At 37.3% G+C, this 84,960-nt stretch carries 66 protein-coding genes, 2 pseudogenes and 2 CRISPR repeat arrays; of the genes and pseudogenes, 30 read left to right on the top strand and 38 right to left on the bottom strand.

The window, feature by feature from the left end; genetic code table 11:
* The first annotated feature begins 63 nt into the window (after positions 1-63).
* A complete protein-coding gene (locus DSM106972_RS12915; RefSeq protein WP_127081087.1) occupies positions 64-387 on the top strand; it encodes a hypothetical protein in 324 nt (107 codons plus the stop codon).
* Here the strand turns inward: DSM106972_RS12915 and DSM106972_RS12910 are convergent.
* The 5 genes from DSM106972_RS12910 to DSM106972_RS12895 form a co-directional block, all read right to left on the bottom strand.
* A complete protein-coding gene (locus DSM106972_RS12910) occupies positions 340-612 on the bottom strand; it encodes an NAD-dependent epimerase/dehydratase family protein (protein WP_127081086.1) in 273 nt (90 codons plus the stop codon). The genes DSM106972_RS12915 and DSM106972_RS12910 overlap by 48 nt on opposite strands.
* A gap of 128 nt (positions 613-740) precedes the next feature.
* The gene (locus tag DSM106972_RS12905; protein WP_127081085.1) at positions 741-1,343 is read right to left on the bottom strand and encodes a TetR/AcrR family transcriptional regulator; all 603 of its coding nucleotides are present in this window, start codon (positions 1,341-1,343) and stop codon (positions 741-743) included.
* Between the two features lie 61 nt (positions 1,344-1,404).
* The gene (locus DSM106972_RS52175; protein WP_170213572.1) at positions 1,405-1,554 is read right to left on the bottom strand and encodes a hypothetical protein; all 150 of its coding nucleotides are present in this window, start codon (positions 1,552-1,554) and stop codon (positions 1,405-1,407) included.
* Positions 1,555-1,727: 173 nt separating this feature from the next.
* A complete protein-coding gene (locus DSM106972_RS12900; protein WP_127081084.1) occupies positions 1,728-2,474 on the bottom strand; it encodes a DUF6745 domain-containing protein in 747 nt (248 codons plus the stop codon).
* A 316-nt stretch (positions 2,475-2,790) separates the two neighbouring features.
* Positions 2,791-4,092, bottom strand: coding sequence for a site-specific integrase (locus DSM106972_RS12895; RefSeq protein ID WP_127081083.1), 1,302 nt, complete (start codon positions 4,090-4,092; stop codon positions 2,791-2,793).
* A 172-nt stretch (positions 4,093-4,264) separates the two neighbouring features.
* On the opposite strand from DSM106972_RS12895, the gene DSM106972_RS12890 reads away from it, so the two are divergent.
* On the top strand, positions 4,265-4,405 hold the full coding sequence (locus tag DSM106972_RS12890; protein WP_233786989.1) for a nitrogenase molybdenum-iron protein subunit alpha: 141 nt from the start codon (positions 4,265-4,267) through the stop codon (positions 4,403-4,405).
* A 223-nt stretch (positions 4,406-4,628) separates the two neighbouring features.
* Positions 4,629-5,915, top strand: a pseudogene (gene nifK / locus DSM106972_RS12885) (nitrogenase molybdenum-iron protein subunit beta); the annotation flags it as partial.
* Between the two features lie 39 nt (positions 5,916-5,954).
* On the opposite strand, the gene DSM106972_RS12880 reads toward nifK, so the two are convergent.
* Entirely contained in the window at positions 5,955-6,608 is a 654-nt protein-coding gene (locus tag DSM106972_RS12880; RefSeq protein ID WP_127081080.1) for an HAD family hydrolase, read from the bottom strand.
* A gap of 78 nt (positions 6,609-6,686) precedes the next feature.
* Positions 6,687-8,420, bottom strand: coding sequence for an FAD-binding oxidoreductase (locus DSM106972_RS12875; RefSeq protein WP_127081079.1), 1,734 nt, complete (start codon positions 8,418-8,420; stop codon positions 6,687-6,689).
* Between the two features lie 277 nt (positions 8,421-8,697).
* Between DSM106972_RS12875 and DSM106972_RS12870 the strand changes: the two genes are divergently transcribed.
* From DSM106972_RS12870 to DSM106972_RS12850, 5 genes are all read left to right on the top strand, one after another.
* Positions 8,698-12,033, top strand: coding sequence for a thioester reductase domain-containing protein (locus DSM106972_RS12870; RefSeq protein ID WP_127081078.1), 3,336 nt, complete (start codon positions 8,698-8,700; stop codon positions 12,031-12,033).
* Positions 12,034-12,107: 74 nt separating this feature from the next.
* On the top strand, positions 12,108-14,816 hold the full coding sequence (locus tag DSM106972_RS12865) for an AMP-binding protein (RefSeq protein WP_127081077.1): 2,709 nt from the start codon (positions 12,108-12,110) through the stop codon (positions 14,814-14,816).
* 40 nt (positions 14,817-14,856) lie between these two features.
* A complete protein-coding gene (locus tag DSM106972_RS12860) occupies positions 14,857-16,077 on the top strand; it encodes a zinc-dependent alcohol dehydrogenase (RefSeq protein ID WP_127081076.1) in 1,221 nt (406 codons plus the stop codon).
* A gap of 20 nt (positions 16,078-16,097) precedes the next feature.
* The gene (locus tag DSM106972_RS12855) at positions 16,098-17,075 is read left to right on the top strand and encodes a fatty acid desaturase (RefSeq protein ID WP_127081075.1); all 978 of its coding nucleotides are present in this window, start codon (positions 16,098-16,100) and stop codon (positions 17,073-17,075) included.
* Positions 17,076-17,102: 27 nt separating this feature from the next.
* Positions 17,103-18,032 (top strand): carotenoid biosynthesis protein, encoded by a 930-nt coding sequence (locus tag DSM106972_RS12850; protein ID WP_127081074.1) that lies wholly within the window; start codon positions 17,103-17,105, stop codon positions 18,030-18,032.
* On the opposite strand, the gene DSM106972_RS12845 is transcribed toward DSM106972_RS12850, so the two are convergent.
* The 7 genes from DSM106972_RS12845 to DSM106972_RS12815 all read right to left on the bottom strand — a co-directional run bounded on the left by DSM106972_RS12845 (position 18,029) and on the right by DSM106972_RS12815 (position 27,436).
* The gene (locus DSM106972_RS12845) at positions 18,029-19,309 is read right to left on the bottom strand and encodes an MFS transporter (protein ID WP_127081073.1); all 1,281 of its coding nucleotides are present in this window, start codon (positions 19,307-19,309) and stop codon (positions 18,029-18,031) included. The two genes, DSM106972_RS12850 and DSM106972_RS12845, sit on opposite strands and share 4 nt — an antisense overlap.
* Positions 19,310-19,410: 101 nt before the next feature.
* Positions 19,411-20,778: a thioester reductase domain-containing protein gene (locus DSM106972_RS12840; protein ID WP_127081072.1), complete on the bottom strand. Its 1,368-nt coding sequence runs from the start codon at positions 20,776-20,778 to the stop codon at positions 19,411-19,413.
* Between the two features lie 21 nt (positions 20,779-20,799).
* A complete protein-coding gene (locus DSM106972_RS12835) occupies positions 20,800-21,096 on the bottom strand; it encodes an acyl carrier protein (protein ID WP_127081071.1) in 297 nt (98 codons plus the stop codon).
* A 125-nt stretch (positions 21,097-21,221) separates the two neighbouring features.
* Positions 21,222-23,051 (bottom strand): fatty acyl-AMP ligase, encoded by a 1,830-nt coding sequence (locus tag DSM106972_RS12830; RefSeq protein WP_127081070.1) that lies wholly within the window; start codon positions 23,049-23,051, stop codon positions 21,222-21,224.
* A gap of 44 nt (positions 23,052-23,095) precedes the next feature.
* Positions 23,096-24,895 carry a flavin-containing monooxygenase gene (locus DSM106972_RS12825; RefSeq protein WP_127081069.1) on the bottom strand — a complete coding sequence of 600 codons (1,800 nt, stop codon included), beginning with the start codon at positions 24,893-24,895 and terminating at the stop codon, positions 23,096-23,098.
* A gap of 59 nt (positions 24,896-24,954) precedes the next feature.
* Positions 24,955-25,611: a CDP-alcohol phosphatidyltransferase family protein gene (locus DSM106972_RS12820; protein WP_127081068.1), complete on the bottom strand. Its 657-nt coding sequence runs from the start codon at positions 25,609-25,611 to the stop codon at positions 24,955-24,957.
* A gap of 253 nt (positions 25,612-25,864) precedes the next feature.
* On the bottom strand, positions 25,865-27,436 hold the full coding sequence (locus tag DSM106972_RS12815; protein ID WP_127081067.1) for a B12-binding domain-containing radical SAM protein: 1,572 nt from the start codon (positions 27,434-27,436) through the stop codon (positions 25,865-25,867).
* 464 nt (positions 27,437-27,900) lie between these two features.
* Here DSM106972_RS12815 and aepX point away from each other — a divergent pair, with 464 nt between their 5' ends.
* Genes aepX through DSM106972_RS12795 form a run of 4 tightly spaced genes read left to right on the top strand, consistent with a single transcriptional unit; the run spans position 27,901 to position 30,804 of the window.
* Positions 27,901-29,517 carry a phosphoenolpyruvate mutase gene (aepX, locus tag DSM106972_RS12810; RefSeq protein WP_127081066.1) on the top strand — a complete coding sequence of 539 codons (1,617 nt, stop codon included), beginning with the start codon at positions 27,901-27,903 and terminating at the stop codon, positions 29,515-29,517.
* Positions 29,517-29,696: a hypothetical protein gene (locus DSM106972_RS12805; protein ID WP_186538327.1), complete on the top strand. Its 180-nt coding sequence runs from the start codon at positions 29,517-29,519 to the stop codon at positions 29,694-29,696. The genes aepX and DSM106972_RS12805 overlap by 1 nt, the downstream gene beginning before the upstream one ends.
* A gap of 5 nt (positions 29,697-29,701) precedes the next feature.
* Positions 29,702-30,052 carry a pyridoxal-phosphate-dependent aminotransferase family protein gene (locus DSM106972_RS12800; RefSeq protein ID WP_186538329.1) on the top strand — a complete coding sequence of 117 codons (351 nt, stop codon included), beginning with the start codon at positions 29,702-29,704 and terminating at the stop codon, positions 30,050-30,052.
* Positions 30,049-30,804: a phosphocholine cytidylyltransferase family protein gene (locus tag DSM106972_RS12795; RefSeq protein ID WP_127081065.1), complete on the top strand. Its 756-nt coding sequence runs from the start codon at positions 30,049-30,051 to the stop codon at positions 30,802-30,804. The genes DSM106972_RS12800 and DSM106972_RS12795 overlap by 4 nt, the downstream gene beginning before the upstream one ends.
* On the opposite strand, the gene DSM106972_RS12790 is transcribed toward DSM106972_RS12795, so the two are convergent.
* The 5 genes from DSM106972_RS12790 to DSM106972_RS12770 form a co-directional block, all read right to left on the bottom strand.
* Positions 30,801-32,546: a P-loop NTPase fold protein gene (locus DSM106972_RS12790; protein WP_127081064.1), complete on the bottom strand. Its 1,746-nt coding sequence runs from the start codon at positions 32,544-32,546 to the stop codon at positions 30,801-30,803. The two genes, DSM106972_RS12795 and DSM106972_RS12790, sit on opposite strands and share 4 nt — an antisense overlap.
* Before the next feature lie 126 nt (positions 32,547-32,672).
* Positions 32,673-34,763, bottom strand: coding sequence for an elongation factor G (fusA, locus tag DSM106972_RS12785; RefSeq protein WP_127081063.1), 2,091 nt, complete (start codon positions 34,761-34,763; stop codon positions 32,673-32,675).
* Between the two features lie 374 nt (positions 34,764-35,137).
* Positions 35,138-35,512: a hypothetical protein gene (locus DSM106972_RS12780; protein ID WP_127081062.1), complete on the bottom strand. Its 375-nt coding sequence runs from the start codon at positions 35,510-35,512 to the stop codon at positions 35,138-35,140.
* 25 nt (positions 35,513-35,537) lie between these two features.
* Entirely contained in the window at positions 35,538-40,904 is a 5,367-nt protein-coding gene (locus DSM106972_RS12775; protein WP_127081061.1) for an ATP-binding sensor histidine kinase, read from the bottom strand.
* A gap of 130 nt (positions 40,905-41,034) precedes the next feature.
* Entirely contained in the window at positions 41,035-42,984 is a 1,950-nt protein-coding gene (locus tag DSM106972_RS12770; protein WP_127081060.1) for a flavin monoamine oxidase family protein, read from the bottom strand.
* 179 nt (positions 42,985-43,163) lie between these two features.
* Between DSM106972_RS12770 and DSM106972_RS54865 the strand changes: the two genes are divergently transcribed.
* From DSM106972_RS54865 to DSM106972_RS12760, 3 genes are all read left to right on the top strand, one after another.
* A complete protein-coding gene (locus DSM106972_RS54865) occupies positions 43,164-43,292 on the top strand; it encodes a hypothetical protein (protein ID WP_267901101.1) in 129 nt (42 codons plus the stop codon).
* A gap of 131 nt (positions 43,293-43,423) precedes the next feature.
* Complete coding sequence (locus DSM106972_RS12765) at positions 43,424-46,546, top strand: CHAT domain-containing protein (protein WP_127081059.1); 3,123 nt, start codon at positions 43,424-43,426, stop codon at positions 46,544-46,546.
* Positions 46,547-46,932: 386 nt separating this feature from the next.
* Positions 46,933-47,436, top strand: coding sequence for a GNAT family N-acetyltransferase (locus DSM106972_RS12760; protein WP_127081058.1), 504 nt, complete (start codon positions 46,933-46,935; stop codon positions 47,434-47,436).
* Positions 47,437-47,462: 26 nt separating this feature from the next.
* On the opposite strand, the pseudogene cas6 (DSM106972_RS12755) reads toward DSM106972_RS12760, so the two are convergent.
* The 14 genes and pseudogenes from cas6 (DSM106972_RS12755) to mntA all read right to left on the bottom strand — a co-directional run bounded on the left by cas6 (DSM106972_RS12755) (position 47,463) and on the right by mntA (position 63,714).
* Positions 47,463-48,292: pseudogene (gene cas6 / locus DSM106972_RS12755) on the bottom strand (CRISPR-associated endoribonuclease Cas6).
* A 143-nt stretch (positions 48,293-48,435) separates the two neighbouring features.
* Positions 48,436-49,455: a PDDEXK nuclease domain-containing protein gene (locus DSM106972_RS12750; RefSeq protein ID WP_127081057.1), complete on the bottom strand. Its 1,020-nt coding sequence runs from the start codon at positions 49,453-49,455 to the stop codon at positions 48,436-48,438.
* Between the two features lie 71 nt (positions 49,456-49,526).
* Positions 49,527-51,306: direct repeats of the CRISPR family, unit length 37 nt; unit sequence GTTTCAATCCCTATTAGGGAGTAAGAGAAATTGTAAT.
* A gap of 502 nt (positions 51,307-51,808) precedes the next feature.
* The gene (gene cas2 / locus DSM106972_RS12745) at positions 51,809-52,093 is read right to left on the bottom strand and encodes a CRISPR-associated endonuclease Cas2 (protein ID WP_127081056.1); all 285 of its coding nucleotides are present in this window, start codon (positions 52,091-52,093) and stop codon (positions 51,809-51,811) included.
* A gap of 10 nt (positions 52,094-52,103) precedes the next feature.
* Positions 52,104-53,105, bottom strand: a complete 1,002-nt coding sequence (gene cas1d / locus DSM106972_RS12740) for a type I-D CRISPR-associated endonuclease Cas1d (RefSeq protein ID WP_127081055.1) — start codon at positions 53,103-53,105, stop codon at positions 52,104-52,106.
* 12 nt (positions 53,106-53,117) lie between these two features.
* A complete protein-coding gene (gene cas4, locus DSM106972_RS12735) occupies positions 53,118-53,705 on the bottom strand; it encodes a CRISPR-associated protein Cas4 (protein ID WP_127081054.1) in 588 nt (195 codons plus the stop codon).
* Between the two features lie 19 nt (positions 53,706-53,724).
* Positions 53,725-54,549, bottom strand: coding sequence for a CRISPR-associated endoribonuclease Cas6 (cas6, locus tag DSM106972_RS12730; protein ID WP_127081053.1), 825 nt, complete (start codon positions 54,547-54,549; stop codon positions 53,725-53,727).
* A gap of 99 nt (positions 54,550-54,648) precedes the next feature.
* The gene (gene cas5d, locus DSM106972_RS12725; RefSeq protein ID WP_127081052.1) at positions 54,649-55,395 is read right to left on the bottom strand and encodes a type I-D CRISPR-associated protein Cas5/Csc1; all 747 of its coding nucleotides are present in this window, start codon (positions 55,393-55,395) and stop codon (positions 54,649-54,651) included.
* Between the two features lie 5 nt (positions 55,396-55,400).
* The gene (cas7d, locus tag DSM106972_RS12720; RefSeq protein WP_127081051.1) at positions 55,401-56,426 is read right to left on the bottom strand and encodes a type I-D CRISPR-associated protein Cas7/Csc2; all 1,026 of its coding nucleotides are present in this window, start codon (positions 56,424-56,426) and stop codon (positions 55,401-55,403) included.
* Positions 56,427-56,472: 46 nt separating this feature from the next.
* Positions 56,473-59,817: a type I-D CRISPR-associated protein Cas10d/Csc3 gene (gene cas10d / locus DSM106972_RS12715; RefSeq protein ID WP_127081050.1), complete on the bottom strand. Its 3,345-nt coding sequence runs from the start codon at positions 59,815-59,817 to the stop codon at positions 56,473-56,475.
* 41 nt (positions 59,818-59,858) lie between these two features.
* Positions 59,859-60,077 (bottom strand): DUF433 domain-containing protein, encoded by a 219-nt coding sequence (locus DSM106972_RS12710; protein ID WP_127081049.1) that lies wholly within the window; start codon positions 60,075-60,077, stop codon positions 59,859-59,861.
* Between the two features lie 4 nt (positions 60,078-60,081).
* On the bottom strand, positions 60,082-60,288 hold the full coding sequence (locus DSM106972_RS12705; protein WP_127081209.1) for a DUF433 domain-containing protein: 207 nt from the start codon (positions 60,286-60,288) through the stop codon (positions 60,082-60,084).
* Between the two features lie 143 nt (positions 60,289-60,431).
* Complete coding sequence (gene cas3 / locus DSM106972_RS12700) at positions 60,432-62,540, bottom strand: type I-D CRISPR-associated helicase Cas3' (RefSeq protein WP_127081048.1); 2,109 nt, start codon at positions 62,538-62,540, stop codon at positions 60,432-60,434.
* Between the two features lie 296 nt (positions 62,541-62,836).
* Positions 62,837-63,271, bottom strand: a complete 435-nt coding sequence (gene hepT / locus DSM106972_RS12695) for a type VII toxin-antitoxin system HepT family RNase toxin (protein WP_127081047.1) — start codon at positions 63,269-63,271, stop codon at positions 62,837-62,839.
* Positions 63,268-63,714: a type VII toxin-antitoxin system MntA family adenylyltransferase antitoxin gene (gene mntA / locus DSM106972_RS12690; protein WP_127081046.1), complete on the bottom strand. Its 447-nt coding sequence runs from the start codon at positions 63,712-63,714 to the stop codon at positions 63,268-63,270. The genes hepT and mntA overlap by 4 nt, the downstream gene beginning before the upstream one ends.
* Positions 63,715-63,967: 253 nt before the next feature.
* Here mntA and DSM106972_RS12685 point away from each other — a divergent pair, with 253 nt between their 5' ends.
* Positions 63,968-64,846: a helix-turn-helix transcriptional regulator gene (locus DSM106972_RS12685; protein ID WP_127081045.1), complete on the top strand. Its 879-nt coding sequence runs from the start codon at positions 63,968-63,970 to the stop codon at positions 64,844-64,846.
* 167 nt (positions 64,847-65,013) lie between these two features.
* Complete coding sequence (locus DSM106972_RS12680; RefSeq protein ID WP_127081044.1) at positions 65,014-65,787, top strand: Uma2 family endonuclease; 774 nt, start codon at positions 65,014-65,016, stop codon at positions 65,785-65,787.
* Between the two features lie 233 nt (positions 65,788-66,020).
* A CRISPR array of direct repeats spans positions 66,021-68,360; the repeat unit is 37 nt; unit sequence GTTTCAATCCCTATTAGGGAGTAAGAGAAATTGTAAT.
* A 544-nt stretch (positions 68,361-68,904) separates the two neighbouring features.
* Here the strand turns inward: DSM106972_RS12680 and xisF are convergent.
* Positions 68,905-70,449 carry a fdxN element excision recombinase XisF gene (gene xisF / locus DSM106972_RS12675; protein WP_127081043.1) on the bottom strand — a complete coding sequence of 515 codons (1,545 nt, stop codon included), beginning with the start codon at positions 70,447-70,449 and terminating at the stop codon, positions 68,905-68,907.
* Here xisF and DSM106972_RS12670 point away from each other — a divergent pair.
* The 11 genes from DSM106972_RS12670 (at position 70,341) to DSM106972_RS12620 (ending at position 78,584) form a co-directional block, all read left to right on the top strand.
* Positions 70,341-70,760, top strand: a complete 420-nt coding sequence (locus tag DSM106972_RS12670; RefSeq protein ID WP_325052184.1) for a nitrogenase component 1 — start codon at positions 70,341-70,343, stop codon at positions 70,758-70,760. The genes xisF and DSM106972_RS12670 overlap by 109 nt on opposite strands.
* A 243-nt stretch (positions 70,761-71,003) precedes the next feature.
* A complete protein-coding gene (gene nifE / locus DSM106972_RS12665) occupies positions 71,004-72,434 on the top strand; it encodes a nitrogenase iron-molybdenum cofactor biosynthesis protein NifE (protein ID WP_127081042.1) in 1,431 nt (476 codons plus the stop codon).
* A gap of 181 nt (positions 72,435-72,615) precedes the next feature.
* Positions 72,616-73,935, top strand: a complete 1,320-nt coding sequence (nifN, locus tag DSM106972_RS12660) for a nitrogenase iron-molybdenum cofactor biosynthesis protein NifN (RefSeq protein ID WP_127081041.1) — start codon at positions 72,616-72,618, stop codon at positions 73,933-73,935.
* 5 nt (positions 73,936-73,940) lie between these two features.
* On the top strand, positions 73,941-74,369 hold the full coding sequence (gene nifX / locus DSM106972_RS12655) for a nitrogen fixation protein NifX (protein ID WP_186538332.1): 429 nt from the start codon (positions 73,941-73,943) through the stop codon (positions 74,367-74,369).
* The gene (locus tag DSM106972_RS12650; RefSeq protein ID WP_127081040.1) at positions 74,366-74,842 is read left to right on the top strand and encodes a NifX-associated nitrogen fixation protein; all 477 of its coding nucleotides are present in this window, start codon (positions 74,366-74,368) and stop codon (positions 74,840-74,842) included. Before nifX ends, DSM106972_RS12650 begins: the two co-directional genes overlap by 4 nt.
* Before the next feature lie 44 nt (positions 74,843-74,886).
* Complete coding sequence (locus tag DSM106972_RS12645; protein WP_127081039.1) at positions 74,887-75,099, top strand: CCE_0567 family metalloprotein; 213 nt, start codon at positions 74,887-74,889, stop codon at positions 75,097-75,099.
* A complete protein-coding gene (gene nifW / locus DSM106972_RS12640) occupies positions 75,099-75,416 on the top strand; it encodes a nitrogenase-stabilizing/protective protein NifW (RefSeq protein ID WP_127081038.1) in 318 nt (105 codons plus the stop codon). The genes DSM106972_RS12645 and nifW overlap by 1 nt, the downstream gene beginning before the upstream one ends.
* Before the next feature lie 10 nt (positions 75,417-75,426).
* Complete coding sequence (locus DSM106972_RS12635) at positions 75,427-76,224, top strand: HesA/MoeB/ThiF family protein (protein ID WP_127081037.1); 798 nt, start codon at positions 75,427-75,429, stop codon at positions 76,222-76,224.
* Positions 76,225-76,246: 22 nt separating this feature from the next.
* On the top strand, positions 76,247-76,621 hold the full coding sequence (locus tag DSM106972_RS12630; RefSeq protein ID WP_127081036.1) for a HesB/IscA family protein: 375 nt from the start codon (positions 76,247-76,249) through the stop codon (positions 76,619-76,621).
* A gap of 103 nt (positions 76,622-76,724) precedes the next feature.
* Complete coding sequence (locus tag DSM106972_RS12625; RefSeq protein WP_019490231.1) at positions 76,725-77,024, top strand: 2Fe-2S iron-sulfur cluster-binding protein; 300 nt, start codon at positions 76,725-76,727, stop codon at positions 77,022-77,024.
* Positions 77,025-77,645: 621 nt separating this feature from the next.
* Entirely contained in the window at positions 77,646-78,584 is a 939-nt protein-coding gene (locus DSM106972_RS12620; RefSeq protein WP_127081035.1) for a heme o synthase, read from the top strand.
* Positions 78,585-78,633: 49 nt separating this feature from the next.
* Here DSM106972_RS12620 and DSM106972_RS12615 read toward each other — a convergent pair whose 3' ends face one another.
* Positions 78,634-79,887, bottom strand: coding sequence for a sedoheptulose 7-phosphate cyclase (locus DSM106972_RS12615; protein ID WP_127081034.1), 1,254 nt, complete (start codon positions 79,885-79,887; stop codon positions 78,634-78,636).
* Between the two features lie 840 nt (positions 79,888-80,727).
* Here DSM106972_RS12615 and DSM106972_RS12610 point away from each other — a divergent pair.
* Both DSM106972_RS12610 and DSM106972_RS12605 read left to right on the top strand, forming a co-directional pair.
* On the top strand, positions 80,728-81,345 hold the full coding sequence (locus tag DSM106972_RS12610) for a CBS domain-containing protein (protein WP_186538334.1): 618 nt from the start codon (positions 80,728-80,730) through the stop codon (positions 81,343-81,345).
* 980 nt (positions 81,346-82,325) lie between these two features.
* Positions 82,326-82,703 carry a hypothetical protein gene (locus tag DSM106972_RS12605; RefSeq protein WP_073615925.1) on the top strand — a complete coding sequence of 126 codons (378 nt, stop codon included), beginning with the start codon at positions 82,326-82,328 and terminating at the stop codon, positions 82,701-82,703.
* Between the two features lie 19 nt (positions 82,704-82,722).
* Here the strand turns inward: DSM106972_RS12605 and DSM106972_RS12600 are convergent, their stop codons facing one another.
* The 3 genes from DSM106972_RS12600 to DSM106972_RS12590 all read right to left on the bottom strand — a co-directional run bounded on the left by DSM106972_RS12600 (position 82,723) and on the right by DSM106972_RS12590 (position 84,439).
* The gene (locus DSM106972_RS12600; RefSeq protein WP_127081033.1) at positions 82,723-83,178 is read right to left on the bottom strand and encodes a hydrogenase maturation protease; all 456 of its coding nucleotides are present in this window, start codon (positions 83,176-83,178) and stop codon (positions 82,723-82,725) included.
* 13 nt (positions 83,179-83,191) lie between these two features.
* Positions 83,192-83,851, bottom strand: coding sequence for a histidine phosphatase family protein (locus tag DSM106972_RS12595; RefSeq protein WP_127081032.1), 660 nt, complete (start codon positions 83,849-83,851; stop codon positions 83,192-83,194).
* A 165-nt stretch (positions 83,852-84,016) separates the two neighbouring features.
* Complete coding sequence (locus DSM106972_RS12590) at positions 84,017-84,439, bottom strand: hypothetical protein (protein ID WP_127081031.1); 423 nt, start codon at positions 84,437-84,439, stop codon at positions 84,017-84,019.
* Between the last annotated feature and the right edge of the window lie 521 nt (positions 84,440-84,960).

Here is an 84,960-nt window from a genome sequence, read left to right as displayed (position 1 = left end):
CAATGAGTGAATCGGGCGAAGAGTTAGCACATTATTTTCAATTCGAGGACGGAGTAAGTATAGATGAGTAAGTTACCAGACATAAATACAACAACAGCAAGAGTTAAAGGCAGTATTGAAAAAAGCTTGCACGTTTCTGATGTTATTAATGGTAAAAAAACATTAGGTGGTAGCTTAGGCAAGCGTTATGCTAAAGCGGCGCAAGAAGCAAATACTAGAGAGTTTGACCAATTCTGTCGTGGCAACCTGATTTTTAAACGTCCATTTTCTGAAAATACTGTTACTATGCCCTTTTTACCTTTGTTGCTGTCTTTGCTTTGCATAATGTTCAAATCATGTTCAAAAGTGGATATACCCATACAGGGTAATAAACATTATATAGGATAAATACTTACTAGCTACATGAAAAACAACATCGCACCGCAACATTCCTTGTATCATCGCTGTCTCGTTCAGCAAATCACCAAAAATAGGAGAGGCGCCTAGCGCAGTAACTTGTGTTGCAGCTTGTTTTGAGCGCACAAGTGCATTCACCTCATAACCACGTTCTTGCAGCATCCGAATCATCTGACCACCAACAAAACCTGAACCTCCCGTAACAAAGGCTTTCATGACTTGCTCCTCTAACAACTTACAGTTATTGAAATTTGTCACTAACTATATAAACGTTAATCTAGTCACAGCGATTGTGTCAAGTGACAAAAAATGAAATTTGTTACAATAGTTCTAATTGAAACTTTTTAAATAAAGCCTATAGATAACGCAGCAATCAGTAATTTAGCAACTGTAGTCACTTGCTCGTCTGTTGGAGAATCGTTTGCATCTGCCATCAGCAACGGATGACGGAATTTTAGGGTAGCATCCAAGACAGCATGAGTCGCGCGGTCGAGGTCTACAATTTTAAATTCTCCAGATTGGGCGCCACGGTTTAAAATTTCTTTTACAGAAGCGTAAATATGAACAAGATGCTGCTCAATAACATTTCGATGTGCTTGTAGAATTGCGCTGAGTGCCTCAAAAATTTCTGGGTCGGTTGAAGCTTGCGAACGTTTGCTGCGATAAAGTTCCAAAATATAAGCTTCAAGCAATTCGCTTGCAGGCTTAGACTGTTTCATAACTTTAGCTAACGCCTTTTCGGTGTCACCTAGCGAACGCGCGACCACCGCATCAATAATATCGGCTTTTGTTTTGAAGAAGCGGTAGACGTTAGCATGGGACATACCACAAGCGCGCGCAATTTCGCTAACCGTAGTTCGTGCATAGCCAAAACGCCGCAGATGCGCTTCTGCGGTAGCTAAAATCAGGTCACGAGTTTCTGGGTTTGTGTTTTCAACCTCTGGCATTATTACACCGACGTTATATATAACATATAACAATTAACATATTTCAATATCTGTAACATTATCATGTGCGTTCAAGGGCGCCAATACCCAAATCTTCACGTAATGTTCGCTCAACATCTTCCCATTCAGTTCCACAATAGTAATATTTTTTTTCTAATATATTGGCTAAGTAGAAACCGTGAGTTGCATTATTGATTTTTCGCTCGTTCATTTGCAACCTCTTTCATAGTTAACCCAAGCATGGAAAATATGTCTTCCTGCTGTAATTTCGGAAAATTCAGTGGATTATAAAAAGGCTTATCTTTAACAAAATGCCAGCCGTCAGATTTACGAATAACTACGCGCACGTAGCCAGGATAAATAATTGTGTCCATTAGTGGTTACTTAAGATACAAATGGAGATTTTCCGTGATTAGCATAAATATCATAACCATCGGCAAACTGAAGTGCTGGTTCTTCATCCCCATGAAGCAAGTTTTCTTCGTCGTAAGACAGTTTGGAAGGACGATTGATGGCAATACAAACATTCTCGTACATAAATAAGAAACCGCTATTTTGTATCAACTGCTGAATGACTTGCCATTTTCTCTTGTCATAATGACACTTAAGAACTGAAATACAGAAATCGAACATACATGCCCAAGCAGCCCATTCTGCTGGTCTAGTGAAGTTACTTGTAAAGTATAGAACATCACTATATTCTAATTCGGCATTAGTTTTTTCTAGGTCGGCGATTATTTGCTCTCTGAGACAATTTATTATAGAATGTGAAAAGTAGCATATTTGAGGTTTATCGTTGGTTGAGTAGTATGGATACTCAGTATATAGCGTTTGATTGCGTAATCTAATAAAGAGGTTAGCATCAAGCTGCTGCTTCAAGCCATATTCAAGATGTTCAAATACCCGCTTATAAAACTTAATATGAATATCACGACCTAAATAGATTTTGAAATCTTTTATACAAGTTACTTCTTGAATCGCTATCAAGGGGTTATTATAAAATAAAATTTCGGGTTCTGGGTATCCAGTGCTGAAGTAAGCTGCATTAATTACCTCTATAATGTTATCGCGACTAATTAGTTCTAGCGAATTCTCAATAAAACGCCATTTGTCTCGATATTTAGGAATCAAAGCTTCTTGTTCATCAAGTAGATTTGTAATACTTTTTTAACTTGGCATATTTCAATGTATAATTACTCATTCCATCTCTGATTGTTAGTATATTATTTCCATTCATCTTGCGTAAAGCGGAGCTTTTTTGTAAAGGCTAGAATTTTATAAATATCGATACGTTATGAGATGCTTCACTGCGTTCAGCATGACAATTTAGTGTTCAGTATGACAATTTAGTGTTGCTATGTTGTATTTTAACAAATATATTAGTGCCCCTCTCCGCTTGCCGAAGCGGCACACTACGTGAACGGAGAGGGGTTGGGGAGAGGTCTTATTAACTCCGCTTATAAACTAACTCCATCTTTAACTTCTCAATTTCCAGCTTTAACTTCTCATTCTCTACGCTCAAGCTCGCATTCTCATGCCTAATTACTTCAATCTCATTTCTCTTACTCAAGGCTTGATTAATTGCTAATTTTCGCATATCTAGCGAAAACCAGCGTTGATAGGTTTCGGTATGCACCTGGACGCTATGACCTAAATTATCTGCTGCTGCTTTAATTGGTATTCCTAGAACATGTGCGCGTATTGCCCATGCGTGACGTAAGTCATACGGTTTAAAGTCTAGTCCTACTTTTCTAAACCACCAGCTTACTCGTTGTGTTAATGCTGTTATATCAGCATGTTTAGTCTTGTCTTTTTTACTTATTGCCGTTGCTAGCATTTTTAAAGGTTTAGCATTTCTCAAGTCAAAATCTTCAATCCATTGTTTATGTAATGGTAATGCTTGTCTTTCTCCGGTTTTACAGTCTTTGTGGACTTTCCATGTTAAGTCTATATTTTCTTGGCTTAACCACCATGTAATATCAGGGTTAATAAAAAGCTCGCGTGGACGTAAACCAAAGACTGCTAGCATTCCGTATGTCCATCGCCATAACTGCCAGCTATCTTGTACATCTTGATTAACTTGATTGCCTCTATTATATAGATAATTTTCAAATTTAGTAAATCCTGTAGATATTTCCTCGTCAGAGGGTATATTTCTAGAATTGCGCTCTGGCATTTTAGAATATTTTGATAAATCTATGTCTATTTTAAATGTTTGACAAAATGCTGATATTGCTCTTGCTGCATTGTATCTTACCCATTCTTTATCAAGTTTTTCAATATAACCGATTAGATTTTCGGTAGTCGCTATATCTTCAGGGTTAGTGATGCGCTTTGTTCGAGAATAATAATAAAAAAATGTATGTTCGCTTTTGGTAGTGCGTTTATGTGTTTTAAAATACTCGTATTCAAATTGTTCTAATAATTCACAGATTTTTTTAAAGTCTTTTTTTATTGCTTCGTTACCTAAGTATTTATGATTCCATTCAAAGGTTTTACGCGCGATTAGTTTACCTAGTTCATGTGCTTCTTCCTCTGCTGTTTTTAATCCATCTAAGTTAGCAGGAATATTCAAGCTTATATTATACTGTTTTCTATCGGCGCCGTTTGTGTTTTTATCACCTGGTTTGAGTGGTAATGTTGCACGTAGCTGTAAACTTCCATTTGATTCGCGAATTGTTACTTTTGTTTTTGCTGATTTTAAACGTTGATTAATTATTTCTAATTCTTGCTGTATTTTTGCTTGCATATGCTCGTTGAAAAAATGAAATAGAAATGTGGCGCCGCATCATTTGAAGCGTAGATGCATTTACCCTAATAATCAATTTAGCCTACATTCAGTTTATAAATATATGTGTTATCTATAAACAAAGTATTAGAGAAACATTGTTAATATTTAACATTAAATCTTAATGCATTTTTTGAATTACTCCGGCCCTTATCACGGTTACGACGGATTTGCAATCTTCGCACGTGATATGGACTTAGCACTCAACAGCCCAACCTGGGGATTAATCAACACTCCTTGGAAAAAAGCTGAAGTTACTGCTAAAGCTGCTTAATTAAAAGTTAGGAATTAGTTAAGAGTTAAGAGTTAGGAGTGAGGAGTTAAGAGTTAACAGCTAGTTTGTTTATCTGTGGCTCCTAACTCCCCTAACTCTACAAAACTCATAACTCATAACTCCTGTACGGGCGGGTTAACGTAAATTTTCAATTATTTACCAGGATATAGATAAACCCGCGCTTCCAACCAAAACCCATTAATCAACAAAAGAGATAAAGAAAATGCCACAGAATCCAGAACGTATTGTTGACCACTTAGAGCTTTTCAAGCAAGAAGAATACACTCAACTCTTCAAGAACAAGCACGAACAATTTGAAGGCGCCCACCCAGCAGAAGAAGTACAACGTGTTTCTGAGTGGACAAAAGGTTGGGAATACCGCGAAAAGAATTTTGCTCGTGAAGCATTAACTGTTAACCCAGCTAAAGGTTGCCAACCAGTAGGCGCCATGTTCGCAGCATTGGGTATTGAAGGAACTCTTCCTTTTGTTCAAGGGTCTCAGGGTTGTGTGGCATATTTCCGTACACACCTTAGCCGTCACTACAAAGAGCCTTGCTCGGCAGTATCCTCTTCGATGACTGAAGATGCGGCAGTATTCGGTGGTTTGAACAACATGATTGAAGGTTTGGAAGTTTCTTACAAACTTTACAAGCCCAAAATGATTGCTGTTTGCACAACCTGTATGGCTGAAGTTATTGGAGATGACCTTGGCGCCTTCATTACCAACGCTAAAGGTGCTGGTGCTGTACCCCAAGATTTACCAATTCCTTTCGCTCACACTCCTAGCTTTGTTGGTTCACATACCACTGGCTACGACAACATGATGAAGGGTATTCTTCTTAACCTCACTGAAGGTAAGAAGGGCAAAGCCAACGGTAAAGTAAATATTATCTCTGGTTTTGATACCTATGTAGGTAACAACCGTGAAGTTAAGCATATGCTTGGCTTGATGGGAGTTGAGCATACCATCGTTTCTGACACCAGCGATTACTTTGATGCTCCTAACGATGGTGAGTATCAAATGTACCCAGGTGGAACCAAAATTGAAGATGTAGCTGATACCATCAACGCGAAAGCTACTGTTTGTTTACAACGCTACACCACACAGAAAACTCGCGAGTACATCGAGAAAACCTGGAAGCAAGACACTAAAGTTCTTCGTCCTTTCGGTGTTAAGGGTACTGACGAATTCTTGATGGCTATATCAGAAATTACTGGTAAGGCTATTCCTAAAGAGTTGGAAGTTGAACGCGGTCGTTTAGTTGACGCGATGACTGACTCTTATGCGTGGATTCACGGTAAGAAGTTCGCTATCTACGGCGACCCTGACCTTGTTTACAGTGTAACTTCGTTCTTGCTCGAAATGGGCGCCGAACCTGTTCACATTCTTTGCAACAACGGTGACCAAGAATTTAAGGCTGAAATGGAAGAAATGCTCAAAGCTAGCCCATTCGGTCAAGGCGCCACTGTTTGGATTCAAAAAGACTTGTGGCACTTCCGTTCCCTAATGTGTTGAGTATCAAGTTTAATTCTCCTGCGGCGACGAGTTTTATTTTATAAATAAGCTTTGACCTGGGTTAAAGATACGATAATACGGGTAATCGGCAATATCTAACATTTCTTTATCTCCTCTGCTGTCTCCATAGATATGAAGACAGTAATCATCAAGAGAACCTAATAATTCTTGCAGGCGCCTGACTTTTTCTTGACCGTAACAACACTTTCCATCAATACCTGTAAATATACCATTATTAAAATGTAATTGAGTTGCTAATACACTATCTATACCCATGATTTTTGCCCAAGGGATAAGATATATTTCTAAATTAGCACTAACGATTATAATTCGATGACCTTGGCTTTGATGCCATTTTAACTTTTCAATTGCAACTGGATTAAGTAATTTTGGTATTCCCTTAATAGCAAAATCATTGCTTAGTAACTCTATCTTGCGTTGTAGGCAGCGTTTAAAAAAACTAGGAAGCAATATTTCTTTGATCTTGTGGTTAGATATAGTTTTGAGTAAATAGCAAATTATACTTATAGTATGGGGTATTAAGTATAGCCAGTAAAAACGACCATGAGTTGATTCTAAAAATGGTAAAAAAGAATCTTTAAAAGTCAAAGTTCCATCAAAATCAAATACTGCAACAACTGGACGGGTTTGACTAGTAGATGATGAGAGTTGCTTTGCGGTATCCATTACGATGTAACAATCCTATGTAAAAAATTATATATATGTAGAGACGTGACATGTCACGTCTCTACAACACGCACGATATTAACTATCAAAAACGTTATTTCTGATACCAAAAATATTGCTGTGGTCAATACTATTCTTCATTTTCTTTAATAAATCAATGCTTGTAGAAGTCATCATATCTTTCATAAAACTACTGCGAAGCTTACCAACTCCATGATGATGTGAAATTGAACCACCATTTTTGATAATGATTTCTCGTAATGAATGTTCAATTTTACTTAAAACGTTCTCTGGATTATTAATACCTTTAGCGCACATAGCATGTGTAAAGTAAATACAAACGCTGGTATGATAGAGTTGAGTGATACGATAAGATAAATATGGTTTACCTGGAAGATTATGTTTATTGTGTTCTTCTTCAATCGCAGCTTCCACGCTTCTACATACTTCCTCAACTTGGCTCCAAGGAACAGTTGTCTCAAACGTTTCTCCGAGAATGTGAAAACTGAATAGTAAATCTCGAATATAAGCAATAGCAAAGGTTAGCATGTAACCTCTTTGTCCATTTTTACCACCTGCAATTAATCCTTTATTTTGTTTTGCTAAGGATTTAATGCTTGCTTTTTGATAAGCAACTTCTTGTTGATCACCTTCAAAAACAATAGTTGCAGCAGCCATTTTATTTGGGTCTAAACCACGAATTTTAAATACATAAAATTCGGTTAATTTATTTAGTAAAGCCTTGATACCTTTAATTTCCGGCTTTAAAGCTTGAGCAAATCGGAATTGCTTGTTGTCAACTAAACGTACACTTGCTGGAATGGCGCCAGTTTTCGCTAGTTGATTTAAAAACTTTAATCCATGCTCAAAACTGGGAAAAATGACAGAATTGTATTCTTGAACTTGGGGAAGTGGATGAATTTTTATAACTGCTTTGGTAATAATACCTAGGTTTCCTTCGCTGCCAAATAATAAGTTTTGAGGTTGCATTCCCATTGAAACTCGACTTGAAGGTTGAGTTTGTTCAAGAATACCTGACGGTGTTATCATTGTAATATTCTCTACAATTTGCTCAATATTGCCATAGCGATTTTTCTTCATTCCACTGGCATTAGTGGCAATCCAACCCCCTAATGTAGACAGTTCCATACTGTCGGGTTCATGACCACAAGTAAATCCTTGATTTCTTAATTCTTCTTCTAATTGAACACCAGTAATTCCAGCTTGAACACAAGCACGCAAATTCTCTTTATCTATCCACTCAATACGCTGCATCCTCCCCATATCTACTGCTACAATCATTCTTGGCTCATTAGATGGCAATTTAAGAGCGCAGCTAACGTTAGTTCCACCACCATATGGAATTAGACACACGTTATGCTTCGTCGCAATTTCAATTAATGTTTTAACATCGTTCTCTGACTCGCAGTAAAACACCATATCTACAGTACGGTCTAATTGATGATAAAGAACTTTATATACTTCCTCTGCTGAGGTTTGTCCATGACTATGTTGTAATCTCTCTTGATCCGCGAAACTATAGTGGTTGTTACTAAATAATTGACTGACCTCTTCACAAAAAGGTATATTTTTATTAGCAGACGCTACAGTTTTCTTTTCGACTTCAGTTTGAGGATGATTAAAATCAATTTTAACTTTTAATTGATCTTCAAAATAAGGCAATAGTTTTGTAATTTTATAACCTGCCAATTTGTAGCGATTTCCAGTCATTGTCACGGAATTATCGCTATTAACTTTAAAAGTCGTATCTTTAAATCCCCACTTGTGAAGCCAACGATTATTTTCTATCATAAATATAAATATTTGAGTCGGTTGGTGTACGCTATGCCCAGCTTACCTACATTTACACTACATTATTTAGGTTTAGTTATTTATTAACTTAATTGCCAACAGTATAAATGCTTAAATGCAAGTCATCAACAAAACTAGAGAAATTACTGATTGCTAAATGTATTGTATTGAATAGTATTGATTATATATAACATTTAAACTTCTGGTATTAAAAATTCAATCAGCAGCATTTTTAATCATAGCAGAAATAAACAAATTTTAAGCTAGGCAGCATCGAATGGAACTTTTTCTCAAATCTGTTGATAATTTAGTAGATTTATTAATTAATAAAGCGCAAGAACAGCCAGAGCAAACAATTTTTAAATTTTTGCAGGAAGGAGAAGCTGAGACTGATAGTCTGAATTATCAGGAATTAGACTTTAAAGCGCGCGTTATTGCTGCGAAACTCCAAAATATGGGGATGACAGGAGAACGCGCTTTACTGCTGTATCCACCAGGATTAGAATTTATCACTGCTTTTTTTGGATGTTTGTATGCAGGGGTGATAGGGGTTCCCGCATATCCACCACGCGCTAACCAAAATTTAGTAAGACTGCAAGCAATAGTTACCTCAGCAGGCGCCTCAATGGCATTAACTACAGCATCTTTGCTACCTAGCTTAGAACAACGCTGGGCTTCGAGCTTACCTCTACATTGGTTAGCTACTGATAGTATTAAAGATAACTCAGCATCATGGAAACAAATACTTATTAATCAAGACTCTTTAGCTTTTCTTCAATACACATCTGGTTCAACAGGTGTACCCAAAGGAGTGATGGTGAGTCATGGCAACCTGATGCACAATTCTGAGTATATTCGGCAAGCATTTGAATTATCACCCGAAAGCGTGTCAGTCACTTGGTTGCCCAGTTTCCATGACATGGGATTAATTGACGGTATAATTCAACCTTTGTATACAGGCTTTTTAGGTGTTGTAATGCCACCTGTAGCTTTTATCCAGCAGCCGATACGATGGCTACAAGCAATCTCACGCTATAAAGCAACCCACTGTGGAGGTCCCAATTTTGGCTATGATTTGTGTACGAAGATTAAATCTGAGCAACTCCAGGGTCTTGATTTAAGCAGTTGGAAAAGCGCTTATAGTGGCGCCGAACCAGTACGTCGCGAAACTTTAGAAAAATTTACTCATACTTTTGCTGATTGGGGTTTTCAAGCGCGCTTTTTCTATCCTTGTTATGGAATGGCTGAAGCAACCCTGATGATTACAGGAGGCGCCGTGAACAATGAACCTGTTTATTGTACAGTAGATTCAACTGCATTATCACAAAACCAGATTATTGAAGTAGAAGATAGAAATACTCAAAAACCAAAGCATTTAGTCGGATGTGGACACGTTTGGCTAGATACTAAACTTGTCATTGTTAACCCCGATACATTAACCCAGTGTTCCTCTGACCAAGTTGGGGAAATTTGGGTCAGTGGTGGAAGCGTTGCTCAAGGTTATTGGAAACAAGAGGAACATACGGAACAAACTTTTAAAGCTTATTTGGCAGACAGTGGTTCTAGACCATTTTTGAGAACAGGCGATTTAGGCTTTGTCAAAAACGGAGAGTTGTTTGTTACTGGGCGCCTCAAAGATGTAGTTATTATTCGCGGTCGTAACCACTACCCGCAAGATATCGAACTAACAGTAGAACGAAGTAACGTATCAATACGGACTTCTTGTAGCGCTGCATTTTCAGTGGAAGTTGCAGGAGAAGAAAGATTAGTAATAGCTGTAGAGGTAGACCGTCGTTTTATTCGTTCGCATCGTCAGTTAGAGCGTCGTCAACAACAGTCTATAGATGGTTGTGAGGCAGTAATTGCTTCTGAGCTTGATGCACCGGATACCATTAGCGTTATCCGTCAAGCAGTTTCTCAACATCATGATTTACAAGTTTACGCAGTTTTATTACTCAAAACTGGGAGCATTCCCAAAACATCTAGTGGCAAAATTCAACGTCATGCATGTCGTAATGGATTTTTAAACGGTACTTTAGATGTAGTGCAACAGTGGATTGAAACAGTTCCTGTACAAAGTGTGATAGAAGAGACTTTCCACAGTACAAATGTAAAACCAAATTGGGTTGTCTCGCTTGTTGCTCAAAAATTACAAGTTAATCCCCAAGCAATAAATACTCAACAACCTTTGTCTTATTATGGACTTGATTCGGTTCAAGCTGTGATGTTAGTCGCGGACTTCGAGCAATATCTTGAACGTAAGCTAACCCCAACCCTACTGTATGAGTATCCAACTATTGACGCTTTAGTTAAATATTTAGACCTAGTTCATACTGAGGCTTCTACCACCAGCATAGATAATAATCAGGCGCCTCCTCTTTCAGTTGAATTGAATCTTAACAACGAAGCTCTACTTGACCCGGCAATTTGTCGTATTACTGATTTTAGTGAAATTAGCAAAAATAAATCTATCTTGCTAACTGGTGCAACAGGATTTTTAGGAGCTTATTTACTTCAGCAACTTTGTAGTGAACAAAAAGATGTTTATTGCTTAGTACGTGCCTCAGATACTGAAATAGCAAAGTATCGAATTCAACAAAATCTTGAATTATACGGTATATGGGATGAAAGTTTTAGTTCGAGAATCATTCCAGTAATAGGAGATTTATCTAAGCTAAAATTTGGATTTGCCAATGATGAGTTTGAAAACTTAGCTTCTAAGATAGACACTATATATCATAGTGGAGCTTTACTAAATTTCGTTTATCCCTACTGTGCGTTGAAACCAGTAAATGTTGTGGGAACTCAAGAAATATTGAGATTAGCTAACCAAACCAAAACTAAGCCAGTTCATTATATTTCTAGTGTCTCTGTATTTGAAGGAAGTGCTTATGCAAACCAAGTAGTTACAGAATCTGACCCACTTTTACATTGCGAGGGAATTTACATGGGTTATTCCCAAAGTAAATGGGTAGCAGAAAAATTAGTTATGGCAGCGTGCGAACGTGGATTACCCGTTTGTATTTACAGACCACCATTAATTTCTGGAGACAGTCAAACAGGCGCCTGGTATACATCAGATTTTATTTGCCGCATGATTAAAGGTGGTATCCAAATGGGATATTTACCAGACTTAGACTTTGAGTTAGATATCTCACCTGTAGATTATGTTAGTAAAGCAATTATCTATTTGTCTAAGCAAAATCACTCTAATGGTCAAGCTTTTCATTTAATGAATCCATCAAGTATACATTGGAGTGAGTTAATAGATTGGATGCAGTCAATTGGTTATTCTGTCCAACGTATTTCTTATAATAAGTGGCTCGAAAAGTTAATTAATACTAGCGCCACAGAAAATCAAGCTTTGTATCCATTACTACCATTTTTTAGCCAAAAATGGTCAAGTAAACAGCTGACAATCCCACAGTTATATCAAAAATTACAGGCGCCTAATTTTAGTGTAGATAAAACATTAAACGCTCTAGCTGGTAGTAACATTACTTGCCCTCCAGTTAATAGCGAGCTACTCAATATATACTTTACCTATTTGATTAACATTGGTTTCCTAGACAAACCACGTCATTTTATCTCACCCATCTCAAGCGTCAGTTAATCACAGCAATAAAATCTCGCTAACCTCTAACCTCTGTGTTCTTTGTGTCTCTGTGGTAAAAAAGGAACAAGTAAATGACAGCATTATTAAGTAATTACTTCAAAACCCAACAAACCTTTTCCAACTTAGTGGAATTATTACGCTACCGAGCAGAGCAACAACCCAACGATACAGCATTTATCTATCTTAAAGACGGAGAAATAGAATCAACTAAATTAACTTATCAAGAGTTAGACATAAAAGCTAAAGCCATTGCAGTACAATTGCAACAAATTACTCAACCTGGAAAGCGCGCTTTACTATTGTACCCGTCCAGTTTAGACTTTATTGCTGCTTTCTTTGGGTGTTTATATGCTCAAGTCATCGCAGTTCCTGCATACCCACCAAGAGCAAATCAAAATCTTTTACGTATAAAAACCATAGTAGCTGACGCTCAAGCTACAGTTGCACTAACAACAACATCTTTACTATCAAATCTAACACAACGCTGGACTGAGAATTTAGAGTCAGCTAAATTACATTGGCTAGCTACTGACAGCGTTGATGATAACTTAGCTGAATTATGGCTACCAAAGCTACAGCAAAATTATTTAGCATTTCTCCAATATACTTCTGGTTCTACAGGCAACCCAAAAGGTGTAATGGTTACTCATGCCAATATTTTACACAACGAGCAAATGATTGCCACTGCTTTTGAGCATAGTGAAAAAACTATCTCGGTTGGCTGGTTGCCATTGTTTCATGATATGGGATTAATTGGAAACGTTCTACAGCCTTTATATTTAGGACTTCCCTGTATTCTCATGTCACCTGTAGATTTTCTCCAAAAACCTTTTCGTTGGTTAGATGCTATTTCTCGTTACAAGGCAAGTAGTAGTGGTGGTCCTAATTTTGCTTATGATTTGTGTCTACGCAAAATTACGGCAGAACAACGTTCTCAATTAGACTTAAGCACTTGGGATGTGGCTTTTACAGGCGCCGAACCAATTCGCGCTGAAACATTAACAGCATTTACTAATACTTTTGCTGAATGTGGTTTTAAACATCAAGCTTTTTACCCTTGTTATGGAATGGCTGAGGCAACTTTATTCATCACTGGAAGTATCAAAACTGATGTACCAGTTATTCAGACTATAGATAATCGAAGCATAGTAGGTTGTGGTCGCAGTGGGTCGGAACAAAAAGTGATTATTGTTCACCCAGAATCATTAACTCAGGTTGAGTCTGGGGAAGTTGGCGAGATATGGGTGAAAAGTCCAAGTGTTACTGCTGGTTACTGGAATAATCCTGAACAGACTACTAAAACCTTTAACGCATACCTTGCAGATACTAAAGAAGGTTCATTTCTACGTACAGGAGATTTAGGATTTATATTAGATGAAGAGTTATTCGTCACAGGAAGACTGAAAGATGTAATTATTATTAGAGGACGTAACCACTACCCCCAAGATATTGAAGCTACTATCGAACAAAGTCACCCTTCCATTAGAAAACCCAACTGTTGTGCAGCTTTTGGAATTAAAATTGAGGGAGAAGAACGTTTAGTTGTAGTTGTAGAACTTGAGCGACGTTACCGTCAAAGAAATAATTCGCAAGATACTGTACAAAACGAGATTGAGGAAATTGTTGGAACAATTCGTTCCTCAGTTGCAGAGCAACATGAACTCCAGGTATATGCTGTTAAACTACTAAAAGCAGGTACCATCCCTAAAACTTCTAGCGGAAAAATTCAGCGTTATGCTTGCCGAGATAGTTATGAAACTGGTACGTTAGATGTTATTCACGACTGGGTTGAGGAAAACTCTAGTATAGCTCCTCAACATCCTCACATTATCTCATTATACTATCAAGACTATTCAGCCAATACAATTCAAGCGTGGTTAACCGAGCGCGTTGCTGTTGAACTAAAAGTAAAGGCTGATAATATTGATGTTAAACGACCTTTAACTCAATATGGCTTAGATTCTTTACAGTCTGTAAGTCTTATAGCTGCCTTAGAAGATTGGTTAGGATGTCAGCTTTCCCCATCAATTTTAGAAGATTATTCGCAAATTGACACTTTAAGTAAGTTTTTGGCTAATATACTTTTAGAATCAAAATCGCCAGACAAGCAGAATGTTGCTCACAAAAAGACTTACTTACAAAAATTATTTTCTAATTTTACTTTAAGTTTAGAAAAAACTATATACAAGCATTACTTCCAAATTTCGTGTCAAGGTCTTGAAAATATTCCTCAAGATATACCGTTTTTGATAGCGGCAAATCATACAAGTCATTTAGATAGAGGAGCAGTTGCAGTTTCGCTATCGAAGTATGTTGACAGAATTTTTAGCTTAGGTGCAAGAGACTACTTTTTTGATAATCCGATAAAAACATGGTTCTTTAGCACATTTTTTAATCTAATTCCTTTTGAACGTCAAGGTAGCTTTAAGGAAGCAATACAACAGTGTCAGCAAGTATTAGTCAGGCGCCAATGTGTGTTAATTTTTCCAGAAGGAACCCGTTCTATGAATGGTAAATTACAAAAATTTCAGCCAGGAGTAGGATTGTTAGCATTAAAATTAAATGTACCAATTATACCAGTATACATTCAGGGTAGTTATCAAGCTTTGCCTAAAGGAAATTTATTTGCACTTCATAGTCCAATAAAGGTAATTTGTGGGGCGCCAATAGAGGTATCAGCATATAAAGCCAAACTAAGAGAATTTACAGAAAGCGAAGTTTCGCAACTGATTGCAAACGACTTACAAACTACAATTATACAGTTGCAAAACAACACGTAAGCTGGCTTAAGCCACCCTACAAATAAATTTGAGGGTTAAAATGTTAGCACTTAGTTATATCAAAAGCGTACCAAGATACTTACTAGTTCGTACTTTGGCGCCAAAACTACCGCAAATAAGTACAAGCTCTCTTTCTAGTCTTAAACTAGGCAACGTCACACCACCAACCCTACCAGGAAAAGAATGGATACGTATCAATACTCGTCTTAGCGGTATTTGTGGTTCTGATATATCAACCATTAAAGCAAAAGGAAGCTTTTATTTATCGCCATTTGTCTCGTTTCCTTTCGTCCTCGGTCACGAAGTTGTGGGAACTGTGAGCGAAGTTGGTTCATCAGTATCAAAAATTGCAGTTGGAGAACGGGTAGTTATTGAACCGAATTTAAGTTGTCAGGTACGAGGAATTTCTTCTTTATGTCCTCAATGTCAGAAAGGAAATTATGGAAACTGCGAGAACGTCACTTTAGGAGATATTGCTCCTGGTTTACAGACGGGTTACTGCCAAACTACTGGTGGTGGTTGGAGTTCAGAACTTGTAGCACATCAATTGCAGGTACACGTTGTTCCAGACAAGTTATCTGACGAGGAAGCTGTTTTGATTGAACCATTTAGCTGTGCTATTCATGGCGTTTTAAAAGCAAATTTACAAGGTGATGAAACAGTAATGGTAATGGGTTGTGGCGTAATTGGGTTATTAACCATTGCGGCAATGCGCGCGCTCGGATATAAGTGTCGCGTTTTAGCAATTGCTAAATATCCACATCAAGAAGAGCTTGCTCAAGTTTTAGGCGCCAATCAGGTATTTCGTTACAGTAAAAATATTCATCAAGAAATTAGTACATTTTTAAAGAGTAAAATCTTTCAACCGGACTTAGGAAAACCAGTTTTAGCTTCTGGGGTTGATTGTACATTTGATTGTGTAGCGACTTCCAACAGTATTGATGACTCATTAAGATTAACTCGTGCCAATGGCAAAGTTGTACTTGTGGGAATGCCCGCAGTTCCTAAAGGAATTGATTGGACTGCTATGTGGTACAAAGAACTGCAAATTATCGGCGCCTATACGTATGGTACAGAAATATACCAAGGAGAAAAAATCCGAACATTTACACTTGCGCTTCGATTAATGGAACAGCAAGATGGTTTATTAAAGAGTTTGATAACAGGTTATTACAAGTTACAAGACTACCGTCAAGCTATGAAAACAGCAATGAATTCAAAACAATCCAAATCTATCAAGACTGTATTTGATTTACGTTAGAAATAAAAAAAATACAAATTATGGTGACACTTCAACAGCCGACATATTCAAAGCCCAAAAGAAAGATATCTTTAAATCAGCAACCAAAATGGCTCAGAAACGCTATTTTACTGGGAAATCAGTTTCACTACCGTAAAAAAATACCCATAATTCACAACACTATCAATATTTTTGTATTAATGTTGATTTTATTAGAAGCTTTGGGAGTTTCTTATTCGAGTACATTCTTGCCAACACTAGTTTTTATTCCATTAGGTTCAATAGCTTTTGGTTTGATTCAGTTCATGCTGTTTATCTTAGTAGTACATGAAGCATCACATAATATGTTTATAGTTCGCAAAAATCAGCAACAAGCTATTTTTTGGAATCGTTGTTTTGGTTGGATAATTAGTACATTTTATGGAATGGAGTATACAAAGCATTGGGAGGTTGGACATCAAGTCCATCATATTGATGCAATAGAATCTCATGACCCACAGAATTGTCCAAATACAATTTATATGGGTAAAGAGCTATTCAAATATACATTAATAGTTTTGTTATTGCCTGGTTACTTCCAGTTTGTCCGCAAATATGACGACTGCCAAGCACCTAAAAAATATGGTGTGAATATTAAGCTAATTACCGGACAAGTAATAATGTGGGCAACTTTTATTTATTTGTCCACAGTTTATATAAGTTGGGAAGTTCCAGTAGCAGCTTTTCTCGGTGTACAAGTTCTGTCAGTTTTGAACCAATTTAAAATTGCAATGGAACATGGAGGAGAAGTAGGATTTCGAGAGAACCCTTTAATGCGCTCATGCAGTTCATTTTTTCCTTTGAGAAGAATCATCATGCCATTAAATATTACTTTACATTTTGAGCATCATCTTAATTATTGCGTTCCCTGGTACGACTTATTAAAATATCACAACGAATTAAGACAGATTATACCTGAGTTAGTACAGAAAGACGTTTTTAAATCTAACTCAGAGGTTTGGAAACAAATTAGTAAATAAAATAATTATCCAACTTATTTGAAAATTATGGACAAGAAACAACTCTTATTAATTGAAAAATTTTGCCTAGCTGGTTACGCGATTTTAGTTTTTTCGGCAACGATTGTATTTGTGACAATATTACCATATCCCCAAATAGCAATCGGATTACCGAATTTTGCTAAGTTTGTACTAAAATCAGCGATTAAACATCAATTTGTATTTCAGACATTATTAGCAACAATTGCAACTTGTATTCATGCTTACCGTACTATAGGTATCCGACAGATGCTAATTTTTATGGCGCCGAGCATGATTTTACCATTCAGCGCTGAAATGTTAACTATTAAAACGGGGTTCCCATTTGGTCATTTTGTCTACCCTGATGGTAATGGTATAAACTTTACTGCAATTGGTTTAGGTTATAAGGTTGCTGGTTTAGTACCTTGGACAATAGCCTTGTGGTGGTTCTCTGGTTCACTCGCTACTTACTTGTTAGCGCGCGCAGGTGTGGAAGCAATTGGATTATCACAAAGGCTATCTCAGATAGGAGCAGTAATATTTGGAGCAATGCTAATAACAGCATGGGATTTTGCTTTTGAACCTTCTATGCATCTAAGTGCTGTACGTTTCTGGAATTTCCAACAATCAGGTGCTTACTTTGGCATACCCGCTTTTAGTTTTGCTTCCTTCATGACTGTTCTTGTACTGTTTATGAGTGTAGCAGCACGATTTTGGCGCCAAGAACCTTTACAGTTAGAGTCATCGCAACTCAACTTACCTCTAGTTAATTACTTAACCAACTTAGGAGCAGCTTTTATTTTTGACATTTTTACCCATATGTGGATTCCTTTGGCTATAGGAATCATATTTGGATTGGCGCCAGCTCTAACTTTTTGGTGGATTCGCAACAAATACAGTAGAGACGTGATTAATCACGTCTCTACACGTCGGTTTAACGAAACAATGGGCGGTTAGGTTATATCTGGCGCCTTTGAATCAATAAGCCGTAACTGTTGATATTGGTAAGCAAAAATAGTTGTGAGGATGTTAAAAATACCCATCAGTATAAACAAGAGCCTTACGCCACGTCCTGAACCTGCACTAATTATTTGTCCCATAGTAGCCGCTAAAATTCCATTCTGAGCAAATAATGGTTCAAAAATATTATCTACAACAGGTCCAGCAATAATATAAGCAATTGCTGGAGGAATTTGCTCTATTAACCTTCGTACACCAAAAACTCGTCCTTGCAAGTCCGGCTTTACTTTGGTAAGCCAAATCGCTTGATTGCTACTCAAAATAATTGGGTAGGCAAAGAGATAGCAGAAAACTCCACTTGCAATCAGTAATATTGAAGCTTGGCAAGCACTTAGCAGCAGGAGTAATCCTTGCCAAATTACAAAGCCAAACATGGCGTATATACGACGCTTTGGTCCTCCCCAGATACTGATGACAAGACTACCAACTAGCCAACCACAGCCACCAATAGACATGATAAAACCTAACTGTTCCGTAGAAGCCACACTTAAGACTAATGGTGTAAACAAAGACTCAAGCATTCCCAAAGTAAAATATGGTACCATTGAGTAAATCAATAATGCTAAAATCCCAGGTCGCTTTAAAATATAAGACCAACCAGCAATAAACTCTTTTTTAAACGAACCTTTTCCAATTTGTCCTTCGCTGGTTTGTTGAGTTTTTGGAAAATTAACTAATAATAACGTAAAAAGAGCAAAAATAAAACTGCAAAAGTCAATTAATAATACTCCTTGAACTTTAATTGCTATTACTAAAAAACCTGCTACCATTGGGGCAATAATCTGGGAAGTTGCTTGAGCAATTTGTACCATGCCACTAACACGGCTAAAATGTTTTTTTGGAACAAGCTGGCTAATAGATGCATTATAAGCGGGTGTTTGAAACGCAGTAAAGCAAGCTCTTAACGTTAAAATCGGATATAATAACCAAATTTGAAATTGCCCTGTAACCAATAAAAATGCGATTATTAGCGTGCCTAATGCAGCTCCAGAGTCGCTTATAATCATTGCCCAACGTCTATCCCAACGGTCTACTAATGTACCTGCAAATGGTGACATTAAGCTTTCTGGTAGATAGGTGAACAAAGAAATCAAAGCAAACTCAGTAACAGAACCATGTTGCTGGTAAACCCATACACCCAATGCAAAACTAGTTAAACGGGAGCCTATTGCAGACACTAACTGCCCCAACCAAATCAGCAAAAAAATAATCATGCTTGTAACGTCTCTGCTAAAAAATAGCCCACATATAAATAGTTGCCTGAATGTTGATTAAGAATTACTTTGATAACGTTTTTGTTTGAATAATTGTTTGTTCAAGGTGTAGATAGAAAATTATTTTTAATAAAATATATAAAATATTTATTTAATAACTTATTATCGACTGGAGGGCAACTTATTTGCTGAGAAGAAAGCACATTAAATGTTTGTTGACAGCTATACTTTGGTACTCTTTGACAATTATATTGTTGTGGGATAAGCAAATCTCCATTGGATGAACGTTTTTGGAAGAAAGGTAACAAAGGAGATAAGGGATTTTGATGGCATGATTTAATTGTATTTAACTCTTGTGCCCAATTTTCATAAGCAAGCAAATTTATTTTATATCCAAAATTACGCATCCAATCTACAAAAGATTCCCAATGTAATGGTTGTAAGTTATTTAAATGAAAAATTTGACCAATCGATTCTTCTTGTTGAGAAAGACAAACTATAGCACGCGAAACATAGTCAACTGGCGAAAGATTCAAAAGATAATCAAGGGAAGGCATACTTCCCATTTGAAGACAGCCTTTAATCACCCGACAGACTACATCATCTGTATTCCAAGCCCCGGTTTGACTGTGCCCAGAAATCAATGGTGGTCTGTAGATAGTAACAGGTAATCCGCGTTCGTGCGCCTCTAATATTAATTTTTCTGCAACCCATTTACTTTGAGAATAGCCTAATTTTATTCCTTGCCAATGCGTTAATGGTTCTGCTTCTGATACTATCTTGCCTGCGTAAGCAGCAGATTCCCAAACAGCCAGTGTGGAAATGTAATGAACTGGCTTTACTTTTTGCTCACAGGCAAGTTTAATTATTTCATGTGTTCCCAACACATTAATAGGTTTTAGCGCTGCATAAGAACAAACCCAATTAAGTAAGGCACCACTATGGTAAATAATATCTATTTTTTGTGCTAAATCGTTAAAATCGTTTTCTGTTAATCCTAATTTTGGTTGAGATAAATCGCCAAGTATACAGATGATTCGAGAACTATATGTATTATCCCACAAACCATAACAGTCTAAGTTATGTTTAACTTTTTGATTAGCTTTTTTATGAGATTTAGCACGTACTAAACAATATATATTAGCTTGAGTTTTGTCAAGCAATTCTTGCAGTATAAAAGCTCCTAAAAATCCAGTCACACCTGTTATAAAAATAGATTCAACTTGCTGATGATTGTGATATACAACTTGTTTTTGAGGATAAAGCTGAGGTTCCAATAATACTTCTGCTTGCAAATTTATTTCTGAGTTTTGCTCAATGAGTGAATTTAAAATTTCTTTTTTATTGATTTGTAACAATTGTTTTATTTCAGGTGTTATTACTCCTTTTGGCGCCTGAATGGTTAGAGAATCACCTTTAGCTGATACCCGAATTCCTTTTTGTGATAATTCGTCAAGTAATTGGTTCATAAAATAATACCATATTTATAGTTATAGAGTAATTTCTTCTAACTCACCTAAGTATCGTGTTAATCGCTCAATTGTAGGATAATGATAAAGAGAGTCTGGGTCTATGTCGCACCCAATGTAAACGCTTAAATCAGAAAGTAGAGAAATTGCTGCCGAAGAATCTAAGCCATAGCGATCGAAGTTTACTTTTACATCTATTTTTTCCGGGCTGATTTCTAATAATTCTGCCAAGTAGGATACTAACCAAGCTTGGATATCTTCCGTAGTAATACTTGAAGCATTAGTATTGCTTTCGGTAGTTTGGTTTTGAATTTTCATTGTTGAACCTCTATTATTTACTCGTGATTAGTTACTGGACAAAATTAGTTAGATAACGGCGCCTGCTTTTTGGCATCTATCATTCCAGGTGTTGGAATTTATTTGATTATTTGCTTGATTTAACATTAACTACCCGTTGTTAAAATATTTAAGGTTCCATCTAAAAATCCAGCCCGACAGGCATAGTGCTGAATTTTTCCACTAGAAGTTTTTGGGATGCTACCAGTCTTTAGAAGTAAAATAGAATAAATTTGCAACCCATGCTCGCGCGTCACAGCTTCTTGAATATTACTGACAACTGTCTCTTGATCGAATTGTTTATCCGTTTCTAAATCAAAATTAGCCTCAATATCTACCTGACGACGCTCTACTCCAGAGAACTTTCCACCTAACTGGCGCCTTTTGTATCTACGCTCAACTTCAGCCACAACTACCAATCGCTCAACACCTTCAATCTCAACGGCAAATGCAGCACTACAATAAGGTCTAATAAATGGGTCACTTTCCTCTACAGTCTTTTCGATGTCTTGGGCGTAATGGTTGCGACCCCGAATAATAATTACATTCTTTAGGCGCCCAGTAACGAACAACTCACCGTTTTCCATAAATCCCAAATCACCAGTCCGTAAAAATGGCCCTTCTTTTGTATCTGTCAAGTAAGCTCGAAAACTTTGTTGAGTTTTCTCCGGTTGATTCCAGTAACCACTAGTTACAGATGCTCCTGCTACCCAAATTTCTCCAACTTTTCCTGCTGGTAATTCGGTTAAAAATTCAGGGTCTACGATAATGACTTTTTGGTCATAACAACTACGACCGCAACTTACAATTGTCCGGCTATATTTCTGACTTTCACTCGTTGTCACTATTCGATTTTGCTCAAGTTCCGATGCCATTACCGTCTTAATTATAGGAGCTTCTGCTTTTGCACCTCCTGTAACTAACAACGTTGCTTCTGCCATACCGTAGCAGGGGTAAAATGCGTTGGCACGAAAACCACAGGATGCAAACTTTTCGACAAACTGTTCCAACACTTCAAAGCGAATTGGTTCGGCGCCATTGAAAGCAACTTCCCAACAACTTAAATCAAGAGTTTCCTGTTGCTCAGGCGATATTCTACGCACACACATTTCATAAGCAAAATTAGGGGCGCCGCTAGTTGTTGCTTTATATTGAGAAATTGTTTGCAGCCAACGAAAAGGCTTTTGTAAAAAAGCGACTGGAGGCATTAGAATCATTGACGCACCAACATATAAAGGCTGTAAAATTCCGCCAATTAATCCCATATCGTGATAAGGAGGCAACCAAGAAACTATAATACTATTGGACGTATTCTCAAAACGCTGCTCAATTAGTTCCGAGTTGTGTAAAAGATTCTGATGGCTGACCATTACACCCTTCGGTTGACCTGTAGAACCAGAAGTATATTGCAGAAAAGCTAAAGTATCACTAGTAATTAACGGTTCAGAGCAACACGACTCCTGGCTTTGCTCAATACTGTCAGTTGCAAGCCAAGATATAGGGGGCATTTCCAAATTTTCTACCCAACGCTTTTTTATATTAGGTAGTAAAGATGCGGTTGTAAGGACAATTGCGGCTTGAGAGTCTTTAGCAATTGTCAACAGCCGTGTTAAATTTTGATTTTCTCTTGGTGGATAAGCTGGAACTGCGATGACTCCTGCATATAAACAACCAAAAAAAGCAGAAATAAATTCCAAACCAGGAGCATATAGTAACAGAGCGCATTTACCACTTACTCCCATTCTTTGTAGTTGTGCTGCGATTGCTTGCGCCTGTATATCTAGCTGTTGATAGGTTAAGCTACAGGTTTCAGATTCTCCATTTAAAAGAAATCGATAAACTATTTTTTCAGGTTTTTGTTGCGCTCTGTACTTAAGTAATTTTATTAAAGAATCAATTTTATCTAACGAATTTATAAAATTTGAACTGTCTAGCATATCTTGCATTTCTAGGAGATGTCTATTGTATTTTGGAGATAGTTTCAGTTTTCATCATGTGTAGGGCGATGGTTGTATTGAACTAAGACTTTCGCAAGCATGAGGTTCACGCGTAAGAGATTAGGTATCCAGAATATTAACCGGAATAAGTCTACATTCATGTATAGCAGCCAAAACAAGGCTGCGATGGTGAGACTGAAACTCAGGGAAAGTTTTACTCCCCAAAGGAGGATTGCTGCAAGTAACAGGGTGAGGACGTGAGGATAGAAGAAGAAGAATAGAACTACGCTTCTTACTTGAGAACTATAGTTGGTATTATAGGTTTTAGTAACACGTGCTGCATAGCGTTCATAGCCATCTTTGACATTTCCAGGTCCGCGCAGTCGGAAGCGGAGAGGCTCAGGTGCGCCAAATAAGTAGGCTTGTAGTTGATTCCAAGAGCTAAGATGACACCAAATTTTGGGGCGACAACCAATTAATTCTGCCATTTCTTCCATCCAATGGTCGAAGAAATATACGTTGGGGAAGCGGTTTTGCATTGCTGGACAATTGCGAGCGTGTTTATTAGCCTCTTTTTCAATGATTTTTTTGAGCTTTTGTGGCTGAGGAAGTTGTATTTTGTCAGATAGAACTTGAGCTATGAAACGTGCTTGCATTTCTGCCATTGCAGGTATCGATCCTACTGTTGGTCTAACTAGACCAACAAAGGCTAGATTGGGCATTTCTGGGTGAAAACATCCTTTGTATAGCTCCTGGTGTCGGTATTGCCAATTGTTTGGTAGCTCGATGGAAAGTAGTCCTGGTTTGTAGCCAGTGTTGATTACTACTGCATCAATTTCTTCAAAGCTACTATCTTTAAAGTACGCTCTGTTTTGTTCAAATTTTACTACCTTACCTTTTGGGATGATTTTATTGCTGTGGACTAAGTATAAAATATCATCTGTGGAGTTTTCTGGTCGAGTCAGATTTCCACTGGTGTCTTGGTAAGCTTTAGGCCAGAATTTAGCGTGCCAATGGTATGGAATAACTGCTTTTGGTAACCATTCTTGAGGAAAGAGCCGTAAGTATAAGTGAAATTTTGCATAAGCTGGTTGGATAAATTTTGGTATTTTATAATACCAGCTTATGCCGAGATTAAGAATTTCTTGGTAGTCTTTGATATACTGACCGATTGGCCAAAATTGTAGTTGGTCAAAGGGAATATCGGTATGTGGGAATACTCGTGGTGCGATGGGAAAGGAACTGGCGGAGATGATAGTTCGCGCTGCTACGGTGCTGATTTCAGAGCTAATTCCAATACCACTCTCGCCAAGTCCCATACAGAGTACTCGTTTGTCCTGGAATAATTGTGGTTTTTTGTAGTTGCTTCCATGAATGACGGTACCCGAAAAATCTTTTAATCCTGGTATGTCTGGGATGTCTGGCTTACCGTGTACTCCAGAACAGATGATTACAAAATCACAGTTGTAGGTGCCTTTGTTAGTTATGATGTTGTATTGTTTATTGTGATTTTTTTGGATGGATTGTACAATAACTCCGCAATGAATGCGGTCTTTGAGGTGAAATAATTTTGCAAATGAATGTAAGTACTCTATCATTTGCTCTGGTTTGAGAAAGTCTGGGTATTCGTCTGGCATTGGGCAAGACCCAAATTCAGTAACCCATTTAGAAGAGGTTAAGGTGGCGCTATCCCAGCAGTATTTTTGCCAGACTCCTCCAATTACTTGACTTTTTTCCAGAATAATTAGGTTGTCGATGCCAACTTCTATTAGCTCTTTTGCTGTTACGAGTCCGGATATGCCGGCTCCTATGACTATGCATGTTTTACTTTGAGTGGTTGTCATTTTCGTTCCTTTAATACGGATGTTTTAATTTGGTTAAAGATGGAGTGCGAAATTGGGTTTTAGCTATTTTTTAACTCATTAAAAAGTTTAAAAGATGAAATGCAAAAATCTATAAATGAAAGCGGCAAAACTACAATTAAAATTAGGTCGAACCAGCCTAAAGAATAATTACCTAGTTTGAATAAGTAGTGATGCCAAAAATATGTTAAAACTGTTAACACAAGAAAAATCAAATGATATTCAAATACGCCAATGAAAGAAAAAAAACACTTATTTTTCATTAAACTCCATAATAGAAGCAACAAATAATGGAGTAATGTTATTATGGCGCTAAAAATAACTATTTCAAAATGAGCATAGGATGAGACACCAATTCCTACAGGCAGTGCAAAGTAAAATAATGCATCTAGAATTTTGTCTAAAAAATCACCACACTTAGAAGTTAATTTACGTTCCCTTGCCACAGAACCATCTAAACTATCTGCCAATAGGTGCAAAAAAATAAATATTGCTGCTAAAATGAGCCAAAACTCATGAAAATTAGCTAAGTAATATGATATGGCTGCAGCAATACCGCAAATAAAACCGAGAACAGTTATTTTATTCGGTGTCATCCACATCGGTATTAGTGGTATCAATTTCGTTGCTAATTTATCAAATTTTTGTTCAAAAGGGCTAGCAAGAATTATGACGGTTTCGTTTTCTTTAGTAATCATTTGTCTTTATTTTTACTATCATTGCATAATTTTAATGTTTTTAGTTAGCTAGTTAGCATTGCTACCTTTTCATGTATATATAGATTATTAATCAATGTCAACATTTTCTTTATATTATGTTAAAACTTGGTTATAATTTCGTATATATATTTTTTGTTAAACGTCTTTTGTAAGTAATAATGCTGAAGCTGGATTAAATAAATGACTATTATGATTTAGGAACATAATATTATGAAACCATTCATCTTTATAGTTATTTGTTTATTCCTGTCAACTTTTTGCTGTTTTGCTCTTCTGAAACAGTCATTTTAGCAAGCTTTTCTTGAATTTCTTTACGTACAATACTGCGATACTCAGCAAAATGTTCGTAGCTGCCGCAAACTGTAATATATGATGTCCAAAGCTTTGGGTCGCGCCTAATTATCGAAAACAGGTAGTGCCAGAAACGATAGCGAGTTTTACGTTTAACCCCTTGGCGCCACAAAATAATAAATAATCCTCGCAACATACTCATACTAATCTTTTTATTACCAAATTCGATAGGAGAAATACCTAGTTTGCTGAAACATTTATAAGTTCTGTCCAAATAGCTTTGAGCATCGTATAATTCCCAAAAAGCGTCAATATATTCTTGTGCAATTTCCTCTATTGGTCTCGTAGGTATAAAGTTTGTTAAAGTCGTTTGATTTATATTGCCATCTTCGCTTAACAAACGATTTTCTTTTTCTAAACGGTGCCATAATGCTGTATTTGGTAAAGCTTGCAGTAAAGTAAAAAAGGCACGAGAAATTCCAGTTGTTTCAATAAATTTGGCAATCCGTGAACCTGCTCCTGGTTTTTCGCCATCGAAGCCAAGAATAAATCCAGCTACTGGAATTAATCCAGCACGTGTTATTTTATCAATTCCTTCTTCTAAAGAAGAACGTGTATTTTGAAACTTTTTCGTTAGCTGTAAACTTTCTGCATCAGGTGTTTCGATTCCCAAAAACACAGTGTTAAAGCCACATTCCACCATTGACTCCATCAACTGACTGTCTTGTGCTAAGTCAACAGAAGCCTCTGTATAAAAATTAAAAGGATAATCATGATTGGCTTGCCAGATTTTTAATTCTTCCAGCAACAGCTTAACATTTCGCTTATTGCCAATAAAATTATCATCTACCATAAAAATACCGCCTCTCCAACCCAAGCTATAAAGGTATTCTAACTCTGCTAAAACTTGTGCTGGGTTTTTAGTGCGAGGCTTGCGGCCGTAAAGCACTATAATATCACAAAATTCACATTGAAATGGGCAACCACGCGAGAACTGAATTGACATGTATTGATAAGCATTTAGTTCTAGCAAATCGTAACGAGGAATCGGTGTTTTTGTAACATCAGGTTTTTCTCCATTAGATCGAAAAACACCTGATTTTTCTCCACTTTCTAAGGCTTTAATAAACATCTCAATAGTAATTTCTCCTTCGTCAAGAACGAGATAATCTGCTCCTGCTACACTCGAATCCTCTGGAATTGAAGTTGGATAAGGGCCTCCTACTGCTACTGGTTTACCCCGTAGTTTAGCGTTTTTTATTTGTGCTAAAAAATCTTCTTTTTGAACAATCATTGCTGAGATAATCACAATATCTGCCCAAGCCCATTCTGGTTCTGTAATTTCTCTTATATTGCAGTCTACCAATTTAAACTCCCACTCTTGAGGTAAAATTGCTGCAACAGTCACCAAGCCCAAAGGTGGGAATAAAACCTTTCGAGAAACTAATTCTAAAAATTTTTCAAAAGACCAAAAACTTTTCGGAAACGCCGGATAAATTAGTAATGCTCGCATTGATAGAACCCTATTTATATAAACTTAAAAAATTATTTATTTAAGCAATTAAAATATATATGAATTGTTTATAAAACAAATATTTTATAATTTTCATAATTCATTGATGCTTGAAGCAACAATTCTTATTCCAAGTACAATAACTTCTTGCTCGATTTAAAAACTTCAGTAATAACACTTAATTTTTTATTGCTCCCCAATTTACATTAATCTTACAACTATTAGGTTGCGGTGCAAATCTTTGCCAAATAAAATTTTTTTAAGTTTTTCCTAAGTAATAATACTGAAGCTAAATCGACTAAATGATGATTATGATGTAAAAAAATAACATTTCAATATTACTTGTGTTTACGTTTACTTAAATGGAGAAGCGATTTCTTATATTTTTGAGTAATTATACGGTTATGTAAATATCTTTTTTACAAAATTATTTATCTGAATGTGGAAACCACATAAGCTTAACGATGCGAAAAACTACAGCATTAAAAAATTTACTTAAAAGTGAATCACTAGAATTTTTAATGGAATCTCACAATGCTATTAGTGCAAAAATAGTAGAGGAAGCTGGTTTCAAGGGAATTTGGGCAAGTGGGCTGTCAATTTCTGCCCAACTAGGTGTACGAGATAACAATGAAGCAAGTTGGACTCAAGTATTGGAGGTAATTGAGTTCATGTCTGATTGTACTTCGATACCAATTCTATTGGATGGGGATACAGGTTACGGAAACTTTAACAATGTGCAGCGACTGGTCAAAAAGTTAGAGCAACGTAATATTGCTGGGGTATGTATTGAAGATAAATTATTTCCAAAAACTAACAGCTTCATTAACGGCGCCGCGCAACCTTTAGCTGATATTCAAGAATTTTGTGGCAAAATAAAAGCTGCAAAAGATGCTCAAACAGATGATGATTTTGTAGTAATTGCGCGCGTGGAAGCATTAATCGCTGGTTGGGGTTTACCTGAAGCTCTAATGCGTGCAGAGGAATATCACCAAGCAGGAGCAGATGGTATTCTCATTCACAGTTCAAAGCAAACAGCAGAGGAAATATTAGAGTTTAAACGAGAGTGGGGCGCCCGTTGTCCAGTGGTAATTGTGCCAACTAAGTATTACACTACTCCTGTCCACGTCTTCCGAGACTACAAATTTTCGATTGCTATCTGGGCAAACCAAATGTTACGTACTGCCATCACAGCAATGAAACAGATGGCTCTTAATCTTGCAGCATCAGAAAACATTCTTGTTGTTGAAGAATCAATCGTTAGTGTCGCAGAAGTCTTTCGTTTGCAAGGCGCCACAGAACTTCTGGAAGCAGAAAAGCGCTATCTACCATGTGTTACAGACTCAGTTAGCGTCACTCTTTTAGCAGCTTCACGGGGAATTGAGCTAGGGGAATTAACCCTAAACTTGCCTAAATGCATGTTGAATTTATCGGGTAAGCCAATCCTTGGACGGATAGTTGAGACTTATCAAACCGTAGGTATTAAAGATATTACCGTGGTTCGTGGTTATAAAAAAGACATGGTAAATTTACCTGGTTTACGTTATGTCGATAATGATGAATATGACAATACAGGTGAACTTTTCTCTTTATACAAAGGTTTAGCGGATGTAACTGCTGGTGAAAAAGATTGGATTATCGGCTACGGAGATGTTTTATACAAAAAATATGTTTTGCAAATGCTGTTAGAAGTTAAGCATGATTTAGTTGTGGTAGTTGATTCTAAGTGGAGCGATCGTCCCCATCAAGTTAGACCAGATTACGTGATGAACTCGCTACCAAATTCTCAGCAAACATTCTATACCGATGTATATTTCAAACAGATTGCTCCAGAAATGCCAGTAGAAAATAGATGTGGGATATGGACAGGTTTGCTTAAAGTTTCTCGCACAATGCAACCTGTACTATGGGATACACTAAAGATGTTATTGCAACAGGATGAAATGACAACAATAGGACGAATGCCAGCGTTGCTCAATGAATTAACAGCACTAGGATATCCTATCCACGTTATTTATATTACTAGTGATTGGCTAGATGTGGACGAGGTACAAGATATGATTACAGCAGGAAGCTTTTAATGATTGACGCACAAGATTTTATTCAGGCAGCTTCTTCACGGGGTTTTGGTTTGTATACAGGAGTACCCTGCTCTTTCCTCAAACCGTTTATTAACTACGTAATTAACTCGCGTGAACTGCAATATATAGGGGCAGCAAATGAAGGGGATGCTATTGCAATGTTTATTATGCTTTATTAGAAGCATTGAAGGAATTAGAAGATAACGGCGGTTATTTAGCTCGACATTGTGATTATAAAATTCGTTCACAAAAAATCTATCGTGGGTTAAAAGAATTAGGCGTACAACTTTTTCTTGATGAACAAGTTACAAGTTGTGTTTTAAGGTCTTTTAAATTACCATCCGGACATAGTTACGAACAAATACATGATGGTTTAAAGCAAGCTGGTTTTATCATTTATGCTGGGCAGGGTGGGCTAAAAAATGACATTTTTCGCATAGCGAATATGGGGAATATACAAATGGAAGATGTAAACCGTTTGCTAGAGTATTTTAAAATTATACTTGACCGCACTAAAGCTACAATAAATTTATGAAAATTCAAACAGCCGTTATTCTTGCTGCGGGTATGGGTACAAGGCTAAAAGAATTGGGAAAATCCATACCCAAAGGATTTTTAAAGTTGGGAAAACGACCAATAATTGAGGAAACCATCATGCGATTACGAAGCTATGGAATCCAGAGGATTATTATTGTGACTGGTCACTGCTATGAGTTTTACGAGCAATTAAAAAAGCAGTATCCAGAAATTTTGACCGTTCATAACTCTGAATATGCCACTTCCGGAAGTATGTATTCTCTCTGGTGTGCTAGGGAACTATTAAATAATGATTTTTTACTATTAGAATCAGATTTAATTTTTGAACAGCGAGCAATAGAAAGTGTACTAAGCTTTAATAAAGAAAATGTAATTTTGCTCTCCGGTAAAACTAATGCAGGTGATGAAGTTTACGTACAAGGTAATAGTGGCACCATAATTGCTATGTCCAAAAACAAGGATGAGTTGGGAGAGCCAGTTGTAGGAGAACTGGTAGGTATTTCTAAAATTTCTCTGGCTCTATATAAACAGATGTTACAATCTGCTTCTGAAAAGTTTGCAGCTACTTTAAAAGTTGATTATGAAACAGACACATTGGTTAGTGTAGCTCAATATCATCCTGTATACTATACAGTGTTAACTGATTTATTATGGGCAGAAATTGATAATAGCCAACATCTTCAACGTGCATCTCAACAAATTTATCCTGCTATATTCCATGAAATTGATGACTATATTTTCTATTCTTAAAGCATCATTTGTTCAAGTTCTTCAAGGTGTTGCGCGCTTAGAAGGCTTTCCTCATCTAAGTCCTCATCAGAAGCATCTTGGTCAAGCTGTTCTTTTACTGTTGCTATTTGTTGATTAATTATTGGTAATGCTTTACCTTGACTAATTGCTGTTTTTAACAATTCAAATCGTTGTGCTTCTTCAATTCGACGCAACAGTTGTGAGATATAACGACTAATTATAACTTCGTTGCTCAAATCGAAAATGTCATTATTATATTCATCTTCTTGACCCAACAAGAATTCTTCGCTGGCATCAAATAAAGCTTCCACAACCGAGGGAATGGCATTTATAGGAATTTCTTGAGCGGTGCTTTCAAGCTGTTCTAGAAAAATGCTAGTTTGTGCCATACCTTCAGTACGTTTTTGCTTAACAAGTTCTATTAGATGTTCTTTAAACCTTTCTGTATCGTAAGCTAAAGCAAGCATAGTTTTTATTTGAGTGTTAGATAATTCATATGCTGACAGGGCCAGACGGAAGTAGATTGGAAATATTTCTAAACTACACACACGTAGTTGCTTATGCCATTCAGACTCTTTCTCCGAGGGAGAGCTATTACTCCAAACATGTTTTAAATTTGGAAAAAGCTGCATCAGGAGATTTTGTACAGGTTGCTTGTCTTCGGGGGGTAGTTGAGCAATCCAGGTATTTAGTAAATTTTTTAATTCGTCTGTGGAAGTATTAACCTCACCTGCGAAAGCATAAGGATTTTGGGGGATTGTATTATATATAGCTGGGCAAAAGATTCGCAAACACTCAATAGCAATAAAATCAATTGGATTGACTTCGCCTTTTACTGCTGGATATGTAACTGTTAAAGTGTTAGTTAAACGACTAATGGCAGGTATGTTATTAATAAAATGGTCTATTCCTTGGAAGTAAATATTACTCCAGCGTGCTTGATTAAATTCTTCTTTTGGTATGTCAATAAATATTCTATTAAGTTTTTTAAAAAACAGCTTGCGGAGTAAGGTTTTAGTTGGAGTAGGTAACTCAAACTCAGCTTGAATAATTTGTTGTAAATATGATTCTTTGGATACTGTATCGGTTTCTGTAATTGTTTCCATTACAGCTTCTTTATTAAAGGCTAAAACATAAACAACGTTAGAGAAATTCGGAATAGCTTTAAAAATGCGAAATAGCTGCTTAATATCCTCACCAGGCAACCTATCTATATCATCAACTGTTACAACTATGCGTTTATCCTGCTTTGCAAGCGTCTTTTCTACTTCTTCTTTAAATTGCGAAGCTTCCTTGTCTTTATCATCCAATAATGTTACTAATGCCTTGCCAGTTTGAGCATAAGGTAAAGGAATTTCTGAAATAATTCCGGCAAAATCAGCAAGTGTTTTTCTTATACCTCTTGGCACGGCTTTTTCTTGGCTTAAAACGTTTTGTAGTTGCTCAAAAAAGCGTCTTGCAATATTTTGATGTCCAGAAAATAGCCAGGGATTAAAAGGAACAATAATTGGTTGCTCGTCCTCTGGCTTTTGCTGAAGATAATGACCTATAAAGTTTAATAGTGTTGATTTGCCTGAGTTCCAAGAACCGTAAATACCAATTATGAAACCTTCAGGAAAGGTCATTTCGCAAATGCTATCTGCTAGATACTTAGCAAAGCTCGCATGACCTAGCAAGTCATTTTCTGGATCGATTAGGGAGCTATCTGTTGATATTTCGTTAATATCGGTTGTATCGGTCATAACACTTTTAGAATTTACAAACAGAAACCGGGTTCTAAACAAGAAACCCGGCTTCTATCATTCTATGTGTAAGTACTAAATCGGTTCAATTGGAACGGAAAATTTTCCGTCCAATCAAAATTAATACTATTTCGCAGCAGCAGCTTCGCGTTCTTTGGTTTCTTTAATTACGGTCTCTGCTACGTTTGCAGGACATGGCGCGTAATGAGAAAATTCCATAGAAAACTGACCGCGACCAGAAGTCATGGTACGTAAGTCACCAATGTAACCAAACATTTCGCTCAATGGTACATCCGCTTTAATACGGGCGCCAGTAGGGCCTGTTTCTTGCGATTTAATGAGTCCACGACGACGGTTTAAGTCACCAATTGCATCACCCATGTAATCTTCAGGTGTAAACACATCGACTTTCATGATGGGTTCAAGCAACTGAGGAGAAGCTTTAGGTAAGGTTTGACGATAAGCAGCTCTAGCTGCAATTTCAAAAGCAATAGCTGATGAGTCAACAGGGTGGAAACCACCATCAACCAAGGTAAATTTCAAATCTACGCAAGGGAATCCTGCTAACACACCTTTGTCGATACTGCTTGCAAAACCTTTTTGAACTGCGGGCCAGTATTCTCTAGGTACGCTACCACCAGTTACCTTGGTCTCGAATTGGAAACCACTACCAGGTTCACCGGGTTCAACAATGTAATCGATTTTAGCGTATTGACCAGAACCACCAGATTGTTTCTTGTGGACGTAGCCATCTTCAACGCGCTTGGTAACAGACTCACGGTAAGCAACTTGAGGTTTACCAACTTCGACCTCAACACCGTGGGTGCGTCTAAGAATGTCAACTTTAATATCTAAATGTAACTCACCCATCCCTTTAATGATGGTTTCGCCACTTTCGGAATCAGTTTCAACGCGGAATGATGGGTCTTCCTGTACCATTTTACCGAGTGCAATCCCCATTTTCTCGGAGGTACCTTTCTTGGTAGGTGTCACCGAGATGGAAATAACTGGCTCTGGGAAGACCATTGGTTCTAAGGTTGCGGGAGCTTTGGGGTCACAAAGGGTGTGTCCGGTTTGGACGTTTTTCATCCCTACAATAGCTACAATGTCCCCAGCTTGAGCGGAATCAATTTCTTGACGGTCGTTAGCGTGCATCTCAACCAAACGGCTAATACGTTCGGTTTTACCTGTTGCGGTATTGAGAATTGTATCACCTTTGTTTAATACACCAGAGTAAAGACGGGTAAAGGTGAGGGCGCCGAAACGGTCGTCCATAATTTTAAACGCCAGTGCCCGTAATGGTTTCGTTGGGTCTACAATAGCAAATTGGCCAGTTTCGTTACCTTCTAAATCTACTTCTGGTTGTGGTTTTACTTCTGTTGGGTTGGGCAAGTAGTCAACAACAGCATTGAGTACTAACTGCACACCCTTGTTTTTGAAAGAAGAACCGCAGTAGGTGGGGAAGAATGAAAGATTAATAGTGCCCTTACGAATACAATGCTTAATTTCGTCGATGGAAAGTTCTTCACCTTCTAAATACTTTTCCATTAATGTGTCGTCTTGCTCGACAGCTGTTTCAATCAGCATCTCGCGGTATTTTTCGACATCATCTTTCATTTCGGCGGGAACTTCTTTGATTTCATAGTTCATTGGGTCGCCAGACTCATCCCATACCCATGCTTTACGGGTTAATAAATCTACCATCCCTACAAAATCGTTCTCTGTACCAATTGGTAGTACCATCACCAACGGTTTCGCTGCGAGAATATCATTAATTTGCTTAACAACTCGGTAAAAGTCGGCGCCAATACGGTCAAGTTTGTTAATGTAAACAACGCGAGCGACCTTAGAGTCATTGGCATAACGCCAGTTGGTTTCAGATTGAGGTTCTACACCACCACTAGCGCAAAATACACCGACACCACCATCAAGTACTTTCAGCGAACGGTAAACTTCAATGGTAAAGTCAACGTGTCCAGGGGTATCAATAATATTGAATTGGTGATCGTTCCAAAAACAGGTGGTAGCAGCAGATTGAATTGTAATGCCTCGCTCTTGTTCTTGTTCCATGAAGTCGGTCGTCGCCGCACCTTCATGCACCTCACCAATTTTGTGGATTTTTCCTGTCAGTTTCAGGATTCTTTCTGTTGTGGTGGTTTTACCAGCGTCTACGTGGGCGAAGATACCGATATTCCGATAACGAGTGAGGTCTTTCATGTTTTAACTAAACTACTAGAAACCGTTGGCGAATAGCTCTAAAATGGCACTATAGAATTAACTTGAGTTGCCTGTGAGCGCCAGCAAGGGCTGGATTTCCTTAACATAGAACACCGGAAGTAGTCCTGATGTTTTGAGAAAACTTAATAATTACACAATAATTATAAGCTAACCTGTGTTCCACAGGTTGGTTCGGGCATAAAAAAGCTAAGAGCCTTAATTTATGTCTCGGATTAAGCTAGCATAAATTTTCTGCAATGTGGGGCATTTTGTGGTAACCATGAGGAGATCCCCCCTAGCCTCCCTTGATAAGGGGGGAACAAGAGGCAGATTTAAAGCCCCCCTTAGTAAGGGGGGTTGTGGGAATTGAATTACTATTTAATAACTTGATCTAGTAGTTGTCTTGCAGGTTGTGCTTTAGTAAGTGCCGCTTGGTGGTCACTATAAGTACGAACAAGACGAGAAAGACCATTTACACCTGACTTTAGTTGCTCAAGTTCTTCCCCTTCTAGCAGTTCTCCATCAAGCATTCGTCCAATTAAAGGTTTAATATCGCCTACTTCTAGTCGAGCTTTTTGGAGTTTTTCTAACGCACTCAGTAAAGCTTTTAGCGAGTTTAAGATTTCGTCAATATCCTGGGCGCCCTCTACTAGTTCTGACGAATCTTTAACTGGCGCCAGGTCTTCTGCGTCTGAAATTTCAGACTCCACAGTAGATGTTTCGCTTTTTGCCCCATTTGACTTTGCCATTAATGCTTCCCTCTAGCAATTTCCCTTAGTTTACCGTTTTTAGCCCTACGGTTGAGGTTTTAATAGGGATTTCTAGTACAAATTTCGTTTTTTCCCCTAAAGTAGAGTTACACCACAATCGACCACCATGTTTATTGACAACGATTTGATAGCTAGTAGACAATCCTAAACCAGTACCTTTACCAACGGGTTTAGTAGTAAAGAAAGGGTCAAATAATTTACTATAAATTTCTTGGGGAATACCAATACCATTATCTTCAATGGAAATTTGGATTTTATCTTCTAAAACGTTAGTATTAATACAGATAATGGGATTTATTTTATTGTCAGTTTGAATTGATTCTTCCACTGCATCAATGGCATTAGTAAGAAGATTCAAAAATACTTGATTAAGTTGAGATGGATAGCATTCAATTTTAGGTAAAGTATTATATTCTTTAATAATTTGTATTTCTTGACCTTGTACTGCTTGCAAGCGATGTTTGAGTAGCATTAAAGTATTTTCAATTCCCTCATTAATATCAGCATATTTAAAATCAGCTTCATCATGACGAGAGAAATTTCGTAAGGATAAAATAATTTCTCGGATACGCTGCGTTCCAGTTTTCATCGATTGAAGAATTTTAGAAATATCCTCTGTAATAAAATTAATATCAAATTCCTCTAATAACTCCTGAATATTTTCTGATGGATGGGGATAATGTTCTTGATAGGCTTGAATTACTTGTAATAAATCTTGAGCGTAATTATTTAAATGAGTAATGTTACCATTGATAAAATTAGCAGGGTTATTAATTTCGTGTGCAACCCCTGCAACTATTTGCCCCATTGCTGACATTTTTTCACTTTGAATTAATTGGGTTTGAGTTTGCTGAAGTTGTACGAGTGCTTGTGATAGCTCATTAGTACGTTCTTTAACTTTTAGTTCTAACGTGTTGTAAAGTGTAGCATTTTCAATTGAGATGGCAGCTTGAGTAGAGAGAATGGGTAAAATCTCTAAGTGTGCGGAAGTGAATGCACCGTTTGTTAAATTATTTTCTAGGTAAATAATACCAACGAGCTTACCTTGATTTAATAGCGGAAAACACAAAACAGATTTAGGTTTGACTACATGAATGTAAGCATCTTGATTAAAATTACTTTCAGAGACTGCATCATTAAGAACAAGACTTTTAGAAGTGCGAATTACATAATTTAAAATAGTATCAGGTAAGATAGGCGTATTTCTGGTATTATCTCTTAAATAAATCGGATTCTCTAAGGTTACATTTATTTGCTCTAACTCACCAGATGTGACAATTTGCCATTTATTATTTTGCCGTAAAATTAGGTACCCGCGCTCGGCGCCTGCATTCTCCAGCAAAAACTGCATTAATTTTTTTAATAGCTCTTCAAGAACTATTTCGCTAGAAAGTGCCTGAGATGCTTTAATTACTGTATGTAAATCTAGTTCAATTTTACTGCTAGTAGTTGTTCCAATAGATATGTAATTCTGATTATATGTATTTTTAAAAAATTGAGAATATTTAGCTTCTATAATTTGTGCTTTTTTATTAGCTCCACATTGTAAGTACAAATAATGCGCTTCTTCAAATATACCTTTAGCAAATCGATGTTGCTGTTGCCAATACAATTCTCCTAGTAATTCCGTAGCAAATGCTTGTAACAGTACATATCCATTTTCTCTGGCATGTTCAATAGTCTTTAAATAGTAATTGTTTGCTTTCTCCCAGTCTTGTAAAGCTATTGCTTGTTCTGCTTCTATCAGTGTATAATACGAATAAAAATTTGATGGTGCTATTTCTGCCCAGTGCTTTAGTTTTTCTAAATTATCTTGCAATTGAGTGAGATATCTTTGTTTTAGGTCTAAATTTGTCTCTAAAGAATAGAGTCTAGCGCAACAAATAGCATAAAAGTGGCGAAATGTCATATTTATTAACAAACTGCCTGCGGCGCCTGCTGCTAACATTGGTTCAGCTCGTTGAGCATTTTCATAAGCTTGGGAATAATTGCCTAGAATAGTTTCTATTCTAATAATTTCTACTAAAGATTCGCTGACATCTGTGTAATTTTGTTCGGTGGTATATTTTTCTAGAATACCCTCAACATCGATACGCTGTTCTATAACATCCATAAGTTGAGCAAGATAATATAGTCGAATTTTTGCTTGTCCTAATTCTAGAGGGACGTACTTTTCACAATAATCATGCCATTGCTTACAACTTTCATACACTTCCAAGCAATGAGTGCTGCGAACCATCTTGCTAATATATGTACAAATCAAGCAGTAACTAGCAAACTGTAAATTACCAGTGCTATGACACAAAGTGTATGCTTCTTGCAAGGCTTTTTCATTGTCAGTAAAACTATTTTTCCAGGCTAAAGACTGAGCATGAGCGAGCATTTTTGTTTCGCCTCTATAATAAACCTCTGGAAACTGATGAACAATATTTAATGCTAGTTCGGCATAGCGAAAAGATAATTCTTTACACTCCATTATTGACAACAGTGTAGCTAACCAAGAAATGGCAATTCCTGATTGTGGAGTAATACCAAAATTCAGAATATGTTCTACACTCTTGCTAACTATATAATTAAATTTATTTGGCTGAGAAAAATAACAACTAATAATTGCTTTGTCGTAAAGGCTACCTATTAATATATTTATTCCTTCAGCTAACTTTAAATTATAAAAATATTCAATTGTTTCTGCTTGTTTCCATTTTTGTAAAAAAGATTTTTCTTCGTTTAATATCTCTTCTAAGCCAACTAGTATTTCTATACCTAAAACAACCAAACCTTTAATAGCTTCATCAAACGCAGGCGCCGATTTTCCAGAACTCTGTAAAATTCCACTATATTTTTCGTAACACAATGCTAGCTCTTTATCGTGTATTATATTCTTTGTAATTTTCTGAAATACCGTATCTGCTTTTTCTAGATATCCTAAAACAGATAATGCTTCAGCATAGTTAATATATAATTCCCAAGAGAGTTGATAAACTGTTTGCCAGCTATTTTCAGGTAGTAGCTCAATACCTACCGCAAAATATTTCAAAGCTGGTTCATATGCAGTACATGTCTTTGCTCTTTTACCAGCCTCAAGATTTAGCTGTGCTAATTCTCGTCTCTCTTCTGGTTTAACAATCAATTCGATTGCAAAGTTAAGCTGATTTACAACATCAAATATTTCATCAGAAAATACTTGTGAAGAAAGTTTTTTCTTCATTGTTTTTCCTATAGACCAATGAAGTATATTGCGCTCTTGTTCAGAGATTAAAGAATAAGCTGCTTGTTGTACTCTGTCGTGTGAAAATTCATAAGTAAAGATGACTTTATTGCTTAATTTATGATTTAAAGTGTTATTTAAGGCGCCGTTTTTTTTATCATCCCACTCTTGTATAACCTGAGAACTATTATCAACTAATAAAATAATATTTTGCTTTACAGCTTCCCAGAGTTCCTTAGCAATAGCACTAGGAGGTTGTTTTTCAACTAAAAATAATGTATGTGCATTAAAGCGTTTGCCACAACAAGCAGCTATTTTCAGAATGTTTTGGGTAGATGGAGGTAGTTTTTGAATTTTATCTGCGAGTAATTCGACTACATTATCAGTAAAATCTCTCTGTTGTATATTATTAAAGTCAAAGTTCCAATTACGTTGATTTAAGTCAAAGGTTAATAAATCATTTCCATACAGAGCTTGCAAAAATTGCCGAATAAAAAATGGATTACCTAAAGTTTTCTCCATTACTAAAAGAGCTAAAGGAGCAACAAGTTGAGAATCGCAATGGAAAGTTTCTGCAATTAAAGTGGTGGTATGCTCTAAATTCAGTGGTTTTAAAGTAATCGAGTTGATAATTCCTATTTGTTTTTGTACTGTATCTAACAGCACCATTAAAGGATGGATAGAGCTAACTTCATTATCTCGATAGGCGCCAATAATAAAGAGATATTTAGTTGTTTCATCTGTCATCATTAATTCTAGCAACTTGAGAGAAGCAGAATCTGCCCATTGCAAATCATCTATAAAAATAACTAAAGGATGTTCTTGCTGACAAAAAACATTGATAAAACTTTGAAAAACTATATTGAAACGGTTTTGTGATTCTGTTGGAGTAACTTCAACAACTTCTGGTTGCTTTCCAATAATGAGTTCTATTTCTGGAATTACATCAACAATTAATTGACCATTATTACCAAGTGCTGCTAAAATTTTTTCTCGCCACTGATTAATGCGTTCCAAACTTTCAGTCAAAATCTGCCCAATTAAATCAAGAAAAGCATTAACCAAAGCAGAATAAGGTATATTACGTTTAAATTGATCAAATTTTCCGGAGATAAAGTAACCTCTTTGTTGTGTAATGGGTTTATAAATTTCTTCAACTAGAGATGATTTACCAATACCAGAATAGCCAGAAATCATAATAATTTCTTGCTGACCCTGAGTCATACGCTCAAATGCATTCAAAAGCGTAGAAACATCTTGTTCCCTGCCATAAAGTTTTTGAGGAATATGAAATTTATCAGAAATATCTCGATGAGCAAGTGGAAAATCTAAAATTTCACCTGATTCCAATAACTGCAAACATTTTTCTAAATCACTTTTCAGACCAAAAGCGCTTTGATATCTATCTTCAACAGTTTTAGCCAACAACTTCATCACAATGTTAGAAATTAAGTTTGGTACATTTGAATTAAGTTGATTAGGAGGTATTGGTTGCCTAGCAATATGACAATGCACCAATTCCATTGGGTCTTTTGATTGAAAAGGTAATTGACCAGTCAAAAGTTCATAGAAAGTAATACCTAATGAATAAAAATCACTTCTATAATCTATTGAACGGTTCATTCTACCAGTTTGTTCAGGTGATATATAAGCTAAAGTTCCTTCTAATATATTAGGATTTTTAACAATATTTTTTTCTGATGATAAAATAGTTGAAATGCCAAAATCAGTTATTTTAATTTGATTGTTTGAGGAATTAAAAATAATATTTGATGGATTAATATTTTTATGAATAATTTTATTATTATGAATTTTAAGTAGAATATTAGTTATGGAAATTGCTATTTTCAGAAATTCTAAATTAGTAAGTTGTTTATCAGCAATCCATGCTTTTAAAGAAACACCACCAAAATCTTCTAAAATTAATGCCAATTTATTTTGTTGCTTTTCTAAAGCATACACTTTCACAACACCGTCAAAATTTAAAAGTTTAGAGATTTTATATTCATGATGATATTTATTAATTTGAGATAAAGTTGGATATTCATGCTGAAAAGTTTTGATAATAACAGGTTGATTATCCTGATTTCGATATGCACGATAAATAGTTGAGTAATGACCTTGATATATTATTTGTTGTAATTGGTAATCAAAAATTGACATAATTATTATATCCTTTATTTTTTATAACGCAAAGAAACCAGGTTTCTGCCCATTCATTTTCGCAGAAAAATCGCTATTTTTATTACAACATTTCGACAAAGAAACCCGGTTTATAATTCATCCATTTCACCTACGCAAAGGTTTTAAAAGAGGGAGACCATTGCGGATATTGAGGATAGTTTTCATTGTAATCAAAGCCATTTAGGAATGTACCATCCGTGTTGTTAACAATATGAATTACTGCATCTAACCCCAATCTCAATGCTGGTTCTGTCCACCCTCCTTCAACTGAGTAAGCTTCACCAGCAAAGTAAAGACTCGAAGTAGCGCTACGTTGCTGGTTGTATGTTAGTAGAGCATAATCCAAGTTCCAACTTCTTTGTCGATAGAGCTTGGCACAACCTCGATAAGTGGGTTTTCTCTCCCAGTGAATTACAACTGGTTTGCTTGTATCCACGTAGGGAGAAATTGGTGTTTGGATATTTTCGGCATTCATCAAAATATTATCTAGCTCACCAAGACACTTTTTGGCTAAAGTTGCATCATCCTGGTTAGCTTCTAATTTAATAGCATCATCTTCCCATGTATAACTAACTAGTAATACTCCAGGGTCACTATGAGATTTTGTGGTGACAGCTATACCATAAACATCTTGTAAAAAAGTGTCTGTATTAATGACTTGCGGAATGGGGTCTTTATTTGGATTAGGATTTGGTTGTTCCCAGTACCTTTGCTTTAAAGGATAAAATACTTTGCAGCTAGTAATCCAATGCGACTCTTTCAAACTCAGCGACACTTCTGGTGGCAAAGCACTAGAATCGAATTTTTGAAAAACACAGCTCATTTCTAATGCCCACGTTGGTGGAGTTACAATAACCGCGTTATACTGTGATACCATTGTATCTGTAACAATCTGAATATTATTTTTACTTAAATACTGAATTGCCTTTACTTGACTCTGTGTAAAGAGATTAATTCCTTCGTAAAGTTGAGTTGCTTGGTAAAGAGAAATATTTTTAACGAAGGGGCTAATTACTGGCTCATAAAAGAGACTTTCTGTTAATGCTTCTACGCCTAGATAATTTGGTGATTTTAATTGTAAACCGAAATTATCTCTAGTTATTTCTTTGTATTCTGCTCCAGGTGCAAAGTTGCCATTAATATCAAACTTACCTTGTATAAGTTGGTGATTGGTCGCGAAACCAAATAATAGTGTTCTAATTGGGTATAAACAAGAAATATCATAAAAGGCGCCCCAACCTCCATCACCTGCACCAATTACATAAAAATTCCATGCTTCTTGCTCGTTCATACCTAGACCACCGAAGTAGCCAGGGTGAGAGCATTTATACTCCTTAATAGCTTCTAGATATACCAAGTCACGGAAATTCATTGCCCCGTAATGATTAACCAAGCTGTGCCAAAATTCTTCCCATTGGTTTGTACCATATAGTTTTTGAACCTCTTTTGTAACCATATTGGCAAAATGAGTCCATTTATCGAGGATGGTCTTTAAAAGAGGATTTGGTGGTGGTTCTTGTTTTAACCAAATATCCAAGCGTGGTACTGTATAGGGATTTTTGGGGTCGGGTCCTAAACCATTATTTACATAGATTCCGGTGCTAGCAATCGCATCGGAAGCAGGGTCAGGAAAAGGTTGCGTCGTAATTCCAAACAAAGTGCAATAATAATCCAACACACAGTTACGACTACCCGGTTCGGTAAAAAATGGCATTCTCATGGCGCCCATTTCAAAAGTCGTGTATTGGTTATGTGCTGGAATAGAGTAAGTTCTTCCACCAATACGCTCACTGGCTTCATAAATATCAATATTGGTGTAGCCACAACGAAAAAGCTCCCTAGCAGCAATTAGTCCTGCAACACCGGCGCCAATAATAGCAATACGTATGTTTGGGTCATTGTTTTGAGCAATTGCGGTCTGTGATGCTCGTTCTAGTAAGTGGTAGTAGTTAAAATTAAAGTCGGCAGTATTGGGAAATGGAAACTGCCACTCGTGAGCGTTGGGTATTGCTCTTGATGCGGTTGGGCTAGTTTTGCTTAGACTTTTATGAATAGACATATATAGAGTGTGAGTTTTCCCTGTAGACAATTTTTCGAGTCACTGTATATAACATTCCCACTAGCTAAGTGTTTCTAACAGGGTCGAGCAGATTTTTGGCACAAAGAAGCGTAAAAGCTTGCTGCTAACAGAATTTTTCGACATCGCAGTTATTCTACTAGAAGCGATAACAATCAAGTATGAAACGTGAAACCCTAGCTGAATTAGTAGCTCGGACTGTAATTGAGTTTGAAAAACGCGAGGCACAGCTACAACAAGCCTCATCGATACAACACAAACCTAAGCATCGTAAGTCTAAAGCAGCTTAACCGAAAAATAGCAACGGATACAACGGATGTAACGGATGAATGATTTGTTAAAACAATACGTATCCTGATAATCATACTTACTTTTGTAAGATAAACTATCCGTTACATCCGTTAATCATCCGTTGCCTATTATGCTCCCTATTCGTGTGCAATCGTTCTTGATATTGCTGGCTGTTTCGGCGCCTTTAAGCATATTTTCGGTTGAGTCTTTTAGTGTGTCACAAGCTGTGGCACAAACGAGTAGTGATAGCAACAATCAAGCTGATAAGCTGATAAAACAAGGTGAAAAGTTACGTGATAGTTTGCAGTTGCAAGCTGCGTTGAAAAAGTTTGAAGAAGCTTTAAGTATTGCTCGTAAAAATAAGAACAAAGCATTTGAAGGTAAGGCACTCAATAATATTGGTAATGTATATGCCGATTTAAATCAAGCGCAGCAAGCCATTAGTTATTATCAACAGGGTTTAGAAGTTGCAAAAGCTACAGATAATACTGATTTAGAAGCGCGAATATTGTCTAATATTGGACTTACTTATCGAGATAGTGGTGATTCTAAGCGCGCGCTTGAATATTGTAACAAAGCTCTAACGGTAGCACGTCGAAGCGGCAACCATGAAACAGAAGCATTAGCATTCAAAGGATTAGGCGCCGTTGCGATTACGTCAGATATAGGTAAGGGTATAGAATATATAGAACAAGCTTTGGTTGCTGTGCGTAAAGCGAATGGGACGGGTGATGATAGATTACGTCAGCGTAATTTAGAAGTTACTATTTTGATGAGTATGGGCGGTTTGTACTATGGAATTGGTGTAGGGGGAGGATTAACTCAAACAGATGTAACACCGAGTCAGGCGCCTGGTAAATTAATAGATAGGTCATTAGAATATTATCAACAAGCTGCTGTAATTGCCAAAGAAACGGGTGATAGTTTACAGCAAGGCAAAGCACTTTCGGGGATGGGAAGCGTTTATAATATTAGAAGCGAATTTGCTGAAGCAATAAAGTCGTATGAGCAAGCATTAGAAATTTTCAAAAAATCAGACGGTTTACAGCTTCAAGTTCGAGATACCTTATCAAGTTTAGCTGAAGTGTACGTGAACTGGAATAATAAAGATAAAGCAATATCATATTATCAACAAGCCCTGGCGATAAATCAAGCAATACCTACTAATACTCCTGTTAATACCTTTGTTATTAATACCCAGCAAGGATTAATTCAAGTAAATATAGCAAATGCTTATGCGGATACAAGTAAGTACGAACAAGCGATTAAATTTTATGAGCAGGCAATAACAACCTTAAAAACATCTTTGAATAAAACTGGAAGTATTACAACATCTAACCTAACCGAGCAATTTTTACTACAGAATAATAAGTTACTAGCAAATCAAGGAATTAAAGTAAGTTATATAAAATTATGTGTTTCTTACAGGGTACTTGGTCAGAACGAAGCAAGCAACAAAGCTTGTAAAGACGCATCAAGTCAAACTGCATCAACTCCAGAAACACCACCGAAGAAAACATCAAAAGAATTAGAAGAAGCTCAACAAAGTTTAGCATCAGCGCAGTCAGTAGGAAATCGTAGTTTAGAAGCAAATGCACTAGCTAAGATTGGAAACGCTTATGCTGACCTTGGAGAAAAAGACAGAGCATGGGAATATTTACAGAAAGCAATTAAATTAGCTCGTGAATATCCCTTATTTGAGTATTTTGTCTTGTTTCAAGCTGGTTCATTTCAAGAAAAACAGCAGCAGTCTGATTTAGCCATCAACTATTATAAGCAAGCTGCGGCATCTGCGAGTAAAAGGAACCAAAAGCTAGAAGAGGCAAACATTTACAGTCATCTGGGTACACTTTACCATACTAGAAAAAATTTACCCGAAGCTACGACAGCTTTATATAATGCCATCAAAGTTTTTGAGTCAATACGAGTAGACCTTACAGACAAGAATCAAATTTCCATCTTTGAAACCCAAGCACAAGTTTACAGTTTACTCCAACAAGTCTTAGTATCTCAAAACAAATATCAAGAAGCGTTGGAAGTATCAGAGCGTGGTCGAGCTAGAGCTTTTATTAACCTACTCGCTGCACGACAATCTCAAAATAAAAGTAATCTACCAGAAATATTACCACCTACACTCAAAGACATTCAAAAAATTGCCAAACAGCAAAATGCCACCTTTGTCGAGTATTCCATCAGTAAAAACAAATCTGACATATATATATGGGTCGTTAAACCTACAGGGCAAATTGAATTTAAACAAGTTGATATAAATTCAAATACCCCTTTAAAAGATATAGTAGTAACGGCTCTCGACTCAATAGGCGCCACCAGAGGGTTGACAGTAGTGGCGCCAGAAAAGAAACAGCCACAAGCAAACGCAACACAAAAACTTCAAGCGCTCCACCAATTACTAATTGCCCCAATAGCTCAACATTTACCCAAGAACCCCAACGAAAAGGTAATATTTGTACCTCAAAACGAATTATTTTTAATACCCTTTCCTGCACTGCAAGACAACCAAGGTAAATACTTAGTAGAAAAACATACTATCCTTACATCACCATCAATTCAACTATTACAACTAACGTATGAAAGGCGCCTATCATCATCACAAGGAGCCTTAGTAGTAGGCAACCCAATAATGCCAAGCATAAAAGTTCGAGCAGGACAACCACCGCAACAGCTAGTTAGCCTACCATTTGCCGAAAAAGAAGCGCGCGAAATAGCCACGATACTCAACACAAAACCCCTAATAGGCAAAGAAGCCACAAAACCCCAAGTCAAACAACTAATGGGTCAAGCCAGAATTATCCACCTAGCAACACATGGACTACTAGACGACTTTGGTTTAGGTATACCAGGAGCAATAGCATTGGCGCCGTCTTCTACCAACCTCACCAAAGCACAACAAAATAACGACGGTCTACTAACAGCAAGTGAAATTTTAAACATGAAACTAAACGCAGACCTAGTGGTACTAAGTGCTTGCCAAACCGGACAAGGAACACTAACAGGAGATGGAGTCATTGGACTATCTCGTTCATTAATAGCAGCAGGCACAAAAAGCGTAGTCGTCTCTTTATGGAGCGTAGACGACGCATCCACCAAAATACTAATGACCGAATTTTATCGCCAAATGCAGAAAAACCCCGATAAAGGCGCCGCACTTCGCCAAGCCATGCTAACCACCATGAAACAATACCCCAACCCCGAACACTGGGCAGCATTCACCCTAATAGGCGAATCTATATAAAAACTGCGGCAAAACGTTTTCCCTCAACCTTGCGATATGCTACTGTCCGGATATAGTACTGTCATGCTGAGGAACGTTAACGCAGTTTTCCCGCAGGGTAGCATCTCCATAACTGTCATGATAAGGAACGAAACATCTCCATAACTGTCATGTTGAGGAACGTTAACGCAGTTTTCCCGCAGGGTAGCATCTCCATAACTGTCATGCTGAGGAACGTTAACGCAGTTTTCCCGCAGGGTAGCATCTCCATAACTGTCATGCTAAGGAACGAAGCATCTCCATAACTGTCATGCTAAGGAACGTTAACGAAGTTTTCCCGTTATCCGAAGGATATCCCGAAGGGTAGGGTAGCATCTTATAAATTTTGAACACACATTATTAATTCCATGATAATAAAAACACTAACAAAACATGACGCAGAAGACTACCGTCAAATTAGACTAGAATCCTTACACAACAACCCAAACTCATTCGGCACAATGTATCAAGAAGAAGCAGTAAAGACAATAGACGACTTCAGGGATAAAATACCAGTAGATAACAACAACTTTATATTAGGCTGCTACGACAATAAAAAACTAATTGCAATAGTAGCATTTCATCAAGAATCAAGAATAAAAACAAAGCATAAAGCCTACATACGTAGCATGTACGTCAAACCAGAATATCGGCGCCAAGGTATAGGTGAATTATTACTTAATGAACTAATTGAAAAAGCAAAAGCTATTAACGAGATAGAAATACTGTTACTAGATGTCGTCAAAAATAACGTACCAGCACAACAATTGTATCTATCATTTGGCTTTAAAATATACGGAATCGAAAAAATGGCGTATAAATTTAATAATCAATACTTTGATATAGAGTACATGCTTCTGCAAATTAAATGATAGAATTTTCTAAAAAACTTTGCTGTCTAGTTAGTTTGCCTGCGTACCATTCCCATTCCCATTGGTGTTTTCCTTCCGACTCCTGCGTATAAGGCAAAATCAGCTATGGCGTTAATTTGTTTGATGACTTCTGGTTCGACTTCTCCCATAATTTTATAGCTCACTTGCCCAACACAACCTATAAATTTACTGCGGGAGTCACTCGCTATTTCTGTGCGGATGTTGAAAAAGCTGGGAAAAATGCAATCTATTATTTCAGGCGATATTTCTATGCCACTATATTTGTTCCAGCGTTGTAGTAAACTTTTGAATACTGATTCTTTACTAGGTAATGCTGTATCGAAGTTTCCTTGCCGAAAAGCTGTAGGTGTGGCAAATGTAAAGTTGATACTTCGTTCGGCGCCGCTTGCTTGTTCGTATAATTGTGCATAAGTACAAGCGTTTGCCCAAGGTTGGTTTGACTGAGGTGTAACTTGGATGCTAGTAATAAACAAGTCAGCAGAACCTAAATGCCAAGCTTTTTCAGGATTTATATTTAACCAAAGCTGTGTGAGCTTACCAAATAAAGTGTCATCAAGTAAAGACAGGCGCCACCAGCAAGGTGTCTCAGGTAGTATAGGTTCTTGGTGTGCTGCCATTGTAGAATATTGTTTTTAAGTGCTGGTTGTCTACGGTGTACTTGTATGGGGGAAAGCGTAAAAGCTTTATCTGTGGTTGTATCATGAAGGATATCGCCTAAACTCTTATCTACTGAACTAACAAGGTTGAGAAATAAAGCATGATAATGTCTACCAGTTAAAAATTGTGAATAGATGCTTGACTGAGGTAGTAGGTTGAGAACTAAACTGTGAGGCATTTGGCTTAAAATTCTTAGATTTTAAATCTATTAAACACCCTCCAGAGCATTAGAAACCGGGTTTCTTGGTCGATAACCTGTAATACAAACAATGATTCCGTGTAGAAACCCGGTTTCTTTGCGTAGGGTTTACCACATTAATTTTACTCGATTCCCTCCAATAGCTTAGAAACTTGTTCTGGAGCGGGAAGTTTATTTTTGAGTTCTTGCGGGACAGTAGAAACTATTTGATAAGTTGCTACACCAATTGGTTTGTTGGACTCCCTAAGCGCATACTCTACAATTGTTTTATTTTTAGACTTACAAAGAATAATTCCAATCGATGGATTTTCATCTGGTTGTTTTACTGTGTCATCTAAAGCAGCTAAATAAAATTGCATTTTACCTACATACTCAGGTAAAAACTTACCAATCTTCAGTTCTACAGCCACCAAGCATTTCAAGAGCCTATGGTATAATAAAATGTCTATAAAATATTCTTCATCATCAATCTGAAGCCGATATTGACTACCCATGAAAGCAAACATTCCCCCCATTTCCTGTAAAAATGGTTCAACTCTTGCTAAAATAGCTTTTTCTAGTTGAGATTCGCTATGCTCGTCTCCTAACTCTAAAAAGTCAAAAATATACTCATCCTTAACAGCTAACTTTGCTTGATTGCGGATTTCTTCTGAAACAGCCTGCTGAAAATTTGTTTGGTTAAGTAAAGTTTTTTCATAAGTTTGGTTCTCTATTTGGTGAATTAAAACATTTTTTGTCCATCCAAATTTTTTAGTCATTCTAATATAAAATTCTCGTTCTAAATCATCTTTACACTTTTCTAAAATGACTATATTATGAGTCCAACTAATTTCTGCAACCATTGGTTGCAGTTTTTCATTCTGATAGTATGTTACATAAAAAATACGCATATTCCAAATATTACGAGCAGAAAATCCACTAATACCAGGAAACTCAGTTTGTAACTCCTTCGCTAACTGTTCAACAACTGATTTACCCCAGCTATTACCCTGCTGGCGCCCAACAATCATCTTACCAATATCCCAGTAAAGGGCGATAAGTTCTTTATTTACAGCCTTCAATGCTTCATACTGAGCAGAGCGAATACGCTGTTTAATTTCTAACAGAAGATTTCCGTACTCTTCAGGGATTGATTTATTCATAATAATTAGTCAATTCAATGTTGCTATATTGTAACATTTGTATTAATCAAATTAACTTGATAAATTTTTCAGTTTCAATCCCTATTAGGGAGTAAGAGAAATTGTAATCGATGCCAAAATGTTGTTTTAGCCCATTTAAATAGTTTCAATCCCTATTAGGGAGTAAGAGAAATTGTAATGAACTTACTTTGACGTGCTTGAGCATGTAGGAATAGTTTCAATCCCTATTAGGGAGTAAGAGAAATTGTAATAATAAAACGCTCAGTAATCCAGTTTTCAAACAGTGTTTCAATCCCTATTAGGGAGTAAGAGAAATTGTAATTCCTAGTTTTTCAAAACCAGGTAAACTTCACAATCGAGGTTGTTTCAATCCCTATTAGGGAGTAAGAGAAATTGTAATTCAAGACGCGATAAATTTTTTCCTTTTGTCCTCCATAAGTTTCAATCCCTATTAGGGAGTAAGAGAAATTGTAATTGGTAAAGGGTCGCCTATTTCTATCTGCAAAGTTACGTCGTTTCAATCCCTATTAGGGAGTAAGAGAAATTGTAATTCTATTTGGGAATGTGGCTGGGTTTCTCCGCATGGTTTCAATCCCTATTAGGGAGTAAGAGAAATTGTAATTTCTTATATGTATCCTGTTGCTTTTGATTCTTCGCGTTTCAATCCCTATTAGGGAGTAAGAGAAATTGTAATTTCCCCAATCACTAGCTTTGTTTATCATTGGAAGGTTTCAATCCCTATTAGGGAGTAAGAGAAATTGTAATACCCCCGCATCTACGGTCAAACACGCCATATACAGGTTTCAATCCCTATTAGGGAGTAAGAGAAATTGTAATCTTGCGTTAGTTGTTTGTAGTATTCCTAGAGGAAGTTTCAATCCCTATTAGGGAGTAAGAGAAATTGTAATTAGTTGTAAAATCGTCCAAAGTGTTAAGCTATTGGTTTCAATCCCTATTAGGGAGTAAGAGAAATTGTAATGTGTTAATTTCAAGATTTATATCAGAGAAGGAAATGTTTCAATCCCTATTAGGGAGTAAGAGAAATTGTAATTCTTCTGAGTAAGAGCCGCTATCACTCAGTATGTTTCAATCCCTATTAGGGAGTAAGAGAAATTGTAATTGGGCGCCAGATAAAATTGGAAATTGCGTCTTATGGCTAGTTTCAATCCCTATTAGGGAGTAAGAGAAATTGTAATATTATGAACGCTGAAGTCGCTATTGTCAAAATAGGTTTCAATCCCTATTAGGGAGTAAGAGAAATTGTAATTAATACATCTTGTTCAGACAATTTTTGTATACTGTTTCAATCCCTATTAGGGAGTAAGAGAAATTGTAATTAGATCAGAGTTAGTGAGAAAAATAGCAAATGTTAAAGTTTCAATCCCTATTAGGGAGTAAGAGAAATTGTAATTGCTTTTACGTCTTTGTGAACTTTCACATCTTGAGTTTCAATCCCTATTAGGGAGTAAGAGAAATTGTAATTTGATACTTCAGACATCTCCCCCGTGTCAAGAAGTTTCAATCCCTATTAGGGAGTAAGAGAAATTGTAATTATTCATTGGTGCATCTATATCGTAAACGTCAACAGTTTCAATCCCTATTAGGGAGTAAGAGAAATTGTAATGATATTTGCACTCTTGAATCTTCTGCCGTAAAGCTACCGTTTCAATCCCTATTAGGGAGTAAGAGAAATTGTAATTTCCCATTGGTTGCGTTGGGCTTTACGAACCATCTCTTTAGTTTCAATCCCTATTAGGGAGTAAGAGAAATTGTAATTTTGGTGGGTATAACGGTAATGTGATAGGTAGCTTTTTGTTTCAATCCCTATTAGGGAGTAAGAGAAATTGTAATGGCGGGCGCCTGAAAGCCTTGATATATGTAGTTTTCATGGTTCGGTTGCGCGGATGGGTCAATTGTAGCATGAAAAATTGTGTTTGTATAGAGTCAAAATCGCTGAAAGCCGCTCTGTGTAAGGTGCGCGGATGGTTTTTGTCTGTCGATTCTCCAAATGCTTGTGGGAACTGGGATACAGCCATTTTTTTTTTAATCTCTTTTTGCACACCTACCCATCCGCGCATGATACCAAGTTGAAGAGTCAGAATACGTAGATAGGGATATGGTAGAACCACATCCCTATCAATAATTATATATGTACTGAAAACGAGTTAAAACTTTACTTTTAAACAGGCGCCAATCTTTAAGATGCTTCGTTCCTCAGCATGACATTCGTTCCTCAGCATGACATCCGTTCCTCAGCATGACATTCGTTCCTCAGCATGATATTCGTTCCTCAGCATGATATTCGTTCCTCAGCATGACAAAAGGTCTATATTTTACCTGTTTGCACGCCCTATTAAGCGAAGAAAATTGAGTCGTCGCGAACTGGTTCACCACCGATACGCTCTACTTTGGCGAAACAGCAGGCACATAAGAAGTAGAAGCGAATGCTGTCGGTGTCTGGTTTTATTAGTTTGCTTAACCGCGCGCGCAGTTTGGCATACTGAGTATCGGTAAGTTGACACTCGAAGACGCTGTATTGTACCCACTGTCCGTATGATTTGAGGATTTTATGGATTTTGGTGCGACGGTTATCTTCGGAAATGTCGTATGAAATAACTACGTTTTTGGTGAGTTTCATTTTTAAGTGCTTATTTTAAAATTAGTGGTGGATATTTATCTATTTCTCCCATGAGGTATTTTGCTAGTAACCGTGCTTGTATTTCAAATGCTTCTTGGTAGGTGCATTTACGTCCCATGACTGGATGTTTAAATTCTGATTGTTTTTTTTGTGTGTATAGTTTTAAATATGCTTTTCTTCCTTCGGGAGTCATATACACGGCGCCACTTAATGGTTCTGTAAAAAAGTCGCTGGGTGTTAATAAAGATTTATTGATGGTGCTTAATACTAGTGCATCGACTATTAAAGGACGAAATTCTTCCATTAAATCAAATGCTAATGATGCTCTACCGTAACGCTCGAAGTGTAAATATCCTAAGTACGGGTCAAAACCTGCAATGTTAACGGCGCCTTGAATATCATGACGTAGTAAAGAATATCCAAAACTAAGCAAAGAATTAACGGGGTCTTTTGGTGGTCGTCTGTTACGGTAGTCAAATTGAAATTCTACGTTGCGAATCATTTGATTAAGACAGCCGAAGTATACTGCACTACCTGCACCTTCTAATCCTCGTAATGAATTAATATTGTGCGTTTTATCTATTGATGTTATTACTTGCTCTATACGTTCGATACTTTTAGATAAATCTAAGTTTGACTCACGCTGGCGCCGAAACATAACGTTACGGTAGTTTTTGAGCTTGCCACGCACAAACCCTTTTACTATATGAATAGCTTGTGGTGACTCTCCTGCTGCTGCCCATTGGGCTTTACGAACGAAGATGTTTTTGGTAACTTCTGGTTCTAAACGTCCTAAATAACGACCGTATTCTGTTAAAAATGTTAAGGGGATATTTCGTTCGAGAAGTTCTGATACAGTGGCAGGTGAAATAGTTGCACGTCCTAAAATGACGATACCATCGATTTTAATTAAGGGTATGTCTTGCAGTATTTTCTTGTCAAATTTGACTGTGACACGTTCGTCAATTTTGCCGATAAATGAGTCTTCTTGAGTGATATATAGTGTTCCCATAATTACCTTTATTTAAAATTCTTCGCGATATCTTTCTACTTTCTCACCTGCTTGTGGTAAACACTGAGAAAATAAACTGCATCCATCACATTTTTTTGTTTTAACTGCTTTTGGCATGGCGCCTGTAAACATTAGCGTTTGCACTGCATCAATAGTATCAACAACAGTTTGACGTAATTCTGGAGTTATTTCTACTAGCTGACGCTGATGAGAATGAGCGTAGTAAACATAACCAGTATTAATCGTTTTCCCTGTCATTTCCTCTAAACATAATGCTTGCGCGCACACTTGTAGTTCATCGTTATCCCATTCACCCCGGCGCCCACGTTTATATTCAACAGGATACCATTCTCCATTTTGAAGTTCAATTAAATCTGATTTGCCAATTAATTTGTATTTCTCTGATTTCAACCATATCGCTCGAATTTGCCGAATTTCATCACGAAATTCTTCGCTAATTGTATGCGCGCGTTCATGTAAAGATGTACCTTCAATTGTATAATGATTATCGGCAAACTCACCCGCACAAAACATCCGCCAGCTACGATGCGGACAATATGTATATTGATTCAATGCTGCTATTGGAATATATTCATCCATAACTCCTAACTCCTAACTCTTAACTCCTAACTCTCCTAGTCATACCCATACCCATTGTTGTTTTTCTTCCGACTCCGGCGTATAATGCAAAGTCAGCTAGGGCATTGATTTGTTTGATTTTGATTGGTTCGATATCGCCAAGAAGCCGATAGCTAATTTCACCGATACAACCAATAAATTTGCTGTCATAGTTATTGACGACTTCGGTATTAATTTTAAGAGAACTGGGATAAATTGACTCGATTGGAATATCAGCAATTTCTATTCCACTATATTTATTCCAACGTGTGAGTAAGCTATTAAAAACAGATTCTTTAACAGGGAGAACGTTATCGTATTTTCCCTGACGAAAAGCTACAGGTGTTGCAAAACAAAAATTAATCGTGCGGTTTATTTCGCTAGCTTGTTCGTACAGTTGTTCATAAGTACAAACATTTGCCCACGGTTGCATTGGTTGCGATGTACCAAGAACACTAGTAATAAATAAATTCGCTGAACCTAAATGCCAAGGATGTTCTGGGTTAAGGTTTAACCACAAAGGGGTAAGCTTACCAAATAGCGTATCATCGAGTAGAGACAGGCGCCACCAACATGCAGTATTTGGGGGAATGGGTTTTTGCTGCGATGATTGGAGTATATAATTATTGTACTGTTTGTGCTGACGAACTTGTAAAGGAGATATAGTAAAAGCTTTTTCTGCGTTTGACTCGTGTAAATAATCTCCTAAGCTTTTATCGACAGAACTAATTAGGTTGAGGAATAATGCATGGTAGTGTCTGCCAGTTAGGAAATTGGGATAGATAGGTGATTGAGGGAGTAGGTTGAGAACTAAGCTGTAAGGCATTTTGTATTTGTTCGTACTAACATTACAGTCGTTAATTATATAAATGTTGGGTTCGCAAAGCCAACCCAACCTACAATTGATTGCAATTACGCACAATTATCATTGGAAGCGGTATTCCATATGTACAGGGATATTTAGGTGTTTTAGCCAGTTTGGAATTTTTTCATTCTTGGTTCCATCAAATTTATAGTAACTGCCGCGCATTTGCACGTTTTGAATTAAACTAACAGGTGGCATATTCACAACGTCGTAACTCATGACTTGATTTGTGAACATAACATCTAAAGGATTTAGCGGATGAGTACAAGTAAAAACACCTTCCGCAGTTTTGGGTGATGGCAACTCTTCAACCGTTAGCTCTGCTTTACTCATCCATTTACCCAAACGAATCCATTTTGGTAATTTTTTTGGTTTTTCTGTCAGAGATTGTTTAGAAATAATAAAAAATTCAAATTTACTTTCTGCGGCAATCTCTTTTGTTCTACCAAAACTAGGAATATTCTTTTGAGTCTTCTCCATTTCTACATGATAGTTATTATTTGCATACTTCCAAGTATTTAAAATAGAAGTATAATTAATCACGCGCGCGGGAGTTACATAAATACCCTGCTGGTTCAGTGGTGTTAAATGTGTGTCGTACAATGGAACTTGTTCAGAACAAAAGTAACGATAACCATATTCTTCTGCAACGGTAGTTGAATAAACCTCGCTGTCAACAAAGTTCAAAGCATAACACAAAGCGTAATTGTGAATCACAGGTTCGGTTTCGTAAAGGCGCCCGATTTCACGAGTGGCAAAATATAAGCTATCATGTAACTCAAGCTGGCAGTGATAAATAAACACCATTGCTTTTACTCCGTTGCTGCTGAAGCTTTTTTAGGCTTTTTATCTTTCTTGTCTTTGTCTGCTGATTTTTTTGATACGTATTTCTCAGCATAAGCACTAGATTCAGTATTGGCAAGCGTGAGCATTTCTTTTAATTTGGTTTCATCGCTGGTAATAGATTTGACTTCTGTTAATAGCGGTTGAAATGCATCTGCAATAAAATCGGTATGAGAAATAAACTCTTGCGTCATTAGTTCTGCAATAGCTTTGGTTGCAGCATCTTTTACATCGTCTTCGTTCAATGGGTCAGGTGGATTAATTTTGCCGTCAAAGTTTAGTAAGTCGTATATTTTTTGTGTCCAACGCAGGTTACTAACAGTTTCACCGTCTGCAAAAATAACCCCAATTAATTCATTTCTAACACGTCCAGTTCTTGTAGTTTGGGCGCCGTAGTGACGAGTTCTTAGGATATTATTAAAAACATACAGAAAACTTGCTTCTGTAGGGTCTTTTAATGTGACGATGCTAGGAAAGAATGTTTGAGGTAGAATATGGTCTTGGCTGTTGATTCTACTTGTAACTTCTCCATTACGGCTCATCGTCCCATTTTCAAAGGGCGCATTCAAGGTAAAATTAAGATGTGAGTCTTCAAAGGGAGTTATTGAATAAGCAGTATCAACAACAACTTTAGATTTCTCTGAACCAGCATCACCAATTGCAAAACCATAAAGAATACAATCGGGTGTTGTTTTGCTAAATTCTACGTTATAGTCGCATTTATCCCATTCACCTATTTGATAGTTACGTAATAGCTCACGTCCTGTTAAGCGTTCAGGTGTAGATTGTTTGCGTTTAAACATTGCTAGACGACTAATTGGTTCTTGATGCTGTATACCTGCACGTACTTTAGCTTTATTTAGTTCACCGTCGGTTTGAAATAATGGGTAAGATTCAGTTATACGGATTGTAATAAAGTGAGCGTATTTACCCATTGGTTTTGCAGGGATTTCGCTGTGGAAGAATTTAGCGTCTACTGTTTTGAGAAATTGCATTGTGGTATGACTCCTGTATATGTGAAAATTGGTTGATATTGGGTTCCTAAGCAGCATCGACAACTTCGATTTCTGCTATTTCATCTGGTTCTTCTTGACTACGGTTTTTGCGTTCTTCATCTTCTGCGAGACGGTAAAGATATTCGCAAGTGTCACGAATGAGGTTAAGTTGTGTACCAGCTAAACGCGCGCGGTCGCATTTAAACGTAGCTTCAAATATTTCTTTGACAAAGTATTTAGCAAATTCATATACTGCTTGTCGTTCTTCTTCTGAACTTAGCGCTGGTTTCCACTTGCCATCTACTATAGTTAAAGTTGGTTTTCCTTCTGCTGCTCTACGACGAACGTTATTCATCAACTTTGCTAAACGCGCGGCAACTACATCTGTTAAACTTTCAGCATCGTTAGCTATAGCTTTATCGACTTTTAAAATTACATCCGCAGCTTCGTCTATTGGTTTGAGAATTGCGTTAGCTTTTGCATAATAACTTTTCGCGCGGTAAAAGCGTCGATATAATTCTGTTAATTTTCGTAATTGATTCATGCGTTCTCCTGTTGGTTCAAAGTAGTAATATAAACTTTCGTAAAGACGAATTTTTACAGTTGGGACAGATTCGATTTTGTCTTGTTTTCTTAGCCATTTATTTAGGTAGTGGAAAACGTATAAAGGACTCGTTTCTATATCTCTAGCAAAATCTGCTAATTTCCCCCAGTCTGGGTCTCCATCTTTTTTGCGGTTAGCTTCTAAATGTATAGCATATGCTGCGGTGAGTGCATTTAAGGGTGAAAATTCGTGTTTGTGCGACGAATAGGGTAATATACTATCCAAGCGATAATTATCTTTTTTAATCAAACTCCGAATTGCTTGATGTGTCCCATCTAATAATACTGTTTCTTCAAAATCGGCGCCGCTTAAAAAAGGTGGTACAGGTGATTCAGAAGCAACGACTTTGACATCCATTATTAATGGTAAACTAAAAGCTAACCATGCAGGCGCCACCCAAGATTCAGTATCTGTTGGTTCGCGACCTGGAGGTAAACCCAAAAAGAAAAATGTCAACGTTTCTTTCTCAGGAAAGCTAATTTTAAAAGTTCGGTCATCATCTGGTTGTAAATCTTCCTTAATTAATAAGCTATCGACTCGTTGATAATTCTGAATGCTCAAATCGGCAACTTGATTTTCGGTAATAAAATGCTTACGTAGTTCTGCATCAAATCGCGTTTTAGCAAACTGATTATAAACAAGCTGTAAAAACTTATTTGTTTCTGGAGTAAAGAAATAAGCAGGGTAGAGATACAAATAACGATATTTACGACTTTCAAAATCCCCACCCACTGCATTAGTTTGGTTCATTAAAATTTGTCGTAACATAATTTCAATCGACCAAATAGCACAGATTTGACGTTTTGCAGCTTGAGCATTAAATAAAATCTGTCTGTTACTGTAGACTTGCGGTGCAAATAGTGTGGCTGATTCCATCTGTTCTGTTACGGTGTAACTAGAACTCGACATCGCGCATACATTTTCTCGACCTCTACCAGTTACTTTAGCTGAATTGTAACGCTGTAACTCCAGTATAAATGGTTCGGTTTCCGGCGCCACTACTGCACCAGTTGGTAAAGTAATCACACGGTTAACGTAAGTGCGTAAATCATTCCACCCATCAGGTATATCTTGAAACTCTAATAAAATTGGTTGAATCAAACTAGCAGCATGATTAACCATTTGTTTCATAACTTCGAGAACTTGCGTAAAATCTTTACCAGGATGATTACGGAAATATACTGCTGCTAGATAATACCAATCTAAGGGAACACCACCAGTTTTCTTTAACGATTGAATTTGTTTAATAGCGGGAATTTCTGCTGCTAACCCTAAAAACTCTGCCAGCTTTTCGGTTAAATCCAAATTTGGAGCATTCTTTCGCTGTGCTTTTGGTAACTGTTTTTGTGAGGAAGCAACTTTTTCACACCAATCACTCCATATACCTCGACAAATAATGTCTCCGAATTCAGCTAAACGGTCAGCACGAATTTCATTCTTCAATTCTAAATTGAGACTAGCAGGTAATTCACCTTGCTCTTGATAATTTTTCAAGCTCTCACTACGTTTACCACTCGAAGCAGTTTTAGAGTCAGGAAGCAACCTACAAGCAGCATCAACACTAACTTCCATCAATCCAACTGCATCAAAAAATAACCAATAGTAATCAGCAAACTTGAATCCTTTACCATCACGGTTAAAACCTGTTTGTCGTTGTCGAAGCTTGTCTGCACAAAGACTTTTGATTTTACTTACAACTTTTTCTGATATATCTTTAGTCTCAACCGCAGGTGCATTCTTATTTGCCAAGTAAACAACACCATCGGGTAAATAAAGCAGTGGTGTATAAAACTCCTCTGGATGCGCTTCAATTAAGGCATTATTAAGAATATTAGTCAAAACACCACGATTTTCTGACAGCGAATGATATGTAAATTTTAACTGATGATTGCTTAATCGACCAAGTAAAAGCGGCAGGCGCCCATTTTCTACATCTCTAGGATGCTTGATAGCAGATGCGAAAACGTCAGCAAGTGAAACAAGGTCAATTAAGTTTTGTCGAATCCTGTCATCAAGTCGTTCATCTTCTAGAAGCTTTAAACCACGAGTGACAAGACCTAAATCAGAGTCATTCTTAACACCAGAATTGCTGCTAATGAAAATAATATCATCTATTAAGAGGCGCCAATCGTCATCAAGTAGGTGGTGTAAACCAAAATCTAAAATCTTCTTGGCTACATAGTCACGTCCCAAATTAGGAGCATCTTCTTTTTTCGGTGGTTCCAACTCCCAGTCTCTATCTTTTATATCATTGGCAATTAACCATTCTAGATAATCAGGGAACTTTTCATAGTCATGGAGTAAATAACAAACTATAAATATACAGATTTGGAAATCTTCACAACTACGACGTACTGGGTTAGTTTCCAAATCATCTTGTAATAGTCGCTTTAAAATTCGGTAGGTAGGAAGAAACCCGTTTAGCAAGTGTGCAAGTAAAGACTGGTCTCCAGCGTTATCTCGACGAACAGGTTTTTTACCCTCTAGCGCGCGTTTAGCATTGATTTTTTCAATTGTAACTTCAAAAAACTTACCACCTTTTGCAGTGGCGCCTGCAAGTTGCTGAACTAAATTAAGCAGAACATAGTCAGCAAACTTATGAATGATTTTATCGTGTTGATTACCTTGAGCTTTTTTAATAGCCTCCTGAAACAAGCGTATTGTTAATAATACCCGTTTAGTAGGCGCCTCGTCTTCCTCATTGTCATCATCACCATCAAAATCAGCGACTTCTGGTAAATCATCATCAAAAGTATCTTCTAATTCACTTGCGAGTTTCGTATTCACTTCTTCACTTCCTTATGCATCTCAAGCGGAATTTATACAAATCAATTTCTTGACATTTCGGCGCCATAAGTTATGCAGGCAAGAATATCCTCTTTCTCTACACCTGGGTATTCTTCTAAAATCGTTTCAATACTTTCACCACCAGCTAAATAGCCTAAAATTAAAGATACCCAAATACGGTGTCCCTTTATGCAAGGTTTACCCGAACATATATTAGGGTCAACAGAAATGCGAGAAAGTAAATCATTATTATTAGGCATTTGTTTATTCAGCACCATACGCAATACAAGCAAGTATATCCTCACGTTCAATACTTGGGTATGCTTCCAGAACTTCCTCTATTGATGTACCACCAGCCAAATAGCCTAAAATTAAAGATACCCAAATGCGATGTCCCTTTATGCAAGGTTTACCCGAACATATATTAGGGTCAACAGAAATGCGAGAAAGCAAATTTTGATTACCATCCATTAATTTCTCTCCTGTTTGAATGTACTTCTTATATAACTCTTGTAGTATGGGCAATTGTGGAATGGGCAATTGTGGAATGGGCAATTGTGGAATGGGCAATTGTGGAATGGGCATCCCTGCCCGTCCTTTGCCTCATATCATTGTTAACATATCCATCCCTCATCGTCTTTAGGTTTCAAGTGCCAAGTAACCGTTTCGAGTAAAAGCGCATCTTGCCCAAACGCTATTGAGTACGAAGGTTTACGGTCTTCAGGTTCATTGGTGAGAGGATAAACTTGTAAGTGCATAGGCAGTCCAAGAGTTGCGCGCAGAAAATTTCTGTCTCGGTCGCAAACGTAGCAAACAAGATTTCTTCGACTAACTGCATCGCTTATTTTCTGGATACCAGAACCATGTGGTTGACAAATTTCTAAATTTTTGAGTAGCTGAACTTTGGCAGTTGCCGCAAACTCGCGAATATTGCCTGGGTAGTAAAAATACCAGTCTTCCCGAACTTCACGAAAGTCTCTTAATTTTAAATAGCACAAAGCTTTATCAAACCGCTTGGTACTTATCCCTACATTTTTCGCTTTTTGTATAAAGCTGTTCTCGTCCCACAATTCAAAAACAAAGTTACTAAGAATTCCAGGAAGGTTATACATTTTAAACCTCTCAGCTTCGGGTTCGTGATTGTTTGTTAAATCGTAAATTGCACAATCTAACTGACTGCTACCGCGAAAACTCCTTGCTTCATTAATGATTTTTTCCTTTGTTTCGCTTTTACAACGATAGTATTGAGCTTTCATGTGTTCCAGTTTGATTCCTAAACCTCTTTGGATGCTAGTACCAAACTTTTTATCAATATCTAAGTACTTCTCTTTGATATGGGAATTACTCTTCAGTGTATTATATATGTAATATGATTGTAAACCACCCCACCGTTGTGGATAGCGTGTAAACTGATTCTTAAATATCCAAGCAGAGCGAATTGCATGGGTGAAAGTTATTCTGTCATATGTTTCACCCCCTTGTAAAAGATGTGATTTATCTTCAAATAGCCTTGCAACTAAGAAATTTGGTATTAAAGCATAAGCTTGATATATTGTAAAACCTGGGTGTCTACCAAGTCTACCAAAGCGCTGAATAAAATTACCAGCATCCGAAGCTTCAAAAACCAAGAAGTTAATCTGAAAGTCAACACCAACATCTATAGTCGAAGTGCCAAGTAATAAATCAGCTTCTGCAACAGAGTTAGATTTTTCTGTTTCTCCTGTTAAACCTGTATTTTCTCGTACTTGCCATCGTGGTTCAAACAGTGCCTTAAATTTGGGCAATAGTTTTTTGACTGAGGCAATAGAATTAAGGATAATGGCGCCTTTACTATTTGGGTTATCTTGAAAAAACTTTAAAATAACCGTTTCAGCATTTTCTTCTATCCAAGTAGAGCTAGAACGCAGGTTAGGTTCTAGCCCTTGAGGGAAACTTAGATTTATTGGTTGACTAATCTGGCGCCAACCTTCATTATTACCATTAGACTCAAACTTATAGGCGCCTGCTTCAACTGGATTAATAATTTTATAATTGATTCCAGCATTCTCCAAAAAACCCTTTAATAACTCATTTGGAGTTGCAGACAAAAAGAGAAATTTACGCTTGTTGTTTGCGGTATGCTTCATCAATACTATTGTATTAATAACACTTGCAACTTGTGGCGATGAAAATATATGGAATTCATCGTAAACGAACAACTTATATTTTTCATCGATGCGACGAAATAATCTATCAGGGTTGTCAATCTTTCCTCGCAAATAATAAAAATTGTGAATGTAGTGGAAAAGGTCGGGGTTTGTTAGTAAAATCTCAAACTGGCTAGAAACATTTTCTAGTGCCTCAAGTTTAGACGGTAATTTGCCCGTATTTACATACTCTTCCAAAATTGCTGCTGTCAACCGTTGAATTTGCGGGTCATACTTTGGCTTAAACTTGTCCTTATAACCCTGCACTTGTTTTAACTGGTCGCGTGCGAGTTCATTTGTCGGATACATGGACAAAGTGTAAGTACGATTTGTCATTGCAGCTAAAAAAGCCGCCAAACTCTTACCATCACCAGTGAGCGCCGTATTGATGATAACCTCTATATCTGGGTCGCACAGCGCTTTATAAGTCTCGACTTGATGCCAATGAAGCGAGAAAATACTTGGAACTTTCAACCCTTCAGGCGTTGGCGCCGTTCGAGAGTAAACCGACTTAAGCGAAATTTCGTAATTGGACATATCTTTAAATAGTGTCCGTAATTGCTTGTTGTTTTACATTCTACTACTCAATATAGTTATTGGCAAGAGGTGTCCTTATATTTTGTCCGTGTATTTAAAAGTCAAGTTTTCATGGTAATTTAGAGCATGGCGCCTTTGCTGTAGCATAGGCTTAAGCGCCTGTGCAGTCATATGGATTTTCTTACCACAAAGACACGTACAGACGCGATTAATCGCGTCTGTACACGGAGAGAGGAGAGTAAGAGAATATCAACACTCCAAATTTTATGACACAGACTACTTGTGTAACAAGCAATCTATTCTTCCAAAGACATTAAATAAGCTCTCATTTGTTCTGCATAAAGTGGATATTGCTGGAGAGCAAAAGTAATTGCTGTAAAAACTTGATTTGGGTCAATATCACCATATTCGTGAACGAGGCGATTTCTAAGGCTTGCTGATGGCGCCAGTTGTTTGGCTAGTTGAGGATTAATAATACCATATTTACCTAGTTCTATAAACGCCTCAAAGTTAGTAGTAGTATTTCCAGGCTTGAGTTTCGATAAAATATGGTCGTTAATATCTATAGCAGCTTGAATCATTAACTGTAGAAGTCTTTCAACAATTAATTGCTGTTTAAAATCAGTTAAAAATTCATCGAGACTTAAAGCACTAAACTCATTTAAAGTTTCAAGGTATTTTGAGATTAATCTTAATCTCGCAATAACAACTTCAGTATCTATTTGACTCATGTTTTCAACCTTTTCAAGTTCATGTCAATAAGTTTATATTGGTCTTGGCGATATTTTTTGAGTTCTGACTCCGGTTTGAGTGATGTGAGACGAAAATATTCAAAGCCGTTGTGGTCTTTTTCAAAAATCAAGATGCCATCACGAGCCACAAAGTGTGCAATTAACCATGAACAATGATTAAGCTCTACAATATCTATGTTATCAGGGTTTATGCCAAAAACTTTACCTATTAGCATAGGTAGCTCAAAGAAGTTCCAAGCATTATTTTTTGCATGTGCATTACGCTCTTCTTCATCACAAAGCACAGCAAAATCCCAGTCACTGTTTTTATGAGTATTACCGGTAGCTCTAGAGCCAAATAGAACCAACATTTTTAAATAGCTGATTTTATCAGGTAGTTGCCCTGATAATTCTCTGAGCTTTTCGATTGTGAGTGTTTCCATATGCATAACTTTTGATTTCAGCAGCAATGCTTTATGCTTATGCTAACGCATACAATATTCTCAAAATTAATAATGTCTGTTTTTATTCATAGCTTTTGCGTATCCATGTAACTACGTCGTCAGTTCCAACTTAAGCAAAATTTTATAATTGGATATATCCTTAAATAGTGTCCGTAACTCCTTGTTGTTTTATATCTTGGCATTCAAAATAGTTATTGGCAAGATATATCCGTATAAAAGTGTCCGTATAAATATGAGTCGAAAAGGTCAATCAATAACTTTATCAATATCAGAGCGTGATAAAGCCGAGTTAGAGAATTTAGCGCTTGAATTTGGGATGACATGGGGTGAGCGTCCCAATGTATCTAGGTTAGTTGAAGCAATAGCACGGCGCCAGCTTTTACTCGGCAATAATAATGATTGGTCAGAGTCGCGCATTCGAGCATTAGATAGAGCTATGCGCGCACTGACAGATATTGGGCAAAACGAGCAAGCGCAGGAAGTCGCAAAGTTACTTTTAGAGCGGAGTGAGCTATCAACACCGTTACGAAATGATATAAAAGCCATTTTAGGAAATCCCTTACCAGAATGGCGTTTAGCAGTTGACCGCTATATAAAACAAAAGCAGCCATTTCAAATTTCTTATCAAGATGCAGCACAACGTGTATGGAATTTTACAGTGCGTCACGCCAGAGTTACACCACACGAAAAGCGTCAATACCTTGATTGTTGGTGCGAAGAGACAGAAGGAAATCAAGATATTGAGGAATTAAGGCACAATTGGTGTTTGCGTTTAGACCGCATTCAAGACGCAGCAGTAATGTCAGTTTCTGGTGAATGGCACCCAAGTTTAGCAGAAATTGAAGTAGAAATGCATTTATTTGGAGGTTTAGCATTTGCCTACCAAGCAAAACCCGAAGACAAAATAAATCAATGGCTACAGGATAAACCGCGCGTGCGACAAGTAGTTAGGCAGGTATCTTTCACCTTTTGGTTTATTCGCGAAGTTATGCAATACACCCCAGACTGCGTAATTATGGCGCCGGAAAACGTGCGCGCGCTTGTACGTGAAAAAATAACATCTCTTTACCAACACTACAATTTAGACAACACAGAGACCAACGAAATCTGAACGTACTATGACATTTAAAGTATGTACAGTTGAAAATGTGTCACAGGCGATTTACTAGTACTTAAGCTGCTTATAGTACTCTATAACTTATTAAAGCGGTGGAAATCTACCACATCTACGAATTAAACTGAGGGTAATTACCTCACTTAGCTTAGAGGTGCTGCAACATGGTACGACAAGTTACAGAATTTGATGCCGCCGATGACTTGGTTATTTACCCAGAAACCGACGGTGAACCGATGGCGCAAAATACATTACAGTTTATTTGGATTGTAATCATTAAAGAAGGTTTAGAGATGCTTTTTGCCTCAAACCCAGATGTATTTGTAGCTGGAGACCTATTTTGGTATCCAATTGCAGGTGATACTGATACAAAATACGCCCCAGATACAATAGTGGTATTCGGTAGACCTAAAGGTCATAGGGGTTCGTATGTGCAAGCGCATGAAGGTAATATAGCACCACAGGTAATATTTGAAATCTTGTCACCCGGCAACAGAAAGAAAGAAATGGACGACAAGTTCGACTTTTACCAAAAATACGGCGCCGAAGAATACTATATATATGACCCAGATAAAAATATTTTAAAAGGTTGGTTACGTTCAAATAAAATTCTCAAACCCATTAAGAATATAAACAATTGGGTCAGTCCACGTTTGCAAATCAAATTTGTATTGGCGCCAACAACACTAGAAATTTACCGTCCAGACGGTCGCAAGTTCGTAACTCCCGTAGAACTCGACGAATTATACCAACGTGAACAACAACGCGCAGATGCCGAACAACAACGCGCAGATGCTGAACAGCAACGTGCAGATGCTGAACGAGAGGCAAGATTAAACGCAGCATCTCAGCTCCTACAAACAGGAATGAGCATCGAACAAGTTGCACAAATTCTTTCATTAACAGTCCAAGAAGTTCAAAGCTTAAATTCTCTATAAAAGTGAAATGGGCATCCTTGCCCGTTCCAAATCCAAAAATTTAATTTTTTCTGATACCTCCTATATTTATATCTTGTACCAAGGATTCTCTCTAAGTTAATAATACTCAGTAATTGTAAATGATTCGCTGCGTTCTTAGCCGCTATGCGTGTTGCAAACCCCTATGCTAATAGCAAAAGTCCTCTTCAAGAAGACTAAAAAAATCTCATTTTTGTTACCGTATATTTTCTGAAGTCTCAATCCCTATTAGGGAGTAAGAGAAATTGTAATAGCTGGAGGTGTCCATGTTGGCGATTGCCTGAAGTTTCAATCCCTATTAGGGAGTAAGAGAAATTGTAATTAATAAGACTTATAAAGATTTTAAAGAATCTCTCTCTGTTTCAATCCCTATTAGGGAGTAAGAGAAATTGTAATGATATTGGCTGTGGAGATGGGCGGCTAACTAAAGGTTTCAATCCCTATTAGGGAGTAAGAGAAATTGTAATTCTAAAACTAAAATGTAGTAATATATAGAAATACGTTTCAATCCCTATTAGGGAGTAAGAGAAATTGTAATGAAAAGTTTTTACAGCTTGGAGATGCATGTACTAAAGTTTCAATCCCTATTAGGGAGTAAGAGAAATTGTAATACCGAGAGGAATGCAGCAGTGTTCCTGGTTCACGGTTTCAATCCCTATTAGGGAGTAAGAGAAATTGTAATGCGACCTCAACATTAGAGCTATTTTCAACTTTCGGGTTTCAATCCCTATTAGGGAGTAAGAGAAATTGTAATGTTATTTTTTTTCTGGTTACGCCATCAAATGGCTCGTTTCAATCCCTATTAGGGAGTAAGAGAAATTGTAATCTATAATGAAGGCACGGTTAAGGTAGAAACATTTGTTTCAATCCCTATTAGGGAGTAAGAGAAATTGTAATTATTCTCACTCGTACCGGATTAGAGGAAATATGGGGTTTCAATCCCTATTAGGGAGTAAGAGAAATTGTAATCCGCACTAGATATTAAAGCTAGCCCTACTATAATCGTTTCAATCCCTATTAGGGAGTAAGAGAAATTGTAATACGTTTAATCAACTCTGCAAACGTCAAGGAAAAGGTTTCAATCCCTATTAGGGAGTAAGAGAAATTGTAATTTTTGTCAATACAAAGCTTAAATATGGAGTCATTAGTTTCAATCCCTATTAGGGAGTAAGAGAAATTGTAATGTTTCAGATTGGGTCGAAAATTGGCGGGAGCATGTTTCAATCCCTATTAGGGAGTAAGAGAAATTGTAATCGCTTAGGGCTTATGTCTATGGATAAGTTAATTAGTTTCAATCCCTATTAGGGAGTAAGAGAAATTGTAATGAAGATACTAAAGATAAAAAAGATATCTCAGAAAGTTTCAATCCCTATTAGGGAGTAAGAGAAATTGTAATATTTTAAGCGTTGCGTCGCCGCTATCGACTTCAAAGTTTCAATCCCTATTAGGGAGTAAGAGAAATTGTAATCATGGTTAATTAATTTAGGCATCGAAGGACGATGTTTCAATCCCTATTAGGGAGTAAGAGAAATTGTAATTCGTTTATTAAGTATTTGGTATTGACATTTGTAATGTTTCAATCCCTATTAGGGAGTAAGAGAAATTGTAATTTTAGAGAGATGCTTACAAAGTGTTCCTATCGAATCACCGAGGTTTCAATCCCTATTAGGGAGTAAGAGAAATTGTAATACCGACATCTATACATACCTCTGTACCATAGATGTTTCAATCCCTATTAGGGAGTAAGAGAAATTGTAATTTAATCGAATGGTGCTTTAGGCATTTGCAAATACGTTTCAATCCCTATTAGGGAGTAAGAGAAATTGTAATTCTAATAAGTTTATCCGTAAGCGTCCTGTTAAAGTTTCAATCCCTATTAGGGAGTAAGAGAAATTGTAATGCCTCAAGCGAATGGCGGCACGGGTTTTGCAGATGTTTCAATCCCTATTAGGGAGTAAGAGAAATTGTAATTGCTGTCGTTACTTGCGCTTGATCTAGTTGAGCGTTTCAATCCCTATTAGGGAGTAAGAGAAATTGTAATTCGGTATTTTTAAGGATGCTTTTGCCTAGCTCAGGTTTCAATCCCTATTAGGGAGTAAGAGAAATTGTAATTGAATGAATCAAAGAAATTGGAGCCATCAGCATAAGTTTCAATCCCTATTAGGGAGTAAGAGAAATTGTAATTTTGTCAGCTTCGGTTTTTAATTCCTCTTGAAAAGTAGTTTCAATCCCTATTAGGGAGTAAGAGAAATTGTAATTTTGATTGAGAATGTGTTTCTCTCATCAATGTAGAGAGGTTTCAATCCCTATTAGGGAGTAAGAGAAATTGTAATGCTGAGTATTACAAGCAAGTTAAAGAGATAGCAGGTTTCAATCCCTATTAGGGAGTAAGAGAAATTGTAATATTGAGGGTGTCAATGATTCTCAAAGCTTTATTGCGTTGTTGTTTCAATCCCTATTAGGGAGTAAGAGAAATTGTAATCGTACCTGTGAGTGTTCCGTCAATATCTGTAAATAAGTTTCAATCCCTATTAGGGAGTAAGAGAAATTGTAATAGCGGGCGCCTGAAAGCCTTGATATATTTAGTTTTCATGGTTCGGTTGCGCGGATGGGTCAATTGTAGCATGAGAAATGGTGGTTGTGCAAGGTCAAAATCGCTGAAAGCCTCTCTGGGTAAGGTGCGCGGATGGTTTTTATCTAACGAGTCCGCAAATGCTTGTGGGGACTTGGATACAGCCATTTTCGTCAAAGTCTCTTTTTCCACACCTACCCATCCGCGCATGATACCAAGTTTAAGACCAAAAATACGTAGGGTTTTATAATATTTATGTACTAATGGCTTCTACTGCGAACAGGTAAAATATAGATTTCTGTCATATTGAGCTACATTTCGTTAAGCTGATTATCTTGGAGATTCTTCACTACGTTCAGAATGACAGTTTTTACGTTCAGAATGACAGTTTTGAATTGTTTTGACTATATATATATGCTAGATGATTTTTGTTGATAAGCTAAAATTTTCTTGTGGGGTGGGCATCCTTGCCCGCCCTCTTAATATATGTGACAGGCAGGGATGCCTGTTGCACAAGAGAAGATGATTTAATGTAGGTGGAGTAGTTCAACTGTTGTGACTAGGCTACCATCTACGATTATTTTTTTTACACAGCCTTGTAGTAGGGTTCTTTTGTCTTCTGTTTCTAGTCCTTCCCAGTATCTTGGGTTGGCAAAGGCACGTGTTACTCGTTCTTTGGCTATTAGATATTGTTTAGAATTGTTGTTTGTGGTTGCAATTGCTTCTGCTATCTGCATTCTTATGTCTTGTTTGGCTGTTTCTATTGCTGGGTTGGATGGTAGTGCTTCGAGGGTGGTTAATGATGCTCTAAGTGTTTTTACTTGTGGAGATTCTCCTGTTGCTGTTACTTCTTGTTCGACTATGGTGGCGAGTCGTTCGGCTTCACCAATTATGTAGTTTATAACTTGTTTTTCTAGTTCGTCTGAGGATATCATGCGTCCGTTGGTACAGGCGCCTGTTCTATAAAAGCTGCATTGGTAGTGGTGTCTGACAAAGTTCTTTTTCTTGACTAATTTTTTACACTGACGACTATATGCGGCGCCACAATGGGCGCATTTTACTAAGTTGGCGAATGGGTTTGTGTATTTTTGCTCGTTTGCCCAACGGTTGTTACGGTTGCCGCGTATTATGGCTTTGATTTGTTCGTGTTCTTCACGGGTAATAATTGCTTCATCGGTGTGAGTTTCCCATGTTATTTCCCATTCATCAAAGGGTTTACGATGTCCTTTGGGATGAACTATTGTGTTGTATGGTGTTCCTCCTGCATAAATGGGGTTTACTAGTATGGAACGTAAACCAGAAACTGACCATTTTAATCCTGTGTGGGGATAGCGTAAGCTAGTACTACGAGTTTTGTTGATATTTTCAAATACTATTTCGTCTTCTTCGTTTAATAAATTAATTTGACTGTTGCTGCCTTTTGGTGTGGCGTTGGCTTGAATGCCAAATGTATCGTGCAATTTTCTAACGGTTTGTGATACTGTGCCTACTTCTAAAAATGTGTCGAATACTAATCGCATTAGTTGCGCTCTTGTTAATTCTTGCTTTGTCTCGATTAAACAAACACAAAGTTGATTATCTATTATATATTTGTCGTTTTCTATTGCATATCCTAGTGGAGTGTTCCAATGAGGCTTTTTATTTGCTTTGCGGGTATCTCGTTCTTTTTTTACTCGCATACCTAACATTTTTACCTCATATTTACTTGCTGCTAGTCGTACATCTATTGTTAATTCTCCGCCTATGCTTGATATATCAAATGGTTCATCTATCGCTGTTGGCTGTATACCTTTCTTTTTTAGGGCATCCATTAAACGATAAAAGGTCATTGATGAGGATGTTAATCGGTCTATTCTAATAAATAATAGTTTTGAGACTTTTCCTGGTACTAATGCATTAATGTCTTCGATTAACTGGGTAAGTCCTTTGCGTTTATCGCTGGTACGACTTTCAACATCGTAATATATTTTGGTGGCGCCAGCAGTACGCAATCGACGCATCTGCTTTATTAAGGCGCCTTCATCTTCGGCTTGTTCGTCTGTCGATACCCGCGCATAAGCCCAAACATCCATATATTAGACCTGAAGAGAATATTCCAATATTACCTGATAACAAGCGCATTAGTTCACTGTTGTTCACCGAGCCTGTTGACTTCTTCGTTGGTAACTCCTACGGTAAGTACTTGTGGCGTGACACCAAAATTCCTATGGTTCGCATTGGTTATCCTTTGTTTGACCGTCACCACTTACACCGTTATGCAACCCTTGGCTACCAAGGTGGCTTAAACCTCCTCAACTGGGTTGTTAATACTCTCCTCGATGAAATGGATCGTAATAGCAATATTACTGGTGTAACAGATATCTCCTTCGACTTAATTCGTTAAGAATTAGTTCAAATGCAGCGTGCCGAATAAGGCAAAGGAAAAGGTTTGAGGTAGGAACGTAATGGGTAATCGGTAATAGGTAAATCACAGAATATTCACTCTCTTACCTATTACCACTTACCAATTACTGTTAACCAATTACTTTCCTTTACCTTTTTTCTTTTAAGTATTTTTTATTTATGTTGGGTTACGCAAAGCCTCCACCCAACCTACATATACAAATTATCCTATCTCATCAAGATTATGAAAATTACTCAAGCAAAAATTAACGAACTTTTGAGTGAACCAGGTTGCGAGCATAACCAAAAAATTGGAGAGAAGAAAAAGGCTTGTAGTCAACAAGCTCAACCCGGCGCCGCGCAAGGTGGTTGTGCTTTTGATGGCGCCATGATTGCTCTTGTACCTATTACCGATGCTGCTCATTTAGTTCATGGACCCATTGCTTGTGCTGGTAATTCTTGGGGCAGTCGTGGCAGTTTATCATCTGGCCCAACACTTTATAAAATGGGCTTTACAACCGATTTAAGTGAAAATGATGTCATATTCGGCGCCGAAAAAAAGCTCTATAAAGCTATCTTGGATATTCATAGTCGCTACAACCCCGCAGCAATATTCGTATATTCGACCTGTGTCACAGCGCTCATCGGCGAAGATATGGATGCGGTGTGTCAAGCGGCAGCAAAGAAAATTAACATACCCATTATTCCAGTTAATGCTGCGGGCTTCGTAGGCAGTAAAAACCTTGGTAATCGTATTGGTGGTGAAGCTTTACTCGAATACGTTGTTGGTACTGCGGAACCTGAATATACGACTCCATATGATATTAACATCATTGGTGAATATAATATCGCTGGTGAGATGTGGAACATTTTACCACTGCTTAAAAAATTAGGTGTTCGCGTTTTATCAAAAATTACAGGTGACGCACGCTATCAAGAAATTTGTTACGCTCACCGTGCCAAGTTAAATGTAATGATTTGCTCGAAAGCATTAATCAACATGGCACGTAAGATGGAAGAACGTTACGGTGTGAGTTACATCGAAGAGTCATTCTACGGTGTTGAGGATATGAACCGTTGTTTACGGAATATCGCAGCTAAATTGGGAGACCCCAAATTACAAGAACGTGCAGAACAATTAATTGCCGAAGAAACTGCAAGACTTAATGTTGAACTGGCGCCTTATCGCGCTCGCCTCAAAGGTAGACGTGTGGTTATATATACTGGGGGCGTAAAAAGTTGGTCTATTATCTCAGCCGCTCAAGATTTGGGAATGGACGTTGTAGCAACTAGTACTAAAAAGAGTACAGAAGAAGACAAAGCTCGTATTAAACAGTTATTAGGAACAGATGGTATTACTCTAGAAAAAGGTAATCCCCAAGAAATTCTGCGAGTTATTAGAGATACAAATGCCGAAATGTTGATTGCGGGAGGTCGCAACCAATATACCGCGCTCAAAGCTCGAATACCCTTCTTAGATATCAACCAAGAACGCCATCATACTTATGCTGGCTACAGTGGAATGGTAGAAATGGCGCGCGAATTAGATGAAGCGTTGCACAGTCCTGTATGGGAACAAATACGTAAACCGGCGCCTTGGGATATGGAAAATGAAATTCTTTCTGATTCGATTGATTTCGATGTATTTGATTTGTCAGAAGAAGTCCTTGTATAAAAGTGCTGAGTAGAAAGTGCTGAGTGCTGAGTATTAATAAAAGTATATTTAACGCTTTCCTTCTTAAAAAATTGTACTCAGCACTCAGCACTCAGCACTCCTAACTCTTCACTCATCACTCCTAACTCCTAACTCCTAACTCCTAACTCCTAACCAGCACTCATCACTCCTAATTTAATTTATGGCGATAGTATCAAATCCAAATAAACCCGTTGTTGTTAATCCTCTTAAACAAAGTCAGACGTTAGGTGCAGCGATGGCTTTTTTAGGACTTAAGGGGATGATACCACTTTTACATGGTTCCCAAGGGTGTACTGCGTTTGCGAAAGTTATTATGGTGCGACACTTTCGTGAGGCAATACCGCTTGCGACTACTGCGATGACTGAAGTAACTACTATTCTTGGTGGTGAAGAAAATATTACCCAGGCAATTTTGACGTTGATGCAAAAGTCTCAACCCGAAATTATTGGGTTGTGTACTACTGCACTTACAGAAACGCGTGGGGATGATATGCAAGGTATCCTCAAAGATTTTCGTAAGCGTCATCCTGAATTGAATGATTTACCTATTGTATTAGTGTCTTCGCCAGATTTTAAAGGCGCCTTACAAGATGGTTTTGCAGCAGCAGTAGAAGCGATTGTTCGTGAATTACCACAACCAGGAAGAACAATACCACAACAAGTTAATATTTTAGCGAGTTCGGCGTTTACACCCGGTGATATTCAACAAGTTAAAGATATTGTTACTGAGTTTGGATTAATACCTATTGTTGTACCCGACTTATCAGCTTCGATGGATGGACATTTAGCTGATTCTTGGAGTCCAATTACCGTTGGTGGTACAACTGTAGAAGAACTGCGAAAAATTGGAAGTTCTGCTTTTACTTTGGCATTAGGTGAAAGTGTTCGCACCGCAGCATCTATATTAGAAGAACGTTTTCAAATCCCATATGAAGTTTTTACCGAATTAACTGGTTTGCAACCTGTCGATGAATTTATGCAGGCACTATCTGACTTAAGTGGACTTAGTGTACCAGATAAATTTAGATGGCAACGGCGCCAATTACAAGATGCGATGTTAGACACGCACTTTTATTTTGGACGCAAACGTATATCTTTAGCATTAGAGCCAGATTTGTTGTGGTCAACAGTTTTGTTCTTACAATCAATGGGGGCAGAAATTCAAGCAGCAGTAACTACAACACGTTCTCCACTTTTAGAGAACTTACCAATTGAAAAAGTAGTTATTGGAGATTATGAAGACTTTGAACAACTAGCAGCAGGTTCCGATTTATTAATTGGTAACTCTCATGCAGGAAATGTTGCTAGACGTTTAGGAATTCCATTATATCGTCAAGGTATTCCAATTTATGACCGTCTAGGCAACGGTCAAGTTACAAAAATTGGTTACAAAGGCACAATGGACATTTTATTCGACATTGGTAACATCTTGCTAGAAACAGAAGAAAGAAAAGCCAGAGAATTAAGCTACGAAATGTAATTGTTATGATGAGGTTGCCAGTGAAGATTGCTTTTACAACAAGTGACAACGTACATATTAATGCTCACTTTGGATGGGCAAAACAAATAGATGTCTACGAAATTTCAGATAATGGATATGAATTTATCGAAACACTGAAATTTGAAGGAGACCTCAAACAAGACGGCAACGAAGATAAAGTTACACCAAAACTCGAAGCACTATACGATTGCACCATTGTATATGTTTCTGCTATTGGTGGAACTGCCGCAGCAAAATTGATTAAAAACGGTGTCACACCAGTTAAAGCCAAATCAGATGACGATAAAATCCGTGACGTATTAGATAAATTAGTAGTAACTCTCAAAGGCAGTCCACCACCTTGGTTACGCAAAGCATTACAGCAAAAACCAACTAGCTTTGAGGATGACTTAGAAGAGGAAACAGTAGTATGAGCGATACAAATAGCGTTAAACCAGATAGTACCTTTGAAGTTAAAAGCTCACCATTTCTACAAGCTATTGCCCAACAAATTCGCGGTCAAGATACCTATGGTGTTTACCGTAGTTGGTCAGATGAATTACTGCTAAAACCTTATATAGTTAGTAAACCGAAAAAGCGCGAGATACCTGTTGATGGTGATGTTGACCCGATGACGATTAGTCGGATTAATGCATTCTACCGTGCGGCTGCTGCCTGTATTGAAAAAGAAACAGGATTTTTATCGCAAGTCGTCGTAGATATAAATCATGAAGGTTTTGGCTGGATATTAGTTTTTGCAGGTCATCTCATTCTAATTCGTAAAACAATGCGCGACGCTCATCGCTTTGGTTTTGATTCTCTAGACAAAACCGCCGAAGAAGGTGAGAAGCTAGTTACAAAAGCCGTAGATATAGCCAAGCAATTCGCAGAAGTCGCAAAGCTTTAAGAGTAGAAAGTGCTGAGTGCTGAGTGCTGAGTAGGGAGGTGTGAATGACTCAAGCTAGTGTAGATGTAGAAGAATTAAAGACACAAATTAGGCGCCTAAATAGTAAAGCTGGTCAAATGAAAATGGATTTACATGACTTAGCTGAGGGTTTGCCGACAAATTACCAGCAACTTATGGATGTTGCAGCAGAAACATATAAGATTTTTCGCAAATTAGATGAAATGAAGCAACAACTAAAACAGATGGAGAAGGGATAATGAGTAAAGATTTTGAAACCTTTAAAAAAATTTCTGACGCGGAAGAATATTTTAAGTTTTTTGAGCTTCCCTACGACGCAAAACTTGTAAATGTTAACCGTTTACATATTCTGAAAAAGTTTTCTTTATACATTAAAGAAATAGACGAACAAAATCCGAGTTTGAGCTTTGCAGAAAAACTCGATTTATATAGCGCTGCATTAAATAAAGCTTATGAGGTTTTCCTTGACTCGACACCTCAAGAACAAAAGCTGTTCAAAGTGTTTAATCAGAAGCCTAAAAATGTAGTCACGCTGACAGAAATCACGTCTGATTAGGAGGTACAAAGTGATTGACCTAACGCCTACCGAATTGGAACGTTATCGGCGCCAAATGATGCTTCCTAACTTTGGCGAAATGGCACAGAAGCGCCTCAAGTCAGCCACAGTACTAGTTACGGGTGTGGGAGGACTAGGCGGTACAGCAGCATTATATCTGGCTGTTGCAGGCGTTGGAAAGCTGATTTTAGTTCGAGGTGGTGACTTGCGGCTTGATGATATGAACCGTCAAGTTTTAATGACGGATGATTGGGTCAACAAGCCAAGAGTACTCAAAGCGAAGGAAACGCTCCAAGCTATCAACCCTGATGTGCAAATAGAAGCGGTCTTCGATTACATCACAAAAGACAACGTGGACTCTTTGGTGCAATCTGCTGATATGGCACTCGACTGCGCGCACAACTTTGCAGAACGCGATTTGCTCAACGAAGCGTGCGTGCGCTGGCGTAAGCCAATGGTTGAAGCGGCAATGGATGGAATGGAGGCTTATTTAACTACCATTATTCCTGGTGTGACCCCTTGTTTATCGTGTTTGTTCCCTGAAAAACCTGTTTGGGATAAGCGCGCGTTTTCAGTTCTCGGCGCCGTTTCGGGAACACTCGCATGTTTAACTGCACTGGAAGCGGTGAAATTAATTACAGGGTTTAGTCAACCTTTGCTATCCCAACTGTTGACAATAGACCTACACCGAATGGAGTTTGCCAAACGACGTTCGTATCGCGACCGTGAATGTCCAGTATGCGGAAATAATGCACCGTGGCGCTACTCTTGTTCTAAACAAGTAGAAACTACCAGCAATTGTAAATAAGTCTAGACAACTAGGAGGATTGATGGCAGTTACCTTAACAGAAAAAGCAGAATCACGTTTACGCACGTTTTTGCTTGGTTCGACACCAGATAGTAAGGCGCCTACAAACAAAGGTATCCGCGTCTCAGCAAAAGACGGTGGTTGTAATGGTTACGAATACGGAATGGAAGTCACTTCGTCACCCAAACCCGATGATGTCGTTCTATTGCAAGGTAATGTGCTTATTTACCTTGATGCCAAAAGCGCACCGTTATTAGAAGGGATGGTAATCGATTTTGTTGAAGGCGTGATTGAGAGCGGTTTCAAATTTACAAATCCAAATGCCACAAATACTTGCAGCTGCGGTAAATCATTCAGCGCAGGTGATTGCACTCCCAAGGGAACACCTTGTACATAAACCATCCCGCATCGATTGCTAGTAGCTGATTCAAAAATAGCTATTAGTCAATCAATGCACGGATATAACTTGTCAACTTTTTTTACTTTAAGGAAAACGTGAAATGGCTACCTATCAAGTTAGATTAATCAACAAAAAAGAAGAACTCGACACAGTTATCGAAGTTGATGAAGATACTACCATCCTCGATGGCGCCGAAGAAGCTGGTATCGAATTACCTTTTTCATGTCACTCTGGTTCTTGCTCTAGCTGCGTGGGCAAAATAGTTGAAGGTGAAGTAGACCAGTCTGACCAAATTTTCCTGGACGACGAGCAAATGTCTAAAGGTTTCGCACTTCTTTGTGTTACCTATCCTCGTTCTAACTGCACTATCAAAACCCATCAAGAACCTTACCTTGTTTAAGTTATTAGTGTAATCACTGATATTTTTATTTTGTGTTTTTGATTGTGTTCTTACGTTGGCTTATTTTTTATAGTCATAGCTTAATCAAGCTATGGCTTTTTTTTGCCATAGAAACCGGGTTTCTTCTTATTTATCTATAACTAATAACTATAATAACATAAGTTTTATTTAATTAAACGCTAACATTTTTATAAAATTTTAATTTTGTAGCGAATTTGACTTTTGAAAAAATTAATTATATTAACATTGTTACAAGTTAAGCCTATATTAAGCTATGTTTCATTCTGAGTGCAGCATTCAGCATAACAATTTTGGTAAGCGTACTTAAGATAAATGAGTAAAGTAATAAATAACTATTTAGCTTGGTTATAGAATATATAAAAAAACTGTATCAACTGTATTTATTTAATGTACAGATCATGCCTCAAACCCTTACTGTATATGAAAAATTTTGAATGCATTAGAAACAAAGCTATTCTTAAGTATTTAGGTATTTATACACAAGCATAGATTCCACTTTATTAAATTGTTAGGTAACTTTAATAGAACTACCAGAAAAAGGAAGTATTAATAAATATAAGAATTATGAGAAATGACTGTTTGTATATGAGGAATCAGTAAATGGTACGCATAAGTATTGCGCGCGAGCATGGAAATATCCTGTCAGTTATCGCTCACTATTACGAGCTAACACAACCACGTATCATTCCATTGTTATTAGTGGTAACGGCGGCGAGTATGTGGATTGCAAGTAGTGGTAAAGTTGACCCCATGTTGTTACTGTGGACGCTAACTGGTAGTACATTAGCATCTGCTAGCGCGCAAACGCTAAATTGTATTTATGACCGCGATATTGATTATTCGATGGAACGCACACGGCATCGACCGATACCATCGGGGAAAATAGAACCAATTCATGCGTTAATTTTTGGAATTGTACTTGCTGCCGCTTCTTTTTATTTACTTGCAGCATTTGTAAATTTATTTAGTGCGCTGCTGGCAATGCTGGGTATTGTATTTTATGTGGTGGTTTACACGCATTTTCTCAAGCGTCATACTCCATTAAACATTGTAATTGGCGGCGCCGCTGGTGGAATGAGTGCTTTAGTTGGTTGGGCAGCAGTTACAGGAACAATAAGCTCAACAGCATGGTGGATATTTTTAATTTTGTTTTTGTGGACACCACCACATTTTTGGGCACTCGCATTAACACTGCGCGACGACTACGCCAAAGTTGGTATACCGATGCTTCCTGCTGTCTCTGGAAATATTGAAACCGGGCGCCAAATATTTACATACACAGTCTTATTAATTCTCAGTACATTTTTAATGTATGACCCATTACAAATTACAGGCGCCTTTTATATGTGTGCCGCTTTTATCTTGGGAGCAATTTTTCTCCAGAAAGCTTGGGCTGTATTAGAAAACCCCAATAATCAAACAACAGCGCATAATCTTTTTACATACTCAATTTATTACATGATACTGCTGTGCCTATCTATGGTAGTGGATAGTTTGCCGATTACAAATCAACTCTTGCAACGGATACAACAGATGTAACGGATAAGTTGTTTCATAGAACAAATAAATTATCCGTTACATCCGTTCATCATCTGTTGCCAACTAATGCGGGTTCGGTTGTAAGGTTACTATTTTCGGCACAGTCAATATATTGGTCTACACCTGCACCTGCACGCGGATAGTCAGCACATAAACGTCTGTGTTCTGCAAGTGCTTCTTCTAGTTCATCACGACCAAGGTCATTCATAAAATAACAGCTACCAATTGGTCTTGGCATCGCAGCGCGCAATAAACCATCACGAGTTAAAGTAATAGACTGGGTTGCCTGCCAAAGCAATTCAATATCGAGTAAAGGGTGGTCGAGTGCAAGACCTATTCGACTCATTAATCCGAGAATACGGTCGCGCTCTGAGCTAGTAATGTATCCACGACGCTCGGCAATGGTGGCAGAAAGTGCCATATCAATATTGACTGCATGACCGTGCAGTAAAGGAACTGATGGCACCAACTCGAATGTTGGACTCCATGTGTGCCCGTATGCAATTATACGGTCGAGCATAATTTCGTGGAGATTAGGCGCCTCTAATTCCAACATTGTTTTAATCGACTCGTAATTAACCTTACGGGCAACCTCTAGCAATTCTTTGGAACCGTTTACATATCCGAAGTGTGTTGATAGTAAATCTTCGCCCCAGTTCTCCAATAACTCGAATACTTCTAAGTTAGAGACAACCGCTATTTTGACTAGCTCCGCCATTCCATTACGAACTTGTGCGGTAGGAAGCGTAGCTAGAAACGAGAAATCTAAGAAAATCTGTTTTGGTGCATGATAGGCGCCTAAACGATTCTTTAATTTTCCATGATTAACTGCGACTTTAATCGCAATACCTGCATCAATTAAACCAATTAGCGTAGTAGGAATACGGATGTAATTAGAGCTGCGACGGTAAGAAGCGCACGCAAATCCCGCTACATCTTGCACTAAACCACCACCAATTACTAGCACGGGTTCTTTGCGAACTAAGCCAAAATCACAAAATGCATCAGTGATTTTCTCAAACGACTCCATGTTTTTGGTGGTTTCCTCTATCCAAATTGGAAAGATGGTCAAGTCGATGTCATAGTGTTGAAAGTATTCTTTAATACGACTACCATAAAGTCGATTAACATTATGGTCAACAACTGCCAAACAACGACCGAAACTTCTATACTTGTCTGCTAGTTCTGGATTTGCAATATCGAATACCCCATCTAGAATATTGAAGGTAAATTCGATTTTTTCGTACCCTTCTACGTGAAAGGTGTTTTCAGAAGCTGCAACTGTTGCTTGGACGTTACTCATTCTCAGGTTACTCATTAAAAAAGGTGGACTTTAAGCGATACTGGAACATACCTTACGGCATTAAACCCTCGTGTGAGTCCAGGTAGTTGCTTGAAATTTGTAATCAATAAAAACCTTGAAGCGTCTAGCTTTCGCAACACAACAAGTTTGAAGCTGTGGTTTAATTCCGTTGACTTTCACCATTGAGGATGTAAACAGGTAACTATTTGTAGAGTAATTAGCTACCGTTTTTGATAAATGTACCCAAAGGAATAATTTTTTAAAAAATAAATACTATCAGTAGAACAGTATTACTATTTTGACAAAAATGGTATAATCCACATTTTTAATTTCACCCTAGAAACCGCGTTTCTACGCAAAATCTTGATTTCTATTACAAGATATCAATAAGAAACCCGGTTTCTGTTTGCTAAATATACAATATTTATTTAGGGCAAGTATTAATAATTATTTACTAAATTAGTAATATTTTCTTAAAAAATAGACTCCAAAAAAAGAAATGTGATAGCAGGCGAATATTCAGAAATTATTTATAATTCAAAAAAAAAATGATGATAGGATAAAAAGGTGAGCAAGGTTGGAGCTAAAAAGCTGAAACAAAAATATCAGTGTTGACTAAATGTTGACAGGTTCAAGCCACTCTATATATCTGATAAATAGGGAGTCAAAATCCATAACTATCGGGAAGCTTAAGATATATATTGCGTAAATCTCCTCCTGTGAAAGTCAGTATTTATAGGCGTTACACCAATTTAAGCCTTTGTAAAATAGTAGTTTGATTCTGTTCAAAACTTTTACTCATTTACTTGCTTACTAACCGTAATTTAAGGAGCATGTTTTATGCGAGCTAAACATATTATGACCCAAGATGTAGCAACCATTCGTGGTTCTGTTAACGTTGCAGAAGCTGTGCAATTAATGCGATTAAAAGGGTTACGCGCTTTGATTGTAGAACCTCGTCATGATGGTGATGCTTACGGTATTGTAACCGAAACAGACATCGCATATAAAGTTGTTGCTCATGGCAAAGACCCTCAAAGAACTCATATTTATGACATCATGACCAAACCTTGTGTCATCGTCAATCCTGACCTTGACCTGGAGTATGTTGCTCGATTGTTTGCGAATACAGGAATACGACGCGCTCCTGTTATTCAAGGTACACTTCTTGGTATTATCTCTGTCACCGATATTCTTACCAAAGGTAACTTCGTCGAAAAACCAAAATTGATATTCTTACAAAAAGAACTGCACAAAGCAGTCTCCGACGCGCGCTCAATTACCGCTAACTATGGTGCAGACTCCAAAAGAGCTATCGAGGCTTGGGACTTAGTTGACGAACTCGAATGCGAAGCTGGTTATTATGGGGCGCCAAAACCAGAAAAAACCGCACGCGAACTATTTGCAGAGCAAGCAGGTACCACACCTCCTACATCCGCAGTTGCACAAACTGTCTAATGTTTGAATTAATCACTACTGACAACTAATTCTAAAACCTAAAATCTAAAACACTGTGTATCGAATTATGTAGAGGCGCCTTGTCCCTCTACATATTTTGTATTGGTAAGTAAAAAGACATCAACAACTAGGTAAAAATGCATGGAGCTACATGCATTTTGTACAAATTAACCGAAACAACAGAATATTGGTTGATAACTAAAGAATTCGATAACCTTGACTTAAACAAGCCAGGTCAAAATGGTTGTATTGGATTACAAAGAATTAATTGATACGGGTGCAGATGCGAATGCTCGAAACCAAGACAGTAATAATGCTTATAAAGCTTTGCGATTTACTCAATAGGAGTTTTTATTTGGAAAATAGATGAAAAATATTCTTAATTAATTTTCACCCCTCCGTATTCACTAAAGGGGGTAACTTGTTTAAAGTTTTTACTACTACTAACCATAATATCTTTCTTTGAATGTCTCTAAATCTATCGATAGACAGAGATTAAAGATATAAACCAATATAAAGCTTATATGAAGATTGAACACGCAGGTAATGTATTTGCAAGCAATGATTATCTATATACCTGCAAATAATTCTCTAGTAGTAAAACATATATCTATGTCTCAAATCAAAAAGAATCTTTTTTAACTATGTAATAGTATCATTGGATTCTTTTTTTTGATTAGTTGCCTTTATTATATTGTCTAGCTGTATTGAAATAGTAAGTGCATGAATATTTAACAGCTATTTATGAAATAAGGTAATCTACCTACGCAAAACGAATATATATTTTGTAAATATTTTGTTAGTTTATTTGATTATCTTGAACAAAATATATGGAGTGAGCGCTGCTATAAATGAATAGAATCTTATTTCATGTGTAAAGCAATTGAAGCATTTTTTGCTGAAATTAAAACTAAATATTTTCATTTAAAAAAAATCAAAGGGTGTATTTAGACGAATATCAAACCTTAAAAGTAAGTACAATGGCAAGAAACTTTTTTAACCACGACGATTCGCATCCAGTTCAACTCACCTCAGCAGATATTATTTTACGTCAGCAATTAGAGCATTCTATAGGTAAATATTTCTATAATGGTTGCGACCGAACCATCATAGATTTGTTATCAGCATGTAGATGGTATGTAACTACAATTTCGGGTGTTTTAACTTTAGTTGTTGAGTGTCCTGACCAAATTACTAATTGGCAGGTTTTACGAAAAATGGTACCAATGGCCAAATTACTCAAACAAGTGGTAACTAGTGCAAAAATCCGTGTTTGTCCACCTGAAGGTCAAGGACTACCTTTTGAAATGCGTGTTGATGAATTAGGAGTTTATAGAGAATATAAAGAAGGTGCATAAACGCGAAGAAAGGGTGGGGCTACAAACTTTTAACTATCTCCTCAAACACAAAATCTGCTGCTCGTTGTACTGCTGGACTTAACTCCCACCCAAAATTAAGCGATGCTGCTTCGATTAAGTATACAGTTACATCTTGTGGAAAGCTATCTTGAAAAATTTGGCGCCCAGATGCAATAGCGTTATCCCAACGAAAATCATGCAAACTATAGCCACGATTTGGTACTGCTGCTAATTCTTCTCCAGGAACTTTATATACGGCGCCTGGTTGGTCTTTAATTGAACTAGCATCAATAATTATCAATTGAGTACAGCCACGGGCAAGAAACATCACCTCAATTCCACCAGTACCACAATCGTAAGCACGCACGTTAGAATTAGGGTTTTGAATTAAATACTGTTGCAAGCGTTGGGCAACTATTACACCAACACCGTCATCACTGCGGTTTAGGTTTCCGCAACCAATTATTGCTAACATATTTAACATCAACTTAATCTACATTACTTAAAGCAGTTAAATTTACCAGATGCGAAGTTTGTACGCCATTCATCCAAATTTCCTGATTACGGTTAAATAATTTTAAAATCGCACCATTAGGAATTTTGAATAAATCGAGTAAAATTCTAACTTGTTGCATACCCTCGACACTAGCTTCAATATCATTGAATAACAGCGACCATAAAAAAGCTCGCATAAACATTCCGTGAGTAAATACAACTACAAACCCTTCATCAAGATTTTGAATTTGCTTCTTTAAGTTATTTACACGACTCACCATTTCGGCAAATGACTCTGCGCCGTCACCGTCAACGTAAAAAGGGTCATATCGTTGCCAGTATTCGTCAGCCATTGGAATTCGTTGAGCGAGAGTGGTATTTTTGCGTCGTGCGGTCGCTAAATAATTAAATTCTTGCACTTGCCACTCGATATGTGGAGTTGAGGCAAAGCGTTCGATACTCGGTTGAGCGGTTTGTTTAGTTCGCAGAAATGGCGAAGTAACGATTAATGAGGGTTGCTGCTCTATGTACACAGCAATTTGTCTCGCTTGCTGATGTCCTTTTTCGGTTAACTTGATATTAACCTGGTCGTCGGTAGGTAATCCGGAATTTGCTTCGCTTTCTCCGTGTCTAATTAACCATACTGTAGCCATTGCATCCCATTCCCCAATAATATGTCAGGGAATGCTATCACGATGTCGTGTGTTTTGTATGCTAGGTAGACACCAGATAAGAAGTTATTATATTTTACAATATTACACTGTTTTATTGTATTTACGGCGCCTGTCGATGAGTTTTCGGGCGCCTAAACTGGTATTTTACAGGGAAATATTGTACTTCTTGGCGATTTCACCTAACTTATCAAACTGTTGTTGTTCAGCTTGGGCTAATTTTTCATCGACAGTTAGAAGATTTTTTGGACCTTTGGGAACTAAATATTTAATATAAAGCGAAATAAAATCAACAACTATTGGTATTCCTTGTAGTCCGTGACTATCTGCTTGTGTACCTGCTGCAAGAGCTGCCATACCCCCTTCAATAGTATTTCTTGTCGCTTGAATAAACTGGTCTACAAGTTCTTCTATATAATATGGCGCTTCAAGACCAACTAACTTACTATTATCAGTTATCAATTCAAACCCTGCTTCTGCTGCTTGTTCTAGCACGCACCACTCGGTAAATTCTTTGAGTGCTTCATTACTCAAACGAGAGAGATAAGGATGTAATTCTAATTTAGACACAAGTTTTCCTTTTGGATTATAATTTGCTTTTGATGTTAATATTTGTCTTACCGATGCCTAATCCCTAATATCAAATACCATTTTTAATCATTCAAATTTGATTTTCTGTATTTTCTGCAAACCTGTATATTTTTTTTAATTTGTCAAGATAAAAATTGTAATTCTAACTTTTAGAATATTACCAATTTAACATCTTGTAGCACAGGCATCCTGCCTGTGTAGCCATGTAAGTATATTTACCTTATTAGGCACAGAGTACACAGAGGTGTATAGTACTACTGGTTGATGCAAACCAGTAGTACTAAATTGCCTGACTTTAAGTAACTTAATGCTTAAATTAGTATAATTTAATTATTTAATCCTTGAAATTCAGTACTTATATTGAGCCAAAGTCGGATTTTTATTTAAAAAATGAGTATATATTTAAACAAATAGAATCCTGATTGAATAGTACTACTGGTTACGGTTAATCCTGATTTTAGAAATGGCGCCTGCACGAGTACTACTGGTTAACGCAAACC

Origin of the sequence: Dulcicalothrix desertica PCC 7102 (assembly GCF_003991905.1) — a bacterium.
Taxonomy (GTDB): Bacteria; Cyanobacteriota; Cyanobacteriia; order Cyanobacteriales; family Nostocaceae; genus Dulcicalothrix; species Dulcicalothrix desertica.
Note: the sequence above shows the minus strand (reverse complement) of the source record. Positions and strands in the feature narration are given on the sequence as shown.

What these genes read in the sequence shown, in the direction of transcription:
- nifN (WP_127081041.1), top strand. Translation starts at nt 72,616, where the DNA reads ATGGCGATAGTATCAAATCCAAATAAACCCGTTGTTGTTAATCCTCTT.
- DSM106972_RS12870 (WP_127081078.1), top strand. Translation starts at nt 8,698, where the DNA reads ATGGAACTTTTTCTCAAATCTGTTGATAATTTAGTAGATTTATTAATT.
- cas2 (WP_127081056.1), bottom strand. Translation starts at nt 52,093, where the DNA reads ATGAAACTCACCAAAAACGTAGTTATTTCATACGACATTTCCGAAGAT.
- DSM106972_RS12620 (WP_127081035.1), top strand. Translation starts at nt 77,646, where the DNA reads ATGGTACGCATAAGTATTGCGCGCGAGCATGGAAATATCCTGTCAGTT.
- DSM106972_RS12855 (WP_127081075.1), top strand. Translation starts at nt 16,098, where the DNA reads ATGGTGACACTTCAACAGCCGACATATTCAAAGCCCAAAAGAAAGATA.
- DSM106972_RS12825 (WP_127081069.1), bottom strand. Translation starts at nt 24,895, where the DNA reads ATGACAACCACTCAAAGTAAAACATGCATAGTCATAGGAGCCGGCATA.
- DSM106972_RS12760 (WP_127081058.1), top strand. Translation starts at nt 46,933, where the DNA reads ATGATAATAAAAACACTAACAAAACATGACGCAGAAGACTACCGTCAA.
- nifE (WP_127081042.1), top strand. Translation starts at nt 71,004, where the DNA reads ATGAAAATTACTCAAGCAAAAATTAACGAACTTTTGAGTGAACCAGGT.
- DSM106972_RS12605 (WP_073615925.1), top strand. Translation starts at nt 82,326, where the DNA reads ATGGCAAGAAACTTTTTTAACCACGACGATTCGCATCCAGTTCAACTC.
- DSM106972_RS12705 (WP_127081209.1), bottom strand. Translation starts at nt 60,288, where the DNA reads ATGGATGGTAATCAAAATTTGCTTTCTCGCATTTCTGTTGACCCTAAT.
- DSM106972_RS12765 (WP_127081059.1), top strand. Translation starts at nt 43,424, where the DNA reads ATGCTCCCTATTCGTGTGCAATCGTTCTTGATATTGCTGGCTGTTTCG.
- DSM106972_RS12790 (WP_127081064.1), bottom strand. Translation starts at nt 32,546, where the DNA reads ATGACCGATACAACCGATATTAACGAAATATCAACAGATAGCTCCCTA.
- DSM106972_RS12680 (WP_127081044.1), top strand. Translation starts at nt 65,014, where the DNA reads ATGGTACGACAAGTTACAGAATTTGATGCCGCCGATGACTTGGTTATT.
- DSM106972_RS12795 (WP_127081065.1), top strand. Translation starts at nt 30,049, where the DNA reads ATGAAAATTCAAACAGCCGTTATTCTTGCTGCGGGTATGGGTACAAGG.
- fusA (WP_127081063.1), bottom strand. Translation starts at nt 34,763, where the DNA reads ATGAAAGACCTCACTCGTTATCGGAATATCGGTATCTTCGCCCACGTA.
- DSM106972_RS12895 (WP_127081083.1), bottom strand. Translation starts at nt 4,092, where the DNA reads ATGCAAGCAAAAATACAGCAAGAATTAGAAATAATTAATCAACGTTTA.
- DSM106972_RS12625 (WP_019490231.1), top strand. Translation starts at nt 76,725, where the DNA reads ATGGCTACCTATCAAGTTAGATTAATCAACAAAAAAGAAGAACTCGAC.
- DSM106972_RS12600 (WP_127081033.1), bottom strand. Translation starts at nt 83,178, where the DNA reads ATGTTAGCAATAATTGGTTGCGGAAACCTAAACCGCAGTGATGACGGT.
- nifW (WP_127081038.1), top strand. Translation starts at nt 75,099, where the DNA reads ATGAGTAAAGATTTTGAAACCTTTAAAAAAATTTCTGACGCGGAAGAA.
- cas1d (WP_127081055.1), bottom strand. Translation starts at nt 53,105, where the DNA reads ATGGGAACACTATATATCACTCAAGAAGACTCATTTATCGGCAAAATT.
- cas4 (WP_127081054.1), bottom strand. Translation starts at nt 53,705, where the DNA reads ATGGATGAATATATTCCAATAGCAGCATTGAATCAATATACATATTGT.
- nifX (WP_186538332.1), top strand. Translation starts at nt 73,941, where the DNA reads ATGATGAGGTTGCCAGTGAAGATTGCTTTTACAACAAGTGACAACGTA.
- DSM106972_RS12645 (WP_127081039.1), top strand. Translation starts at nt 74,887, where the DNA reads ATGACTCAAGCTAGTGTAGATGTAGAAGAATTAAAGACACAAATTAGG.
- cas6 (WP_127081053.1), bottom strand. Translation starts at nt 54,549, where the DNA reads ATGCCTTACAGCTTAGTTCTCAACCTACTCCCTCAATCACCTATCTAT.
- DSM106972_RS12835 (WP_127081071.1), bottom strand. Translation starts at nt 21,096, where the DNA reads ATGAAAATTCAAAACCAAACTACCGAAAGCAATACTAATGCTTCAAGT.
- DSM106972_RS12615 (WP_127081034.1), bottom strand. Translation starts at nt 79,887, where the DNA reads ATGAGTAACGTCCAAGCAACAGTTGCAGCTTCTGAAAACACCTTTCAC.
- DSM106972_RS12750 (WP_127081057.1), bottom strand. Translation starts at nt 49,455, where the DNA reads ATGAATAAATCAATCCCTGAAGAGTACGGAAATCTTCTGTTAGAAATT.
- DSM106972_RS12875 (WP_127081079.1), bottom strand. Translation starts at nt 8,420, where the DNA reads ATGATAGAAAATAATCGTTGGCTTCACAAGTGGGGATTTAAAGATACG.
- DSM106972_RS12595 (WP_127081032.1), bottom strand. Translation starts at nt 83,851, where the DNA reads ATGGCTACAGTATGGTTAATTAGACACGGAGAAAGCGAAGCAAATTCC.
- DSM106972_RS12770 (WP_127081060.1), bottom strand. Translation starts at nt 42,984, where the DNA reads ATGTCTATTCATAAAAGTCTAAGCAAAACTAGCCCAACCGCATCAAGA.
- DSM106972_RS12860 (WP_127081076.1), top strand. Translation starts at nt 14,857, where the DNA reads ATGTTAGCACTTAGTTATATCAAAAGCGTACCAAGATACTTACTAGTT.
- DSM106972_RS12805 (WP_186538327.1), top strand. Translation starts at nt 29,517, where the DNA reads ATGATTGACGCACAAGATTTTATTCAGGCAGCTTCTTCACGGGGTTTT.
- DSM106972_RS12845 (WP_127081073.1), bottom strand. Translation starts at nt 19,309, where the DNA reads ATGATTATTTTTTTGCTGATTTGGTTGGGGCAGTTAGTGTCTGCAATA.
- DSM106972_RS12915 (WP_127081087.1), top strand. Translation starts at nt 64, where the DNA reads ATGAGTAAGTTACCAGACATAAATACAACAACAGCAAGAGTTAAAGGC.
- DSM106972_RS12780 (WP_127081062.1), bottom strand. Translation starts at nt 35,512, where the DNA reads ATGGCAAAGTCAAATGGGGCAAAAAGCGAAACATCTACTGTGGAGTCT.
- DSM106972_RS12840 (WP_127081072.1), bottom strand. Translation starts at nt 20,778, where the DNA reads ATGAACCAATTACTTGACGAATTATCACAAAAAGGAATTCGGGTATCA.
- DSM106972_RS12830 (WP_127081070.1), bottom strand. Translation starts at nt 23,051, where the DNA reads ATGCTAGACAGTTCAAATTTTATAAATTCGTTAGATAAAATTGATTCT.
- mntA (WP_127081046.1), bottom strand. Translation starts at nt 63,714, where the DNA reads ATGGAAACACTCACAATCGAAAAGCTCAGAGAATTATCAGGGCAACTA.
- hepT (WP_127081047.1), bottom strand. Translation starts at nt 63,271, where the DNA reads ATGAGTCAAATAGATACTGAAGTTGTTATTGCGAGATTAAGATTAATC.
- DSM106972_RS12880 (WP_127081080.1), bottom strand. Translation starts at nt 6,608, where the DNA reads ATGGATACCGCAAAGCAACTCTCATCATCTACTAGTCAAACCCGTCCA.
- DSM106972_RS12865 (WP_127081077.1), top strand. Translation starts at nt 12,108, where the DNA reads ATGACAGCATTATTAAGTAATTACTTCAAAACCCAACAAACCTTTTCC.
- aepX (WP_127081066.1), top strand. Translation starts at nt 27,901, where the DNA reads ATGCGAAAAACTACAGCATTAAAAAATTTACTTAAAAGTGAATCACTA.
- xisF (WP_127081043.1), bottom strand. Translation starts at nt 70,449, where the DNA reads ATGGATGTTTGGGCTTATGCGCGGGTATCGACAGACGAACAAGCCGAA.
- DSM106972_RS12850 (WP_127081074.1), top strand. Translation starts at nt 17,103, where the DNA reads ATGGACAAGAAACAACTCTTATTAATTGAAAAATTTTGCCTAGCTGGT.
- DSM106972_RS54865 (WP_267901101.1), top strand. Translation starts at nt 43,164, where the DNA reads ATGAAACGTGAAACCCTAGCTGAATTAGTAGCTCGGACTGTAATTGAG.
- DSM106972_RS52175 (WP_170213572.1), bottom strand. Translation starts at nt 1,554, where the DNA reads ATGAACGAGCGAAAAATCAATAATGCAACTCACGGTTTCTACTTAGCC.
- DSM106972_RS12815 (WP_127081067.1), bottom strand. Translation starts at nt 27,436, where the DNA reads ATGCGAGCATTACTAATTTATCCGGCGTTTCCGAAAAGTTTTTGGTCT.
- cas5d (WP_127081052.1), bottom strand. Translation starts at nt 55,395, where the DNA reads ATGGTGTTTATTTATCACTGCCAGCTTGAGTTACATGATAGCTTATAT.
- DSM106972_RS12910 (WP_127081086.1), bottom strand. Translation starts at nt 612, where the DNA reads ATGAAAGCCTTTGTTACGGGAGGTTCAGGTTTTGTTGGTGGTCAGATG.
- cas3 (WP_127081048.1), bottom strand. Translation starts at nt 62,540, where the DNA reads ATGTCCAATTACGAAATTTCGCTTAAGTCGGTTTACTCTCGAACGGCG.
- cas7d (WP_127081051.1), bottom strand. Translation starts at nt 56,426, where the DNA reads ATGCAATTTCTCAAAACAGTAGACGCTAAATTCTTCCACAGCGAAATC.
- DSM106972_RS12610 (WP_186538334.1), top strand. Translation starts at nt 80,728, where the DNA reads ATGCGAGCTAAACATATTATGACCCAAGATGTAGCAACCATTCGTGGT.
- DSM106972_RS12630 (WP_127081036.1), top strand. Translation starts at nt 76,247, where the DNA reads ATGGCAGTTACCTTAACAGAAAAAGCAGAATCACGTTTACGCACGTTT.
- DSM106972_RS12650 (WP_127081040.1), top strand. Translation starts at nt 74,366, where the DNA reads ATGAGCGATACAAATAGCGTTAAACCAGATAGTACCTTTGAAGTTAAA.
- DSM106972_RS12775 (WP_127081061.1), bottom strand. Translation starts at nt 40,904, where the DNA reads ATGTCAATTTTTGATTACCAATTACAACAAATAATATATCAAGGTCAT.
- DSM106972_RS12905 (WP_127081085.1), bottom strand. Translation starts at nt 1,343, where the DNA reads ATGCCAGAGGTTGAAAACACAAACCCAGAAACTCGTGACCTGATTTTA.
- DSM106972_RS12710 (WP_127081049.1), bottom strand. Translation starts at nt 60,077, where the DNA reads ATGCCTAATAATAATGATTTACTTTCTCGCATTTCTGTTGACCCTAAT.
- DSM106972_RS12820 (WP_127081068.1), bottom strand. Translation starts at nt 25,611, where the DNA reads ATGATTACTAAAGAAAACGAAACCGTCATAATTCTTGCTAGCCCTTTT.
- DSM106972_RS12685 (WP_127081045.1), top strand. Translation starts at nt 63,968, where the DNA reads ATGAGTCGAAAAGGTCAATCAATAACTTTATCAATATCAGAGCGTGAT.